Here is a 98,000-nt window from a genome sequence, read left to right on the forward strand (position 1 = left end):
CCGGGACCTGCCCCTCGTACGGTAAAGCCCGTGAACAAACGAAAGATGCTCCGATGAACAGAACGCTGGTGCCGGCGTCCGCACTGCTGTGGGGTCTCCAAATGGCTTTCCTGAGTCCCGCTTTGGCACTGATTCTCGTGAACCTTTACGGGGCTTCAACATCCGACGTCGGTTGGGTACTTGGCATCTACAACATCGGTGGGTTTGTCGCTTCCTTGGTGATTCCGGCCTACGCGGACACGAAGCGCGACTACCTGTCTCCCATGCTTGCGTGCGGCGCAATGACACTGCTTCTGGCGGTGATCCTGGCCTTCGCAACCACCTTGCCCCTTGCCACGATCGCACTGGTGGTGGTCGGCGGGCCGGCCGGCGTCGGAAGTTCCATGCTTTTCGCCCACCTCCGGCACTCCGGCGCGGGAACGTCCACCATCGTCAATACCCGGGCTGTCGTCTCAGTAGCGTGGGTGGCCGGTCCCCCGCTGGCCACCTTCATCATTGGCTGGTTGGGTAATCCGGCAATACTTCTGGCAATCGCCGCCGTCGCAGTGCTCAATATGGCCACTACGTGGGCCATGATCAGGAAGAACCGGGCGTCCACCCAGGAGCCGGAGGACGGCACCGCAGATGCCCCATCCGCTGCCCACGAGTCTCCAGTGAGCCGCACGGGAATCGTCCTGGTTACCGCGGCGTTTATTCTGCTCCAGGCAACAAATGCCACAGCCATGACCATCATGACGGTCTACGTTGGCGAAACGATGCGGCTGGATGTGCTGTGGGCAGGTGTGGCCTTGGGTGCTGCCGCGGCCCTGGAGGTGCCTGCGTTGCTGATCATTGGAAGGCTGAGCAACCGGTTCGCGCATCTCAGCCTGATCGCCACCAGTTGCGTTGCTGGCATCGCCTACTACGTTGGTTTGGCCTTTGTCACGGAGCCCATCATGCTCCTGGCCCTGCAGTTGCTGAACGCGTGGTCGTTTGCCGGGATCGCCGGAGTGGGACTGCCCCTCTTCCAGCAGATGATTCCACGGCCGGGGCTGTCCACGGGCCTGTACATGAACACCCGCCGCGTAGGCGCGATCGTGTCGGGTCCCATCATCGCCCTGGGTTCGGCTACGGCCTTCGGTCAACGCGGCATCTTCGTGGCCAGCGCCGTCCTCACCACCGTGGGTCTGGCGGTCATCGCCGTCGCGGGTCGGAATGGACGAACAAGAATTCCGTTGGACCACGAGGCCCGCCTCCCCGGGTGATCAGGAGGCGTCCGCGCGGCACAGCCGCGTGTGACGGTCTGTTGCCCCCGGTTGAGCCGCATGTAGCCCCGTTGAGGACAGTGACACCAGAACTTGGGCGGCCCGGCACTCCTCCGTAGTGTGCTGCCATGCCGAAGCCTTCCGTGATTCCCTTGTCAGTCCTTGACCTCAGCCCTGTGTCAGCCAACCAGAGCTCCGGCGACGCCCTGCGCAGCACCATCAACCTGGCCGTCGCAACGGAAGCAGCAGGCTACTCCCGGTATTGGTTGGCCGAGCACCACCTCAACGACGGCGTGGCCGGTTCGTCCCCGCATGTGCTCGCGGGCCTCGTGGCATCGGCAACAAAGAGCATCCGGGTAGGCACGGCAGCCACGCTCCTGGGCAATTACCGGCCCCTCCAGATCGCGGAGAGCATCGGTACCCTGGCAGCGGTGTTCCCTGATCGGCTGGACTTGGGCTTTGGCCGCTCCGGTCCTCCCAAGTCACCCAGCGAGCCGGCGCCCGGTTTTATTGCACCGGACACCAGCGAACCCGAAGAACGCATAGTGGATGGACTGGTGGTTCCCGCCCCCCGGCCCATCTTTGGGGCGGTCCTGCCACGGAAGTTCCGCCTGCAGAGCGAACTCCTGGGCCGTTTTCCAGGAGACACCGACAACTTCGAAAATGACGTCCAGGACATCATCGGTTTCTTCACCGGCGACTATCGGACCAAACACGGCGAGGAGGTCACGGCAACTCCGGCGCTGGGTCAGTCCCCGCAGTTCTGGGTCCACGGTTCCACGGCAGGTCCAAGTGCCAGGCTCGCGGGCAAGCTGGGCCTCCCGTTCGGCGCGAACTACCACGTGGCACCGGCAACCGTCCTGGATTCCATCGCCGAGTACCGGGCACACTTCAAGCCTTCCGAAACTTTGCGGGAGCCGCATGTGATCGTCTCCGCGGATGTCCTGGTGGCACCTGACGAGTTCAGCGCCCGTCGCTTGGCCCGCGGCTACGCGCAGTGGGTTTACGGGATCCGCAGCGGACAGGGCGCCATCCCCTACCCCTCGCCTGATGACGCCGCGGACTTCACGCTGGACGCCGAAGCCGAAGAGCTGGTCAAGGACCGCCTGGATACCCGCTTTGTGGGAGACCCGCATCAAGTCAGCGAAAACCTCCGCACCCTGCAGCACGCAACCGGAGCCCAGGAATTGCTCATCACCACCATCGCCCACCACCCCGCCGACCGCGAGAACTCCTACCAGCTCCTCGCCGAGGCCTGGGGTCTCTGAGTTTGTCCGTTACCCACCAAAGGAGCACCAATGACCACCGAAACCACGACTGAAACAGACACCCAACTCATCACTGCCGAACAAGCGGCCGCCCTGATCGCTGACGGCGCGCTGGTCATCGACGTCCGCAGCGAAGGCGGCCGCGCCAGCACCGGCGCAGTGCCAGGCGCCGTCATTGTGAACCGCGAACACGTGGACGAAGACTTCGCCCCCGGCTCCCCGCACCGTCTCCCCCAGGTCACGGGAACGGAACAGAAAATTGTTGTGTTCTGCGGCTCGGTGAACGGCTCACGACCCGTGGCGCAGAAGCTCAAGGTCCTGGGCTACGACAATGTGGTCCACGTCGACGGCGGGTTCCTGGCCCTGCGCGACTCAGGAGTCCCCACCACCGGACCCACGGCACCCCCGGCTGAAGCCGCGCCGACTGCCTGACCTCCCGGCCCGCCGAATCCGCTTAGGCGTCCACCGCTTCGGGGAGCTCCGGGCGGCGGGCATCTGCCGCCGTCGGGCCCTCCGAAACCGCACCCCGCAACGCGGGTTCCGTCGCCGCCGTCGTGCCTTCCTTTACGGAAACCACGACGGCGGCACTCGAGTTTCCGGGGCTGCGCGCCTCGCGGAGCCAGTCAAGGCCGCCCGCCAGCAGCGCGACGCCCAACAGGCTGCAGCACATCAGGATTCCGTGGTGGAAGGCAGCTTTGGAAGCCCCACCCGTGACGGCACCGTGCGCCTGCAGGAACATCCCTGCCGCCGCGGCCGAGCAGAGGGCCGCCGCGAATCGCTGGCTGAGCTGGTAGAAACCTGCGGCGACCCCCGCAGCCCCAGCCGGCGCGTGCCCCAGGGTGAGGGTCTGGTTTGGCGCCACGACCAGGCCCGTGGCCACCCCCTGCAAGAGCCCGACGGCGGCGACGGCGAGTGCCGCTGTCCCGCCGTCGAACCGTTGGACGAAGAAATCCTTGGCAATCAGCGTGGCGAGGCTCCCCGCGACCGCGACCACTATCCCTCCACGTCCGCAGCGGGCCACGAACCGCCAGCTGAAGCTCGACGCGAGCAGCATGCCAGCCGCCTGCGGCGCGAGGATGGCCGCCGCGGCGAGTGGTGCCATGCCTGTTCCTGAGAGGAAATAGAAGGCCGTTACGGCAGCCATACCCGCGCCGACTCCGAACTGGCACAGCGCCACCACCGTGCCCAAGGCATACCCCTTTGAGGTGGCGAGACCGGCACTCAGCAACGGTGTCCTGCCCCTGCGGTGGTACCCGATTTCCCAAACCGCGAAGGCCAGCAAGGCGCCGGCCCCGAATGCCAGCGAAGTTACGGCTACCGTGCCGGCTCCGTAAATCGTGGGGATGAGCGAGGCAACCACCACGCCACCAAGAAGGAGGGCGCCGACAATGTCGATGGATGTTTTGCTCCGTTCCGCTCGGACCGTCGGGCGGGGCAGCAGCGCGAAGGCGAACGGCACAAGGATCAACACCAGCGGAACATTGGCCAGGAAGAGGATCCGCCACGCGATCCCGGGGTCGCCGACGGAGAGCACCAAGCCACCGATGAGCGGGCCACACACGGCAGCCGAGCCGCCGGCCGCTGCGTAGGCTCCCAGTGCCTTGGCGCGGTCATGTCCTGTGTAGATGTCCTGCAGCAAGCCAAGGACCTGGGGATTCAGGGTACCGGCGCCCAATCCTTGGAGGAGGCGGGCAACCACCACCAGGGATGGGTCGGTGGCCAGGCCGCCGAGGAGGCTGGAAGCACCGAACACTGCGATGCCGAGGATGAACAGCATGCGCCGGCCGAGGACGTCTCCGAGCCTGCCGGCCGGGACCAGCGCCACGCCAAACGCCAGGGAGTAGCCCGCCAGGATCCATTGGACCGAGCCGGGGTCTGCGCGCAGCGAGGCCGACATGGCCGGGACCGCGAGGACAAACACCGATTGGTCCAGCAGCGTGATGAATCCGGCGCCCATGCAAAGCCACAGGGCAGATCGTTTGGCGTTTGTACCCATGTTTGTGACCCTAAGGCGGCTTGATGCGGCGCCGGACATCGGGAGACACCCGATTAACGGGCGTGAATAAGGGTTACTGTCGGTGACCTGTTGTGACACTTTCACCCGCCCCCACTCCGGACGCTCTCTCACCAAACCACCCCTTTCAGCTGAACCCTCTCGCATTGAAGAGTCGCCGGTGGTCTTCGGCTCGGGGCCCGCGGTTCGCCGGTGAGAGAGGATCCGCAGGAAACGGCGGTCCGGTGAGAGAGGATCCGCAGGAAAGGGGGGTTCGGTGAGAGAGGATCCGCAGGAAAGGGGGGGTCGGTGAGAGAGGATCCGCAGGAAAGGGGGGTTCGGTGAGAGAGGGTCAGATTTGGAGGAGGCGCGTGCGGGCGGATGCATGGGCTGCGCGGAGGGCCTCGGGGCTCGAAGAACGTTCCCTGTGCGCCACTTCCTGCTTCAGCTGCGGAATGACGTGCGTCCCGAACTCGATGGCGTCGGGGACAAAGTCGTAGCCGCGCAGCCCGAAGATCTCGAAACCGAGCTCGTGGTAGTCGAGGATCGCCTGGGTGACGGTGTCATAGGAGCCAACCAACGCCGTCGCACTTCCTCCCCCGCCGCCCGCAGCCTTGGCGAGCGCCGTCCATAGGGCGCGGTCGTGAAGGTCGCCGCGCTCGGCGGCGGCCAGGAGCCGCTGGGTTCCGGCGGCTTCCGGCTTCGTGGCATAGTGCCGGACGGGATCGATCACGTCGCCTGCGGAACGCCGGGCTTCAAACGTGCCCAGGATGGCATGTGCCTTCTCCCAAGCCAGCTGGTCAGTGGCAGCGACAATGGGCCGGAACGCAATCTGCCATCGAAGCGGCGATATCCTGCCCAGTGCGGCCGCGCGCGCGAGGATGTGTTGCTGCTGTGAAGCGGCATCGGCCAAGGGTTCGCCAAACAGGGCATAGATATCTGCCTCGGCAGCGCCCACGGACCAGGCGGCCTCGGAAGATCCACCGAAGGACATGCCAGGGCGTTTGCCGTTGAAGGGAGCCAGCCCCGAGGAAAAACCTTCAAAGCGGTAATGCTCACCGGACCAATCGAATGACTCCCCCGACCACGCCCGACGGACGATCTGCATGTACTCCTGCGTCCGGCCGTAGCGGGCGTCCTTGGCGAGGTAATCGCCTTCGCGCGCTTGGTCTGCCTGGCTTCCGCCGGTGATGAAGTGCACGGTCAAGCGGCCTTGGGCAATGTGGTCCAGGGTCAGGAAGGACCGTGCCGCGAACGTGGGATGCGAGACGTTGGGCCGGTGAGCCAACCGCAACTGGATCCGTTCAGTATTGGCAGCAACCCACGTTGCGTGGACGGCTGGGTCCTGGGTGGCTGAGTTGTACGCGAAAAGCACGTGGTCCCAGTTGTTGTCCTCGTGGATCCGGGCGATCTTCGCGGCGTAAGGGGGGTCGAAGAAGGGCGTGGTGGCCGGCGAGGTCTCAGTGGAGTCGTTGCCGGCACCCATGCCGAGGAATTCGATGGGCATAAGGAATCTCCCGAAGGGTAGTTAGCGGCGGAGAATACGCTGGGCCAGCCAGTTGCCCAGCAATTGCGCGGCCTGGACCATGACGATGATGATGAGCACGGTGACCAGCGTGACTTCCCAGTTGAACTGCTGGTAGCCGTACATGATGGCGAAGTTGCCCAGCCCGCCGCCGCCGATGTAGCCGGCCATGGCGGACATATCCACGATCGCGATGATCATGAAGGTGTAGCCAAGAATGAGCGGCGCAAGCGATTCCGGAATCACCACGGCCCACAAGATGTGCAGGCGGCTGTCGCCCATGGCCCGGGCTGCTTCCACCACACCGGGATCGGAGGCCACCAGGTTCTGCTCCACCACGCGCCCGATCACCACTCCGGCCATGAGGGCCATGGGAAGGATCGCTGCGGTGGTTCCGATGGTGGTGCCCATGATGATCAGGGTCAACGGTGCGATCGCGGTGATGAAGATGATGAACGGGATGGGCCTGATGATGTTCACCAGGAAGTTGAGGACGGAAAAGACGGCCTTGTTGGCGAACAGGTTCCCGGGCCGGGTGGCGTACAGGGTCACCCCGAGCGCCAGTCCGGCCAGCCCGCTGAGCAGCACGGTGACCACCACCATGTAAATGGTCTGCTGGAAGGATTCGCCCAGGACGGGAAGGAGCGTGGTCCAGTCGGTGGTCATGGTTTCTCTCCAACAGTGGTCAGGTGGGGCACGGCGCTTTCGGCGGGTGCCGCCGTCGTAGTTTGGCGTTCGACGGCGGTGACGTCACCCAATTCGGCGAGCGCAGCGTCTATCGAAGTCTCGCTGCCGGTGAGCTCGTAGGTGAGCGTGCCGAGGATGCGGTTCTGGATTTCCGTGACTCCGCCGAAGACCACGCTGGAGCCCACACCGTGGCGTTCGAAGGTAGCTGCCACCAACGGAGTGGGCGCAGCTTCCGATATCCCTATCGACACCAAGAGCCCGGGGTGCGCAGCGGAGAGCCGTTGGACGGTTTCGGGTTCGGGTGTTCCGTGCACTGCGGTGGAGACGAACCGCTGGGTGGAGCCGCTCTTGGGGTCGGCAAACACGGAGTACGTAGGCCCGGATTCAACCACGCGGCCGGATTCCATCATCACCACCGTGTCGCAGATTTCCCGGACCACGTTCATTTCGTGGGTGATGACCACCACGGTGGTGCCCAGTTCCTTGTTGATGCGTCGGAGCAAGCGGAGGACGTCTCGCGTGGTTTCAGGGTCCAGGGCGCTGGTGGCTTCATCCGCCAGGAGGATGTCCGGGGCATTGGCCAGGGCCCGGGCTATCCCGACGCGCTGCTGTTGTCCGCCGGAGAGCCGCCGAGGGTACGTCCTTGCCTTGTCAGCGATTCCCACGAATTCAAGCAGTTCCTCCACGCGGGGCCGGATCTTGTCCTTGGGCCAACCAGCCACCTTCAACGGGTACGCGACGTTTCCGAACACGGTGCGGGAGGTGAGGAGGTTGAACTGCTGGAAGATCATCCCGATCCCGGCACGGACCTTCCGCAGCTGGCCTTCCGACAGGGCGGAAATGTCCTGGCCTTTGATAAGGACCTGCCCCTCGCTGGGGCGTTCCAGTCCATTGAGCAGCCGGACAAGCGTGGACTTACCTGCTCCTGAATAGCCCACGATCCCCACGACTGTGCCTTCTTCAATGTCCAGGGAGACAGAGTCCACGGCCCGTACTGGGGTACTTTTGCCCCCTGCCCGGCCCTTGGGAACCGGGAAGATCTTGCTGGCTCCGCGCAGGGAGACGATGGCGCCCACCGGGGCCTCCTTTGGGTGGTGTTGCTGCGGTCCGAGCCCGTCCATAGACCGGGCACAGGGGTGGTTTGAGTGCCCATTCCAACAGCGAGGCCACTCCCGGATCGAACCCCGTGACCCCTTGTGACCTGCGGTTTCTCCCGTTGACGGCAGGCGACGCCGTGTTGCGGACGCGTTCGTCCCAACCGTGCCGCGTGCTTAGCGTGAGGCGTGGGGGATACCCCGTACCTTTCATTCGCATCAAGACCCTTTGTACGGAGAAGCATCATGAAGAACCGCCTGTTAGCTGCCGCCGTCGGCCTTATCGCCGCCCTGTCGTTGTCCGCGTGCGGGGGTGCTGCCGGAGGCTCCCCGAGCTCCGGAAACACCAAGGTGGTTATCGGCGTGGACGACGGTGCGGAGGAGCACTGGACCATCCTGAAGAACAAACTCAAGGACCAGGGGATCGACCTGGAGGTCAAGAACTTCACCGATGGCGCGCAGATCAACACCGCCACGCAACAGGGCCAGGTGGACATCAACCTGTTCCAGCACCTCAAGTACTTGTCCCAGTTCAACGTCAACAGCAACGGCACGCTGGTTCCCGTCGGGGCTACGGCCGTCTACCCGCTTGCCCTCTACTCCGAAAAGTACAAGTCCGTGAGTGAGCTGCCGGCGGACGCCCAGGTTGCCATTCCCAACAACCCCACCAACCAGGCGCGCGCCCTGCTGAATCTTCAGACGGCGGGCCTGCTCCAGCTCAAGGACGGCGGCAACTCGTTGTCTACGCCGGCGGAGATTACTTCCAGCAAGATCAAGGTTGTACCCGTGGACAGCAACCAGACGGTGAACGCACTCAAGGGCACCACGGAAGCCGCCGTGGTCAACAACACCCAAGCTCAAAAGGGCGGTCTGGGCGATGACAAGATCATCTTCAAGGAAGACCTGAACTCGCCCTCGTTGGCCCCCTACATCAACGGCTTCGTGGTGAAGGCGGATCGCAAGGACGATCCCACCTGGAAGAAGATCGTGGACGCGTACCACACGCCTGAGGTGGAGGCTTCGGTGACCAAGCTCAACGACGGCAACCTGCAGTTCAAGGCGGATTGGACCGCGGCCAAGCTGCAGGAAGTGCTCACCGCCGAAGAAGCAGCCATCAAGAAGACCAAGTAGTTGTCTGAGGGGCGGCCCGCGGCGCCACACAGCCAGCCGCCCCTCAGCCGTTCCAGGAACAAAGAGCCATGAACCAGCACCTCGCACGTGAACGCAGTCAGATCCATTTCTTCGCCTACCTGGTGGGTACGGGCATCCATGTGGCCTCGTGGCGCCACGAGACGGCGTTCCCGCAGGCCAGCATCGATTTCGCGCATCAGGTGAAGCTCGCCAAAGCGGCCGAGGACGCCAGGTTCGACGCCATCTTCCTGGGTGATTCCCTCGCCATCGACGAGACGAGCAACCCCGGCATCCTCAACCGGTTTGACCCCATCGGACTGGTCACGGCTTTGGGCGCGGTGACGGACAAGATCGGCCTGATCGCTACGTCGTCCACGTCCTATGACCAGCCGTACAACTTCGCACGCGCCGCCCTCACTGCTGACCACATCAGCGGCGGCCGCGTGGGTTGGAACATCGTCACCACGCGGGACCTGACCAACAGCACGGCCGGAAATTACGGCGCGGACCAGCACTTCGAGCACAGCCTCCGGTACCAGCGCGCCGAGGAATTCGTGGAGGTTACCCTTGGGCTCTGGAACTCCTGGGAGCGGGACGCGTTCCTCCATGACAAGCCACGCGGCCGCTTCTTCGACCGCCACAAACTCAACCGCCTCAACCACAAAGGTGAGTTCTTCAAGGTGGCAGGTCCTTTGAACATCGGCCCTTCGCCACAACACTCTCCGCTCCTGGCGCAGGCAGGCACGTCCGGTCCCGGGCAACGGCTCGGCGCCCGCTTCGCCAACGCTCTCTTCGCAAGCCACCCGGATATCCCGCAGGCCCGCAGTTACCGCCACTCTGTCCGTCAACAGGCCACAGCCTTTGGCCGAAACCCGGACGAGCTCTTCGTGTACCAGGCCATCTCCCCCATCGTTGCCGACAGCCGCAAGGAAGCATTGGAGCGCATCCGCGAGCTGGACAACCTCATCACGGACCAGCAGGTACTGGACTTCCTGCAGGAGTATTTCGCAGGACAGCTGGACTTCGCCGGCCTCGGTCCGGAGGCCACTGTGGCCCAGTCAGGCATTCCCTCGATCGCCAACCCGCGTACCGATTTCCGCTCCGCCGGCGAACAGATCCGTGGACGCGAAGATGAAGTGACCCTCAAGGATCTCTACTCGATCCTCACGGGCGACAAGCGGAACCACGACTTCATCGGCAGCCCGGAACACGTGGCCGCTTCCCTCGCGCGGTGGCATGCCGAAGGCGCTGCCGACGGCTTCAACCTCATGTTCTCCCTGCTGCCCCAGGACCTGGAGCGCTTTGCCGCCGGAGTCATTCCGATCCTCCAGGAACGCGGACTCGCCCGCACGGAATACACCGGCACCACCCTCAAGTCGCACCTCGGCCTGGCCCCCGAAGCCGCGGGCACCCGCACCATCTGACCGCCGTCGTCGAAAGGACCAACATGGCCACCCAAGCAACCGCCGCCACCGGCACCTACGTGATCCGCGAGGCCCGCCACGAAGAGTACGACGCCGTGGGGCGGCTGACGTACGAAGGGTTCGGCCATCACCTGCCCGGCGCCCGCCAGCCCGACGACGAGCGGCTGGAACTGCTCCTCAATGCCACGGCACGTGCACACGAAGGCGTGCTGTTGGTAGCCGAAGACGCCAGGACCGGAACACTCGTGGGAACAGCGAGCCTGCTTCCCTACGGTTCCTACCTCAGCCGCCAGGCCGCGGAAGGCGAAGTGGAACTCAGGCTGCTCGCGGTGCTGCCCGAAACCCGCCGGACCGGGCTCGGCAGGCGGCTCCTCAACGAGGCCGCACGCCTGGCCGCGGAACAAGGCGCCAAGCGCGTGGTGCTGGATACCGCCGTCGACAATGAACCATCCCAAAGCCTGTACCGCCAGCTGGGCTACATCCGCCGGCCCGAACGCGAGAAACCGCGTCCCGCGCCCAAGGTGCAACTGGTGGTCTACACACTGGATCTGCCCGCGAGGGGTTAGCTCCCACGCCTTTCACACGTGCTTACTGCCGAGAGCCAACCCCCCGGTGTTAAGGACTCATCAAAGATCCTTCCAGCCCGGTACTAAGTACCCTTGGCGGTGCTATGTTCAGCTCAGATCGAGGAGCGTCGGGCTGGGAGGAAAGCCATGACCACGTTGAGCAGGCCGCCCGCGGACCCGTCGGCCCCCAGGCCCAGTGGCTGGACATCGTTCCGTTCCTGGCTGCTGTTCGGTTTGCAGGACAGCAAAGGAAGCCATCAGGGTCCGGGCGGTGTCAGCGCAGCCCACGAGAAAAAGCACCACTGGTGGCAGGTCATGTGCCTCACCGGCGTGGACTACTTCTCCACACTGGGTTACCAACCGGCCATTGCCGCCCTGGCAGCGGGTGTCATCTCACCCATGGCCACGATCGTCCTGGTGGCTGTGACCCTGTTGGGCGCCTTGCCCGTGTACCGGAGGGTGGCCGGCGAAAGTCCCCGGGGCGAGGGTTCCATCGCCATGCTGGAACGGCTGCTCCCCCGCTGGGGCGGCAAGCTCCTGGTCCTGGTGCTGCTGGGCTTCGCCGCGACGGACTTCATGATCACCATGACCCTGTCCGCAGCCGATGCCACCGCCCACTTGATCCAGAACCCGGTGATGCCGGGCTGGTTGCAGGGGCAAAACGTGCTGGTCACGCTGTTCCTGCTGGCCCTGTTGGCGGCCGTGTTCCTGCGTGGCTTCAAGGAAGCGATCGGCGTGGCCGTAGTTCTGGTGGTTCTCTACCTGGGCCTGAACGTCGTGGTGGTGGCAACAACGGTGTTCGAGGTGCTCACCCATCCCACGGCCGTTGGGGACTGGTGGCAGCTCCTCTGGACCTCGCACGGTAATCCGATCATGGCCGTGGCCATCGCGCTGATCGTGTTCCCCAAGCTCGCCCTGGGCCTTTCCGGCTTCGAAACCGGTGTGGCCGTAATGCCGCAAGTGCAGGGCGATCCTGATGACACGGATGCCAAGCCCACGGGACGCATCAAGGGAACCCGGCGGATGCTGACCACCGCTGCGCTGATCATGAGCACCTTCCTCATCACCTCCAGCTTCACCACCGTGGTCCTCATCCCGGAGCATGAGTTCGAGCCCGGCGGCCAGGCCAACGGACGCGCCCTGGCGTTCCTTGCCCACGAATACCTGGGCCTTGGTTTCGGCACGGTCTACGACATCAGCACCATCGCCATCCTCTGGTTCGCCGGTGCCTCCGCCATGGCCGGGCTGCTCAACCTGGTCCCGCGGTACCTCCCCCGCTACGGAATGGCGCCCGAGTGGGCCAAGGCCGTCCGGCCCCTCGTCATGGTCTTTACCTTGGTGGGGTTCTTCATCACCGTGGTGTTCAACGCCGACGTCGACGCCCAAGGCGGTGCCTACGCCACCGGCGTGCTGGTGCTCATGACGTCAGCCGCCGTGGCCGTGACGCTGTCCGCCCGCCGTCGTCATCAACGCAAGCGGACCATCGGCTTCGGTGCAATCGCCGCCGTCTTCGTTTACACCACCGTGGCCAACATCGTGGAGCGGCCGGAGGGCATCCGGATCGCTGCGATCTTCATTGCGGGCATCATTGGGATCTCGCTGCTGTCCCGCGTGCGCCGGTCCTTTGAACTGCACGCGACCCACGTCCACTTGGACCGTCAAGCCCTTGAGTTCATCCTCGACGACGACTCCGGACCCATCAGGCTGATCGCCCACGAACCGCGCAGGCTCACCGCGGAGGCCTATCGGGAGAAGTTGGTCTCTGCCATCGAAGTCAGCCACCTGCCACTGAATTACCACGGGATCTTCCTGGAGGTAGCGCTGGACGATACCTCCGATTTCGAGACCGAGCTCTACGTCAAGGGCATCGAGCGGCACGGCTACCGGATCCTCGAAGTCCACGGCCCGGTCATCGCCAACACCATCGCTTCCGTCCTGCTCCATATCCGGGACGTCACCGGGCTCATGCCGCACATCTACTTCCGCTGGACCGAGGGCAACCCCATTACCAACCTGCTGCGCTTCCTGTTCCTCGGCGAAGGCGAGATCGCCCCGGTGACGCGCGAGGTCCTGCGCGAGGCCGAGCCGGACGTGAGCCGCCGGCCATGGGTCCACGTGGGCTGAGGGGCACTGGGAGTACCCGGATCACCCGTCACTCCCGCAGCACGGCGGAGTAGCGTTCAGTGGGAGAGGACAACCCACCGAAAGGAACACCATGACCACCTGGCTCATCACAGGCTGCTCCACCGGACTTGGCCGGGCACTGGCCCGCGCCGTCCTCGCCCAAGGCGATAACGCCGTCGTGACCGCCCGCAGCACCGAGCCGCTTCAGGAGCTCACCGCGGAATTCCCGACGACGGCCCTCGCCGTGGCACTCGACGTCACCGTGCAGTCGCAGGTGGACGCCGCCGTGCAGCAGGCCGAGAAGCGTTTTGGCGGGGTGGACGTACTGGTCAACAACGCAGGGTACGGCTACCGTGCCGCCGTGGAGGAAGGCGACGACGCCGATGTGCGGGCCCTGTTCGACACCAACGTTTTTGGACCCGTCGCCATGATCAAGGGCGTCCTGCCCGGCATGCGGTCCCGGCGCTCCGGCGCAATCGTGAACATCTCCTCGATCGGCGCCCGCATCTGCCCTCCCGGCTCGGGCTACTACTCGGCCACCAAGGCAGCCCTGGAGGGCATCTCCGGATCCCTCCAGAAGGAACTGGCTCCGCTGGGGATTTCCGTCACCGCCGTGGAGCCGGGCGGGTTCAGGACCGACTTCGCAGGACGCTCCCTGACCCAGTCGGCAACAGCTATTGACGACTACGCCGAGACCGCCGGCAAGCGCCGCAAGGAAAACGACACAGTCCACGGCACCCAGCCCGGCGACCCGGACAAGGCGGCCCAGCTGATCATCAGTGCCGTCCAAGCCGACGAGACTCCTGCGTTCCTCCTGCTGGGAGCCGACGCGGTGTACGCCTACAACGCCGTGGAGGAAGCCATGCGCGCACAGGTCGACGGCTGGCGGGAGCGCAGCGAAAGCACAGGTTACACAGAGTAAAGAGGAGCGTGTAATCGGTCACACTTGTGGCGTTTGGCTTGTCATTGAGGGTCCGCAGCATGAACCATGATGGAGGGAACCCGTTCCCATCCAAGCTGAATCAGCAACCTCACCGACGAGGATGCGGCCCCGGGCGAAGAGGCTTGGGGCTGTCAAACAGCCTGAGTGAAAGTACTGACAATGACGACACATACTGACTCCATCACGCTGAAAATCTGGGATAACACGGCCATCGACCACACCATCGATGCCGCAATCCGGGACCTCACACCCCGCGCCACCGCAGAAAACTGCGGGATCGCCGTGACGCTCAGCGGACCGAAAACCTTCACCGTCAGCCTGGCCCGCTAAAGCAGCCCCAGCAGACAAAAGCGGACGACGCCGGTACTTGCCGGCGTCGTCCGCTGTCGTTTAAGCGCGGGGGCCGGGGCGCGGGGTTGGGGCGGGGCTGTGTGCAAGCGCGGGGCTGTGGGCATCGGCGGGTGCTTTGGGCACGGCTGTGGGCATGGGCGAGTGCCGACTTCGCGGGAAGCGTGCCAAAGCCCCCGCAAGTTTCCGAACTCGCCAGCATGCTTCCCGCGACGTCGTGCCAAAGCCCCCGCAAGTTTCCGAACTCGCCGGCATGCTACCCGCGACGTCGCGCCAAAGCCCCGCTACTTTCCCGCGAACCCGCTGGCGCACTGGTGCGTTTGGTGCACAGTTCGTGATGCCGGCAGTGCAAATTTGCAGAAAAGCTTGAGTATTTCTTGATCCTTTGGCGGGTCGTTTCTTGTGTTGGCCTTGGAAATCTAAGGGTGTCAGCACGCCAGGACGAACGAAAAGGACCGCCATGAGCACGCAAACCCTGCAGGCAGCAAGGCCGGACACGGACGCCGAGCTGCGCCACGGTGCCCACCGCGCCGCCGGCGGAGTGGTCACGGTCCTGGTCCCGGCACACAACGAGTCCGCCGGCATCACCGAAACCTTGGTCTCGCTGGGAAACCAGACCCGGCGACCGGACCGCGTGATCGTGGTGGCGGACAACTGCACCGACGACACGGAGGAACTCGCGCTTGCCCAGGGCGTTGAGGTTCTCCGTACCGTTGGGAACAAGGACAAGAAGGCAGGCGCCCTCAACTACGCGCTCAGCACCCTGCTTCCGGATGCCGATCCTGAAGACCTGATCCTGGTGCAGGACGCCGATTCCCAGCTGGCCCTCGACTTCATCGAGAACGCCACGGCGAACCTCCTCAAGGATGAGCTGCTCGGTGCAGTCGGAGGCGTCTTCAGCGGCGGACCCGGCGGCGGCTTCGTTGGACACCTCCAGCGCAACGAATACGCCCGCTATGCCCGCGACGTGAAGCGCCTCCACGGCAAGTGCCTGGTAGTGACCGGAACGGCAGCGCTGTTCCGGGTCAAGACCCTGCGCGACGTTGTCTCCGCCCGTCTGGAAGGCACCCTTCCTCCCGGCAATGGCAACGGCGGCGTGTACGACACCTCAGTGCTCACGGAGGACAACGAGCTCTCCTTTGCCTTGCTGACGCTCGGGTACCGCATCGCTTCGCCGTCCAACTGCACCCTGGTCACCGAGGTCATGCCCACGTGGCGTGAGCTCTGGGCCCAGCGCCTGCGCTGGAAGCGGGGCGCCGTGGAGAACTGCGTGCAGTACGGCTGGACCAAAGTGACCCGCGCCTACTGGGGCCGGCAGTTCCTGTCCATGATCGGCGTCGTTGTTACCGCCGCCTACTTCGGTTCCATCATCTTTGCACTAGCCACCGGAATGGGCCTGAACCTGCAGCCATTCTGGGTTGCCGTCACCGGCATCTTTGTTTTGGAACGCATCATCACGGTGCGCTTCAGGGGCTGGAGGTACATGCTTCTGGCCGCCACCATGTACGAAACCGTCATCGATATCTTCCTGCAGGCCGTTCACGCCAAGGCGTACCTGGATGCAGCATTCAACCGCAAGAAAGTTTGGTAAAGACTCATGTACAACAACCCCGCAGGTCCCGCAGCCGGTGCATTCGTTGGCGCCACAGGATCCGGAACGCTCGCTATGACCGGTGCAGGCGATCTGTTCTGGTTCGCCCTCGCAGCCTTCGCGATGCTGGCGCTGGGCCTGGCCATCAAGCGGATCGTCCCGGTCCGTGCGGAGAAGAAGGCCTGAGCATAGAGGTCCAACAAGCCCAGCAAGCCCGCCGTTGTGTCGGATGCCCCCAGCGCGACACAAAGGCGGGCTTGCTGCATGCCGCAGCCTTAACTCACTGCTGCGGTATTCGCGGAGTACTTGGCCACGCTGGTGTAGCCGGCCTTCGTGCCAGTGACACGGACCATCATGGTGTCCGCCTGATCGGCGGCAACCAGCGTATAAGTCTTGGCCGTGGCGCCCGTAATGGCGACGCCGGAACGGTACCACTGGTAGGTGAGCGTGGTTCCCGTGGTCCACGTATCGGTGTTCGCCGTCAGGGTGGATCCGACGCTCAGCGTTCCGGAGATCGTCGGCGTCGGAGCTACCAGGGTGCCTGCCACAACAGTTGCCGTTTGGGCGGATTCCTTGGTGGTGGTGGCGTAGCCGCTCTTGGTCCCGGTCACACGGACCGTCAGCTTGGTGCCTTGGTCTGCTGCCGCGAGGACGTAGGTGGATGCCGTGGCACCGGAAATGGCCGCGCCGTTCCTGTACCACTGATAGGCCAGGCTGGTTCCGGCGGTCCAGGTTCCCGCGTTGGCAGTCAGGGTGCTGCCCACGGCTGCCGTTCCGCTGATGGTAGGCGTGGGAGCGGTCAGCGGGATGCCGGCAACGAAGGAGAAGTCGCGGATAGTCACGGATTCCGGAGCGACGTGGGCCGCATCGCCGCCGCCTCCGCCGGTGACCCAGAGGTTGAAGTGGATCTGTTCCTTGGCGGGAACTGGAACGGTGGATCCTTGGAGGACGGTGCGCTTCAGCAGCGTTCCGCTCGCATTTACCCCCGCAAACGTCTCAAAAGTAATCTTGCCCGGTTCCCACACCATGCGGTGGGTCAGGATCGGGGCGTTCGTCACGTCGGACGTCACGGTGTTGTTGCCTTGCCCGGGAGGCTTGGTGGAGTCGAACCAATAGCCGTGCCCTTGCGTTACCGGCCAGTCTTCTCCATACGCAGCCCCGCCACCCCAAGCAGATGCCTCGCAGAGATCAATCTCGGTGTAGCCCGGAGCAGCATTGGGGTCATACGTGAAAAGGCACCCCCACACCACTTCCTTCTGGAGGGAACTGACGTCCTTCTCCACCGTGGTGCTGTACGTACCGTAGCCGAAGCCCTCACGGGTGGATTGGAATTCTGCGCCGACGGGAGCCGAGTCCGTCGGGTTGCTGATGGAGAGTTTCACGTAGCCGTTGGCATCAGGGTTGCTGACGTTGTTCGCGTCCCAGGTCCCGTTGTACATGGGAGCCCCGCCCCAGAAACGCTTCTGCCAGTTGAAGCCTTCCCAGGCGAAACTGCCCACCGGTCCGGGATCCTCCGCAACCACTGCTGCCTTCTTTGCCGCTTGTGCCGATCCGATTCCTGCAAACATGGACAACCCCACCGCAACGGTGAGGGCCAGGCCCATTACTTTTCTTCCCCCAATTGGAAGGAGCCTTGCTGACTTGGACATAGCTGTAGCCTCCGATTGATGCGCCCAGAAAGGCCTCCGACAATCACCGGAGGCCCGCAATGACGTTCCACCCCCACGAGTAACGTCATGTCCGTTGATTATGAGGGAGACAGTTGTCTTCGGGAAGACGACTGGTAAACCAATTTCATCGTTACGCCATCAATTGGATGTGTTGGCCGTTGCCTGGGGTAACGTTGGCCTTGTCTGTCCGCAGGTAGTTTCGGGAGGGCAAATCAGCATTCGAAGCGCAGGAATACTCCTCTACCGGCACTCCCCCGCGGGCGTGCTGGAACTCTGGATTGCCCACATGGGTGGCCCGTTCTGGGCACGCAAGGATCAACACGCCTGGTCCCTTCCCAAAGGAGAATTTCCCGAGGACGAAGACCCCTTGGTGGCTGCGCGCCGCGAGTTCACGGAGGAGATCGGCACTCCCCCGCCGCCTGTTGAGTACCGCCTGCTCGGGGTCTTCAAGCAGCCCTCAGGAAAGCTGATCACGGCCTACACCGCTCGGGCCGATTCGTTTCAGCCGGACCACATCGTCAGCAACACGTTCGCCATGGAATGGCCCAAGGGCTCCGGTTCCATCAAGGAATTCCCGGAGATTGACGATGCCCGGTGGGTGGATGAAGCGACGGCACGGACCAAGCTGGTCAAAGGGCAACTACCGATTGTCGATGCGCTGGTGGAGCACCTGGCCGGACGTTCAGCGACGTAGAGCTGCCGAGATCTGTGGCAATCCCTCGTCCTCGAGCCTCTTGAGTACGTCATTGACACCAAGCGGAGGGTTACGAAACGTCTCAGACATATTGCGCACCGCGATGTGAAGTTCGACGGCATCCAAGTGAAACTGATCCATGAGGAAATCGTCCGGATGCTTTGCCTCCATCCCCCAAGGCTCAAGTAGCACCGCCGGGAAGTGCTTCAAATTCTTCGTCACGATAACTTGAGCCTGTGCCTTCAGCGCCGCAGCCATGACATGGGCATCGCCAGCGTCCGGAGAACCGGCAAAAACCTGCTCCAGCGGCTCGTAGTTGGTCACAAGACAGTCCGGAATCGCGTCACACATGAGCTTCCGCGTGCGGTCCAGCTTCGATCCGTCCAGATCCGGCCGATTCGCCTTCAGGTTCCTGAACGTCTCCTCCAGAATGGCCTCGGTCCAACGCGCATGGACCAATCCACTCTGGGCTACACGCACCAACAGATCACGGAGTGCACTCGGATATAGGACATTGGCATCGTAGACGACCGTGAAGACCACCTAGATGAGCCCCATCTCCTGAGTCAGAGCGGACAGCTCGTCCGCCGCGTCCTTTTGCGCAGTCGAAGAGCGACGCTTGTAGTCGTAAAGTGACTCGGCCATGACGCGGCGGTGGGTGCCGACCTTCCGGAAATCAATCTGGCCGGATTCAAGGAGTCCAACCAAGTACGGACGCGATACGTTGAGCAGATCGGCCGCTTGTTGGGTGGTCAGTTCGGCATTCATTGGGATGACGGTGACGCCTTGACCTGCAGCCATCTTTCCGAGGATTCGGATCATTAGTTCTGCCGCGGGTCCAGGCATCTCAAGGTGTCCCCCGTCAGCCACGGTCATCTCTACCGGCCGCCGCGGGTCGGAATGTGCTTCTACGGCCCGCCTCAGAATTTTCAAGGCATCGCGCGCCAGCTCGGCGTCACTTCCGTGCGGATAAGCCGGAGTTGCAGGTTCAGCAGTCATCAGAGCCCCTCCACTCGCATTGTCTTAATCACCCAGCGTAGTCGATAAACGAAATAAACGAAACGGTGGGCTGGGTCGGCGGCTCTTCCTCCCGATGAACTCCCGGATCCAGTCGATGGTCCTGGGGTGGTCCAGGTGAAGGCCGTGCCCCGCGCCGGGCACACGCACCAGCACCGAGCCTGGGATGTGCTTCCGGAGGAGAACGGCGTTGGCCAAGGGCGTGAGCGGGTCCTCGGTTCCGTGGAGGATCAGGGACGGGGCCTGGATGGAGCCGAGTTCACTCCACGCATCATGGTCACGGCTGGCCTTGAAGTGCCGGGCCTTGGCCCAAGCCGACGCCCGGGACGTGAAGAACGTGTGTACCGCTTCCGGGTGGTCTGCAGCCCATTCGGAGTCAAAGAACAGTGGAGTCAGTCGTGACGGATCTCCGCTGACCAAAGCTTCCATAGCAGAAGGAGAAGCCCGCAAGGCTGGATCCGCTGAGCGCCCGCCACTCGTCGCTGCGAGCATCAAGGTCCGCACCCGGGACGGGTAGTCGATGGCCAGCCATTGCCCTATCCGGCCGCCCATGGAATGCCCATAAACATGGGCGGACGAAACCCCGGCAGCATCCAGCACGGCAGCGGCATCTGCAGCAAGCAAACGGGTGGTGTAGCGCCCGGCCTCCCCGCGGCTACTGCGTCCAATCCCCCGGTGATCGAAGCGGATGACGCGGAAAGAGCGGGACAGAAGTTCCGCCGTCGGGCCCCAACCGTCCATGGCCGTCGCCTGTCCGGCGATCAACAGCATGGGTTCGCCGGAGCCTGATTCGGTCCAGGCAAGTTCGGTACCGTCGCCGGCCGCAGCAAAGTTCACCGTGACACTGTAACTTTGCTGCGGCCTGCCAAACCCCCGAACGCGAACAACGTCACACAGTGGCGACCGTACGTGGGCCGATATCGAAGCCCGGGCCGCCAGGGACGGAATCGATCAAGCGGCGCGTGTAAGGATGCTGCGGATTCCCGTAGACGGCATCCACCTCGCCGGACTCAACCACCTCGCCGTGGAACAGGACCAGGATTTCGTCGCTGACGTGGTGTACCACATCGAGGTCATGCGAGATGAAGGCCATGGTCAGGTCCAGCTCCTTCCGGAGCCGGCCGATCAGGTTCAGGATCTCGGCCTGCACGGAGAGGTCCAGCGCGGAAGTGATCTCGTCGGCAATGATGAGCTTGGGCTGCACCGCCAAGGCACGCGCAATGGCGATGCGCTGCCGCTGGCCGCCGGAGAACTCGTGCGGATAGCGCTCGGCAACGTCGGGATCCAAGCGGATCGTCGAGAGCCAGTAGGAGATCTTTTCGCGGTGTTCTCTGGGGTTGGCACGCAGGGGATCGATGGCCTCGGCGAGGGTCTGTCCGATGGTCCGCCGGGGGTTCAGGGACGAATACGGGTCCTGCGGGACCATCTGGACTGCCCGGCGCATGCGCCGGCGTTCAGCCCCGGACATCCTGGTTACGTCGTGGCCGGAGAACGAAATCACACCGCCGCTGGGCCTCACCAAACCCACGATCGCCTTGGCCATGGTGGATTTGCCGGAGCCCGATTCTCCAACGATTCCAAGGGTCTTGCCGGGCTGGATGCTCGCGCTGACGCCCTTCAGAACCGTGGCAGCAGAGCGGCCGGAGCCGAACGTCACCCGCACATCGGTCAATTCCAGGACTGGCTGGTCTGTACTCACTTGGCAACCTCCTTGGTGTCACTGCCGGATTCGTCCACAACCTCGTCCATGGTGAAGTCCGTTGCGCGCACGGTGATGAGTTCGGCCTTGCGTTCGGCAATGGACGGCGTCGCCGCCAGAAGGGCCTTGGTGTAGGGGTGTTTGACCTTGCCGGCCGAGAGTTCCTCACCGGTGAGGCGCTCCAGGATCTTGCCGCCGTTCATGACGATGACCTTGTCGCACAGTGCCTGCACCACCCCGATGTCGTGCGAGATGAACAACATGGCGGTCCCCATTTCCCGGTTGATGGTGCGGAACTGGCGGAGCACGTCAGCCTGGACCGTCACGTCCAGGGCGGTGGTGGGTTCGTCGGCAATGATGAGCCGCGGGTCCGTGACCAGCGTTGACGCGATCATGGCCCGCTGCAGCATCCCGCCGGACAGTTCGTGCGGGTGCTGCTTCATGCGCTTTTCCGGCTGGGTGATCCGGATGTCGGCGAGTGCCCTGACCATGCGGCCGAACGCGGTATTGCGCGACTGGCCCAGATGGACCCGACTGACTTCGGTCAGCTGGGATCCGATGCGCAACGCAGGGTTGAAGCTCGTTCCGGGGTCCTGGTACACCAGCCCAATGGAGGTGGCCAGCTCACGCGGGTTGTTCTTCTTCAGGAGATTCAAGTCCCCCAGGCGCATGGTCTTGGCGTTGACGCCAAGCTCCTCGGGCAACAGCCCCGCGATGGACATCGCCGTCAGGGACTTTCCGGATCCGGACTCGCCAACCAGTCCCACTACTTCGCCCGCGTGGATGCTGAGCGAAACGCCTTTCACCAGGGGAAGGCCCGACGGCGTTGTGACGGTCAGGTTGTCCACCTCAACGAGCGCTTCGGCGTCGGCCCGCAGGGAGGCGGGAACCTCGGAGGCCTTGCGGAGGCTGCCGAACTTCCGGCCGCCACGCGGATCGGTAGCGGCTGCGAGACCGTCGCCGATGAGCATGGCTGACAGGCCGGTGATGGTGATCATGATGGACGGCATCACGGCCTGCAGGGGCTGCGAGTAGATGTTGACGAGGGCCTCGTTGAGGAGCCGGCCAAAGTCGTACTCGGGGTTCTGCACGCCGAGGCCTATGAAGGACAGGCTGGAGAGGTCGATCAACGTTGTTGCGAAAACTGTTGCCGTGAGGACCAGGAGGGGTTCGGCCATGTTGGGCAGCAAATGCCGGGTGATGATGTGGGGGCCGGAGACCCCCAGGAGCCTGGCTGTGGAGACGTAGTTGCGCTGCGAAATCGAGGCTGCCATGTTCGCCGTTAGTCGGGCGAAGGCCGGGATGCTCGCAATGGAGATGGCCAGCACCGCTGACCACGTTCCTTGGCCCAAAATGGCGGCAATCAACAACGAGAAGATGAGGCTCGGGTACGCAACGGCAGCTTCGATGACCCGGAGGACCGCGGTACGGATGCGGCGCGGTGCCAGCCAGACGGCGGTACCGATGGCGATACCTGCGACGACGGCGATCGCCGTGGTTGCCGCCGTCATGAGCAGGGTGAGCCTGGCAGCAACCAAGGACCGGGCCAACACATCGCGGCCGAAGTCGTCCGTGCCGAGCCAGTGTTCGGCACTGGGCCCTTGGGAGGCCTGCGGGGTCAGCTTCTCGGCGGCATCCGTGAGGAACATCGGGGCGATGAGTGCCGTGAGAACCATGGCGGACATCAACACGATGCCGACAATGAGGCCCGTGGTCCAGCGGAACCGTCGGCGGGGACGGGCTGTGTCAGCCATTGGACTTTCCTCCAAGAGTGCGGGGGTCGATGAGGCCAAGGATGACGTCGACCAGCAGGTTGAGCACGATGGCCAGGAAGCCAAGGACCAGGATGATGCCCTGGATGACCGGGTAATCCTTGTTGACGATTGCCGTGACTATTTCGCGTCCCAGTCCTGGCCAGTTGAAGACGTTCTCCACGATGATGGCGCCGCCAAGCATGCCCGCCAGGATCAGCCCGGCCAAGGTCAGTGCAGTGGTCAGCAGGTTGGGCAGGGCGTGCCGCGCGTAGAGCCGCAGCGCAGGCAAGCGCCAGCCCCGGCCGGTGCGCAGGTAGTCCTGCTCCAGCACGGTGGACGTCTCGCGGCGGACCACGCGGGCAATCGAGCAGATCGGTGCGATGGAGAGACCGATCACGGGCAGGATCAGCGAGGTCAGCGAGGCCGCACCGGCTGCCGGAAGGACCTTGAGCATGATGGCAAAGACCACCACCAGCATGGTGGAGACCACGTATTGCGGGACCGCCTGGAAGAAACCCGTGAGCATCCCGAAGGACACGTCCAGCCATTTCTTGCGGCCGCCGCGGGTCAGGATGCCCACCAGCATGCCCACGGGAACCGAGACCAGCAGCACCAGGAGGATGCCCAGCAACGCAATCTCGGCAGTGAACGGCAGCTTGGTGGCGATGATCTGCGAAACCGAGGTGCTGTAGGCGAAGGATTCGCCGAGGTCCCCGGTGAACAGTCCGCCAACATAGTGGATGAACTGGATGTAGAGCGGATCGTTGAGGCCGAGGCTGTTGCGGATGGCCTCGATCTGTTCGGTGGTTGCGTCTGCTCCCGCCACGGCCACTGCCGGATCGCCCGGGATGAGCGGAACCATGAAGAAGGTCACGACGACGAGCAGGGCTACGGAGAGCAGGACACCGCCGGCGCGGCGAAGGGCGTAGTCGGCCCACGGAGACAGGCTCAGGGCCCTGCCCCGGGGGCCTTCGGCGGCCCCCGGGGTTTGGCTCTCGAGGATCTGGACTTCCTTGGAGAGCATGGTTGGTTCAGTCATCGTGAAGCCTTTGCTTATTTGGTGATGCGCAGGGTGGCGTAGTCGACAATCCCGGACGGTGCCTGGATGGAGAATCCGGAGCGCTGGGCGACGATCTGCGGCTCACCAACGAACGGAACAATGTCGTTGTCGCTGAGGATGCTCTTCTGGGCCTTGGTGTAGGCATCGCAACGGGCTGATTCGTCCGTGGCCGCCTGGGCCTTGGCGATGTCCGCCAGGATGTCCGCGTTCTCGCCACCGCCGATGTTGCGGCCGCCCTTTTCCGTGGGAACACCGGCGATACGGGTCAGGGAGGCTGCCACGGTTCCTACGAAGTTGGCATCACCCTGCACGGTCAAGTCCCAGGTCTCCGGCTTGGTCTGGGTCATGGTGGCCCAGGTTCCGTTGTCCACAAGCTGCAGGTCCACAGTTGCACCGGCGGCGCGGAGTGCTTCCTGGACGTAGGTGCTGCCTGCACCGTTCGGTCCGATGCTGGTGGTGCCCACCATTTTGAAGGTCTTCCCCGAAAGCACTGCCTTGGCCGCGGCAGCGTCTTCCTTGGTGAGGCTCGAGTTATCCGGCAGAACGCAAGGCACCGTAGGTGCAACGATCGAGTTGTAAGTGATGCCCTTGCCCGCGTAAGCGGCAGCGTTGAAAGCCTGCTGGTTCATCAGCTGGGCCACGGCCTTGCGGAGTGCGGGGTCGGTAAAGGGGCTTCCTTCGCGCTGGTTGAACAGAAGGAAGATGCCGGCAAAAGGCACCGACGTGACGGCGTAATCCTTGTTGCCTTCGAAGCGCTGCACGTCTGCCGGAGCGATGTCCGAGACGTCCATTTCACCGGTGAGGAGCTGGTTGGCCACCGTGGTCTTGTTGACGCCGGGGAAGAACCGCACGGTCTTGGCCGGAACACCTTCCAACGGCTTGGAGTACTGCGGCCACGCTTTGTAGTCCTCGCGGAGCGTCATGTCGTAGCTGACGCCATGGCTGGCCTTGGTCAGCGTGTACGGACCGGAGAACGCCCCCTTGACGGCGCCCTTGGCCAGTCCATCCAGGTCAGCGAGGCCGGCCGGGCAGATGATGCCTGTCTGCGCCAAGGTCAGGCCGCCGATCAGCTCCGACCACGGCTGCGCAAGCTTGATGTCCACTGTGCCGGCAGCGTCGTCGCCGGAAATCACCGGCTGGCCGGGACCGAAGACGAGCTTGCCGAAGTTGTTCTTGGTGGCGGGATCCGCGAAGTAGCTGAGGGACTTCGCCACGATGGTGGGAGTAATGGGGGTACCGTCCGAGCACGTTGCGTCCTTGCGGATGGTCAACGTGGCGTTGGTGGCAGTGGATTTCCACTCAGTGGCCAGTCCGCCGATGAACTTCCCGTCAGCATCCCTGCGGACCACGGTGTCGTACAGGAACCGGGCTACCTCGTAGTCGTCCTTGGCGTTGGCCTTGGCCGCGTTGAAGGTAGTGGGATCTGCGTTGAGGGCGGTCCGGATGGTGTCCGTGGACATCGCCCCGCCGGAGGCGTTTCCTGCGGGTGCCTGGCCGCCCGTGGTGCAGCCTGTCATAAAGAATGCGGCCGCCGTGAGGGATGCCGCTGCGGCCATGAAAGTGGAACGTCCTTGCATAAGGGGTGAACCTCCTGGTCGCCTTCAGGGCTGCCTGGCCGCGGCGGATGCGATGCGCCGGGGAGTGCCGAAACCCGAAGGACTGAACTGCGATAAATTTCGCGAATGAGAAGAGATTCACACATTGACCGAACGAAGTCAACGCTTTTTTGTGAGTTCCCCCACAAGAGACCTGCGCCACGCCGAGGATTTACAGACCGGAAACATCCAGGGCTTGACGGGGTGGAGAAAAAACGCGAAACTTTTCTCATATGTGATTGGCGTCTCAGGGCGGCCAACCCGAACAACCCCCGACCAACCCAAAGGTGGAACACATGGCAACGACTCTCGAGCTCACAGTCCGCAAGGCACAGTGGACCCGTCCGCCGCGGGAACTGGTCCGCGCTTTCGAAGAATTCCCCGTCGCCAACATCGGCGATGCGATGGAGCGCCTCGGACTGGTGGACGGCAACATCAACCCCGTGTGGGCCGGCGCAAAGTGCGTCGGTTCCGCACTGACCGTCCTCGGTGCAGCGGGCGACAACGCAGCGGTCATCGAGTCCCTCAACTACATCGAGCCCGGCGACATCGTGGTCATCAACGGATTCGGCCACGAGCACCGCGCACTGGTGGGCGAACAACTCTCACAGCGCTTCGAGGCAGCCGGTGCCACGGGTGCAGTGATCGACGGCTACATCCGGGACCGCGCAACCATCACGGACATCAGGTTCCCGGTCTTCGCCCGCGGCACCACCCCCGCCGGACCGTTCAAGAACGGCCCCGGCGTCATCGGCGAACCGGTGGCCATCGGCGGCATTGTGTGCGCCGCCGGTGACATCGTCGCCGCAGACGATGACGGCGTCGTCATCATCCCCCAGGCCCGCGCCGCGGAAATCCTGGAGCTGGTCAAGGCTGTCGCGGTCCACGAGGCCGAAATGACCGCCGAGATCACCCGCGAATACAGCTAACTCCTTCTCCCCTCCCCAACAGCGGGACCTAAACTGAGAGAACCACCAATGGCTACTTCATCGACGGAATCAGTGGATCTGAACACCGCACAAGTAAAGGTCGTCACTGCTGACGGCAAGATGGTGCGCAAGGCGACGATCGCCGGCACCATGGGCTCCTTCGTGGAGTGGTACGACTACGGCATTTACGGGCTCCTGACCACGTACCTTGCCATCAACATCATGGGTTCCAAGGATCTCGGGTCCCTGCTGCTGACCAACGTAGGCTTCCTGGTCAGCTTCCTGGCCCGCCCCTTCGGAAGCGTTATCTGCGGCCATCTGGGCGACAAGCTGGGACGCAAGAACCTGCTGTCCATGCTGCTGCTCCTCATCTCCGGCGCCACTGCCTGCATCGGCCTCATCCCGTCGTCGTCGGTCATTGGCTGGGCGGCCCCTGCGTTGCTGATCCTCTTCCGCATCCTGCAGGGCTTCTCCGCAGGCGGCGAAGTGGCGGGCGCCATGGCGTTCGTTGGGGAGTATGCGCACAACAAGCACCGCAACTACTCCATGAGCTTCATCGCCGTGGGCTCCTTCTGCGCCCTGCTGTTCGGCAGCGCCTTCTCCGCGACGCTGATCACCACCCTCGGTGACGCCACCATGGAATCCTGGGCCTGGCGAATCCCGTTCCTGTTCGCGCTTCCGCTGGGCTACGTGGGCTACTACATCCGTTCCAAGATGGAAGACACCCCGCACTTCGCAGCACTCCGCGAACGCAACGAAGTAGAGCGCAACCCCCTGCGCGCGGTCTTCACGTCCAAGCGCCACCTGAAGGCCATTGCCCTGACCATCTTCCTGCCGGCGTTGAACGGCCCCGGCTACTACCTGTTGTTCGCCTACATGCCTACGTACCTGAAGACCCAGCTGGGCTCCGGCAACAACTTCTCCATGGTCCAGGCGTTGCTGGTGACGGCCGTCAGCCTGGTTGCCATCATCATCTCCATCCCGCTGATGGCCCGCCTCTCTGACCGCATCGGACGCAAGCCGGTGCTGGCACTGTCCGCAGTCCTCATGGCCCTGGTCTCCTACCCGATGTTCGCCATGATTACCACCGGCAACATGGGCCTGGCCTGCATCGCCACCATCGTGATGGCCATCGCGTTCTCCGGCCACGCCGCCGTGGTCCACACGGTCCTGACGGAAATGTTCCCCACCACGGTCCGCTACAGCGCCTACAGCATCGGCTTCAGCCTCAGCACCATCATCTTCGGTGGCAGCGCTCCGCTGATCATGACCGAGATCATCAAGGCCACCAGCAACAGCATGGTTCCGGCCTACGCCTCGATCGGCACGGCCATCATCACCTTGGTTTCGGTGTTCTTCCTGAAGGAAACCAAGGGACAGCCGCTGGCCACCCACTAACAAAACCCGTACGACGGCGGCCTGCCGCCATTGCTGCCAGGCCGCCGTCGTTGGACCATAAAGCACCACACGAAAAACCATTGGGAGTCACCTTGGGCATCAACTCAGTCGCCGTCGTTGCAGACCTCGGCGAAAGCTACGGAAACTACACAATCGGCGACGACGACGCCCTTTTGGGCCTGGTCACGGCCTCAAACATTGCCTGCGGCTTCCATGCCGGCGATCCGCGCGTCATGGACGCCACCGTCAAGGCCTGCGTCGAGCGCGGCATCGAACTGGGCGCACACCCGGGCTACCCGGACCTGGTGGGCTTCGGCCGCCGCCTGATCGAGGCCAGCGAAGAGGAAATCCGCACGGACGTTCTCTACCAGATCGGTGCCTTGGACGCCTTCGCCCGGATCCACGGCGGCAAGATCAGCCACGTTGCCCCGCACGGCCGCATGGGCAGCATCGCCCAGACCGACGCCAAGCACGCACGCGCCATCACGGACGCCATCAAGGCCTACGACCCCTCCTACATCGTGATCTGCCAGAACGGCCTGCTCGCCGATGAATCCCGCAAGCGCGGGCTCGAGGTTGGCTACGTCTTCCTGGCCGACCGCGGCTACGGCGAAGACGGCATGCCGGTGTCCCGCAACACTGAGGGCGCCCTGCTGCACGATCCGGAGGAAATTGGCCGCCGCGTCGTCCAGGTGGTGACCGAAGGAACGGTTCGCGCCGTTACCGGCAAGGTTGTCCCGCTCGGCCACGATGCCGACGTCGTGCTCCTCCACGGCGACCACCCGCAAGTCCTGGAGAACGGCACCGCCCTCCGCGCCGCGTTGGACAAGGCCGGAGTCAAGGCAACCGGGCTGCAGGAAGTGCTGGCCGAAAAGGCCAGGCTCGCCACCGTCTGACCTACCCCACCAACAAGCCAAGGACCCATGACTACGTACCCAGTTCCCGGAACGCTGCCGGATATCCAGGCCGTACCTTTTGGCGATTCTGCGCTCATGGTCAGCCTGGCATCCGGGACCGTCGAGGAACGGCAGGCCGGCAGCCGCCGGATCCGTGAAATCCTCCTCGACGTGCGGCCACATGGCCTGCAGGACGTGGTGGCAGGCGTCGACTCCATCCTGGTGGAGTTCGACTGCCTCGCCGTGGGGCACGCACAACTTGCCCAAACCATCAGGCTCGCGGCGGCTGGACGGTTCCACGAGAATGGCACCGGCTCGCACGGCGGTAGGCACTTTGTGATTCCGCTGGTGGTCAACGAAGCCTTCGCCCCGGACCTGCCGGATGTGGCTGCGGAATTGGGCATCAGCCAGGAAGCCGTACTGGGGCATCTTGAGGATTCCGTGCTGTCCATCAACCTCCTCGCCTCGGCCATGGCACCCATGATGGGCACCGTCCAGTTCCCCGGGCAGGTCAGCCGCTGCAAGGAGCCCCGCACCAACGTGGATCCGGGATCGGTGATGGTGGCGGGAACCAACGCCATCATCCAGCCCTTTCCCGGACCCACCGGCTGGAAGGTCATTGGCCGCACTCCGCTGACCATCTGCGACATCCGGGAAGATCCGCCCACGTCCTACTCGCCCGGAGATACCGTGCAGTTCAAGGTGGTTCCGGACGCCGAGTGGGAACGCCTTGAGGGGCACTTCCTGCGGACCGATTCGTACACGATTGAAGGGGCACTCTGATGGTAGAACGCACCAACACCATCAAAGTCCGCGAAACTGCCTGGTTGGCCACCTTCCAGGACCTCGGCCGGGAACACTCCGAAGCCCTGGGTGTGCCCTGCGGAGGTGCCGCCGACCAGCACTCGGCAGCGGTGGCGAACATCTTGGTGGGCAATGACCGGTCCGCTACTGTCCTGGAACTCATGGGCGGCCGGTTCGTTTTCACCACGTCCAAGCCGGTCCTGATCTCCGTGACGGGAGCACCCGCGGATGTCACCGTCAACGGCAGCAGCGTCCCTCTGTGGGAGCCGGTGTGTGTTCCGGCCAAGGGTCGCGTGGTGATTGCCAATGCCCGCGGCGGCATGCGCAATTACCTGGCCTTCAGTGGAAGCCTGGTCACGGACCACTTCATGGGCAGTGCGGCTCCCGAGGCTCGAATGGGCTTCCCGCAACAGATCGCGGCCGGTCAACACCTGGAACTCAAGACCACCTATTCGGGCTTCGAGCATCCCTACCTGACGCAGCCGCTGTTCCGTCTGCCGGTACCCGTTCCGTCCTTTGAAGACTCATTGTGGACCATCGACATTGTGGAGGGTCCGGAAACGGACGCCGCGGAGGGTATCCGGGAACTGCTGGCCTCACGGGAATACACCGTCACCGCCAAGTCCAACCACGTTGGCCTTCGCCTGGACGGCCCGGTGGTGCATCCCGAGGGGCTGGGGGAAATCGTGTCCCACGGGGTACCCATCGGCGCCTTCGAGATCCCGCATGGGGACGAGCTCATCATCCTGGGGCGCTACCGGACCCTGACGGCGGGCTACCCGATTGTCGCTTTCGCTACCAAGGCCTCTTTACCCATGCTGGGCCAGGCCCGTCCGGGGCAGCGGATGACGTTCCGCTGGGTCAGCCAAGAGTACGCCGTGCAGGATTATTACGAGTCGCAGCGCCTGCTTGGTGTCCTTGAATCGCGGGTCCAGAGCCTCTTCGGCGCGGTGGACCTGCCGCACCATTCGTCAAGCGCTGCCGTCCGGGCGGCTGCCTGAGCCTCCGCGGCCACGAACACTTGACCTTCACACTTCGCAAATGAGAAACTTTTCGCATATGTGATAGCTATCGCAATATTTTCCACATCTGGAGGAACGGAACCATGGGACTTCTCGAAGGCAAAGTCGCCGTCATCACCGGCGCGGGGACGGGCATGGGCCGTTCGACGGCGGAACTGCTCGCAGCCGAAGGCGCACAGGTGGTGCTGGTGGGCCGTCGGCTTTCCGTTCTGGAGGAAGTCGCTTCGGTCATCACGAACGACGGCGGCAAGGTCACCTCACGCGCCGCGGACATCTCATCCAAGGACGACGTCGACGCCCTGGTTGCGTGGGTTTCCGAAAACCTCGGGCCCGTGGACATCCTGGTCAACAACGCCGGGAGCGCCAGCAAAGTGTTGAACGTTCGCTGGATCAGCCAGGAGGAATGGAACGGCGTCCTGGACGTCAACCTCAACGCCGTTTACCTCCTGACGCAGGCCGTACTGCCGGGCATGCTCTCCCGGAACACGGGCACCATCATCACGGTATCCTCACTCGCAGCGGTCAACCCGAACCTCCTGGGCGGTGCCGCCTACGGTGCAGCAAAGGCCGCGGTCCGGAACTTCATGACCTACCTCCACAACACCTTCCGCAACGAAGGCCTCCGCGCTATCACCATCCTTCCCGGCGAAACAGCGACTCCCATCCTGGACAACCGCGCCCGGCCACCCCGGGACGAAGAACGCCAAGCGATGGTCCAGCCGGAGGACGTGGCCCGCGCCATCCACCTCGCGGCTACCCTTCCCCAGCGCACCGTGGTCCAGGAACTCGTCATCGCACCAACAGTGCAGCGCGATACCTCAGGAGACATCGACATCAGCCGCTGGGCTGGAGCTCCCGAAGAAGACCTCCCCCAGCAGTAGCAACCCCCATCAACTTTCCCTTCCCAACCAGCCGAAGCAGGACTGTCATGACCCCCGAACCATCCACCGCCGTCGCACCCTTCCAGCCTTCCGAGGCGGTGCTGCGTGTCCAGCGCACGTCATTGCGCGTCCAGCAGCCCCAGTCCAAGGGCGACCTTGTGTCTCTAGCCATGGGCGAGCCGGACTTCGACACCCCCGAACAGGTCCGCGCTGCTGCCGCCCGCGCCCTGGAAGAGGGCCACACCCACTACTCGCCGCTGCTCGGCGAGCTGGTGCTTCGCGAGGAGTTGGCTGCCCGTATCGGCCAGCTCCTCGGCGAAGTGGCCAGCCCCGGCGACGTGCTCATCACCCAGGGCGGAACGGCCGGACTGTCCGCAGCCATTCTGGGCATCGTCAACCCCGGCGACAAGGTGGTCATTCCGGACCCCACCTACTCCCTCTACGCGGACTTGGTCAGCATGGCCGGTGGCGAGACTGTTGCTGTTCCGCTGGCGGATGACCTCCACTGGGACCTTGAGGCCCTGACCACCGCCCTCGAGGGTGCCAAGATGTTCGTCTTCTGCAACCCGTCCAACCCCACCGGCATTGTCCACTCGCGCCAGGAACTCGAAGCCCTCGCGGACATCGTGGCAGGCACGGATACCCTGGTTCTCTCCGACGAGGCCTACAGCGACCTGGTCTACACCGAGGAACCCTTCACCTCCGCCTTGGAAATCCCCGGCCTGGCAGGCAGGACCATGTACTGCCAGACGTTCTCCAAGAGCTACGCCATGACCGGCTGGCGCGTCGGCTACCTGTGGGGTCCTTCCGACGTCATCGCCTCCGCCGCGCGTGTGCACAACACCTTCAACGGTTCCATGAACACGGCCGTTCAGTTGGCCGCCTTGACCGCCCTCAAGACCTGCGGCCCGGACATCAAGCGCATGCACGCTTCCTACGCCGAACGCCGCCAACTGATGTTCGACGGCCTCAGCAAGATCCCCGGCCTCACGGTCAGCTCCCCCGAGGGGGCCTTCTACCTCTTCCCCAAATACGACGTCGATCTGCCGGCCGCCCAGATGGTGGCGCACCTGCGCGAATTCGGCGTCGCTGTACGTCCGGGCAGCGAGTTCGGGCGCAACGGCGAACACCACCTGCGGCTTTCCTACGCCGCCAGCGCGGAGGCGATCACTGTCGGCGTCGAACGTCTTGCTGCAGGCCTCACGGCCCTCAGGCGGGACGCGTGACTCTGCTCGACCAACCGGCAGGGCTGCGCGTTGACATGCAGCGAAACCGGATGCTCTTGGTTGACGCGGCCGGCCGGCTCTTCGGAGCCGGCCGTTCGGCTACCATGTCCCAAATCGCCGCAGAGGCAGGCATCTCCACGGCCACGGCGTATCGGCACTTCGCATCGGTGGACGACGCGCTGGCGGCATACCGGTTCGAGGTGGGCCGGGAACTGCTGGAGTTCAGCCGAACCCAGACCTCGGTTGGCCTTGAGTTGCTGGAAGCCGTGTGCGCCAAATGGGTGCACTTGGTGGTCCAGCACGGCGAGTCCATGATCCATACGAGGTCCGCCGAAGGCTACCTGGCCCGCGTCAAGGCGGGCGCGTACTACCTGACCGTCCAGGCCGATGCCCTTGCAGAGCCCCTCCGGGAAGCCTGCCGGGAACTCGGTCTTCCGCATCCGGGGGACGAGGCGCTCTTCCTGTGGAACGGCTTCTTCGACCCCCGCGAAATCAACGATCTCATCCAGAGCCTGGACCTCACGGCCGAGCAGGCCTCCGCCCGGCTGGTCAGGACCTTCACGGCCGCCCTGACAGGGTGGTCCGCTTCCAGGACCTAAGCTTGAGGTGACGAAAGGGTGCCCATCAATGCGTAGTGATACACAGCGCAACCGCAGACAACTGGTCAAGGCAGCGGGCCAGCTTTTCGCGTCCCGCCGCGGTCCCATCAGCATGACGGACGTCGCCAAGCATGCCGAAATATCTACGGCCACCGCTTACCGGCACTTTCCCTCAGTCGAGGACATCCTGGCCGAGTACCGTTTTGGCGTTGGTGAGAAACTGCGCGACTACAGCCTGAAGCAGCAGGAACTGGCCGGCGTCGAGCTTTTGACCGCCGTGAGCCGCAAGTGGGTGGACCTGGTCACCCGGCATGGCGGCGCCATGCTGTACACCCGTTCCGGCGAGGGCTACTTGGCCCGCCTGCGTTCCGGCGCGTTCTACCTGACCGTTCAGGCCGATGCCTTGGAGCGGCCGCTGCGCGAAGCCTGCGAGGAACTGGGGCTGCCGCCGATCGGCGATGAGGCAATGTTCCTGTGGAATATCCTGTTCGACCCCCGCGAAATCCTGGACCTCATCAACACCGTGAAGCTCACCAAGGACCAGGCGACTGCCCGGTTGATTGCTGCGCTGAAGGGCGCGTTGGCTGGATGGAGCGCTGACCGCGAGCAGGCGTAGATTTCCCGTGACAGCCGAAAAGCCGGACCCGTGGGTCCGGCTTTTTCCATGTCTACAGGGCAACTGGCCTGATCAATTCGCGGATTCGCTCCGCTGGGAGTGACGTCAAAGCAGCGATGCGGAAGATGTCCAGGTGCCCTGCTTCCAGTCCCTCCACGACGTCGCGACGGAGGCTTTCCACGCTGCGCTCCTTCTCCTCGAGAGCGGCGTCAAGTTGCCGTACGACGGCTTGTAGACCGGAGAGATGCCACTCCTGCTGCGCCCCGGAGAAGTGGAGATCCTGGTACGCGCCGCCGAGCCTCTTGACGTCCGCGGCCCGGATGCCCACAACAGCCGAAACGGCAGCCAAGGAAACCTTGTCCGCCAGCGCCGCGGCAATGGCCTCGTTCCGGTGGCCCAAGAGCGTGCGGATATGGCTGTCGATGCGGCCACGGGACACCCTGGACCCTGTAAGCCGCACTTCAAGGGACGTCGGCCGGGGCTGGTGAGGCGTGGTTCGCCTGCGCGGGCGGGCTTCAGCTACGTAGGTCACGGTGCGTGAGGCCCTGGACCAGGTGCCAGACGACTGCCTCGTTCTGGTGCGTCGGCATGATGCTGCCTTCCAGCACCTGCAGGCTTGGGCCTACCTGGCCTACGGGAGTCCACATGCCGCTGACCGGGCAGTGGCTTCCGGTTCCGGCGATATACCGGCACCGGTGCTGATGGCCAACTGAATGTTCTCCAACGATGCGACGCATCACATGCCTCCGGGGATTGGGGAGTTTGCTGGGAAACTCGGGGAAATCTGATGGATTAAGCGTATGTCGCAGGTCACTCAAAAGCAAGAAACTTTTCTCATTTGTTTAAGTTTTCTCATAGTCGCCTGGAGGGCTGGGCGACCCCGGGACCATAGGCGCCCGGTGTGGGCCAATAGCTTTCACATATGGAAAAGCCCTTGACTGGAGCACCCTGCGTCTGCGAATCTTTTCTCAAATATGATTTTTTTGGATCATCCGTCTGCAACGGCGCGACCGGAAGGAACTTCCCATGACTCCTGTTTCCCACCCACCCATGGTTGTCATGGGCGTCTCCGGATGCGGCAAATCCACTGTCGGCTCACTGCTCGGCGAGCGGCTCGGCATGGTTTTCCAGGATGGCGACCACCTGCACCCCGCCGCAAACAAGGCCAAGATGGGCGCTGGCATCCCGTTGGATGACACCGACAGGAAACCATGGCTTGAAGAAATCGGCCGGGTACTTCGGGATTCCTCGGACGCTGGCACCCCGATGATCATTGCCTGCTCCGCTTTGAAGCGCAGCTACCGCGACCTGCTGCGGCAGCACGTGCCCGGCGTCGTCTTCGTCCACCTCAACGGCGACCGCGCGACTCTCCTGGCCCGCATGAATGCCCGCGACCACGAGTTCATGCCCTCCAGCCTCCTGGACTCGCAGCTCAGCACCCTCGAACCACTTGAACACGATGAGAAGCACGTGCTCGCGGACATCACCCTCGCGCCCAGCGCCTTGGTCGACGCCATCTGCGATCGACTCTCCGTGCTCACGCTGCCGGTTGGGGCTAGCGTTGAGGGATGACCTCTGAGTACAGGTACGACGTCGATGTGCTGCATCTCTTGATGTCTCCCGCGCACGCCTACTTTGGGCGGGCACGGGAAGGAGCAGCCGACGTCCCTACCGCGGATGCCGCGACCGCTGAGCTGGTTGCCGGAAAAGGCATCGTGGGCGACCGGTTCTTCGGCAAAGCCGCCCACATGGATGCAGCGGTGACGGTGTTCGCCGTCGAAGGGCTGGAGGCAATCGCCGCAGAGCTCAACGCCGGCCCTTTCGATCCGCTGCTGACCCGCCGGAACGTGGTGATCCGCGGGGCCGAGCTTGCTCCCCTGCTGGGCCACGAGTTCGTCCTCGATTCATGTGGGGACTCGGTGCGCCTCAAAGCCGGACGCCCGGCCCACCCCTGCGCCTGGATGGATCAGATGCTGGCACCCGGAGCCCATAAAGCCATGCGCGGACGGGGTGGCGTTCGCTGCCAGGTAATCTCCGGCGGGCTGCTCCACCGCGGTCCTGCCGTGTTGGTGAGCCCGGTAGCCCTTGACCCCGCGCGAGCCGGCGAGGCGACAGTGTTGAGGCCGTCGCGACTGCCGTAGCCCAGGTCCGTCGGCCGTCGCCAATCCCGCATCCGGCACGCGTGTACCGCCACGACCTACTCTGGGCCGGACCCCAATGCCCGACAACAATCCTGCATCCAACAAGCGCGTACCCCCGCGACCTACTTCGGGCCAACGAAGCCTCTAGTTCAACCCAATGAGGTTGGATATGGCTGACTTGGGCGTCAAAGTGGGTCGCGGCGGCACGCGGGCCACGACGGAAGACGGTTGGCCGACGCGGCGTCCGGCGTCAAAGTAGGTCGTGGCGGCACGCGGGCCACGACGGAAGACGGTTGGACAAGGCTGCCTTGGGCGTCAAAGTAGGTCGTGGCGGTGCGGGGAGTACGTCTGGAACGCACGGTCCGGCAGCCGAGCGGGCGACCGGCAGCAAACTGGAGCCCTCACACCTCCGCAGCCGGCGCCGCGAACTGGGCCTCGTACAGCCTGGAATACGCCCCACCCGCAGAAAGCAACTCGGTGTGGGTCCCCTGCTCCACGATCTGCCCCGCCTCCATCACCAGGATGAGGTCGGCGTCCCGAATGGTGGAGAGCCGGTGGGCGATCACAAAGCTGGTTCGGTCCGAGCGCAGGGCATTCATGGCTTTCTGGACCAACACCTCGGTACGGGTGTCCACTGAGCTGGTGGCCTCGTCCAGGATGAGCACCGAGGGCCGGGACAGGAAGGCCCGGGCAATGGTGAGGAGCTGCTTCTCCCCCGCTGAAACGTTGCTGCCTTCGTCGTCCAGGACGGTGTCGTACCCTTCTGGCAGTGAGCGCACAAAGCGGTCAACATAGGTGGCCTGTGCAGCTTCAACAATCGAGGACTCCGAAGCATCCGGCCGCCCGTAAGCGATGTTGTCCCGGATGGTCCCACCGAAGAGCCACGTGTCCTGGAGGACCATGCCCATCCGCGAGCGCAGTTCCTGCCGGGACATGGTGGAGATGTCCACGCCGTCCAAGGTGATCCGGCCGCCGTCGAGCTCGTAGAACCGCATCATGAGGTTCACCAGCGTGGTCTTGCCCGCGCCGGTGGGCCCAACAATGGCGATGCTTTGGCCAGGCTCCGCCACCAGGTCCAGGTCCTTGATGAGCGGCTTGTCCGGCGAGTAGCTGAAGGAGACGTTCTCGAAGACGAGCCGCCCGCGGCCGGCACCGGAACCGGAAGGAACGGGCTCAGCCGACTCTTCCTCTTCGTCCAGCAAATCGAACACCCGCTCCGCCGAGGCCACGCCGGATTGCAGCATGTTCGCCATGGATCCGAGCTGCGCCAAGGGCATGGTGAACTGGCGGGAGTACTGGATGAAGGCCTGGACGTCACCGAGCTGCATGGCACCGGAGGCAACCTGCAGGCCGCCCACCACGGCGATGCCCACGTAGACGAGGTTCCCGATGAAGGTCATGGCCGGCATGATGAGGCCGCTGACGAACTGGGCCCCGAAGCTCGCCTGGTACAGCTCGGAGTTTTTCGCCCTGAAGCGTTCCTGTACTTCGTTCTGCCGCCCGAACACCTTCACCAGTGCATGCCCGGTGTAGGTTTCTTCGATCTGTCCGTTGAGTTCGCCGGTGTTCTTCCACTGGGCGACGAAGAGCTTCTGGGAGCGCTTGGCGATCAGCACGGTAGTCCCCAGGGTCAGCGGAATCGTGACCAGGGCGATCAGTGCCAGCAGCGGCGAGAGGATGAACATCATCACCAGCACGCCCAGCACCGTCAAAAGGGAGGAGACCACCTGGCTGATGGATTGCTGGAGGCTTTGCGAGATGTTGTCGACGTCGTTGGTGACCCGGCTGAGGAGTTCACCGCGCTGGATGGAGTCGAAGTAGCGCAGGGGCAGCCGGTGGATTTTGGCTTCGATCCGCTCGCGCAGCCTATAGACGGTCCGCTGGACGACGCCGTTCAGCACGTACGCCTGCATCCAGCCAAACGCGGCGGCCAGCACGTACAGTGCCAGCGCCCACAGCAGCACCGAAGACAACGCCCCGAAGTCGATTCCGACGCCGGGTGTCAGGGTCATCGCGTTGAGCATGTCGGCTTTGGCATCGTCGCCGGAGGCCCGGAGTCCTGCGATCACGTCGGCTTTCGAAACCCCCGCGGGCAGTTGTTTGGAGACGACGCCGGCAAAGATCAGGTTGGTGCCCTCGCCCAACAACCGTGGGCCAATGACGTTCAACGCCACGCTGGCCACGGCAAAAACCACCACGATGGTCAGCCACATGCGTTCGGGCTGCAACGTACCCAGCAACCGGCGGGCCGATGCACCGAAGTTGGACGCTTTCTCGGCGGGGACGTTCATTCCGGCGAACGGGCCGCCCCTTCCGGGACCCATCGCCGGCCGCTGCGGGCCACGGGCGCCGGAAGGTCCAGTAGCAGTAGCAGTGCTCATGCTGCCTCCTCCGCTGCGAGCTGGGAGGACACGATCTCCCGGTAGGTTTCGGAAGTCTCCAACAACTCATCATGCGTTCCCTGCCCAACGATCCTGCCGCCGTCGAGCACCAGGATCTGGTCCGCGTCCGCGATGCTGGAGACCCGCTGGGCGATGATCACCAGCGTGGCACCGCTGGTGTGGTTCTTGAGCGCCTGGCGGAGCCGGGCATCCGTGGCGGTGTCCAGGGAAGAGAACGAGTCGTCGAAGATGTAGAGCTCGGGCCGTTTCACCAGGGCCCGAGCGATCGCGAGCCGCTGGCGCTGCCCACCGGAGACGTTGGTTCCGCCTTGGGAAATGGGAGCATCCAGCCCGCCCTCCATCTGCTCCACGAAATCACGGGCTTGCGCCACAGCGAGTGCCTGCCAGATTTCTTCGTCCGTGGCATCGGGTTTCCCGTACAGCAGGTTGCTGCGGACCGTCCCCGAGAAGAGGTACGGCTTCTGCGGGACCAGGCCGATGTGCCCCCACAACAGGTCGGGGTGCAGCTCACGGATGTCCACGCCGTCCATGCGCACTGAACCGGAGGTTGCGTCGAAGAGCCGCGGCATCAGGTTCACCAGCGTGGTCTTTCCGGCTCCGGTGCTGCCGATGATCGCGGTGGTCCGGCCAGCCAACGCAGTGAAGGACACTCCGCTGAGCACGGGCTGCTCGGCACCCGGGTAGGCGAATCCGACGTCGTGCATTTCCAGTTGGCCGCTGCGACGGCCGGTGAGGGAAACAGGGTTCGACGGCGGCAGGACGCTTGAGTCGGTGTCCAGCACCTCGCCGATGCGGTCGGCAGAGACGGAAGCGCGCGGGATCATGACGGCCATGAACGTTGCCATCATGACGGACATGAGGATCTGCATGAGGTAGCTCAGGAACGCGATCAACGTGCCCACCTGCATGGAACCGTCCTCGATCCTGAAGGACCCGAACCAGATCACGGCCACACTGGAAACGTTCATCACCAACATGACCACAGGGAACATGAGGCTCATCAAACGGCCGGCCCGCAGCGCAACGTCCGTGACGTCGTCGTTCGCTTTGCCGAAGCGGGCCGACTCCATGTCTTCCCGCACGAACGCGCGCACCACACGGATGCCGGTGAGCTGTTCGCGGAGGACCCGGTTCACTGCGTCGATCCGGATCTGCATCTTGCGGAACAGCGGCACCATGCGCGTCACGATCAGGCCGACGCAAACAAGCAGCACCGGCACGCACACGGCGATCAGCCACGACAACTGCGCATCCTGGCGAACGGCCATGATGACGCCGCCGATACTCAACATGGGCGCCGCCACCATGAGCGTGCAGGACATCAACACCAGTTGTTGGACCTGTTGAACGTCATTGGTGGACCGGGTGATCAGCGACGCGGCACCGAACCGCGTGACCTCCTGCTCCGAGAAGTCACCCACACGGCTGAAGATCGCATCCCGGACATCGCGTCCCATGCTCATGGCCGCCTTGGCTCCGAAGTACACCGCCACAACGGCGCAGGCGATTTGCAGCAGCGTGATCAGCAGCATCAGGCCGCCCATGCGCAGGATGTAGTCGGTGTCCCCCACGGCCACGCCGTTGTCGATGATGTCGGCGTTAAGCGTCGGAAGGTACAGCGAGGCGATGGATTGCGCGAGCTGAAAAACGACGACGGCGATCAGCAGCCGCTGATGCGGCCGGAGGAAGCGAACAAGAACTTTCCAAAGCATGCGGTCTCCCAAGCCCGTGGCAAGGGTCCGCCAAAACGTGGTGGACCGAAGGCCAGTTTACGTCTGGTTGCTGTGGGCAACTAGAGGGAATTCAGTAGGCTGGAAACGTTCCACCCCAGAACCGCTATGAAGGGACCGAAGTCTTGGCTTACATCACCGTCGGAAACGAAAACAGCACTGAGATTGAGCTCTATTACGAGGATCACGGGTCGGGACAGGCAGTGGTTCTGATCCACGGCTACCCGTTGGATGGTTCGTCCTGGGAGAAGCAAACCGCAGCACTTCTGGACGCCGGTTACCGGGTCATCACCTACGACCGCCGCGGCTTCGGCAAGTCCAGCAAGCCCACCGTTGGCTACGACTACGACACGTTCGCCGCGGACCTCAAGACCGTCCTGGAAACCCTGGACCTGAACGACGCCGTGCTGGTGGGCTTCTCCATGGGCACCGGCGAAGTTGCCCGGTACATCGCCACGTATGGTTCCGCCCGCGTTGCCAAGGCCGTGTTCCTCGGCTCGCTGGAACCTTTCCTGCTGAAGACGGACGACAACCCGGACGGCGTTCCGCAGGATGTCTTCGACGGCCTGGCCCAGGCAGTGAAAGCCGACCGCTACGCGTTCTTCACCGAGTTCTTCAAGAACTTCTACAACAGCGATACTTTCCTGGGCACCGAGCGCCTGAGCCAGGAATCCGTAGACGCAAGCTGGAACCTGGCCTCGCAGTCCGGCGCCTTTGCGTCCGTAGCCGCCCAGCCCACCTGGGTGACTGACTTCCGGGCGGACATCCCCAAGATCGATGTTCCCGCGCTGATCGTCCATGGCACGGCGGACAACATCCTGCCCATCGACGCCACGGGCCGCAGGTTCAAGGATGCCCTGCCCAGCGCCGAGTACGTGGAAATCGAAGGGGCACCACACGGCCTCCTCTGGACGCACGGAGCCGAAATCAACGAGGCCCTGCTGGGCTTCCTGAAGAAGTAGACCCTCCGAACGGAAGATGCCCCCGAAGCTGCTGCTTCGGGGGCATCTTTACTACTTCCTGAGCCGGAGTTTGCGCGCCTTCTTTCCGCTGCGCAGATACTCCTTTTCGAAAGCCTCCGCCACTGCCCGTTCGGCTTCGTGGAGCAGCCCGTACGTGAAGGCCGCAGTGCCCGCGTCCGCCGCCGATCCCAGTTTGAGGAGTTCGGCCCGGGCCACGGCACTGTCCTGGTGCTCGCCGAGGATCCGCTGGACGTCATGCGCGGCATCGGACAACTTGGCGGCACGCTTGCCATGGATGCTCTCGACGGCGGCCGCCGCAAACCGCAGCTTCTTGGCCGCCTTCCGGACATCGTGGAACGCTTTGTCACGTGCAGGCCCGACGGCGGTACCCACGGCCGCGTCGTGACGCTTGGCCAGGCGCTTGGCCGCCTTGTTGACGAATTTCCGGGTGGCCTTCCTCGCCCCGGGGGTTACCGACGGGGCAACAGGAGGGGCCTCGAGGAAGGCTTCGAGCTCATCGAGCAGCCGGAAGTAGCGTGGGCTGTTGAGCCGTGCATGGATGGCGGAGAGGGAGGTGTCCTTCCGGACCTTCATGCGCTCGTCCAGTTGGTTCTTCAGCGGACCGAGCACCAGTTTTCCGGGCAACTCGTCGAGGGACTTCGTCAGCCGCTCATGGAGCACTTCGGCATCCCTGTAACGTCCCAGGGTCTTGGCCAGCGATTTCAGCCCGAGTTCGAGCTCAGCCACGGGATAGGGCTTGAACAGTTTGCGGTAGCTGTGCAGCACGGAACGGATCCGCCGGGTGGCCGACCGCATCTGATGGACGGAGTCCTCGCGTTCCAAGCGAACGTGTGCGTCCTGCAGGAGAAGCCTGGCCACCTGCATGTCCAGGTAGTTCAGCACGGGAACCACGGCCGGACCCTTGCGCTGGGGCATTTCGCGGCCGGTACCCTTGGCTGCCGGCCACAGGTCACCGAAGGCCGTGGCCAGCTTGGACGTGCGCTCACTGGGGTTCGCCCCGGTCTTGGCCAGGAGCGCTGCGGCGGCATCAAGGAACTTGTCCCCAGCTGCATCGTCATGGCCGGGGGCGAGCTCCACTTCCCATTCCCGCCAGCTGTGGGCGTGTCCGTCACCGAGGGAGACCAGGGCGTGCACGTGGTCATCAACGAACTCGGCGAGGCGTCCGCCGTCGGATTGGTACAGCTGGTAGCTGGTGCGTTCAGTGGTGAGTGTTGCGACGGCGGACACGGCATGGCCCCTGGTGTACGCAAGGATGCGGGACATAAGGTCCGGGGGAACCGTTTCAGGCTGGCCCAGCGGAGCATGGATTTCGGTTCGCTTGCCAGGGCTGTGCGGGAGCTTCAGGTGCCAGCCGGCGTCGGGTCCGCCGGTTCGTCGCCGCAGGGTGATCCTGCGCCCGGCCAAGGCCAGGTCCTGCGTATCGAAGTAAACGGCTTCCAGCTGATGGGTGGCGGGTTCACCTACCTTGCCGACGCCGTCGATCCGGTGGAGTTCCGGGAGCGGCGTGGAAGCGTCGGCGTCGAACTTTTGCTCTGCTTCCACACTGGTGGACTGGGCCATGACTGCGGATCCTCCTCGTTTGGAGTAGGCGATGGAAGGCGCCCGTGAAGGCCGGCCCGTTCGCTTGGCCGGCCTTCACGAGGACTTGCGTTATAGCAATGCTCCTCCGCCTTCGTCCACATCGCCACCGGTAACAGTGCCCCGCCATGCTCCGGTTTCGTGTCCTTGGGCTTCGATGAATTTTTTGAACTTGTCCAGGTCCGCGCCAACCCGAAGGCTGTCCGCCCCCAGCGCGGATCCGGCCTTCTCGGCCAAGCCTTCAGGCTCCCAGTCGATAGCCACATTGACCCGGGTCCGGGCGGCGTCCAGTGGCTCGAACGTCACAGACCCGGCGTTGCGGGGGCCATCGACGCTGGCCCAGCTCACCACGGAATCCGGGACTTGCTCAATGATCTGCGCGTTGTAGTCACGCTTGACGCCGCCGATGTTGGTGGAGAAATGGAGCGCAGTCTCATCGATCTGCTGGACGGCTTCCACCCCGTTCATGAACTCCGGAAAGCTCTCGAACTGGGTCCACTGGTTGTATGCGACAGAAACGGGGACGTCTACTTCTACTGATTTGTTGACCGTAGCCATGAAATGCTTCTCCTTCAGTGCTGTGGTGCTTGTCCGCGGGCACGCTTGTTGCCTGGGGTCGGACGGCTAGCCTGCGTTGAAGTCCTCTTCATCGTCATCGTTCGGGGATTGGTCCTGCGGCAGGTTATTCCCGCTGCCGTCGGGCAGGTCGCCGTCCGGCTCCAGGTTCTGCTCTTCACGGGCCTGCTCGTCTGTTCCTCCGTAACGTCCTGCCCCCGGTTCCCCCGAACTGTCCGAGTCTTCCGGATCCAGGTGGCTCAGGTTGGGAGCTCCCGTGGCATACGTTTCACCGTCGGGGCTGTCCTGGCTCAGGCCGGCCTCGCTGAGGTCTTCTTCCACGCGGGGCTGCGCCTGGCTGCCTCCGGCTTCCTGCTCTGCTGTCGGCGTGCCGTAGCCTCCAACTTCCTCTTCGGGTGTCGGATTCTGCGTGTCCATGAGAGCTGTCCTTTCCCTGTGGTTGAACACTTGATGGAACACTTCGAATTTATAAGGGTACTTAGCGTCATGTCCACCTCCCACAGAAAATACTCAGCAAACTTATGAATTTCGCTGCTGAGACGCTATCGTGTGAAGCCGCTTCCCAGGGCCCTAAGTCCGGACGCAACAACGACGGTTTCCACCACGGCGACATCTTCCCAACGCTTGGCTGGTGGGAGACTGCGCGCAGGACGAAGCGCTCCGGCCAACGCTGCCAGGGCGAGGAAAACCATGGCGAAATGCCACCGAAAGCGGTTCACGATGGTCGCGGAACCTCGCAGCCACCTTGCGGATTCAGCCCCGTGTAATTCAGGGGTCCGGCAACAATATTCAGGGCGATCGTGGCAAATTGTGAGCACTGGGCTGGAGGTGCGCTGTAGTAGCCACGTTGGCCCGCGGCTACCGCGCCAATAATGAGCCACACAACAACGATCAGCCCGATAAATGAACCGATGCGCATTTTGTCCTCAATCGATTCAGGGACTTCCCGCACAGGGCGGAATCGGGAACGGCCGCGGGCAATATGTCCTTGCCCGCGGCCGCTAGTCCCGATCAGTCCGTCGGATTGGTTTCAGTCGTCAAACCGCGGTCGTCCGCAGCTTGGTCATCTTTTTCTTCAGCCGGCCCGGGCGGGTCCGCCGACTTGTTCTCTCCAACATCGGCGGCATCATCCGGTTGTCCGCCGGATGCGACGCCCACCGGCACCTGAGCTGGTGATACAGGTGAGCCAAGATCCCTGGGGATCGGCTGGCCGGGCGTCGTGACGCCGTCGTGGACCTGGCTGAATCCCCCAGATTCCACGGGATCCGAAGTCATACGCGCGACCGCCCCCGTCCGAGAACCCATCCCAGCAAAGCCAGGACAAGCAGGATAATTCCTACCCACAGCAAGAAACTAAGGGCTTGGCTGAATCCACCAACCAGCAGCAGGACGATCGCAATCACGCCTGCAATAACCAATAGTGTGTTCATAAAGCTACGCATCCCTTCAAACAAATATGTCCAGTGAGGAAGGCGTCCGCTGGAACTCCTTTCGAAGCTCCACCCCATGGCAACGGGCACCGTACGGAGAATGTCCTCTCCTTATTTCGTACTTACCCATATCGGCTGCGGTTCAAACAAAGCAACCTTTAGGGGAAGCACGTGCACAGCAACATGATAAGCATGCTTTTTGTATTGGCGAAGGGGCCCGCGGGGATATTCAAGGATCACTTCACGCCGTGCCGCCATGGTGATCTGCCCCTCAATCCGGCACGGGACGGGCCGCTTCCCCGTTGGACAAGAGACGAAGGGAGGCCCCATGCTCATCGTTCTCACCGGAATAGACGGTTCAGGGAAGACGACGGCGGCACACGCCCTGATTGCCGCAACCCGGGATTCAGGTCGCGCGGCACTGCTGCTCAGCAACCACGCTGCGCGACGCCGCCTCTCGAACATCAGCCGACGCATCGGCTGGGGCCTTCCGCCGCGCCTCGCGGACGCCGTGGAGACGTCCATCCGGGTGTCCAACGTTCTTGTGTCGCACGCGCGAGCCCGGTTGTTTGCCTGCCGCCACCCGCGCGGGCTGGTGGTGATGGACAGGCATCTCCACTGCCAACTCGCCCTGCGCCGAGCACACGGCCTGCGGGAGGGCCGCGTGGTTCCCTGGCTGCTGGCCCGGCTTCCGGCACCTGATGCCGTGGTGTTCATCGATGCCGCTCCCGAACTGGCCCATCACCGGGTGACCATCCGTGGCACCGACCAGGAAACCCTGGACCACCTCACGGCCCTTCGGACTGCCTACAGCTCGATCCCGGGTTTTTCGGACTTCGTGGTTGTGGACGCCAACGGCACGCCAGGCGAAGTCTTGGCGGAACTCGAACGCGTGATCGCCCCGGCCGGATCGGGTGGTGCATAGGCTGGTGCACGAGAGGGGGCCGGCAGTCCCCCGCTTTCCTCAGCCAACGCGTACAGGTAGCGGCTCAGCGGCACCTCATCCGTGTATTCCGGACGCCACACAGGCAGGATCATCAATTCCCCGCCGCGGTCAAGGACGATGGGGAACGTCTGCGCCGCACGTGACGTCCCGATCGCGCCCACTTGCCGCCGGTAGCGGTGCTCCAAGGCCGACGACCCAATGGGAACCACCCACGATCCGTGGGCGGCCACCTGCACTTCGTGGAACAACGCAAGCCGACCCGAACCATCCAGGGCTACCTCCGCAAAGGCGGTTCCGGCGTCGTGCTCTTTGGGACTGAGCTGCCCCAGAACAAAGACGCGCGGCCAACCCGCCGACTGCCCGGTACCCACCACAGGAACCGGCGTACGGCCGGACTGACGCAGCATCGCCACCACGCCACCCACTACTTCAGCGAGCTTGGGTACCACGATCGAATCGGCGGCGGGCCTGGGCGGCGGCGCACTGGAAGGCAACGGGTTTCTGTGAATCCTGGCGTCGAAGAAGTCTCCGAACCTGCCCATGGCGGCCTCCTGGGAAGGCCCCACTGCTGAAGCCCATACACCAGATTGCAACCGAAGCCGCCGGCTGTCCAGAGCGAATTTTCAACGACAGCGAGGTCGCCGGAAGCCTGCAGGATCGCCGGTCACCCAGCGATCCCGCAGCTCTGCGGCGAAGTCGCGGGCCTACGCCCTACCGGTCACGGGACCCACCAGCTGGGCCGGCCCGCGTTTGACGGCGTGCCGGACCCGTCGGCTAGAGGGTGTCCAACAGCTGCTGCATTTCCTTGATCTCGGCCTCTTGGGCGCTGACGATGTCCTTGCTGAGCTGGATCGCAGCGGCGTTCTTGCCATTGGATATTTCGGTCTTGGCCATGGTGATGGCGCCCTCGTGGTGGGTGATCATCTGGGTCAGGAACAGTTTTGCCGCTTCCGTCCCCTGGGCTGCCTCGAGCTTGGTCATGTCGTCGGCACTCATCATGCCGTCCATACTGTGGCCGGACGGCATCTGCATTGACTGGTTCCAGTCCTTGAGCCAGCCGTTCATTGTGTCGATTTCAGGGGCTTGGGCGGCCTTGATCCTGGTGGCCAGGCCAGTGACGCTGACGGGGATGTCCTGCTTCTTGAGGATCACGTCGCTCATCTCGATCGCCTGGGTGTGGTGCGGGATCATCATCTGGGCGAACATCACGTCCGCGGCGTTGTGGTCCGACGCTGGGGATTGGCTGCTCCCCATGTTCCCGTGGTCCATGCCGGGCATGGAGGACACAGAGGAACCCGGGGTACCCGAGCAGCCGGCCAAGGCAATGGCGGCTGCGACGGCGGTGGCTGCTACGGGCAAGAGCTTCTTGGTGTGCATGACAATAAAGTCCTTCTTTGGGGTGCAGGGACATTTCCTGCTGGGGTGGTCAACATCAGCGATGCGCGATTCGGCGGGCTACCGCGGCCGAACGGCGCTGCGAAGGTACGGTCCTCATGCGGTTCGGGTACGGACCATTGAGGATCGAGGCGGTCCGCATGGGACCGGCGCCATGGATGGCCTACGTTCTACTGATGGACAAGTCCCCGGGAGAAGGTCCGTCGGGGCGGTACTGCCAGACTTTGGCCGAGGCGAAGGCGACGGGCTGGAGCCTAGCCGGTAGGGCCGTGCTGTTGTCCGGCGCCGGAGCTGCGAGGGCACCGGTGGCAACTGTCGGGGTACAGGACACGTTGTTGACGTGCTGGTCAGTGCAGGCCGTGGCGCAGGAACAGTGCTCAGCGGAGGGAGCCTCTACGGCGTGCGCTGTATGTGGTGCGGCCGCCGTGGCGTGCAGTGAGTGCGTTCCCGTCATCACGTGCATGCCAAGAATCCCGGCAATCAACGCGAACACGGCGGAGAGCAGGCCCGCTGTCCGCAGGAAAGAGCGACTCTTGGCACCAAGCATTTCCACGGCCGACCTCCTTCCATCCCGGTGGTTCCAGCCTACCGGCCCGGGTTGCACCACGTTCCTGCTCCGGGGCAGCCCCGCAGGCACGACACTTCCGCCGGGGGAAGTGTCGTGCCTATGTCCTCTGCCTGTCCACGCGAACCGTGCTAGCATTCCCGGAGATCGTGACAAATCCTCAGGAGGTGAGACCCATGTACGCAGTATCAGCAATGGGCGCTCCCCAGGAGTCCACGGTTTCGCGGCTGAAGTAGCCGCCATCGGAGCGCCAACCACGCACATCGCGAAAGGCGACTCCAATGAACACAACACATCCTCAAAGAAACACCCGCGCCCTGGTCCTCGGTGGAGGCGGCTCAACAGGTAACGCATGGCTGATAGGCGTCGTTGCCGGACTGGTCGAAGCCGGCCTGGACGTCACCAAGGCGGACCTGGTCATCGGCACCTCGGCGGGTTCCACGGCAGCAGCCCAGATCACCGGTGGGAATCCCGCCGAACTCTTTGCCGCCGTCGTCAATGCCGATTACAGCCCCCGCACCAACCACACTGACCCCAACAAGGGGCGCGTCCGCGGCGCGTCCGAGCACATGGAACGCACGGCCCGCATCATGGCCGAATCCGCAGACATGGCGGACATGCGCCGTCGGCTGGGAGCTTCGGCCCTGGAACTGCAGGCAGCACTGGACGGCTCCACGCAGGACAGGTGGCGCTCTACCGTGGCCAGCCGGCTGCCCGATCCCGAGTGGCCGGATACGCCGATCCTCATCACTGCCGTCGACGCCCGGACGGGCGAACCGGTGGCGTTCCACCGGGACAGCGGGGTGGAGTTGGTGGACGCCGTAGCCGCGAGTTGTGCCAGCGGCTTCGCGTACAGCATCGGCCCGGGCGACTATATCGACGGCGGCTACCGCGCCAACGCCGAGAACGCGGACCTCGCGTCCGGGTACAGCGCGGTCCTGGTGCTGTCACCATTCGGTGGAAGGACGCGGACACCGGCCGAATGGGGAATGGATCTCGCCACGCAGGTGGACGGTTTGCGGGCCTCGGGAAGCAAGGTGGAGACCATCTTCCCGGCCCTTGACGCGGAGCACATGTTCGGTGCCAACGCCATGGATCTGTCCCTCCGCCCGGCCGCGGCACGGGCAGGTTACGAGCAAGGGCGGCAGCTCGCACCACGGCTCGGGGACTTCTGGGACTGACCCGGGAAGCAGCCTAAATACGCCGAAGCCCGCCAAAACTCAACCGTTGTTCCCCTCCTGACCCCGGAGTAGGGTGGCCGGACCGCCAACCCTCAACCCCGTCTGGGAAAGATCTGGGAGACACCATGACACAAGTGAGACGTCGAATTGCTGCGGTCACTGCAGCCTTGGCCCTGAGCGTCACGGGCGGAGCAGTAGCCAGTCCGGCGTTCGCTGATCCGCGCCAAACGGAGAAGAATGCCACGGCAACAGGCTACGGAGGCGCTGTTTCCACGGTTGACCCGGAGGCTTCTGCGGCGGCTATCGAAGTACTGAGGAAGGGCGGCAACGCGGCCGATGCAGCGGTCGCGGCTGCCGCCACCCTCGGTGTCACCGAGCCCTACAGTGCTGGCATTGGTGGTGGCGGGTACTTCGTTTACTACGACGCCAAGACGGGCAAGGTGGGGACCATCGACGGTCGCGAGACGGCTCCGGCAGGCATCACCAAGGATGCGTTCATCGACCCTGCGACGAAGGAGCCGTACAACTTCACTCCGGACCTCGTGACCAGCGGCGTCTCCGTGGGTGTCCCCGGCACACCCGCTACATGGGAACGGGCGCTGAAACGGTGGGGAACCATGGATCTGGGCGATGCCCTGAAGCCTGCCATCCAGGTAGCCAACCGTGGCTTCGTGGTGGACAAGACGTTCCGCCAGCAAACGCTCGACAACCAGCTCCGCTTCAACACGTTCACTTCAACCCAGAAGCTGTTCCTGCCCGGTGGCGACGCTCCCGCCGTCGGAAGTGTCTTCAAGAACCCCGAGCTGGCCGCGACCTACAGGCTGCTGGCCAAGGAAGGCACCTCCGCGTTCTATGGCGGCCAACTCGCGAAGGAGATCGCAGCCACGGTGCAGGCCCCGCCGAAATCCGGTGCCACCAAGCTGCCGGTCCCCGTGGGTTCCATGACCACCCGGGACCTGGCGAACTACAAGGCAATCGACCTGGACCCCACGCACATGAACTACCGCGGCTATGACGTCTACGGCATGGCTCCCTCGAGCAGCGGCGGAACCACGGTGGGCGAGGCGCTCAACATCCTGGAGCCCTCCGACCTCGCGAGCATGGGAACAACAAACGCGCTGCATCACTACTTCGAGGCGAGCGCCCTGGCTTTCGCGGACCGCGGCGCGTATGTCGGCGACCCGGCCTTCGTCAACGTGCCCACCAAGGCGCTCCTCGATCCCGTGTTCGGCAAGGAACGCGCGTGCAACATCAACCCGACGACGGCGGCCACCAAGCCAGTCGCCCCTGGCGACGTCACAACGTACGACGGCGTGTGCCCGACTTCCGCTGCACCCCTCGCCGACGAGACGGACACCGAAAACATCTCCACCACCAACATGACGGTCGCGGACAAGTGGGGCAACGTTGTTGAGTACACGTTGACGATCGAGCAGACCGGCGGATCGGGAATTGTTGTTCCCGGCCGTGGATTCCTGCTGAACAACGAACTCACCGACTTCAGCACGGTGTACAGCGCCACGGATCCGAACAGGATTGAACCGGGCAAGCGTCCGCGCTCGTCGATGTCCCCCACCATCATCCTCGACGACGGCAAGCCCTTCCTGGCACTCGGTTCACCCGGTGGCTCCACCATCATCACCACGGTTCTGCAGACCATCCTGAACCGCGTGGACCTGGGCATGAACATCTCGGAGGCGCTTGCGGCACCGCGCGCGGCACAGCGGAACACGGCGAACGTTACCGCGGAGCCGGACTTCATCACTGCTTACGGCCCACCGCTCACGGCGCTGGGACACAAGCTGGTTCCGGCCGGCGATGCGTTCACCTCGGCTGCCGAGATAGGTGCAGCTACCGCGATCGAGTTCGGCGAAGACGGGAAGCTGACGGCGGCCGCCGAACCTGTTCGGCGCGGCGGTGGCTCCGCCATGGTGGTGTCCACAGAGCAGCGCGACCACGGCAAGGGACCCAAACCCAAGTAGGTCATGCACGTGCGGACCGCATTCAGTCTTCTTCTTCGCGGTCCGCCCTGACCTCCACCATGGAGCGCCAGAACGACACTCCCGCGCCGACTGCGCAAATGGTGCCGGTAACGATCGGCCATGCGGTCTCGCTTCCGTTCGAGAGAAAGACGTAAAGCGAGTAGAAGGCCAGAATCAGGGCCAGCAACAGCCATACGAGCGATTTTTGGTTCACGATGAATTCCTTTGTGTTGATCCGTTTCTGGTCATGTGCCCGGACCGCCTAATCCCCCGGCCAGAGCGGCGAGGAAGCAACCGCGCTCCACAACCACTCCCCCAGGCTCAGCTGAACGCGGCTGGTAATCTCTGCACGTCCGGCAGACGGCAGGTATCCGGTTTCCCGGATGTCAGCGTCGTAGGACTGAGCGGGGACGGCCAGGCCGCCAAATGTCACCGGCACCAGGGCCTCAAGCGGCGCTTTGGATAACGACGGCGGCAGCGAACCGATGGTGGCCACGCCCAGATCGCGGTGGATCACCAAGCCCTGCGACTGCAGGGAGACGCGGTCGCCTTCCGCGAACGTGGCCAGCGTTGAACCGACAGGGGCGACGATGTTCAGGCGCCCGTCCACCAAGGTGTAGCCCGCAACCTGGCTGGATGTCACCGGGACCGCGGCCAGGATCACGGCAAGCACCCCCGTTCCTGCTGCGCCCACGAGTACCCGCCGCCAGAATGGACTCCCGTTGCGAGCTGCAGCAAGGAAGAAGCGCACGATGCTCGCGGATACCACGGCCAGGAGCAGGAGCAGAACTGCCGCCACCACCAGATGTCCAGCGAAGCCGAACTGCAGGAACACCGGAACCAGTCGCTGGAAACCGATGGCCATGAAAGCCAGGCCGGCCACGAAGCTCGCCAAGCCAAACCACGGAAGCAAACCCCGCTTGGGCAGGGAGTGTCGTGCCCCAAACACGTGGACCCTGACCAGTTCCCCCATCGCGTCCATCGACTTTTTCCGAAGATAGGGAACATCCAGGGCAGACATCAGTGCCACGTAGCCGTCCAGCTTGATGAACGGAAACAGGTTCAGGACAGCCACGCAGTAACAGAGCACACCATAGAGAAGGGCACCGTCTTTGGCAGTGGAGCCGGTCATGAGTCCCTGCACCGACAGGGCAGCGCTGCCCAGCCCGAGGTGGACCATGGGACCAGCCAGCGCCACGAGCACCCTTTGCCTACGCGAAGGAAGGCGCCAGCCATCGGTCACGTCGCAGAAGAACGCGGGCGAGAGATAAAACAACATGATGCCGATGCGCCTCGGCTGACCGCCAAAGTACGCCAGGGCCATACCGTGGCCCAGTTCGTGCAGCAGCGTCGAAGCGAACATTGCTGCGGCCACCCCCAGGTAGGCCTCCAAGGGAAGTGGCGTCGACAGGACCCGCAGGATCTCATGCCCCGCAGTGCTCAGGCCAACCATTCCGCCGAGCACCAGCAACGCGGCCAGGACCAGCACTTCGCGTCGGGCCAAGGCCGCTACCAAGGGACGAAGGGAGTACAGGAACACGGTTGGGTTAAATAGCGTCAACTGGACCGTCAGCGGAGCCCGGAACTGGACCCAGCGGACCTTCGCGCGGTGAGTGCCGCCGTCGAAAATTCGTGTATTCGCAAGCTGCTCCACCACGCCCGTGACCTCCCGGGCAGTCCATGGCTCCCCCAGTTGTGCCGCTACGTGTTCGGGTCCCTTCACACCGTCCACGGTTCGCAGGACAGCAGCCACATCACCCGAGACCCTGGCTCTGGGTACGCCGTTCAGGGCCACGATCCACGGAGCGCCGTCCTGCACCGGAGGGTCGATCGATGCCGCCGGCGCCAGCTGGACGGGCCACACCGGCGCATAGGTGGAGAGCTTCTTGGCCGGTCTCATATCAGCGGATGCGGGGTCAGTGTCATTCGCTCGGCAACGGGGCCGAACAAGGACAGGTTCTTCGTCTCGTCCATGGTCAATTGAATGGCACCCGGACAGACCACTTTCCCAGTGATCCAGCCGAGCTCCCGAATTGGCGCCGGAAGCCTGTGGGTGAGATCGACCCAATGTGAGCCGATATCTCGACTGGCCAGATGCCTCACCAGGACATCGACACCCGGCACAGGTTTCACGGCTGGGACCGGTTCCGTGGGGAAGGACTGGAGCCACGCCTGCAGGGTGGATACGGCTTGTGGCGTGCTCCAGAAGTCGGCACGGGAAGAGTCGCCGGTCACCGAATCACCCGCCCCAAAGGGCGCTGGCTTCCGGGACAGGAACAGCTCGCGGATTTGCAGCCCTTCCTGCAGCGCACCGAGCATTGCGGACAGTGGATCGGCGGACGGTTTGAGTCCCACCGCGCCGAACGAAGCCGAGGACGTGGCGCCGATAATGACGCAGACCGCGGTGTGGACCGGGCTGTCGTTCCCAACGAAGGCCAGCGTGAGGTGGACGCCTGCCGTTCTGGCCGCCTCAAGAAGGACAGCCAGGCTTCGATCACGGGCCGACTGCGGCAGTTCCGCGAGGTCCACCTTCCGCAGGGGTGCCTGCGAGCGCCAGGCCGACAGGAAGGCGTCGCGTTCCAGCACCTCCACGAGGGCCGAGGCCTGGGCGAAGGCCTCCGACGGTCCTGAGGCCGCACCGTTCGGGGAGGGGTCGAAATAGCGCTCCCACCGGGATGGGGAGGGACAGCCTGGCCTGTAGTCCACCACGGGCGCAGGCACCTGCGACTCCGCTCCGGTCAGCAGTTCGGTGGCACGGTACCAGGGGAAATCGCAGGCCAGCGCGGACGCCCGGCCCAGGCCGGTGGTGACGAAGTCGATTGGCTCAGCACCCGGACTCGCCACCAGGTAGTCGGCGTCCACCAGAACCGGTGCCAGTGCAAACCGTTCCACGGCTTCGCCAGCACCCCGGATCAACGATCCGCGCCGCCGCACGTCAAAAGCGCCGACGGCGGAGGCGAACCCTGACGTGGCCGACCCACCGTTGGCGAGTAGTGCGACAGTCCGCCAGAGCCCGGACTCGTTCGGTGGGTAGACGGTAGCCTCTGAGACCAGGCCGTAGGTGGGATCCAGGGTCAGGACAGGATCGAGGGTCAATTCCGTTGCGGTACTCACTTCCCACACACCCAGAGTTCGATGTCCTTCAAGCCAGGACTCGGAGTGGCAATCCGGACGGGCCGTCGTTCCAGGACGGTCAGTCCCTCTCCGGTGAGTTCCTCCTGTATGAGGTCATTGCTGACGAACGCAATCTCGCTGGCGTACGCCGACGAGCGGTACGTCCCGCCCTCGTTGAAGCTGACGTGGATCATGGTCACGTGCCGCGCACCGTTAACGGGATCCCGGCTTTCCGCCGTAATGAGGAAGGAGTCTTCCCCCAACGCCGAAACTGTTGTGCCGCCGTCGTACGTTGTTCCGTCCTGGTGGCTGTCTGCGTTCAGGACGGTGAGCAGGAACCGGCCGTCCGGGGCCAAGGCCTCCCGGACCCGGCGGAAAAGCTGGCGGCGATCGTCACGGTTTAGGAGCGTCACGGAACTGGCTCCGAGGACGACGCAACCGAAACCGCCGTCGAGCTCCACCCGGGACATGTCCGCTTGCAGGAGTTCCACGTCCGCGCCCCTCGGGTTGAACGGAACCGTACCAACCTTTGCGGCGAGCAGCTCCAGCATCTCTACGGAAGAATCGACGGCGGTTACCGGACGCCCCAGCGCCAGCAGCGCCCGCGTGATCCGTCCGGACCCGGCTGCCAGTTCCAGGATGGGGCCGGTTGTCTTGCGGGCTGCTGCCTGTATTTCGGGCAGTTCGGTGAGGTCTTTGGCGGTGATCTGGTCATAGAGGCGGGACCCCGAAACGCTGTAGAGGTCTTCGGGCGGGTCCAGGTGTCCGAGGACGCGCAGGATGGCATCGGCAGTCTGGTCAGGTGCTGGGTTCATCGGCATGTGTCCTTGGGAGTTGCTTCGGGAGGAGCACACGCGGGCAGTTGAGGAAGGAAACCACCCGCGTGTGCTGGCTTGGGTAGCGGCTAGGTGGCCGCGATGCCGACGACGATGCCGGCAATGATGATCACGTCACCGACGCGGATGTACCAGGGGGTGTCATCCGGGGTGTCCAGGTTTTCAAGTTCTTCGATGCTGAGTTGGAGCGTCATTGCTGCCTCCTTTCGCGTGTTGTGTTTGCTGGTTTCACCGTGTCTAGGTGATGCTCACGGCGATGAGGCCGATGGCCACGCCCTGTGTGACGCCGACAAACCAGTTGTTGAAGTCCGGAGTGTCCAAGGACTCGACTTCCTGGATGGCCAGATTGAGCTGTTTCTGCATGTGCTTTCACCTCCTCTCCTGCGGTTGCGCGGTCACGATCACGGTCACGGTCACGTGATGGTGACGACGATGCCCACCAGCGCCAGGCCTACGGTGATTCCGTGGATCCGTTCGGTCCAGTCGTCCGGCAGGTCGATGCTTTCCAGTTCCTGGACGTTGAGGTCCAGGGCCTTGGGGGTGCTGATCATGTGCTCACCTCCTCCCTCTTGCTGATCGCGGGTGATCCGTCGGGCAAGTTTTGGATGGTCGCTGCGCGGAGGACGTGCTGGACCTGGAAGACGTCGAGTCCACGCAGCATGGGGAGGACGCCGCCCCAATTGCGGATGGCGGCGGCCGCGGTATCCCGGATGGTTTCCTTGCTGGCGGGCACCACCCGCGGAACGTCCCATTGCTGGATGAGGTCCGCCATGCCCCTTGCCGGGTTGGGGTTCAGGTGCGTTGCGTCCTTGGTGACCTCGGTCCACAGCCGGTCCAGCCGTTGTTCGCTGCCCCAGGCCGCGTTGCCCTTTCCGATCTCTGCCCACACAGGCGGGATCAGCGCGGCGGTTGCGGTCATCTTTCGCGTACCCGACAGGTATGCCAGTTCGTTGGCGACGTACCAATGCCTGGCGCCATACGGATTCCGGCCCATCAGCGACCAACCCGTGTGGGTTTCCATGCTGAGCCTCGCGGCCGCCAGCCGCAGATCAGGGGTATCCCGTGATGTCAGTTGCTCCCCCACATGCAGGATCCGCCGCAGCAAGTGGTGACCGTCGTCGTCGAACATGCTCGCGCTGCTGCCGATCATCGTCCCGGCCACGCGCAGGAACGCTTCAAGAAGCCCCTCCAGAACCAGCGTCCGCGGCAGGGTGGTGAGGTGCCCGGCGTCGAGCACTGCGACGTCCCCGGCAAGGTGCGGCGAGGCCAGCAGGCGGCGCCCGACGGCGGTATCCAGGCACGCTACAGCGCTGACTTCCGCTCCGGTCCCCACGGTGGACGGGAGGAGGATCGTCTTCAGGCGCTTGTTGGAGAACGGGATGGGAGGCAGCACGAGCAAACCCGAACGCTTGGCGTGGCGCTCCACGAAGATCGCCAGGCTGGGGTCCGCGGAGAACATCGCAGCGAGCTTGACGGCGTCGAGAATCGAACCGCCACCCAGCCCGACAATCGTGTCCAGCCGGTGGACCTGGATGAATTCGATGACATCCCTCAGCGTTTGGATGCTCACGGGCGTTGCCTTCAGGTCGAGGGCTGGAGCGCCGCGGAGATCGCCCTCCCTGAGCCGGTTCCGATGTTCGGTGAGGGAAGCATCGGCAACGATCCCTACGCGTCCGCGGGTCAGTGAGCCCACGTACTTCGGCGTCATTCCGGCACCCAGGATGACGCACCGGGTCTTCCATGTACGGTCGGCGATCATGCGAAAACTCCGTCGGCGCGGGCTTCGGTTAAGCCGTGAACGATGGCCACATGCAGTTCCCGGAAGTTGTCCTCCGTATACGTGAGCGAGGGCAGGAGCTGGATCCTTCCCGGGCCGGGTTGGACGATTGCACCGGCTTGGTGGATGCGCCTCACCACGGCGAGGGTGCCGTTCGCCGAAAGGGGCGAACCGTTGTCCGTGTGGAGCTTCACGCCCCGCATGCAGCCACGTCCTGTCGTTCCGCCGATACCTCGGACGTCCTTCAGTTCGGCAAGGAGCCGGTCTAGCCCCTCGGCAACCTCCTTGTTCAGCCTCTGAAAATCCAGGCGCTCCATCTCACTTCTGGTGGCCAGGACAGCAGCGCAGGTGGACGGGGTGCCGGCTTGCGTTTCACCATGGACGAAGACGGATTCGGTGGCATCGAAGACGTCCGTGATGCGATGGGCGATGAGGAGCGCGGCACAGGCCGCGGTGCCATTGGTCAGGCCCTTGGAAGTGACGATGATGTCCGGTGATTCCACCCATTCGTCGGACACGAACCAGGAACTGACCCGGCCGAATCCTGTTGCTACTTCATCCGCCACCAGGAGGAACCCGTGTTCCTGCCGGTGCCGCCGGAGTGCTTGGAGGAAGTCTTCCGGGACCACCTCCGCGCCGGAGCCAAGCACAGGCTCCACCACCATTGCCGCGATCCGATGACCCTCGCGGCGCATCAGGTTGTCCAGCTCCTGGGTGGTGTCGAAGCCGATGTGCCGGACGTTCCGGGTATCCACGCCGTACAGCGCTTGGCCAAGCTCGTCGCCGCTGAGGGCCTGGCTGCCGTACGTCAGGCCGTGATAGCTGCCCCTGAGCCCGACAATGAGTTTCCTTTCCGGCTGGTCATTCAGGACGCAGAACTGGCGGGCGAGCTTCATGACGGCGTCGTTGGCCGCACTTCCGGACGTAGAGAAAAGAACCTTGCTGAACGTGTTCCCGGACAGACCCAGCAGGGCGTCTGCCGCCTCGATGGCGCGTTCGTGTGCTGTCCGGAATAGCGGCAGATAGGAGGCCCTCTTGAGTTCCTTGGCCACGGCCTCGGCGATGACCGGGTTGCCGAAGCCAAGGTTGGCGTTCCACAGACCACTCTTCGCGCACAGTTTCCGCTGCCCGTCGGCGAAGGTGACATGAACGCCGTCGGCCGCTGTTGCCGTGAAGCTGTCCTGGTCAAAGTCGTGCTGGGTGACCAGCGGGACCCACAGCGGAAGACTCACCGCAGTTCTCCGAGCAGGTCGATGCCGAGCTGGTCGAACTGGGCCACGACGGACCGTGCCGAACCCTCGGCTGCGGCCGGCGAAACGCCCAGCGTGGTGGCGGTGACCGTGGCGGCTGCCTCGACGTCCCTGAGGTTGGAGATCGCCTCGATCAGGGTGGCCGCGTCTGCGCCGATTTTGAAGAGCCGGCCGGTCTTGGTGTCCAAGAGCCTGTACTCGCCGTGCCGTTCGAGGATAAACGGTGCTCCGGGCAGTGGATGGTTGTGGCTTTCCGTGGCCCCGTACAGACTCAGGCCGAACCCGACCAGTCGGGTATCCGCGTGGTGGTCCCGCAGGATGAACTTCCATGCGTCCAATGCGGCGAGGTAGCGCGGAATCCACGGACGATCGCTGAGCTGAGCCCTCATCTCGGAAGCGTCGCTGATGGAGGCCACCGCCGATTCGGGTTTCAGCGGGACTGCTTTGATGCGGAGGTCATGCAAGGGATCGCCGGCCCAGCCGATCACTGTTCCATACGGTCCGTTGAGAATGGTGCCGTCCGCTGTGATGTGGATTCGCGACAAGCTGCGGTTGAGGCTGCCGTACCCGCCCAGCAACCCGCGTTCGCTCAGCACGGCGTTGACCTCCGTGAGCTGGACGATGAAGTGCCCGGATCTCCGCGCCTCGTCTGCATCGTCGAAGAACGCCTGCTGATCTTCCAGCCCCGTGATCCGGACTACCGTCGCACCCACCAGGTTGACGAAGGGCAGGGCAACGTAATCCTGGATTTCAAGGTTCAGCGTGCCGCCCAGCAGCAGTTCACCACCCGGTTCATCAAAACTGCCCTTGACCGAGACGATGTCTGGATCGTCAGCGTCACCGTCGACCACCAGGACCACCGAGCCCTCCACGGCCAGGTCCTTGGCGTAACCGGCATGCGCGGGGTTCTCCGCGAAGACCACGTGACCCGGTATGCGGCCCGGAATTCCCGTCACCCACTGATCCACCGCCGCCGCGATGGTTTGCTGCTGACTCAGCGTCAAAGTGCCAACCCCCAATAGTTGTGCTGTTGTCCCCTGAGCGGGCCCTTCGGACGGGCTCGTTCATGGGAAGGACACTATGGGCGCGAAGGGCCTCCACGATTGGGAAAGTCGAAATTAGGTGGTGATTTTGGCGAAATTAGGTGGTGAAAACAGGAAACTAGGGGTTTTGACAGGGTCGTCTAGGTGGTGGGTTTTGGATGTTCCGCCGCTGGTGCGCGCCCTCCCAACGCGAAGGACCCCGCCCACCAGACATAAGGCTGGTGAGCGGGGCCGTGATTGCAGAATCCGGAGAGCAAGTAGCCTTCGAAGTTAAGGAGGCTACCTCTCGTTAGCGTGGTGTGTCAGGGGAATCGATCGTCTTGGCTTTATCCTTCTTGCGCGTCAGCCAGATCTCGTTGGCGGCATAAGGAATGATCGCGAGGAACGGAATCACAACGCCTTGCCACGTAGGCACCAGATTCAGCATCAGAGGCATGAACGATGCCACGAAAACCACTTGGTGTACGTATCTGTACCATGTCACGGTCGGCCGGGCTCCTCCTCATCCAGGTGGGGTGACGGCGGTTACCGCACCCACCGTGCATCTAAAGGGACGAAAGTGCTCTCACGAATGGGATTTCTGAAATTAGGTGGTGATTTTGACGAAATTAGGTGGTGAAAACGGGAAATCAGGGGTTTTGACAGGGGCGTCTAGGTGGTGGGTTTTAGTGGCCGAACATCTCCAGGCAGCCGCCGTCCATGATGCTGCCACCGGCCTGGATGGTGACTTCACCTTCTCCCGGGACCACGCCGTACAGGCAGCCTCCGCTGGGCACCGCGACCCCGAAACGGACACCGTTGCCGCCGTCGTCAGTTTGAACTTCCTTGAGGTTGAGCGACGCGAAAGCCGCTTCGACGTCGGCCGGGGTGGCCGGTTTGTCCAATGCGTTGAGGGCTTCTTTGGCTGGGTCCAGGTGTGTGCTGAGCTGCGCCTGCATCTCCGGGCTGAGCTTCCGACGCTGCCTGTACATCTCGTTCTGGGCCATGGCGGCGTTGCCGTCGTAAGCCTCGCAGTTGCTTGGCTGCGGTTCTGTCCCGGCACTCGGACAAGCTGCGGTTGGGGTAGGGCTCTGCTGTGGGGGTGCCGTGGTTGGTGGAACGCCGCAGCTCACCAGCGAGAGAAGTACGACGGCGGCAGTTGCCAGAGCTGCTATCGAAGGTTGTGTATTCCCCATCAAAGGGACGATACGGTAAGCATGCTGTTTTATCCATCGATTAGGCTAAATGACGTAGAAGCTATCTTGTGTCACTAACATGTGGCTATGCAGACTTTCACGTGGGCAGATGCCCGCACCGACAAAGCCGAAACCAAGGTCGCCGTTTTGCTTCCCGGCTCCGGGTATCCCGTCGAGGGTCCGGTCCTGTTCTGGGTTGGAGAGATGCTCGCCGCACTTGGTTGGCACGTGCAGGCCGTCAGGTGGACGCCGGAGGACAAGCCGAATCATGATCCGCATTCCTTGGTAGCGCGGGCCGCCGAAAAGGCCTTCGCCGATTCACCCGTCGCAAGTCGGCGTCTCATTGTGGCCAAGTCGCTGAGCACGCTGGCGATTCCATGGGCCGAAGAAACCCGAACGCCTGGTGTCTGGCTCACACCATTGCTGACAGACGAGCGAATTCGGAACACGATCCTTCGTTCCGCGAAAAACGACCTCTTCATTGGGGGTTCCGAGGATGAACTTTGGGACGGCGGCCATAGGGGCGAGTCGAATGGGACATTCCTCGAGGTGGCCGGAGCGGACCATTCTTTGCAAGTCGGAAGTGACTGGCGAGCCTCCCAGGAAGCGCAGGCCAGGGTGTTCGAACGGATCGAGGAATTCATCCTGGGACTCGGCCACGCTCAAGCCAGCGCCACCTAGACGAATTCCGGCACCACCTAATTTTCGTGAAACAGCACCTAATTTTTCCCGTTTGGGGCCGTGGGGCCCCATTTTTGCCACCTAGAGCCGATTTTTGGATGCATGCTGGGACCGACGATACGTCTACCGATTGGTCTCAACGATGAAAGTCTTGTATCTAAGCGCAGCAGGTTTGCAGGTCCTGGCGGCCGTTATAGCCTTTGCCCATAATTCGCTCGTGGGTGTGCTCAACGTGATCGCTGCTGCGTGTTTTGTAGCCATGTGGACGCTTGCCAAGAAGCGTGAGGCCGAGTCCCCCAAGACCTCGCCTTCGCGTTAGAGGACGGAATAGATGTGCCGCGCCTGAAATCCGAGCGGAGTTACTGGCTGGGTCTATCCGCTGCCCATGGCGTTGCACTGGCCCTGCTGACGATGACCGATTTGCCGTGGCCAGGGCTGCTGCTTATCTTTGCCGCCTTGGTTGTTTTCCTCATTGTTCAGGGACTGCTCTACGGGCAGTTTGATAAGGCTGTTTTGTACGAGGTGGACCCTAGGAAGGGCACAGCGGGCGCCCTCCTGACGTTTTTCCCTCTCGGAACGTACCTGATTCGAGGATCAGAAATTGCTCTTTGGGCCGGACCTCTTTACGGTTTGATCGCTTCCGCAGGATCGTACGCGATTCTCAAGAAGTACGGCTACTTCTACCGGCCAGCTGTGCCGGCTACGGAACCGGGGAGTACAAAGTGACCTGCCGCGGGATGAATCCTGGTGGCGCCTCGTCCTCGTGAAAGCCGGCGCACCGACGTCGCCAAGCGCCCAGCCGAGTTCCGGCTTGGGTTCAACCTGCTCTCTGAAGCCTCGACTCCAGAGACTCCCGGGCAGGCATCCGCGATTCCTCGGATCCTTCGAACCGTGGTCATCTTTCTGGCCGACTCATCCCATTCGCCGACTTCTCACCCATCGTTGGCACGGTTGGTGCTTTCGGTCTGAGTGTCCTTGTTGCAGCCGTGGCAATCGCTGTGAATGCAGCGCTGACCTCACGGCGTCGTAGGCGGGGATTCTGAGGGCCACCTTCAAACATCCGGGATCAGCTCCCGTCAGGAAATGGTCGAATCGGCCACTGAATAGTGGCAGCCACGACTTTTCCTAAAATGAGAGCCAAAAGTCCATGAAACTAAGGGAACCAATAACTGGGCTCACATCTGCTGATTCCAGCTCGCGCAGGCTCCGGTTGGGGTTCGGAATAATGATGGTCCTCCTCTCGGCCATTGCCGTACGTGTAGTCGTAATCCAGGGCTTCGATCCCGATCATCTGACTTCGGCTGCTGCTGCGATCCGAACAAAGACAACAGTCTTGGCATCGAAACGAGGAAGAATTCTTGACACGAATGGAACTGTTCTGGCCGACTCTATCGAACTGTACGACATCGTCGGTGACCCCAGCGAGAACACGGCCAACAAAACTTTCGACCGAACAGATCAAGACGGAAATACCTACGAGCTGAATAGGGACGTGGGACTGCGGGAGCTGGCCGATTTCCTAGGGGAGACCGAAACGAACATTGGAGAGCTGCTGACCGGCGAGGCCAGGTTTGCTTACGTTGCCCGCTCTGTGAGCCCGACAGTAGCGCAGCGAATTCAAGATCTGCATATACCCGGTATCACGTCGCGCCCGGTCCAAAAGCGCTCGTACCCGCTGGGTCCCGTCGGCGGAAGCGTTATCGGCTACGTCAACGACGCTGGCGGAGCGGCCGGCGTCGAATTTTCCCTCAATGATCGTCTTTCCGGGACCGATGGTCACAAGACCTACCAAACCGGCGCGGACGGCATCATCATTCCCATGGCACCAGTGGACGTGGAACCGGCAGTCGACGGTCAGTCCATCAAGCTAACCATCGAGAGCGATCTTCAATACCAAACCCAGGTTGCCATCGAAACCCAAGTCGACAAATTGCACGCGGATTGGGGCAACATCATAGTAATGGAAGCTAAAACGGGAAAGATTCGTGCGATGGCTGAAACGCACAGCGTTGATCCCAACGACCCATCCTCCACAGCCGCAGCGGACCGCGGAGCAAGATCAGTCCAAGCTGCGATCGAACCTGGTTCTACGGGCAAGGCAATTACTGCGGCCGCAGCAATCGAAGAGGGAAAGATCGCTGCTGACAGTCACCTCGTTGTTCCACCGACGTATACCGTCAACGGACAGACCTTTAGTGATTCTTTTGTTCACGGAACGGAGAACCGTACATTCGCGGGCGTAATTGGCTCTTCCATGAACACGGGAACTGTGATGGTCGGTGAATCCCTGAGCAAGCAGCAGAGATACGACTACCTCAAGAAATTCGGAATCGGTGAGACGACCGGCATCCCCCTACCTAGTGAGTCTCCCGGGCTTCTCGCAGTGCCAGAGAAATGGGATGGCCGACAAGAGTTCACCGTCCTTTTCGGCCAAGGCGTATCCCAAACTCCACTCCAGACAGCGCTGGCCTTCCAAACCATCGCCAATAATGGTGTTCGGCTCAAGCCTCAACTGGTTGAGTCGTACATCGATCCGGATGGCACCGAACACAAGGTAGACCCGGAGCAGGGCACCCGTGCTATCAGCAAAGACACCGCCCAGCAGGTCCGGGACATCCTCGAAAGTGTTGTCACTGTTGGCGGGGCAACCGACGTCAAAGTCCCTGGTTATCGGGTTGGCGGCAAGACTGGAACGGCTGAAGCCGTGAGCGAGCGAGGAGGCTTCGACGGCTACACCGCCTCATTCGTTGGAATGGCGCCTATGGACGATCCTCAGTTTGTTGTGCTGGTGAATGTGCAGCGGCCCCAGGGGAACATATACGGGATCTCAACAGCACCAGTGTTCAACGACGTGATGGGCCAGGTGCTCGCCAAATATCATGTATCTCCGTCGGAGATGCAGAGTGTCCGACTTCCTCAAGAATACTGAGATGTGGCTCCACATATTGGTGGCGGAAGCCCGCGGCACGTGGTTTCTTGTCCGGCCCGGCCGCGCATCAACGTGTCAAAACAATACCGCTCACGGTAGTATTTTGACATGCGACGAACATATCGAGACATGCTCCGTGAGGTCGCCTACGGCAACTATGGCTATGTCACCACTGCGGAAGCAGCGGACGCCGGCGTACCCGTTGTCGAATTGCCGAAGCTCACAGCCCGAGGCGGCCTTGATCACGTGGGATACGGTCTTTACCGCATGACTGACATACCGCCGACCGACGACGATCAATTCGCCGAAGCGACCCTGCGTGCAGGAGACGACGCCTACCTCCGCGGAGAATCCGTCCTTGCGCTCCTCGGTCTAGGGGACGTGAATCCTACGAAGATCACAGTAGGAACCGGCCGTCGTGTCCGCAGAGCAATGCCCGCGTACATTAAAGTCATCCAGACACAAACCGGAACGAAGGTCACACGCTACCGTGGGATCCGCGCCCAGCAACTCAGCGAAGCACTCCTCGAATGCATGGGGCGTGTCCCGGCCTCACGACTGCGGGATGCCGCAACCCAGGCCCGTGCCGAGGGACTACTGACTACGGCGGAGTGGAACCACGTCCGCAAGGAGCTCGCCGCATGAGGTACGACACCCCGCCTCGAAATCTCGCGGCTCTGAACCAACGATTGAAGAACTTGGAAGTAGACGAGATTCTCGCCGTTCGCCGACGGACGACGATGGCTCTGGTGGTGATAGGACAAATGCTTCCAGAGGGTGCCGTGAAAGGTGGGAGCGCGATGGCACTGAGATATGGCTCCGATACAAGGTTCACCCGTGACGTCGATGCCGCCCGCACAGGAAGTCTGGCGACATTCCGCGCCGACTTCGAGGAGCGGCTCCGGGAAGGGTGGGGTGGGTTTAGTGGACGCCTGATCGAGCGGAAAGCTCCGAAACCCGAGGGCATTCCTGCCCCGTATGTGATGAAGCCTTTCTATGTAAAGCTCGACTACGAGGGAAAGCCTTGGTGCACAGTTCCCTTCGAACTCGGACACAATGAAATCGGCGACGCCGACGATCCCGAGTACGCTCTGGCTCCCAGCATCAGCGAGCTGTTCACCTCTGTAGGCCTCCCTGCTCCAGAGCCCGTGGCGGTGATGCCCGCTGATCACCAAATAGCCCAAAAGACACACGCGTCCACAGCGCCGAGTAGTGACCGTGCCCGCGACCTTGTCGACCTCCAACTCTTGAGTACCCGTGAAGAATTGGACCTATCGCTGGTCCGGGCGACATGCGTTCGCCTGTTCGACTACCGAAGAACACACGCCTGGCCTCCATCGGTAGTGGAGGGCACGGACTGGGCGACTCTTTACTCCGAGGCCGCCGAAGGCCTGGACGTATTACCTGATGTCGCTACCGCAATCGAGTGGCTTAACGAGTTCATCGCTCTGATTGACCAATGTTCGCCAAACGACACGCCATCACTCACAAGGGAAAGGTGGATACGGCCAAGCAACGTCGTCAACCAACGACGTACGGAGTGAGTCCTGCAACATGATGGGGCATCTCCTGAAGCCAAGAGTGCAAAGCAGCTTTGCACAATAATGTTGAACCCGCTGTACCGGCAGCCCGCAGAAATGGATCTCAGCCATTGGTGCAACGACAAGTTGTTCTTTTGCGCAATGGCGGCAGACGGGTTCCGGGCCTTCGTCCGCGGCGACCGCGGAGATGCCAATAGCTGGAATTCAAACCGATACGGCGCTACCAAGGCAATTCTGTCGTGGTAGCTTCACTCCATGAAAGTGACTCCTCGAATGCGTCGCACTCTCATCGTCTTTCTCGCCGGGTTCATCTCTTTCGCGATATTCTGGCCGATCTTTGGCGTTCTGCCTGCGATTGGCATCGGCTTCCTTGTCGCCATAGCCGCGCTGGCAATCGATGCAGGAATAGCTTCGCGCCGCAGTTCCCGACGAGGGGTTTAGGTACCGTCCGGGCTCTTCTAAATGCTCCAACCTGGGTCGCTGAACTGAGCCGGCTCGCGCAGTGGAACGCCGGAGTCCTTCAGTCCAGAGTACTGCCGCCGAAGGCTTTCCAGCTCCTCGCTTATCTGTGCAACTCTGTGTGGAGAAAGCCTGTCCAAGGACAAGTGGCGGATCATCTTCGCTTCAGGCAGCGAGCAGTTGAGCAACGCGGCGATCTCCGCGTCCAGATTCTCATATGGAGTTTCTCGGACAATACGAATTAGCTGCTCAGCCGCGAACTTGCTCTCTTTATTAGCTCAAATTCGATGATTTGGTGCTCGATATTCTCAAGGTAATTCGGCTCCATTTATTCCCCCAGACCCAGTCTCAGCCGAGCTTAGCAAGGACAGATCAGCGCCCGGCCTGCCCTAACGAAGGTGATCAGAGTTGGTCCCCAAAGTGACGAGCTCGAGTGGCCCGGTAGCAACCCCCGTCACCACACTCCTGTTCCGCGCCGACTCCTCGACGGCGGCCAGCACCCGCTGCACCTGCAGGCCGTCATCGAACGACGGCGACGGCGCCTCACCGGAGCGGATGGCGCACAGGAAGTCCCGGATCTGGTGGGTAAAGGTGTGCTCCCAGCCAATGATGTGCCCCTGCGGCCACCACGCCGCAGCGTAGGGGTGTTCCGGCTCATTCACCAGGATCCGCCGGAAACCCTGCTCCCGCACGGGCAGCGTAGCGTCCAGGAAGCCAAGCTCGTTCAGGTTCTCCAGATCGAACGTCAGCGAACCCAACGACCCATAGATCTCAATCTTCAAAGAGTTCTTCTGCCCGGTCGCCACTCGTGACGCTTCCACCGAGGCACTCACGCCGCCGGTCAGCCCCAAAGTGGCCCATGCGGCGTCGTCCACCGTCACTTTCTCAACCCCCGACGGACCTGGCCGTTCGGCAACAAAAGTCCGCAGCGTCCCGGTCACTTCGGTCACGGTCTGCCCGGTGAGGTGTTGGACCTGGTCAATGGCGTGGGAGGCGATGTCGCCCAGGGCCCCGGAGCCGGCGGTCTCCTTCCGGAGCCGCCAGCTCATGGGGGTTTCGACGTCGGAAAGCCAGTCCTGGAGGTAGGCGGCACGTACGTGCCTCACGGTTCCGAGACGACCTTCGGCAATCAGCTCCCGGGCCAGGGCGAGCGCCGGGACCCGCCGGTAGTTGAACCCGACCATCGACTGCACGCCCCGCTCCAGAGCCAAAGCAGCCGCAGTAGCCATCAACTCTGCCTCACCCAAAGTGTTCGCGAGTGGCTTCTCCACGAGCACATGCTTCCCGGCTTCCAGCGCTGCGATGGCGATCTCCGCGTGCATCCAACCCGGAGCGCAGATGTCCACGATGTCGATGTCGTCCCGCAAAATCACCGAGCGCCAGTCAGTAGCTGACTCAGCCCAGCCGTATTTACCTGCGGCGAAAGCGACCTCAACCGCGTCCCGGCCCACCAGCACTCGCTGCTCGAAGGCCGGGACGTCGAAGAAGCTGGCCACATTCCGCCACGCATTCGAGTGGGCTTTCCCCATGAACGCGTAGCCAATAGCGGCCACACCCAAGGGCCGGGCAGTGGCCAACGGGCGGCCCGTAGGAAGAGAAGTGGTCATGGCTAAGCCTCGAACCAGTCCCGCGCAGGGTTGGAGACCTCGGGCGCCTCGCGGAACACACCCGGCTGTGCCACCCAGCCAACGCCGTTGGCGATGACCTTCTGGATCTGCGGCTGGTGGTACACCGGGTATTCCTGGTCGCCGGGGCTGAAGTAGAAAATCCGGCCCTTGCCGCGCGAGAACGTCACGCCAGAGCGGAACACCTCTCCCCCGGTGAAGGAGCTGATGAAGATCAGGTCATCGGGCTCAGGAATGTCGAACAGTTCCCCGTACATTTCCTGCTGCGGAATGATGATCGGGCTTTCAATACCGGCAGCAATCGGGTGCGACGGCTTCACGGTCCACACCAGCTCCCGCTCGCCTTCGTTGCGCCACTTCAGCGAGCACGTGGTTCCCAGCAAACGCGTGAAGATCTTCGCGAAGTGCCCCGAGTGGAGCACCACCAAGCCCATGCCGCCGAGCACATGCCGCTGCACGCGTTCCACTACTTCATCGGCGACTTCCTCATGGGCGATATGCCCCCACCACAGCAACACGTCCGTCTGTGCAAGGACCTCCTCGGACAGCCCATGGTCCGGATCAGCCAACGTAGCTGTAGCGATTTCGGAATCGGGGTAGAACCCTCGGAGTCCGGCTGCGATGGCGCCGTGGATTCCTTCGGGGTACATCTCACCGATGGTGGCGGGCTCGTTGCGGGCCTCGTGAACGCCTTCGTTCCAGACGACAATTTTCAACTTGGACTCGGTCATGTCAGAGGCTCACTTCGCGTTGTTCCAGGGCGGATTTGTAGCAGGCATCGAGCACCAGCGCGCGGCTGAGGGCGAGCGATCCGTCGTGGCTTCCCCACACGGTCTCGCCGCCGCGCACGGCAGCAACAAAATCGTCGACGACGGCCTGGTGCGCCTTTCCGGGTTCGGCCACCACCTCGAAGTCAGCGTTCTCGCCGTCCTTCTCGGTGAAGACGTGCACATCCGCGACGGGGTTCTCGGAGGCACCGACCGAGCGCAAGTCCGCTCCGCCGTCGGTCCCGTAAACGGTGAAGTCCATCAGGTCCCGTTCGTCACGGTAGCTGGCCCAGCCCGCTTCGAGGATCAAGGTACCGCCGCCTTCAAGCCGGATGAACGCGGAGGCGAAGTCCTCCACTTCAAACTTGTGGCTGGAGTTCGACGCCGTATACCTCGCGTTGCCGCCGAGGCCTCGCGGACCGAGTTCGGAGTGGGTCGAGGCGGAAACCGCCAGAACCTTCGGCTCGCCCAGCAGGTGCAGCGCGTAGTCCAGAACGTGGACGCCGATGTCGGCCAGCGGACCACCGCCGGCGAGCGCAGGGTTGGTGAACCAACTGCCGAGCATCGGAATGCCTTGGCGGCGCAGCCACGACGCCTTGGCGTAGTACGGACGGCCGAGGGTCCCGTCGTCGATCACTTTCTTGAGCGCCTGGATGTCGCCGCGGCGGCGGTGGTTGAACGCGACGTCCAGGACGCGCCCGGCTTTGCGGGCGGCGTCCACCATCTGTTGACCTTCGACGGCGTTGCGCGCGATCGGCTTTTCGCTCAGCACATGCAGTCCGCGCTCCAGCGAAGCGATGGCGATGGGTGCGTGCAGGAAGGTGGGCACGGCGATGCTGACGGCGTCAAGGTCTTCGAGCTCGATCATGTCCTCCCAGCGGGGCAACGCGTGCGGAATTTTGTACTCGTCCTTCAGCTGGGCAAGGAGTTCCGGCTCCATGCCCGCGACGGCGACAATTTCGACGCCGTCGATGTTGCTGTACGCCTTGAGGTGCTGCTGGCCGGCCCAACCGATGCCCACAACTCCCACCTTGAGGGTTGCGGATGGGGCCTGCTGCTGAATGCTCACTGTGTTCCTTTTCTTTTCTGGGTTTCTTGATGGTTTGGGTTAGCCCTTGACCGCGCCCGCGGTCATCCCGGACACAATGCGCTTCTGGCACACGAGCACCAGGATCACGAGCGGGACGGTGATGATCACGGATGCTGCGCTGATGGTGCCGAGCGGCTGGTCGAACTCGCTGGTGCCGCTGAAGAACGCGATCGCCACGGGCACCGGACGGGCTTCAGGCGACGTGGTGAGCGTGACGGCCAGGAGGAATTCGTTCCAGACCGAGATGAACACCAGGATCGCAGTGGTCGCGAGGCCCGGGACTGCCAGCGGCAGAATGACCTTGCGGAAGGCGACGAACGGCGTGGCACCGTCCATGTACGCGGATTCCTCGAGCTCCCGCGGAATCTCCTTGAAGAACGACGTCAGCGTGTAAATCGCCAGCGGCAACGCGAACGTCAGCTTCGGGATGATGAGGCCGAGCAACGTGTCGTAGAGCCCGATTTCGCGCCAGATGGAGAACATCGGAGCCGCGATCGCGATAGCCGGGAACGTGGTCACCGACAGGATGAGCGTCAGGATCGTCGCCTTGCGGCGCATCTTGAGCCGGGCCAGCGCATAGGCGGCGAAGGATGCGAAGACCAGCGCCACGGTTGTAGTTACGACGGCGATAATCACCGAATTGCGCAAGGCGAGGAGAAATTCGGGGTTCTGGAAGACCACGAAATAGTTTTCGAGGGTCGGCTGGCTCGGGAAGAGCTCGCCCTTGGACAGGCTCGCGCCCTTCTTAAGAGAGGTGTTGACCAGCCAGTAGAACGGGATGAGCGAAAAGCCCATGACGGCCACCACGAACACCCATACCAAGGGATGGAGTTTCGCTTCCCCACGCAAGCGGCGCTTCGGTGCCTTCTGCCCGGTGGCGGGTGCCGCCGTCGGGCGTTCTGCTGTCAGTGTGCTCATTGTTCCTCCTTCGCGACGTCGCGGATGTTGCCGCCGCCGAAGCGGATGTAGATGACCGAGACCACCATGACGGTGAGGAAGGTCAGGATGGAGAGGGCCGAGCCTTCGCCCACCAGCCGGTTTTCGCGGAGTTCGCCGTATGCCAGCATGGACATGGATTCCGTGCCGTTGGCGCCGCGGGTGAGGACGAACGGCAGGTCGAAGACGCGGAGGGCGTCCATGGTGCGGAAGATTGCCGCGAGGACTATTGCCGGGCGGAGCAGCGGCAGCGTGATGTGGAGGAAGGTTTGCCACTTGCTGGCGCCGTCGAGTTCGGCGGCCTCGTACGTTTCGGCGGAGATGACCTGCAGGCCGGCCAGGATGATGAGCGCCGCGAACGGGGTGGTTTTCCAGACGTCGGCCATGACGATCACGGCCATCGCGTAGCCGTGCTCGCCGAGCCAGACGACGTCACCACCCGGCAGTCCGAGTGCGGAGAGGACGTTGGTGACCAAGCCGAGGTTGGGCTGGAACATCGTTTGCCAGGTGATGGCGCTGACCACGGTGATGATCGCGTACGGCAGCAGAACCACGGTGCGCAGGACCGCGCGGCCCTTGAACGCGAGGTTGAGCAGCAACGCCATCGCCGTGCCGAGGATCAGTTCCAGGGTGACCGAGAGGCCTGCGAAGAGGAAGGTCTGGCCGAACGCGGCCCACCACTCTTGGCTTGCGAGGGCGTTGATGTAGTTTTCCAGGCCGACAAAGCGGGAGAGCCCTGCCGTGCGGACGCTGTACTGGTTCAACGAGAGCCAGAGTGCGTAGCCGATCGGGACCGCTGCCACGAGTGCCATGAGGACCAGCGACGGTGCGGTCATACGGAAGGCGAGGCGGCGTTCGGCGCGGTCGCGGGTGTTTGTTTTGGGTGGGGCGCCGCGGCCTGGTTGGAGGGTTTTGGTTGCCATGCTTAGAAGCTCGCCTTGGCGGTGGTGATTTCGTCGGCCATCTTCTTCACGGCGTCCTCGGTGGTGGCGGTGCCGGAGAGCACGGCGTAGACGTTCTTGTAGATGGCCTGCGAGATCTGCGGGTAGACCGGCGAGATCGGGCGCGGCTTGGCACCCTTCACCGAGGCGAGGAGTTCGGGAGCGAATGGCATCTTGGCGAGCACGGCGGGGTCCGAGTAGGCGGCCTCATTCACCGGAGCCTGCGAGTAGTCCATGGCCACGTGCTTCTGCCAATCCGGCGTCGTGGCGAAGTCGATGAAGGCAACCGCCCCGGCCTGGTTGGTGGAGTGTGCCGAGATTGCGAGGTTCCACCCGCCGAGCACGCCCGAGGCCTTGCCGCCTTCCCATGCGGGGAGCGGCGCGACGCCGAAGGTGGACGCCAGCGGGGTCGCGTTCAGCAGGCGGTACACGTGCGGCCAGTTGCGCTGGTATCCGAAGTTGCCGGACTCATAGGCCAGGCGGGCCGGGTCCTCGTTGTAGGTGAGGACGGCGCGGTCGGCTGAACCCTTCTTGAGGCCGTCGGTCATGAAGTTGAGGACGTCGCGGGTTTCCTGGGAGTCGATCTTGACGTTGCCCTGGTCATCCAGGACTTCGCCGCCCGCGCTGTAAAGCATCTCGAGGAAGTTCACGGTGAGGCCCTCGTACTGCTTGCCCTGGTAGACGAACCCGTTGCCCGGTGCCTTGGCGGCCTCAGCGTAGAGCTGCTGCCAGGTTTCGGGCTTGGCTACCTTGTCCTTCTGGTAGTAGATCAGGCCGGCGTTGGTGAAGAACGGCGAGGCCCAGTACTTGTCCTGGTACTTGGTGGTTTCCACAGTGGAGGGGATGAGCCGGTCCTTATTGGCTTCCACCAGCTTGGTCTGGTCCAGCAACCACCCCTGGGACGCGAACTCCGAGGTCCAGATGACGTCCGAGAGGAAGATGTCGCACTCGGTGGACTTGCCTTCGAGTCGCTGCACAATCTGCGTGCGGGCTTCGTCCGTCGTCGCGCCGATCTCGGTGTACTTGGCCGTGACCTTGCCGTTCGCCTTGGTGAACGCTTCCGCCGTGCCCTTGTAGATACCGCTCGCGTCCTTCACACCGCAGATGTTCACGGCACCGCTGGCATTAGCGCCCGACGACGGATCGGCGGCTGCCGCTTGTTCCGCGCCTTGGGGTGCTGCTCCCCCGCCGCAGGCGCTGAGGAGGAGGGCGGCGGCTATGGCGGTGGCGGCGAGGGCTGTTTTGTTGGGGCGTGTGGCGGCTTTGTTCTGGAGCGGAAGAGCAGGTCGGTTCAAGTCCACAAGTGGCTCCTTTGGTGACTGTGGGGATGGGTGGCTCGGGGCGGGCTTTGGCTGTTGCTGGTCCTGAGCCTGGCTTCATTGCCGGTGCCTTGGTTGAGTTGTGGAATCGATTCCAAATGTTTCTTTTAAAAAAGGCCTTTCGGCCCGTGGAATCGATTCCAAAGTAGTTTTGCAGTGGTTGCTCCGGGCTGTCAAGCCTTTTATTTGGTGGAGTCCCTGATGACGAGTTGGTGTGGGAAGAAGGTCCGCCCCTTACGGTGCGCGCCCTCGACGGTCATCCGTTCCAGGAGTTCAGCGAAGGCCGCTCGGCCCATCTCATAGGCGGGTTGGCGGACCGTGGTCAGCTCCGGCACGCACATTTCCGCCTGGGCCGAGTCATCGAAACCAGCCACGGCGACGTCTTGTGGAACCCTCAGGCCGGCGTCGGTGAGCTCGCGGACGCACCCGGCGGCGACCACGTCGGTCCCACAGAAGACGGCGTCCGGGAGGTCCTTGGATTCCAGGAGTTTCTTGGTGAGTGCCCTGCCCGCGTGAAAGCCGAAGTTGCCTTCGCCGAGGAGGACCTGGTCCGGGTTCAGGCCTTGCTCCTTGAGCGCCTGGCGGAATCCTTCTTCCCTGAGCCGACCCGAACGGGCACCCCTGTGGGCGAGCATGGCCAGCTTCTTGGCTCCTGTGTCGATCAGGTGTTTGGTGATGTCGTAGGCTGCCTGGCGGTCGTCGATGGATACGCCGAACGCTGCCTCGGCGTCTACGATTTCACAGACCTGGATGACACTCAGTTGTTCGGCGACGGTGTTGACGTCCTCGTCCGGCATAGTTGGCGAGAAGATTACAAGGCCGTCGACTGAGCCATTTCGCAGCATGTCTACGAGTTGCTGTTCGCGGTCGCGGTCTCCGTCGGTGGCTGCAATGAGGCTGACGTAGCCGGAATCTGCGGCTGCGTCTCCTACTCCCCGGAAAACTTCGCTGATCACGAGGGAGTCGAGATTCTTGGCGAGAGCCAGGACGCGCATGGTGTGGTCTCTTCTTAGGTCTCGCGCAGAGGCGAGAGGACGATAGCTCAGCTCCCTGATGGCAGCGTTGACCTTCTCCTTGGCCGACGTGCTAACGGCCGAGCTCCCGTTCAAGACGCGCGACACCGTCCCCACGGACACACCCGCAGTCCTGGCGACGTCCTGAACTGTCGGCCGAGCCATTGCTATCCTTCCGCGTGCAGTCTCATTGCGCCTACCCGGCGCCCCTGCGGACCCACAGGCGCTTCCCAGCTTAGCTGGCTACGAAACCAACGCCCGAGCATCATGCAACACTCACGCTTGTCGAGCGGAATGAACGATCATGCTCTGCGGCTGCCCGGCCGCTACTACCAGCCTTCTCGCGCCGATAGCGAATACGATGTAAACCTAGGTTGCCTATCACTTAGCTCTTGGCAATTATTGTTGTCATCGGGCAGACTGGTGACTATACCAAGCGGAGGCAGAGGAAGGGAACCACGATGGTCTGGTTCACCGAGGGCAGCGAACATGAAGGCTACGTCGTCTGCGTCTTCGCCGACGGCATGTATGGCTCCTGCGGGAAGCATAATCAGATCAGCCTTCTGACACCCGACGGCAAGACCATCTGGGAAAACGAGAACGACCCTGACAGCGTGGCGTGGCGGCCGCCGTCCCAGGTCGTCGGCTGGAAAGTCGCTTGCAGCTGCGAACCGAACCGGAAGCACGTCATCATGGACCAGTTGTGGATACGCGTCTGGGATGCGGCGGACGAGGATCCCGCCAGTGGGCGTATCTATGCCGGGCCGCTAGCCAGTGCCGACGCCGCCACCATTGGCGACCGGGAAGACCTGGAATCACTATTCCTGGACCTGTGGCACCGCCATGTCGCGCCTGACCTGCACCTCTACACCATCAGCACCCTCGCCGAGCAACTCAAAGGGCTCGAGAAACAGCTCGATGAGGCCGTGACCGAAGCAAGGTCCGACGGCCTCTCCTGGGGCATGATTGGAAGGGCCTACGGGATCACCCGGCAAGGAGCCAGAAAGCGCTGGGATTCCGCTGCGACATCAGCGGAGTCAGATGTGGTCATGCCGATGGCGAAGGCTTGAAGCGTGGAAAATCAAGGGCTCATTCGCAAGCAGCATGTCGTCTCCAAATTCTATTTGAAAGGCTTCGCTGATTCTTCGAATCGGCTCCGACGCATAGTGCTTCCAGGACAGAAAAGCCATCTCATCTCGGCTGAGAAGGCTTCGGTCATCAGTGATTTTTACACCATCACACTCGAGGATGGCCAACAGACTGACTACTTTGAGCGCGCCTTCTCACGTGTCGAGGGGCCAGCCGCGGCTGTGCACAAATCAATCGTGGAGAACGACCATTGGCCACTAAGAGTTGGGGAGAAGTGCGACTTAGCACTTTGGATAGCCCTCCAGCATCTTCGCTCCCAGGGCATGAGAACCCAGGGCGGCAATCTGAAAGCCCTCATCATTCAGCTTATGGTCGGAACCTCCGGGAAAGACGCACTTCGCAGGCACATCGAAGAGGCTGAGGGTCAGTCGATTAGCAACGAGCGCTTGGAGTTTGAATGGGCCGAACTAACTCGTCCTGGAGGCCCTCGAATTAAGGCCGATCCTAAAGAACACCTCCGTGTGATTAGGGAACTTCTTGAGCCGACTGCCACCATGCTTGGAAGCATGCAGTGGTCACTCAACGTCTACCGACGCAAGCGGTTGGTCACGGGGGACCACCCAGTCAGGCTTTTGAAGAACCCTGGGCACCCACCGTATTTCGGCGTTGGTTTGGCCAACGCAGGAGGCTTCGCAGTACCACTGTCGCGTCGGCACGGACTGGTCATTGGCGCTTCACCCGACTTGCCTGACCTGAAGGTAGAGGGGAACGCGTTGTCAGCCGCAAGCATTAATCAGGCAACCGTCATGAACTCGCGCACAGTCATCTACTCGCATCCTGACGATGAGGATGTCGTCAACGCCCTGCATGTACCGAGCCCCAGAGAAGATGAGATTGCCCCAACTTCAATAGCCGGATGGGTCAATGAGAAAGGTGCCTTTGGCCATCTCAGTGATGAGGAACGCGACGGACTGCCCGCACCCATCGCCAGCGACGATGATGGGCAAAGTTTCGGTCTTCATGATATGGCCTGGCCAATCCCCGATCGCCTCCATACGTGGACGGAACCTGAAGGGAAGCCCGACGTGGAGTAGGGCAGCCCGGTTGCAACTGCCGGCTCCCGACAATGGCAAATCCAAGCGTGCTCAACGATCTGTCGCCACTGGCGCGACCAGCTATCAGTTTGTAGTTGGCACGGCTGTTGCGCTGCACTCTAACAGCTGCAGCCATGCACGAGTGCTTGAACAGGTCGTTATCGGCAGAGGTTGCCGGAATTCGCCCCCTCGGCCTTAGCTTACCTGCGACGCTTTCGATTGCCCTTGTCTTGATTAGTGCCGTCAACTGCGAGGAATACACGACACGTTTGTTTGAGTTGCCTTGCTGACAACAGGTTTGCCTTGGTCGTTTGGGTATGTGGATGCTCCGAGCCTAAGAGTGACTCTTGAATACAAAGAGTCTCCTCCAAAAGATCGATCGCTTGGTCCAGGTTCCCCATTGCCACATACGTGATTGCCAAGTTGTGCCGTGAACTCAGAGTGCTTGGATGAGCCTTTCCCAAAACCCGCTCCCGAGCCACCAAGGCCTGCTTGTGGAGTTTGAGCGCTAGCGCTAACTGGCCGACTGCCTTATAGACGGACGCGAGATTGTTGAGCGAGGTCAGGGTTTGAGGATGGTCCTGCCCCAAGAGCCGGGTTCGGTCAGTCAAAGTTTGCTTGTATAACGAGGCCGCGCGGTATAAATTCCCTACTTTGTGGTGAGCACCCGCAAGATTGTTACGGACGCTAAGTGTTTCGGGATGCTCCGGCCCTAGAACTCGCATGAAGTTTTCGAGACTCCGCTCAAATAATACGACCGCTTGGTCTGCTTTCCCGACCGCTTGATACGCGCCTGCGAGATTGTTAAGGGCGCCTAGCGTATCGGGGTGATCGGGCCCGGACACCCGCTCACGATCCGCCACAGCCCGCTCAAACAGAGGGAGTGCAAGGTGGAATTTACCAGCCTCGTGATACGCGCCTGCGAGATTGTTAAGGGCGCCTAGCGTATCGGGATGATCGGGCCCGGACACCCGCTCACGATCCGCCACAGCCCGCTCAAACAGAGGGATAGCCCGATTTATATGTCCGCTTGCTTGATAAGCTCCCGCGAGATTACTGCGAGAACTGAGAATGTCAGGATGGTCCTTTTCCAGGACCCGCTCACGGTCTGCGAGGGTTCGTTTCAGCAGCGTGATTGCGTGATCCAATTGCCCGACCAACACATACGCGGTGGCGAGATTATTCCGAGAGGTCAGAACATCCGGGTGGTCCTTGCCCAAGGCCCGAGTGCGGTCCCTCAGCGTCTGTTCATAAAGCGTGATCGCTTGGTCGAGTCTCCCGGCTGCTTTGTAAGCAGAAGCAAGGTTGTTCCTGAAAGCAAGCGTATCGATGTGTTCTGGTCCGAGATACTTGGTTGAGTCGTCCAGCATCTGGCGGTGATACTCAATAGCAAGCCCGATGAGACCACCATTGACGAGCGAAACGCCAGTGCGCGACAGGACTGAATGCGAGCCAAAGCTCGCTTTGTCCCACAGTCCGGCCTGAGCAGAGCGGATGATAGAAGTGGCGTTGGACCGCAGAGACTCGGTTAGCAGAGTATCTTGATCGATCTCCGGCCACACTGCCATCAATGCGTCAGCAGCAACATAACCGAGAGCAGCGATCTCCTCTGCAGGCAGAGTATGCCGAATGCTGCGGCCGGTCAGGTTGTGCATTCGCACCGCTCGCGGATTACCCAGTTCGGGATCGTGATCGATCAATGACAAGCGGTGCAAAGCGCGCAGAGCACCCCGAGCCGAGCTGGCCGTTATTTCTTTTCCGGAAATTCGTGAAAGGTGAGAGCAGACAGCCGGGCTAGTTAGCGCCGATTCGGGAGTTCCCGCCGGATCGAGTATGGAAACCAAAGCCGCCATTGGACGGGCCAGCCCAACAGGGCTGATTTCATTAGCGGAAAGCACCGACAGCTCCCACGTCGTTGCAACGGTGCGGGAGTATCCGTCCGCATCCGCATCACGGGGAAACAACTCTTCTAAAGCTGTGGCTCGATCTGCAAACATTGTCCGATAATCAGCACACTTGATTCCTTGGTCGATGATCACTGCGGCCGCTTGCGCCAGAGCCAACGGCAACCGGCCCAAATCTTGGGCCAAATCGGCGGCCTCGGCCAACACATCGTCGGGAAGACCGTTCTTCTGAGGACCAATGCGTTCCCGAAGATAGAATTCGGCCTCCTGCCTCGCGAAAACCCCGACTGGGATGACCGTCCGGCCCGATCCGGAAAAAGCAGCATCCCGCCGCCGGGTCGTTATGATCACGCTTCCCCTTGCCGGTGGCCACAGACCATCTAAATCGGCGACGGCGCGAACATCGTCCAAAACGACAAGCCATTGCCGACCCGTACTACCTAGAAAACCGATGAGTATCTTGGCCAATTGCTCGGACCCCAGATCCACATCGGCGAGATCCAATTTGATAGCAGCTTCAGCAAACCCCATCACAACCGATTCCCGGGACTCAGCGTTGATCCACACCCGCAAATCTGCCGAACTGGATGAAAATACGCCAACAGCAATTTGTGTCTTGCCTACTCCCCCTGCCCCTGCAAGTACCTGCCCTGCGAGTGGCTGCAGGACGACAGTGCCAGCGGCCAGCGAAATTTGCTCAACGACTCCTTCCCTCGACTGATATGCCGAAGCTTGGAGTGGGACGGTGCCCACAACCACCGGCCATGCCGGAGACCGGCGTGGCATCACCACCTGGTTGTAGTCGCCGATCGCACCTACAGCACCACCTGTGATGTTCACGGTAGAACCAGCAGACGGAAGTGATTTGTCGTTATTCACGCGCATCCTCCAACCAAGGAATGGCTTCTAGTTCATCGTGACGTGTCCATGGTCGCCGACAATGCCGACCTTGCCACCCGAAACCAAGACTTGGTATTTCGTCGCTACCCCCGCTTCGTCCGCTGCCCTCAGAACTGCTCCTGCGGCCTCCAGGATTTCCTCATTTTGATCAGCTCGGGATTCCCGTAGATGCCTAACGAGCGGCTTCTCGTAGGTCTCGGGATCGTCTTCATGATCATCCAGAGTCTGAAGCGCCCTCTCGTCCCCGGCAAATCTGGCGGAAAGCAGATTCTTCAGCCCTGAGTAGCCGTCTTTTATGGCTTGCGACACGGTATCCGTCGTCCCTGACGCAGCGCCAGCCACCAATGCCGCGACAATCAATGTCACCGGGTCCACTACATTGCTCCTCTGTCCGTGTTGCGGCCTTAAACGGCCATAACTGCCACATCAGCCTAGCCGGGTTGCGTGCCGATCCAGCGCATTCTGGCACCTGCAACACTCCGAGTGGCTCAGCGTCTAGTGCTAACCCATTGGCGCAGGACACACCTGCGAGGCGGGTATAGAAAGACCCTTTTGCAGAGAGTGCCGTGGTGGATCTCTCGGGCTGGCCGGCTCCCGGCTACATTTGTCTCGGTAAGTTTTTTTGGTTGGGGGTGGGATTTTGTCTGACGTAAGCGGGGGCGTTCCTGGTGTTTCTTCTACGTCTTTAGACCCTGTCGCCCTTTCTGCTTTCGCAGGTCTCCCTTCCGATCCCACTGGGACCGTAACGTTTCAGCGCTTCGTATGGCAGGCCAAAATTTCTGTGCGGAACTGGCTCGTGACCCTTGCTCCGAATGGCCCAATAGCTATTGTCTGTGAGCACGTGGAGGACTTAGTGGTTGTCGAAAGGAATATGCTCCGTTTCGCTCAGCTTAAAACTCGAGACAGGGGATCTTGGACAGCGTCGAGGATCTGCAAACCCGGACATGCCGTGAATACTCTCGTGAAGTCGTATCTGGCGGCAACAGCAGCGGGGATTGTCTCCATATCGAAATTTGAAGTGTGGCTCGAGGGGCCTCAATCTGAGGACGCGGACACGGTCGTATTCTTTGGGGACCCGCGTAAGGCCCCTGAACGAATCAAGCAGAAGATCCGTGCAATGGGCCTGGCAGGTGCCAAGCTTAAAGACTTCCTCAGTAGGCTGGAAATCCGGTGCCAACAGCCTTCTCGAGAATCTGTAGACGCCGTCATAATGAAGGCGATCGGCGCCGCTTGGCCGCAACTATCGTATTCACAGGTAGAGACCCTGTATGAGAGACTCCTCAGTGCGGCAACCGCTGCGCAATCCTCATCGGTGCAGCAGCCTACGGTTCGTGCCGCCGTAGAAGCCGCGCGGCTAAACCCAGAGGAGGACAACCACTGGGAACCAATCCGTGCCCAATCCCTCACGAAGGAACAGCTTCGTGCGCTTTGCCCCCCACTTAATTCGGATAGTAATGAACAACTACTGAGGCGGGCCGCCTCGGGGGAAGCCTCGTTACTCGAATTGAAATTGGTCCGTGCAGGCGCGCAGCAAGGAACAATCGCCGCTGCGAAGCTTGCCCGGGCCGACGCAGAAGTCGCAGCCACTAGCTTTCTCGCCGCGGGCGATGCCGGTCAGGCCGGGTTCCACGCTCTGGACCAAAGGATCCTGTCCATGGCTGATTCACTTCTAGCCTTGAGCGCTCTGAACGGAACGAGTCTCACTCGTCCTGCTGAGTTCATCTATCACAGCCTTATGAGTCGGCCTACTGACGTCAATGCAACTGACGCCGCGCAGGTTTACGGCGGCGACCACCGCCTGGTTGTGGGGCATCTTTGCAACGTCTCTGATCAGTGCCGCTTTAGTTGGGGCCTCTCATGACGCCTTCAGATCCGATGGCATCAACGACGAGCTGGCGAGATACTTACCGCTATAGGAGCAGCCGCGAAGCAGAGTCCCGCATTCTCCTGCTAATCAACGGATTCAGTACGGAAACTTCTGGACCGCGGAGCCTGGAGGGGAGGGTAAAGCTCGCCAAACTCGATTTCCTCCTCCGTTATCCGAAGCATTTGGCAACGATACTGGCAAGCCGTGGTCTCCGGGACACAGCCCGTATTGAGCTAGAACGGCAGGATAGTCCCCTTGAATCACGCATGGTGCGTTACCGATACGGGCCTTGGGATCCCAGCCAATTCGCTGTTCTTGGTTCCCTTATTGGACGGGGGCTGGTCGAAGTTGTCCCCGCGGTAGGCACCAATGCACTCGGATATCGGACCACGATGGAAGGGCAGCGACTTGCGACCGCTCTTGAAGAGGATGGGGCTTTTGATGATCTTGTCGGCCGCATCAAACTACTACGTCGGCATCTGGACCTCTCAGGCGAAGGTCTCAAAAAGATCATTTACCAACTCCCTGAGGTAGCGGGTGCAGCATGGAACAAGGAACTGGTATGACTGAGCCTTCAATTGAGGAAAACGAAACGGACTCGAGTCCGCACACACTCCGAATCAACTGGATTGAATTGGTGGGAGGCAACAGGACAGTCGACCTTAAGCCAGGTTTGAACCTCATCCGGGGGGACATCACAACAGGCAAGACCACACTCGTCCGCTTGCTCCGAGGCTTCTTGGGGAACATTCCTAAGCACATGCCACCGGAAGTGGAGCAAGTGCGGGCACTAACGGGCGAAGTCCTGCTCGGCGACAGACCGTGGAAGCTTTACCGTCCTATGGTCACCACTAAGGATGTCCCAGTTGAAGTGGCAGAGGCGGATTCGTCCGAAGAGGTGGAAGGTATAGCTCTGCGCCTGCCGGCCGCTGGCGCAGGGGGTTATGGAGACTTCGTACTGCAACAACTGGGTTTGCCGGTGGTCTCTGTTCCCCGCGCTAGAAAAGAACCCACCCTTGACCAAACGCCGGTAACTATCAACGACTGGCTGCACTATTGCATCGTCACCGGCGATGAGTTGGACGTTCAGGTCTTTGGACACCGTGAGACGTTCCGTGATCACAAACGGCGTTGGGTGTTTGAGATCGCTTATGGCCTATACGACGAGGAACTTGCACGACTTTCTGCCCAGGTCCGTCAGGTGGATCTGTCCATCCGCGCAGCGGAGGCTGAGCATGAAGTCGTGGCATCTTTTCTGGCCGAGGCAGAGTTCGGGAACAAGGAGGAATTAGAGGATACTTTGGAGGCCGAGCAGGAGACGCTTGTCGCTCTTCAGCAAAGCCAGCATGACACCCATAGTGCCTTCGAACATGAGCCGGCTGAGGAGATCGCTGCCTTGCGGGCTGGCGTGCTAGACCTACGCAAGCAGATTGACGCCGATAGAGCTGCGCTCCGGCAACACGAAGCGCAGCTTCGTGACCTCTTAGACCTGGAACGTCAGCTGGTGAGCCTTTCCAAGCGCCTTACACGCTCGATAGTGGCAGACGAATGGATGGTTGACTTTGATTTCATGGTTTGCCCGCGCTGCGGCCACGATCTGGACCGACATCGTGTAGAAACTTCCATCTGTTACTTATGCGAGCAACCTGAGCCAGACGTCGCTCCAAATAGGGAGTCCCTCCTTCGCGAACAGGACCGTGTTACTTTTCAAATCGCCGAAACAAGACAGCTGATTGAAGAACGGCGAGAAAGTCTCGAACGGCTGCGCAACGCCAGTAAAGAGGGAGACGAACGACTGATCAAGCTGTCGGTTCAGCTTGATCACGCAACCGAGCAATTTGTGTCGAGCCATGCATCCGAACTAAAAGCTCTAGCAGCACAAGTCGCTACGGTCGAGGCAAATGTTGCTTGGCTCCAGCGCTCGTTGAAACTGTTCTCGCACCAATCGAATCAGCAGGAGCGCCTTGATATACTCCGCGACCGGAAGGCCGAGCTTGAGGCGGACCTTGAATCCCACGACGTTGCAGTCTCTCAGGCAGAGGAAAACATCGCCGCTCTTGAAGCACGGATGCTCGACTACCTCCAGCGCCTGAATGCCCCTACCTTGGGTGATTTGTTGACCGTCCGGATCAACAGAACAAGCTATCTGCCTGAGGTCAGTGGACGGACCTTCGACGAGTTGTCGAGCCAAGGGCTCAAGACTATTGTCAACGTGGCGCACACATTGGCTCATCACACGGTCGCAATCGACAGAGGGCTCGCGCTACCAGGATTTGTCGTTCTGGATGGAGTATCGGCCAATTCAGGGAAGGAGGGCCTGGACGGTGAACGTGTTCTTGACATGTACCGGCTTTTCGCTGAGGTCTCCGACTCCTACAGTGACCTACTTCAGATTCTAGTAGTTGATAACGAGCTACCTCCCGAGATTGTGGCGGACTTGAGCGATCGGATTGTGCTAACACTTTCACAGAACGATCGGCTAATTGTTGGTCCAGCCGAGCTAACGGCCACAACCGACCAATAAAGCAACTGGTCCGCCTTTTGTCGCAGTAACCGGTGAGGTTCGCCTTGTACGTGACCTTTGACCCTGCGGACGTCGCGAACGGTCGTGGGCGGACTGCCACAAGCTTCGCAGGACCCGGACGTCGTTCGATGTCTCGTAAAAGACGAAGTCACGGTCTGGGCCGCCTCAGTCTCCCAGCTCGGGCGCCGCAAGCTTTTGGGTTTGGTCGGGATTCCTGTACCAGTCCTAGGACTCGTATTGATGCTGACGTGCAGCAATGGCTGGCCTGGAGATTGCCCATAGCGTCCCGCGATGCAAAAAGCGGGTCGGACAGGGCAGGGTTCGACGCGCCATTTGCAAGGTTGGCGATGACACGGCTTACCGGGCTCAAGCCGAGCAGCGCAATTCGCGAGGCTGCGCACCGGACGCTGAAACAGCTTTGGCCTGGCGGGTGACAGTTTTGGTGTTCGCGATGTCGATCAGCATCGGGTATCTGGCAACGTCGTTGATCGTTGCCATCGCCGCCTGGACGTCTGCGGCCGCCAGAACAGTCCCTGGGCCCCAAACGAGATGGAACACTCCACTTCAAGATAAGCCTGCCGGAAAACGCACCCCACCTCACAAGATGAACGCCGAGGTCTTCGCAAAGCGGATGCAGCAGCTCGCAAAGCATGGATTTGAAACAGCAGCAATACGATTGGACGTCCAGGCTGCTCTTGAGCTTGATCACGAATTGTGTCGGTGACGGTCGAAAAGTGAGCCATTGTGACGGTTGAAAACTGAGCCACTCGTTCCAAACGATTGGGTGGGTGATCACTGTGGAGGATTGGGCGCTTATTCGGCGGTTGCATCTTGCCGAGGGTGAGTCGATGAGGTCGATAGCAGCGCGGCTGGGTATCTCAAGAAACACGGTTGCGAAGGCTGTCAGTGCCGAGGGACCGCCGGTGTATGTGCGCGCGCCGCAGGATTCCGGGATCAAAGCCGTCGAGCCGGCTATCCGGGCGTTGCTGAAAGAGAATCCGCGGATGCCGGCCACGGTAGTGGCGGAGCGGGTGGGGTGGACCGGTTCTCCGGCTTGGTTCAGGGAAAACGTGGCCCGGATCCGGCCGGAGTACGCACCGCCGGATCCCGCGGATCGGATCAGTTACGAACCGGGCGAGCAGGCCCAGTGCGATCTGTGGTTCCCGGAGGTGCGGATCCCGGTCGGGTCCGGGAAGCCGCGGATCCTGCCGGTGTTGGTGATGGTGTCCTCGCATTCGCGGTTCATCATGGCGCGGATGATTCCGTCGCGCATGACCGGGGATCTGCTCGCTGGCATGTGGGAGCTCCTTGGTGGTTTGGGCGCTGTTCCGCGGCGGCTGGTCTGGGATAACGAAACCGGCATCGGTCGCCGGAACAGTTTCGCGGCCGGGGTGTCAGCGTTTGCCGGGGGTCCTCGCGACGAAGATTGTGCAGGTCAAGCCCTACGACCCGGAGTCCAAGGGTGTGGTGGAACGGGCCAACGGGTTTTTCGAAACATCCTTCCTGCCGGGTCGGTCTTTCGTTTCCCCGGAGGATTTCAACACCCAGCTCGGCCAGTGGCTGCCCAGAGCCAACGCCCGGCTGGTCCGACGGACCGGGGCCCGGCCCACGGAACTGCTTGACCAGGACAAGGCGGGGATGCTGGCACTGCCTCCGGTTCCGCCCGTGACAGGGTTCGCGGCGAGGATCAGGCTTCCACGGGATTACTACGTCCGGGTGGGATCGAATGACTACTCCGTCCACCCGCAGGCCATCGGCAGGTTCGTCGAGATCACCGCAGACCTGGACACGGTCCGCATCAGCCTGGACGGCAGAAGCGTCGGCGATCATGCCCGGTCCTGGGGCACGGGCTTGACGATCACCGACCCGGACCACGTCGAGGCTGCCCGGACCCTGCGGAAAGCCTTCCAAAACCCCGCCCCCGCTGCGGACACTGCAGGGCTGCGGGACTTGGCTGACTATGATCGCGCGTTCGGGATCGTCATTGATGACGGGCAGGTCGCCTGATGTCCGGGACCAAGGAAACCGTCGGCCAAATCGAGTACTACTCCCGGGCCATGAAAGCACCTCGCATCAGGGAAGCGGCCACCCGCCTCGCCGAGCAGGCACGAGAGGCCGGCTGGACCCATGAGGAATACCTCGCCGCGGTCCTTTCCCGGGAAGTCGCCGCCCGCGAAGCCTCCGGAGCCGAAGCCCGTACCAGGGCCGCGGGGTTCCCGGCCCGTAAATCGTTGGAAGACTTCAGCTTCGACCACCAGCCAGGCCTCAAACGGGACACGATCGCCCACCTGGCGACCGGGGCGTTCCTGACCGAGGCATCCAACATCGTCCTGCTCGGCCCGCCCGGCACCGGGAAAACCCACCTCGCGACCGGGCTCGGACTGCGCGCCGCGCAACTGGGTCACCGGGTCTTGTTCGCTACCGCTATCGACTGGGTCGCCCGGCTCCAAACCGCGCACCAGAACGGGCGGTTGCCGCAGGAGTTGGTCAGGCTGCGTCGCTACGGGCTGATCATCGTGGACGAGGTTGGCTACATCCCGTTCGAGCAAGACGCCGCGAACCTGTTCTTCCAGCTCGTTTCCTCACGCTACGAACACGCTTCCCTGATCCTGACCTCGAACCTGCCCTTCGCCCGATGGGGTGATGTGTTCGGAGACCAGGTCGTGGCCTCAGCAATGATCGACAGGATCGTTCACCACGCCGAAGTCATCACGCTCAAAGGCTCCAGCTACCGGCTCAAACACACACAAACGGACTCGCTGCCCTCGACAAGACCGGAAAATACGGGAGAATATCCACGTCAACGTGGCTCAGTTTTCAACCCACGAAACGGCTCACTTTTCGACCAGCGCTGACAAATTGAATCCATTTGGTTGCCTGGAGCATTTCAGACGTATCAGGAACCTGCCCATACACCAGAGGACCGCGGCCCGCCACAACGATTTATCAGACAGCACCACAGTTATCGTGGGTCTACCAGTTGATGACCAACCACGTGACCCGGTTGAATATCTTCGAGAAATGCGCAGCAGGTCACCGACCTATCCCACCCCATCCTCGACATCTGCGATCTCATCGCCCCCACGGGTTTCCGACCCAACTACGGTGTTCAGTCTCAATTCAGATGAATGAAGGCCGCCAAACTTGCCTTGCCTTTCGGTGGCCGGCAGCTTTCCCCTCTCGTCCACCTTCGAGGGGGACGCATCTCGTATCCCAAACCCCCACTTCCCAACCCATCCCCTTGACTCGCATCCCCACCTTCTCTAAACTTTTCATAAAGCAGAATCTAAATTCCACAAAGCGGAAACTGAGGCCAAGCACCAAGGCCAAGCCGAAGCACAACGGAAGATAGATCAAAGCCCCTCCTCGGAAGGACCTACGATGACGTACACAGTGAACTGCTCCATCCTCCTGACGGAACTGCCCTTGCTCGAGCGCCCCGCCGCCGCGAAGGCAGCCGGTTTTGACGCCGTCGAGTTCTGGTGGCCCTTCGAAACCTCTGTCCCCACCGACGTACAAATCAACGAGTTCGAAACCGCCATCAAAGACGCCGGCGTTCAGCTCACGGGCCTGAACTTCAACGCCGGCAACATGCCTGGCGGCGACCGCGGCCTGGTTTCCTGGCCCGCACGCTCCACCGAATTCCAGGACAACATCGACGTTGTCGCCGGCATCGGTGAGCGCCTGGGCTGCAAGGCCTTCAACGCCCTTTACGGCAACCGCGTCGACGGCGAATCGGCCGAGAAGCAGGACGCCATCGGTGCCGAGAACCTCGCAACCGCAGCGGCCGGCGTCGCACGCATCGGCGGCACCGTCCTCCTCGAACCAGTCAGCGGCGCACCCAAGTACCCGCTCCTCACGGCCGAAGACGCACTGAAGGTCATCGCCCGCGTTAAGGCAGAGTCCGGTGCCCAGAACGTCAAGCTCCTCGCCGACTTCTACCACCTTGCAGTCAACGGCGACGACGTCGAATCCGTCATCGAGAACCACGCCAAGGACTTCGGCCACATCCAGATCGCCGACAACCCGGGCCGCGGCGCCCCCGGCACCGGCAACCTCCCCCTCGGCGAATGGATCGCCCGCAGCCGCGAACTCGGCTACGAAGGCTACATCGGCCTCGAGTACAAGGAACCGCAGGAATCGGCTTTCAGCTGGGCCATCCGCCAGCGCGCCAACGCCAACTAAGCACCGCGAACACAACTAAGTAGCAGCAGAGCGCGTTTTGGACGCTCAAAACGCGCACAAATGCGACCTAGTTGGGTAAGCACACCTGAGTTAAAACACGGGGCTTCCCGCAAAACACACAGACTTCCCCAGAAAGAGAACCACAATGAGCAACGTTGCAGTCATCGGACTCGGAATCATGGGCTTGCCCATGGCCATCAACCTCGTCAAGGCCGGCCACACGGTCACCGGTTTCAACCGCAGCCAGGACAAGATCGACAAGCTCGTCTCCGAAGGCGGCCAGGGCGCCAGCTCCATCGCGGATGCAGTCAAGGACGCCGACGTCGTCATCACCATGGTGCCGGACTCCCCCGATGTTGAGGGTGTAGTCAGCGGCAAGGATGGCGTCTTCGCCAACGCCAAGCAGGGCACCTTGTGGATCGACGCTTCCAGCATCCGCCCGGACGTCGCCAAGCGCCTGGCAGACGAGGCAAAGACAGCCGGCCTCCGCCCGCTCGACGCTCCCGTGTCCGGTGGCGAACAGGGCGCCATCGACGCCGTCCTGTCCATCATGGTCGGTGGCGAAGCGGCAGACTTCGAGGCAGCACAGGAAGTCCTCAACGCAGTGGGCAAGACCATCGTCCACGTCGGCCCCTCCGGCTCCGGCCAGACCGTCAAGGCAGCCAACCAGCTGATCGTCGCGGTCAACATCCAGGTCCTCGGCGAGGCCATCGCCTTCCTTGAGGCCTACGGCGTCGACACCGACGCAGCACTCAAGGTTCTCGGCGGCGGCTTGGCCGGCTCCAAGGTCCTGGACCAGAAGGGTCAGAAGATGCTCGACCGCAACTTCGACCCCGGCTTCCGCCTCGCCCTCCACCACAAGGACCTGGGCATCGTCACCTCCGCAGCCCGCGAAGCCAACGTCTCCGTCCCGCTCGGCGCCGTCGTCGCCCAGCTCGTCGCCGCAACCGTCAACCAGGGCGACGGCGGACTGGACCACTCGGGCCTCTTCAAGCAGGTCCTCCAGCTCAGCGGCCGCAACTAACCCAGCGGCCCCAAAGGGCACTTAGACAACACAGCAAGGGAACCCGCCGTCGTACCTAAATAACGACGGCGGCTCCCTCACCACACCCTTTTTCCGCCCCCAACGCGGGGCGAACCCAAGATTTCAAGGAGTACACCATGGCTAAGATGCGCACCGTTGACGCGGCAGTCGCCATCCTGGAAAAGGAAGGCGCCACCGAGGCGTTCGGCCTGCCAGGCGCAGCAATCAACCCCTTCTACTCGGCAATGCGTGCCCACGGCGGCATCCGCCACACGCTGGCCCGCCACGTTGAAGGCGCCAGCCACATGGCCGACGGCTACAGCCGCGCAGCTGATGGCAACATCGGCATCTGCATCGGCACCTCGGGCCCCGCCGGCACGGACATGATCACCGGCCTGTACGCAGCCCAGGCCGACTCGATCCCCATGCTCTGCATCACCGGCCAGGCACCTGTTGCCAAGCTGCACAAGGAAGACTTCCAGGCTGTGGACATCGAGTCCATCGCCAAGCCGGTCACCAAGTTCGCCATGACCATCCTGGAACCGGGCCAGGTTCCCGGTGCTTTCCAGAAGGCCTTCCAGGTAATGCGTTCGGGTCGTCCGGGCCCGGTTCTGCTGGACCTGCCCATCGATGTTCAGATGGCCGAGATCGAGTTCGACATCGACGCCTACGAGCCCCTGCCCGTAGAGAAGCCCAAGGCTTCCCGCAAGCAGTTGGAAAAGGCCCTGGACATGCTGACCGCAGCCCAGCACCCGCTGATCGTTGCTGGTGGCGGCATCATCAACGCCGGTGCTTCGGCTCAGCTGGTTGAACTGGCCGAGATCCTGAACGTTCCGGTGATCCCCACGCTGATGGGCTGGGGCGCCATCCCGGACGACCACCAGCTGATGGCCGGCATGGTTGGCCTGCAGACCTCGCACCGCTACGGCAACGAGACGTTCCTGCAGAGCGACTTCGTGATCGGCATCGGCAACCGTTGGGCCAACCGCCACACCGGTGGCCTGGAAACCTACACGGCCGGCCGCAAGTTCGTTCACATCGACATCGAGCCGACGCAGATCGGTCGCGTTTTCTCGCCGGACTTGGGCATTGCGTCCGACGCCGGTGCGGCGCTGGACGGTCTGCTGGAGCTGGCCCGCGAACGCCAGGCAGCAAAGACCCTGCCGGACTACTCGGGCTGGGTTGCCGAGTGCCAGGAGCGCAAGGGCTCCCTGCACCGCAAGACCAACTTCGACAACGTGCCCATCAAGCCGCAGCGCGTGTACCAGGAGATGAACAAGGCTTTCGGCCGCGACACCACCTACGTGTCCACCATCGGTCTGTCGCAGATCGCCGGCGCGCAGATGCTGCACGTGTTCGGTGCCCGCAAGTGGATCAACGCAGGCCAGGCCGGCCCGCTGGGCTGGACCGCTCCGGCAGCACTCGGCGTGGTTCGTGGCACCCCGGACGCCACCGTTGTGGCCCTGTCCGGTGACTACGATTTCCAGTTCATGATCGAGGAACTGGCCGTGGGCGCACAGTTCAACCTGCCCTACATCCACGTTGTGGTGAACAACAGCTATCTGGGCCTGATCCGTCAGAGCCAGCGCGGCTTCAACATGGAGCAGAACGTTTCCCTGGCCTTCGAGAACATCAACAGCCCGGAGACCAACGGCTACGGCGTTGACCACATCAAGGTTGCCGAGGGCTTGGGCTGCAAGGCCATCCGCGTTGAGAACCCGAACGACATGCCTGCCGCATTCGACAAGGCCAAGGCACTTATGGGCGAGTTCAAGGTTCCCGTGGTTGTTGAAGTGATCCTGGAAAAGATCACCAACATCTCCATGGGCGTTGAGATCAACGGCGTGAACGAGTTCGAAGAGCTGGCCGAGACGGCTGCGGACGCCCCCACGGCGATCCTGGCCAAGGCCTAACAGCCGCACACGGCCGCAAACGGCCCAAAGGCCGCCACGGCCAAACGAAACACACTAAAGGAGGCACCGGAATGCGTGTGGTCATCGCCCCGGACAAATTCAAGGGCTCGCTGTCCGCGCCCGAGGTCGCCGAGCACCTGGCAACAGGTCTGCTCGCCGGCTTCGGCACCAGCGGCATCGAGACAACACGCATTCCGGTGGCCGACGGCGGCGAAGGAACCATCGACGCCGCCATCGGCTCCGGCTTCACCCGCCGGACCACCACGGTCACCGGCCCGCTCGGCCAAGCTGTCAAAGCGGACTTCGCAGTCAAAAACACGGAAGCCGTGATCGAAATGGCAGCCGCTTCCGGTTTGGCCCTCCTCCCGGAAGGCCCCACGAGCGAAACCGCGAAGACGGCCACCAGCATCGGCACGGGCGAACTCATCCGCGCCGCCCTGGACCTCGGCTGCCGCAAGATCATCCTTGGCGTTGGAGGCAGCGCCAACACCGATGCCGGCGCCGGAGTCCTGCAGGGCCTCGGTGCCGTCTTCCTCGATGGGAACGGCAACGAGCTCCCCGGCGGCGGTGCCGCCCTCGCCCAGCTGAAGAGCATCGACTTCGCCAACTTCGATGTCCGCATCGAGGCAACAGAGTTCGTGTTGGCGTCCGACGTCGACAATCCCCTTTTGGGGGCCAGCGGAGCCCCAGCCATCTTCGGCCCGCAAAAAGGCGCGACGCCGGACGACGTCGCCGAACTGGACAGGGCACTACAAAACTTCGTCGACGTCCTCGCAGCAGCCACCGGACCGGACGCCAAATATGCAGCCAAGGCACCGGGCGCAGGCGCTGCCGGCGGCGTTGGCTACATTGCCATCGCGGCACTGAAGGCAGAGCGGCGGCCGGGTATCGACGTCGTACTTGAATTCACTGAACTCGAACAAAAACTGAAGGGCGCCGACCTGGTGATCACCGGCGAGGGCAGCCTGGACGAACAGAGCCTCCTGGGCAAGACGCCGATGGGCGTCAGCCGGGCGGCATCAATAGCCGGGGTACCCGTGATCGCAGTGTGCGGCCGGAGTACCCTGAGCCGGGAACAACTCACGGATGCCGGATTCCACACGGTCCACGCTTTGACGGACCTGGAAGAAGATGTCCAGAAATGTATCGCTGAAGCAGGTCCGTTGCTTGAACAATTAGGAAAGCACATAGGCGTGTACCTGGCAGAACGGACCGAAAACAAGGAGTACCTCAATGTCTGAAGCATTCGGCGCCTATGACCTCGTTATCCGGGGCCAGCGCATCCTCACCACGGCCGGCATCGCACCCCGCGAGGTTGGCATCCGCGACGGCGTCATCGTCGCCATTGAGCCCCTGGGCAACGGCCTGACGGGTACAGAGGTCATCCACCTCGCCGACGACGAGACCCTGATCCCCGGCCTCGTGGACACCCACGTCCACGTCAACGAGCCCGGCCGCACCGAATGGGAAGGCTTCGCATCGGCCACCCGTTCAGCCGCAGCCGGCGGTGTCACCACCATCATCGACATGCCACTCAACAGCATCCCGCCCACCACCAGCGTGGACGGCCTGGAGCAGAAGCGCGTCGTAGCCAAGGACCAGGCGTTCGTTGACGTCGGATTCTGGGGCGGTGCCATCCCCGGCAACAAGTCCGACCTCCGCCCGCTGCACGACGAGGGCGTCTTCGGCTTCAAGTGCTTCCTCCTCCACTCCGGCGTGGACGAGTTCCCGCACCTGGACGCGGACGAGATGGAAGAGGACATGAAGGAACTGAAGTCCTTCGACTCCCTCATGATCGTCCACGCCGAGGACTCCCATGCAATCGACCGCGCCCCGCACCCCGGTGGCGACCACTACGAGACCTTCCTCGCCTCCCGCCCGCGTGGCGCCGAGAACAAGGCCATCGCCGAGGTGATCGAACGTGCCCGCTGGACCGGCGCCCGCGCCCACATCCTGCACCTCTCCTCCTCGGACGCGCTGCCCATGATCGCTTCGGCAAAGCGCGACGGCGTCAACCTCACCGTTGAGACGTGCCCGCACTACCTGACGCTCATGGCCGAGGAAATCCCGGACGGCGCCACGGCCTACAAGTGCTGCCCGCCCATCCGCGAAGCCTCCAACCGCGAGCTCCTGTGGAAGGGCCTGCAGGACGGCACCATCGACTGCATCGTCTCGGACCACTCCCCCTCCACACTGGATCTGAAGGATCTGGAAAACGGTGACTTCGCTGTTGCCTGGGGCGGCGTTTCCTCCCTCCAGCTGGGCCTGTCCCTGATCTGGACCGAAGCACGCCACCGCGGCATCTCCCTGGAGCAGGTTGTTGCCTGGATGTCGGAGAAGCCCGCCGCCCTGGCCCGCCTGCACAACAAGGGCCAGCTAGCTTTGGGATACGACGCCGACTTCTCGATCTTCGCCCACGACGACGCCTATGTGGTGGACGTCAAGAAGCTCAAGCATAAGAACCCGATCACCCCCTACGACGGCCGCCCGCTCTCCGGCGTCGTCCGCAAGACCTACCTGCGGGGCTCGGAAATCGACTTCCAGAACCCCGGCGGCAAGCTGATCCGCCGCGGTAACGTTTAGGACCCACCGCCATGGCAGTCAATGCCTACGGTCCACCGCCGGCACGGTTCCCGGGACGCCAAGCACGTCCCGGGGCCGCGCGGCGGCAGGGCCCCACACCACAGGGACTCACCTCCCCGGCTCTCACCGCCCACGGCCTGGCCCTTTGGGTCAACCCGGCCGAGGGCGACCCCGTGGACCCCGAAATCTGGGAACGGGCAGCACGCCTTGTGCTTGCCCGGGCCATGAAACTTGCTCCGGAGGCGGAAGTCCGCATCTGGCCCGCCCCCGGAGCAGAGCACTCCGGCGTCGGCGGCACTTCCTGGGGCGGCACTCCGCAGGAAACCGCCGACGCCGGTAACCACCTTTCCGGATCACGTTCCGTCTCGCTCGCGGACGCCCTCGCCGACGATTCGGAAGCAAGCGAAGCCAGCGGCAGCACCGCCGTCGAGCCCGTAACGTTGGCCGCCCGGCGCAGCCAGCTTGCAATCGACCTCGCCGCTGAAGTAGTCCTGCTGGACGGTGAGCCGGTTGCCTTTACCGGCATGGAATACAAGCTGTTGCGCTACCTCGTGGTGAACTGCTCCCGGGCTATTTCACGTGAAGAATTGCAACGCTTCCTGGAGTCATTTGACCTCCCGGGCGCGGCTTTCCGCTCGATCGACGTTTATGTTGGAAGAGTGCGGCGCAAGCTTGGCAATGCCCGCTACACCGTCTCCACCGTTCGTGGTGGTGGCTACCAGTTCGTGCCCGGCCCTTATGCCACGGTGCGCGGACCCGCGGAATACAGCATCTGATTTTGCTGTTCTACATCTCGATTCCGCTTTTTTGTATGACCAAACGCCGGTGCACACCGGTTGAACGTAAAGGATCGCCATGACCCAGAAACTCCTCGTCGGAACGCAAGCACCTGATTTCGCGCTTCTCGACGCCGACGGCACCAAGGTCTCGCTGTCCGACTACCGCGGACGCAACGTGATTGTGTACTTCTACCCGCAGGCCGCCACCCCCGGCTGCACCACGGAAGCCTGCGACTTCCGTGACAACCTGGCCTCCCTCCAGGGCAAGGGCTACGAAGTCCTGGGCATCTCCCCGGACGCTCCCGAGGCACTGGCCTCCTTCACTGGCGACTTCGCCCTGACGTTTCCGCTGCTCTCGGACGAGGACCACGCTGTGGCCCTTGCCTACGGTGCCTGGGGCGAAAAGCTGGTCAACGGCGAGATCGTCGAGGGCCTGGTCCGCTCCACCGTCGTCCTGGACGGCGAAGGCAAGGTCAAGCTCACCCAGTACCAGGTCAGCGCCCAGGGCCACGTCCAGGCGCTCCGCGAAGAACTCGGCGTCTAACCCTCTCTCACGGAACCGCCCTCCCTGGGGAACCCTCTCTCACCGAACCGCCCTCCCTGGGGAACCCTCTCTCACGGAACCGCCCTCCCTGGAGATCCCTCTCTCACCTAACTGAACAACATTTGTAACGCCCGCTCGCGCAATGTGAGCGGGCGTTCATGTTGGTTGACTAAACGTGACAAAACCCCTTGGACATTAGTTAATGGAGCCATGGTCTCAACCTCGCCCCAACGCCATGCCGTTGTCGTCGAAGATGACGAAGACATCCGTGGCCTCCTCGTGGTGGTCCTCGAACAACTCGACTTCATTGTCACCGAAGCCCCGGACGGATTGACCGGCGTCGAGGCCGTGAAAAACACCAACGCCGAGCTGATCACGCTGGACATCAACCTCCCGGACATCGACGGCATGGAAGTGTGCCGCAGGGTCCGTGAATTCTCCGATGCCTACGTCCTGATGCTCACCGCCCGCGCCGACGAACTGGACCGCCTCACAGGCCTGGACACCGGCGCCGACGACTACCTCACCAAGCCCTTCAGCCCCAAGGAACTCCAGGCCCGCATCAGGGCCCTTTTCCGCCGCGCACGCACGCCCGCCCAGCCTACGGAAGACCCGCGCCAAAGCGACGAACTCGCGCGCGCCGCCGTCGTACAAAAGAGCCTCCTGCCGCAAGAGAAGGTGCGGCTGGACGATTACGACGTCGCCGGGTCCTTCCGCCCGTCGCGCAGCGTGGGTGGGGACTTCTACGACTGGTACCAAACCGCCGACGGCATGCATCTCACGTTCGCCGACGCCATGGGCAAAGGCATGGGCGCTGCGCTCATCGCCGCTACGGTACGGGCAGTGATGCGCTCCGTGGCCGACAACCCAGCGATCGACGCGGCTTTCGCCTCCGCGGGGGCCACCATCGCCTCGGACCTGGACCAGTCGGGCTCGTTCGTGACCATGTTCCACGCGCGGCTGGACAGCGCTTCCGGTCGGCTCAGCTATATCGACGCCGGTCATGGGCTTGGGCTGCACATCCCCGCCGAGGGTGCCGCCCGCCGGCTGGTTTCAGCGGGTCCGCCCGTGGGAATCCTCGAAGACGAGGTCTGGCCCGCAGCCCAACTCACCCTGGAGCCAGGCGACTCGCTGGTGATCGTCAGCGACGGAATCCTGGACGCCCACGCTTCGCTGGAGGACTTCATCCGGAACGTGGAGAAGTCAGCCCGCAACGCGGGAAGCTCGGAGGAAATCTGTGCCACCCTTCTGGAACTGGCACCGGCCGCCACGGCGGAAGACGACGTGACCGCCGTCGTGGTTCGACGGAAACCAACCGGTCAGTAAGCCACCAAAGGGGGATCGTGACTCGTTTCTGGACTCGTTTGATCGTTGTCCTCACCGTTATCCTCGGCGTGAACTACGTCGCTTGGCGGTGGCTGGCCTCGCTGAACTGGGAGGCGTGGTGGATCGCCGTTCCGCTGGTCATCGCCGAGACGTACAGCCTCATTGACGTGATGCTGTTCGGGTTGACCGTGTGGAACCTCAAGATCCGCAAGCCGCCTCCCCCTGCCCCGGCTGATGCCACCGTGGACGTCTTCATCACCACATACAACGAGCCGTTCGACCTGGTGATGACCACGGCATTGGCGGCCAAGGAGATCCGCTGGCCGCACAGCACCTGGATTCTCGACGACGGCAACCGGCCAGAGATGCGCGAACTCGCCGAAGCCAACGGGATCGGTTACGTCACGCGCACCGCCGACTGGACACCGGACATGCCGCGCCACGCCAAAGCCGGGAACCTGAACAACGCGCTCATGCTCACCTCGGGCGAGTACCTGCTGATTCTCGACGCCGACCAGATCCCCGAGCCGGACATCCTGGACAAGACGCTGGGGTACTTCAACGACGATCGCGTTGCCTTGGTCCAGACACCCCAGTACTTCATCAACGTCCCTGCCGACGATCCGCTGGGCAGCCAGGCTCCCCTGTTCTACGGACCCATCCAGCAAGGCAAGGACGGCTGGAACGCCGCGTTCTTCTGCGGCTCCAACGCCATCCTGCGCCGCGAAGCCCTCATGCAGCTGGGCCTGGTGGGCTACGTGAAAGCCACCGAGCAAAGCATCAAGCGTGCACTCGCGGCCTCCAAGCAGGCCATCAAGAAGGCCCGCCGCTCCCCCGAGGCCGGGAACCCGCTGGTGGAGCAGATGCTGAACGAGGTGGAGGCCGCAACCAACACCGCCCAACAGGAACTCGAAGCCCGCGTATCCCTCAGCGAGATCACGTACCGCGTGCGCCGCAAGGTGGATGAGGCCGTTCGGACGCTCGTGGCCGCGGACTTCTCCGCGCTGCAGGCCGACCTTGAGGAAATCGCCGCGATGGAACTCGCGCACGTCGGCGAAGGCGGCGTGACCACCGTGGCGAGTGACGCCGTCGACCGTATGTCCGGGCGCGACTGGTCACCGCTGGGTGCGCTGGAATCCGTCCACGCGGTCCTCGACGCCATCTCCGTTGAACGCACCGACGAAGCACAGCCCATCATGCCGCTGGCCACCATCTCCGTCACGGAAGACATGGCCACCGCAATGCGCCTGCATGGACTGGGCTGGAAGAGCGTGTACCACCACGAGATCCTCGCCAACGGGCTGGCCCCGGAAGACCTCAAGACCATGCTCACCCAGCGCCTGCGTTGGGCCCAGGGCACCATGCAGGTCCTCCTCCGGGAAAACCCGCTGGTGCAACGCAACCTCACATGGGGCCAGCGGCTCATGTACTTCTCCACCATGTGGAGCTACCTGAGCGGCTTCGCAGCCGTGGTCTACTTCGCCGCGCCCATCATCTACCTGACACTCGGCATCCTGCCTGTAAGCAGCCTCAGCTTCGACTTCTTCGTCCGCTTCATCCCGTTCATGGTGGTGAACCAACTGCTCTTCCTGGTGGCCGGACACGGCATCCCCACCTGGCGCGGCCAGCAGTACAGCCTCGCGCTGTTCCCCACCTGGATCAAGTCATGTACGACGGCGGCACGCAACGTCTGGTTCGGGCGTCCCCTTGGGTTTGCGGTCACCCCGAAGGCACGCCAGAGCGGCGGACCGAGTTGGAGCCTCATCCGGCCGCAGATCATTGTGGCCGTGCTGCTGGCAGTGGCGCTGGTGGTTGGCGTTGCCCGGCTCCTGACCGGACTCTCGGAGCCGCTGGGAACACTGGTCAACGTGGCCTGGGTGGCCTTCGACCTGGTGGTCCTGAGCGTGCTGTTGAAGGCAGTTTTGTACAAGGGATTCGTCCCCGAAGATGTTGGGTCCGTTGGGCCCGGAAGCCCCGAGGAGAGGAATGGCGATGCAGTTCAGCTATGAGGTCAAAAACAACTACGCGGAAGTGAAGGGTGTTGGCCGCCTGAACATGGTGGCCGCGCCGAAGCTCCGCGAAGTGGTCAACGAGGTTGTCGCAGCCGGATCAAGCCGTGTGGTGGTCAACCTGGCCGAGACCGATTTCATGGATTCGTCGGGCCTCGGAGCCTTGATCGGTTGCCTCAAGGCCGCACGCCAGGCCGGCGGGGACCTGCGCATCGCCGCCGTCCAGCCCCAGGTGAAGATGGTGCTGGAGCTGACCAACATGGACCGGGTCCTCACGGCCTACCCCACCGCCGAGGAAGCGTTCGGCGATGAGTGACGTCATTGCCCGCCGGGGGTACCACGGTCCGTCCAACGACGAAGCAATCGAGGCCATCCACAACGAACTCGATGCCCTGTGGGACGATGCGTCCTTCGTGCCGGACATGGACCGGATGACGTTCGCTACCGCCGTGATCGAATCGGCTGCGAACATCGTGCAACATGCCGAGCCCGTTGCCGAGGAGCCCGTGGAAATCGACGTGGAGATCGGCGTGTGGCCGGCCCGGCTGGTTGCCCGGGTCAGCGCCCATCATGCCCGGGAGCCGTTCGCCGACGATATGCAGGCCTCCATGCCCGATTCGGAGGCGGAATCGGGACGTGGGCTCGCGCTCATCGAGGCCTTGGTGACCACGGTGACGTTCGAACGCCAGGACGGCACCAACACCTGGATCCTGACCCGCAACACCTGACCCCCTCCACCAGCCCTCTCTCACCGAATCGCCCCTTCCCCCCAACCCTCTCTCACCGAATCGCCCCTTCCCACCAACCCTCTCTCACCGAATCGCCCCTTCCCACCAGCCCTCTCTCACGGAATCGCCCCCCTCCCCCAACCCTCTCTCACCGAATCGCCCCTTCCCACCAGCCCTCTCTCACCGAATCGCCCCCTTCCCACCAGTCCTCTCTCACCGAATCGCCCCCTTCCCTGCGGTCGTATGGTTTTCTGAGACAGGTTGATGGGAGATCGACTTCAGATGACCGGGCCCAGAAGAAAATATGATGCTGCTTTCCGTGAGGAAG

93 protein-coding genes and 2 pseudogenes are annotated in these 98,000 nt (G+C 62.8%); 50 read left to right on the forward strand and 45 right to left on the reverse strand.

The features are described from left to right. Nucleotides 1-53: 53 nt before the first annotated feature. The 3 genes from ACIPY3_RS18060 (at nt 54) to ACIPY3_RS18070 (ending at nt 2,944) form a co-directional block, all read left to right on the forward strand. Nucleotides 54-1,244, forward strand: a complete 1,191-nt coding sequence (locus tag ACIPY3_RS18060) for an MFS transporter (protein WP_400336372.1) — start codon at nt 54-56, stop codon at nt 1,242-1,244. Nucleotides 1,245-1,372: 128 nt separating this feature from the next. Next, nucleotides 1,373-2,512 (forward strand): LLM class flavin-dependent oxidoreductase, encoded by a 1,140-nt coding sequence (locus ACIPY3_RS18065; RefSeq protein ID WP_400336374.1) that lies wholly within the window; start codon nt 1,373-1,375, stop codon nt 2,510-2,512. 30 nt (nt 2,513-2,542) lie between these two features. Next, nucleotides 2,543-2,944 (forward strand): rhodanese-like domain-containing protein, encoded by a 402-nt coding sequence (locus ACIPY3_RS18070; protein WP_400336376.1) that lies wholly within the window; start codon nt 2,543-2,545, stop codon nt 2,942-2,944. 22 nt (nt 2,945-2,966) lie between these two features. On the opposite strand, the gene ACIPY3_RS18075 is transcribed toward ACIPY3_RS18070, so the two are convergent. From ACIPY3_RS18075 to ACIPY3_RS18090, 4 genes are all read right to left on the reverse strand, one after another. Beyond that, nucleotides 2,967-4,508 (reverse strand): MFS transporter, encoded by a 1,542-nt coding sequence (locus ACIPY3_RS18075; RefSeq protein ID WP_400336378.1) that lies wholly within the window; start codon nt 4,506-4,508, stop codon nt 2,967-2,969. 349 nt (nt 4,509-4,857) lie between these two features. Then, on the reverse strand, nt 4,858-6,012 hold the full coding sequence (locus ACIPY3_RS18080) for an LLM class flavin-dependent oxidoreductase (RefSeq protein ID WP_400336380.1): 1,155 nt from the start codon (nt 6,010-6,012) through the stop codon (nt 4,858-4,860). 21 nt (nt 6,013-6,033) lie between these two features. After that, nucleotides 6,034-6,696 (reverse strand): methionine ABC transporter permease, encoded by a 663-nt coding sequence (locus tag ACIPY3_RS18085; protein ID WP_400336382.1) that lies wholly within the window; start codon nt 6,694-6,696, stop codon nt 6,034-6,036. After that, nucleotides 6,693-7,793, reverse strand: a complete 1,101-nt coding sequence (locus ACIPY3_RS18090) for a methionine ABC transporter ATP-binding protein (RefSeq protein ID WP_400336384.1) — start codon at nt 7,791-7,793, stop codon at nt 6,693-6,695. Before ACIPY3_RS18090 ends, ACIPY3_RS18085 begins: the two co-directional genes overlap by 4 nt. A gap of 264 nt (nt 7,794-8,057) precedes the next feature. On the opposite strand from ACIPY3_RS18090, the gene ACIPY3_RS18095 reads away from it, so the two are divergent. From ACIPY3_RS18095 to ACIPY3_RS18130, 8 genes are all read left to right on the forward strand, one after another. Continuing rightward, the gene (locus ACIPY3_RS18095; RefSeq protein ID WP_400336387.1) at nt 8,058-8,942 is read left to right on the forward strand and encodes a MetQ/NlpA family ABC transporter substrate-binding protein; all 885 of its coding nucleotides are present in this window, start codon (nt 8,058-8,060) and stop codon (nt 8,940-8,942) included. A gap of 68 nt (nt 8,943-9,010) precedes the next feature. Then, entirely contained in the window at nt 9,011-10,366 is a 1,356-nt protein-coding gene (locus ACIPY3_RS18100) for an LLM class flavin-dependent oxidoreductase (RefSeq protein WP_400336388.1), read from the forward strand. A gap of 23 nt (nt 10,367-10,389) precedes the next feature. After that, complete coding sequence (locus ACIPY3_RS18105; RefSeq protein ID WP_400336390.1) at nt 10,390-10,932, forward strand: GNAT family N-acetyltransferase; 543 nt, start codon at nt 10,390-10,392, stop codon at nt 10,930-10,932. Between the two features lie 147 nt (nt 10,933-11,079). Beyond that, complete coding sequence (locus tag ACIPY3_RS18110; protein ID WP_400336392.1) at nt 11,080-13,056, forward strand: amino acid transporter; 1,977 nt, start codon at nt 11,080-11,082, stop codon at nt 13,054-13,056. Between the two features lie 91 nt (nt 13,057-13,147). Next, entirely contained in the window at nt 13,148-13,978 is an 831-nt protein-coding gene (locus tag ACIPY3_RS18115) for an oxidoreductase (RefSeq protein ID WP_400336393.1), read from the forward strand. Nucleotides 13,979-14,158: 180 nt separating this feature from the next. Then, nucleotides 14,159-14,329, forward strand: coding sequence for a hypothetical protein (locus ACIPY3_RS18120; protein ID WP_397323390.1), 171 nt, complete (start codon nt 14,159-14,161; stop codon nt 14,327-14,329). A gap of 478 nt (nt 14,330-14,807) precedes the next feature. Next, nucleotides 14,808-15,938 carry a glycosyltransferase gene (locus ACIPY3_RS18125; protein ID WP_400336395.1) on the forward strand — a complete coding sequence of 377 codons (1,131 nt, stop codon included), beginning with the start codon at nt 14,808-14,810 and terminating at the stop codon, nt 15,936-15,938. A 6-nt stretch (nt 15,939-15,944) separates the two neighbouring features. Beyond that, nucleotides 15,945-16,124: a hypothetical protein gene (locus ACIPY3_RS18130; RefSeq protein WP_211713326.1), complete on the forward strand. Its 180-nt coding sequence runs from the start codon at nt 15,945-15,947 to the stop codon at nt 16,122-16,124. 89 nt (nt 16,125-16,213) lie between these two features. On the opposite strand, the gene ACIPY3_RS18135 is transcribed toward ACIPY3_RS18130, so the two are convergent. Continuing rightward, nucleotides 16,214-17,542: a hypothetical protein gene (locus tag ACIPY3_RS18135; protein WP_400336397.1), complete on the reverse strand. Its 1,329-nt coding sequence runs from the start codon at nt 17,540-17,542 to the stop codon at nt 16,214-16,216. 277 nt (nt 17,543-17,819) lie between these two features. On the opposite strand from ACIPY3_RS18135, the gene ACIPY3_RS18140 reads away from it, so the two are divergent. Continuing rightward, entirely contained in the window at nt 17,820-18,302 is a 483-nt protein-coding gene (locus tag ACIPY3_RS18140; protein WP_400336499.1) for an NUDIX domain-containing protein, read from the forward strand. Here the strand turns inward: ACIPY3_RS18140 and ACIPY3_RS18145 are convergent. Genes ACIPY3_RS18145 through ACIPY3_RS18175 form a run of 7 tightly spaced genes read right to left on the reverse strand, consistent with a single transcriptional unit; the run spans nt 18,291 to nt 25,388 of the window. Then, nucleotides 18,291-18,845: a PIN domain-containing protein gene (locus ACIPY3_RS18145; RefSeq protein WP_400336399.1), complete on the reverse strand. Its 555-nt coding sequence runs from the start codon at nt 18,843-18,845 to the stop codon at nt 18,291-18,293. The two genes, ACIPY3_RS18140 and ACIPY3_RS18145, sit on opposite strands and share 12 nt — an antisense overlap. Beyond that, on the reverse strand, nt 18,846-19,301 hold the full coding sequence (locus ACIPY3_RS18150; RefSeq protein WP_397323395.1) for an excisionase family DNA-binding protein: 456 nt from the start codon (nt 19,299-19,301) through the stop codon (nt 18,846-18,848). A gap of 24 nt (nt 19,302-19,325) precedes the next feature. Beyond that, nucleotides 19,326-20,156: an alpha/beta fold hydrolase gene (locus tag ACIPY3_RS18155; protein ID WP_400336401.1), complete on the reverse strand. Its 831-nt coding sequence runs from the start codon at nt 20,154-20,156 to the stop codon at nt 19,326-19,328. Between the two features lie 52 nt (nt 20,157-20,208). Continuing rightward, nucleotides 20,209-21,018 carry an ATP-binding cassette domain-containing protein gene (locus ACIPY3_RS18160; protein WP_400336403.1) on the reverse strand — a complete coding sequence of 270 codons (810 nt, stop codon included), beginning with the start codon at nt 21,016-21,018 and terminating at the stop codon, nt 20,209-20,211. Next, nucleotides 21,015-22,772, reverse strand: a complete 1,758-nt coding sequence (locus ACIPY3_RS18165) for a dipeptide/oligopeptide/nickel ABC transporter permease/ATP-binding protein (RefSeq protein WP_400336404.1) — start codon at nt 22,770-22,772, stop codon at nt 21,015-21,017. The genes ACIPY3_RS18160 and ACIPY3_RS18165 overlap by 4 nt, the downstream gene beginning before the upstream one ends. After that, nucleotides 22,765-23,811 (reverse strand): ABC transporter permease, encoded by a 1,047-nt coding sequence (locus ACIPY3_RS18170; protein WP_400336406.1) that lies wholly within the window; start codon nt 23,809-23,811, stop codon nt 22,765-22,767. Before ACIPY3_RS18170 ends, ACIPY3_RS18165 begins: the two co-directional genes overlap by 8 nt. Before the next feature lie 14 nt (nt 23,812-23,825). Beyond that, nucleotides 23,826-25,388: an ABC transporter substrate-binding protein gene (locus ACIPY3_RS18175; RefSeq protein WP_400336408.1), complete on the reverse strand. Its 1,563-nt coding sequence runs from the start codon at nt 25,386-25,388 to the stop codon at nt 23,826-23,828. 335 nt (nt 25,389-25,723) lie between these two features. On the opposite strand from ACIPY3_RS18175, the gene ACIPY3_RS18180 reads away from it, so the two are divergent. The 9 genes from ACIPY3_RS18180 to ACIPY3_RS18220 all read left to right on the forward strand — a co-directional run bounded on the left by ACIPY3_RS18180 (nt 25,724) and on the right by ACIPY3_RS18220 (nt 33,798). Next, a complete protein-coding gene (locus tag ACIPY3_RS18180) occupies nt 25,724-26,356 on the forward strand; it encodes an RraA family protein (protein WP_400336410.1) in 633 nt (210 codons plus the stop codon). A 48-nt stretch (nt 26,357-26,404) separates the two neighbouring features. Next, entirely contained in the window at nt 26,405-27,754 is a 1,350-nt protein-coding gene (locus ACIPY3_RS18185) for an MFS transporter (protein WP_400336412.1), read from the forward strand. Between the two features lie 92 nt (nt 27,755-27,846). Further along, nucleotides 27,847-28,650, forward strand: coding sequence for a LamB/YcsF family protein (locus ACIPY3_RS18190; RefSeq protein WP_400336414.1), 804 nt, complete (start codon nt 27,847-27,849; stop codon nt 28,648-28,650). Nucleotides 28,651-28,677: 27 nt separating this feature from the next. Further along, on the forward strand, nt 28,678-29,433 hold the full coding sequence (locus ACIPY3_RS18195; protein ID WP_400336416.1) for an allophanate hydrolase subunit 1: 756 nt from the start codon (nt 28,678-28,680) through the stop codon (nt 29,431-29,433). Further along, nucleotides 29,433-30,455: a biotin-dependent carboxyltransferase family protein gene (locus ACIPY3_RS18200; protein WP_400336418.1), complete on the forward strand. Its 1,023-nt coding sequence runs from the start codon at nt 29,433-29,435 to the stop codon at nt 30,453-30,455. Before ACIPY3_RS18195 ends, ACIPY3_RS18200 begins: the two co-directional genes overlap by 1 nt. Nucleotides 30,456-30,559: 104 nt before the next feature. Further along, a complete protein-coding gene (locus tag ACIPY3_RS18205; protein ID WP_400336420.1) occupies nt 30,560-31,357 on the forward strand; it encodes an SDR family oxidoreductase in 798 nt (265 codons plus the stop codon). Between the two features lie 47 nt (nt 31,358-31,404). Then, nucleotides 31,405-32,583 carry a pyridoxal phosphate-dependent aminotransferase gene (locus ACIPY3_RS18210; protein ID WP_400336422.1) on the forward strand — a complete coding sequence of 393 codons (1,179 nt, stop codon included), beginning with the start codon at nt 31,405-31,407 and terminating at the stop codon, nt 32,581-32,583. Continuing rightward, entirely contained in the window at nt 32,580-33,182 is a 603-nt protein-coding gene (locus ACIPY3_RS18215; RefSeq protein WP_400336424.1) for a TetR/AcrR family transcriptional regulator, read from the forward strand. The genes ACIPY3_RS18210 and ACIPY3_RS18215 overlap by 4 nt, the downstream gene beginning before the upstream one ends. 28 nt (nt 33,183-33,210) lie before the next feature. Next, on the forward strand, nt 33,211-33,798 hold the full coding sequence (locus ACIPY3_RS18220; RefSeq protein ID WP_400336426.1) for a TetR/AcrR family transcriptional regulator: 588 nt from the start codon (nt 33,211-33,213) through the stop codon (nt 33,796-33,798). Nucleotides 33,799-33,850: 52 nt separating this feature from the next. Here ACIPY3_RS18220 and ACIPY3_RS18225 read toward each other — a convergent pair whose 3' ends face one another. Continuing rightward, nucleotides 33,851-34,330, reverse strand: a complete 480-nt coding sequence (locus ACIPY3_RS18225; protein ID WP_400336428.1) for a hypothetical protein — start codon at nt 34,328-34,330, stop codon at nt 33,851-33,853. A 494-nt stretch (nt 34,331-34,824) separates the two neighbouring features. Here ACIPY3_RS18225 and ACIPY3_RS18230 point away from each other — a divergent pair, with 494 nt between their 5' ends. Together ACIPY3_RS18230 and ACIPY3_RS18235 are read left to right on the forward strand one after the other, a co-directional pair. Next, the gene (locus ACIPY3_RS18230; protein WP_400336430.1) at nt 34,825-35,370 is read left to right on the forward strand and encodes a gluconokinase; all 546 of its coding nucleotides are present in this window, start codon (nt 34,825-34,827) and stop codon (nt 35,368-35,370) included. Next, the gene (locus ACIPY3_RS18235) at nt 35,367-35,939 is read left to right on the forward strand and encodes an MOSC domain-containing protein (RefSeq protein ID WP_400336432.1); all 573 of its coding nucleotides are present in this window, start codon (nt 35,367-35,369) and stop codon (nt 35,937-35,939) included. The genes ACIPY3_RS18230 and ACIPY3_RS18235 overlap by 4 nt, the downstream gene beginning before the upstream one ends. Before the next feature lie 401 nt (nt 35,940-36,340). Here ACIPY3_RS18235 and ACIPY3_RS18240 read toward each other — a convergent pair whose 3' ends face one another. After that, on the reverse strand, nt 36,341-38,320 hold the full coding sequence (locus ACIPY3_RS18240; protein WP_400336434.1) for an ABC transporter ATP-binding protein: 1,980 nt from the start codon (nt 38,318-38,320) through the stop codon (nt 36,341-36,343). After that, nucleotides 38,317-40,053: an ABC transporter ATP-binding protein gene (locus tag ACIPY3_RS18245; RefSeq protein ID WP_400336436.1), complete on the reverse strand. Its 1,737-nt coding sequence runs from the start codon at nt 40,051-40,053 to the stop codon at nt 38,317-38,319. The genes ACIPY3_RS18240 and ACIPY3_RS18245 overlap by 4 nt, the downstream gene beginning before the upstream one ends. Before the next feature lie 143 nt (nt 40,054-40,196). On the opposite strand from ACIPY3_RS18245, the gene ACIPY3_RS18250 reads away from it, so the two are divergent. Further along, nucleotides 40,197-41,033, forward strand: a complete 837-nt coding sequence (locus ACIPY3_RS18250; protein ID WP_400336438.1) for an alpha/beta fold hydrolase — start codon at nt 40,197-40,199, stop codon at nt 41,031-41,033. Nucleotides 41,034-41,084: 51 nt separating this feature from the next. Here ACIPY3_RS18250 and ACIPY3_RS18255 read toward each other — a convergent pair whose 3' ends face one another. The 4 genes from ACIPY3_RS18255 to ACIPY3_RS18270 all read right to left on the reverse strand — a co-directional run bounded on the left by ACIPY3_RS18255 (nt 41,085) and on the right by ACIPY3_RS18270 (nt 44,483). After that, nucleotides 41,085-42,614, reverse strand: coding sequence for a CHAD domain-containing protein (locus ACIPY3_RS18255; protein WP_400336440.1), 1,530 nt, complete (start codon nt 42,612-42,614; stop codon nt 41,085-41,087). Nucleotides 42,615-42,704: 90 nt separating this feature from the next. Next, nucleotides 42,705-43,190 (reverse strand): SRPBCC family protein, encoded by a 486-nt coding sequence (locus ACIPY3_RS18260; RefSeq protein ID WP_400336442.1) that lies wholly within the window; start codon nt 43,188-43,190, stop codon nt 42,705-42,707. Between the two features lie 66 nt (nt 43,191-43,256). After that, nucleotides 43,257-43,625: a hypothetical protein gene (locus tag ACIPY3_RS18265; RefSeq protein ID WP_400336444.1), complete on the reverse strand. Its 369-nt coding sequence runs from the start codon at nt 43,623-43,625 to the stop codon at nt 43,257-43,259. A gap of 594 nt (nt 43,626-44,219) precedes the next feature. After that, the gene (locus ACIPY3_RS18270; RefSeq protein WP_400336445.1) at nt 44,220-44,483 is read right to left on the reverse strand and encodes a hypothetical protein; all 264 of its coding nucleotides are present in this window, start codon (nt 44,481-44,483) and stop codon (nt 44,220-44,222) included. 483 nt (nt 44,484-44,966) lie between these two features. On the opposite strand from ACIPY3_RS18270, the gene ACIPY3_RS18275 reads away from it, so the two are divergent. Then, nucleotides 44,967-45,563, forward strand: a complete 597-nt coding sequence (locus tag ACIPY3_RS18275; protein ID WP_400336447.1) for a thymidylate kinase — start codon at nt 44,967-44,969, stop codon at nt 45,561-45,563. On the opposite strand, the gene ACIPY3_RS18280 is transcribed toward ACIPY3_RS18275, so the two are convergent. The 4 genes from ACIPY3_RS18280 to ACIPY3_RS18295 form a co-directional block, all read right to left on the reverse strand. Beyond that, nucleotides 45,446-46,126, reverse strand: a complete 681-nt coding sequence (locus tag ACIPY3_RS18280; protein WP_400336449.1) for a hypothetical protein — start codon at nt 46,124-46,126, stop codon at nt 45,446-45,448. The genes ACIPY3_RS18275 and ACIPY3_RS18280 overlap by 118 nt on opposite strands. 232 nt (nt 46,127-46,358) lie before the next feature. Continuing rightward, nucleotides 46,359-46,961: a DUF305 domain-containing protein gene (locus ACIPY3_RS18285; protein WP_400336451.1), complete on the reverse strand. Its 603-nt coding sequence runs from the start codon at nt 46,959-46,961 to the stop codon at nt 46,359-46,361. A 181-nt stretch (nt 46,962-47,142) separates the two neighbouring features. Continuing rightward, the gene (locus ACIPY3_RS18290) at nt 47,143-47,526 is read right to left on the reverse strand and encodes a DUF6153 family protein (RefSeq protein WP_400336500.1); all 384 of its coding nucleotides are present in this window, start codon (nt 47,524-47,526) and stop codon (nt 47,143-47,145) included. 178 nt (nt 47,527-47,704) lie between these two features. Continuing rightward, on the reverse strand, nt 47,705-47,833 hold the full coding sequence (locus tag ACIPY3_RS18295) for a hypothetical protein (protein ID WP_400336452.1): 129 nt from the start codon (nt 47,831-47,833) through the stop codon (nt 47,705-47,707). Here ACIPY3_RS18295 and ACIPY3_RS18300 point away from each other — a divergent pair. Next, nucleotides 47,826-48,725 carry a patatin-like phospholipase family protein gene (locus tag ACIPY3_RS18300; protein WP_400336454.1) on the forward strand — a complete coding sequence of 300 codons (900 nt, stop codon included), beginning with the start codon at nt 47,826-47,828 and terminating at the stop codon, nt 48,723-48,725. The two genes, ACIPY3_RS18295 and ACIPY3_RS18300, sit on opposite strands and share 8 nt — an antisense overlap. A gap of 125 nt (nt 48,726-48,850) precedes the next feature. Next, entirely contained in the window at nt 48,851-50,707 is a 1,857-nt protein-coding gene (gene ggt, locus ACIPY3_RS18305; RefSeq protein ID WP_400336456.1) for a gamma-glutamyltransferase, read from the forward strand. A 22-nt stretch (nt 50,708-50,729) separates the two neighbouring features. Here ggt and ACIPY3_RS18310 read toward each other — a convergent pair whose 3' ends face one another. From ACIPY3_RS18310 to ACIPY3_RS18365, 12 genes are all read right to left on the reverse strand, one after another. Beyond that, the gene (locus ACIPY3_RS18310; RefSeq protein WP_397323444.1) at nt 50,730-50,921 is read right to left on the reverse strand and encodes a hypothetical protein; all 192 of its coding nucleotides are present in this window, start codon (nt 50,919-50,921) and stop codon (nt 50,730-50,732) included. Nucleotides 50,922-50,969: 48 nt separating this feature from the next. Further along, the gene (gene mpaP / locus ACIPY3_RS18315; protein WP_400336458.1) at nt 50,970-52,607 is read right to left on the reverse strand and encodes a daptide biosynthesis intramembrane metalloprotease; all 1,638 of its coding nucleotides are present in this window, start codon (nt 52,605-52,607) and stop codon (nt 50,970-50,972) included. Next, nucleotides 52,604-53,821: a YcaO-like family protein gene (locus ACIPY3_RS18320; RefSeq protein ID WP_400336460.1), complete on the reverse strand. Its 1,218-nt coding sequence runs from the start codon at nt 53,819-53,821 to the stop codon at nt 52,604-52,606. Before ACIPY3_RS18320 ends, mpaP begins: the two co-directional genes overlap by 4 nt. Continuing rightward, nucleotides 53,818-54,636: a daptide-type RiPP biosynthesis methyltransferase gene (mpaM, locus tag ACIPY3_RS18325; RefSeq protein WP_400336462.1), complete on the reverse strand. Its 819-nt coding sequence runs from the start codon at nt 54,634-54,636 to the stop codon at nt 53,818-53,820. The genes ACIPY3_RS18320 and mpaM overlap by 4 nt, the downstream gene beginning before the upstream one ends. An 89-nt stretch (nt 54,637-54,725) precedes the next feature. Continuing rightward, nucleotides 54,726-54,851, reverse strand: coding sequence for a daptide-type RiPP (locus tag ACIPY3_RS18330; protein ID WP_400336463.1), 126 nt, complete (start codon nt 54,849-54,851; stop codon nt 54,726-54,728). A gap of 43 nt (nt 54,852-54,894) precedes the next feature. Further along, nucleotides 54,895-55,020 carry a daptide-type RiPP gene (locus tag ACIPY3_RS18335; protein ID WP_397323449.1) on the reverse strand — a complete coding sequence of 42 codons (126 nt, stop codon included), beginning with the start codon at nt 55,018-55,020 and terminating at the stop codon, nt 54,895-54,897. 50 nt (nt 55,021-55,070) lie between these two features. Beyond that, nucleotides 55,071-55,208, reverse strand: a complete 138-nt coding sequence (locus ACIPY3_RS18340; RefSeq protein ID WP_400336464.1) for a hypothetical protein — start codon at nt 55,206-55,208, stop codon at nt 55,071-55,073. Beyond that, entirely contained in the window at nt 55,205-56,416 is a 1,212-nt protein-coding gene (gene mpaC / locus ACIPY3_RS18345; RefSeq protein WP_400336465.1) for a daptide-type RiPP biosynthesis dehydogenase, read from the reverse strand. The genes ACIPY3_RS18340 and mpaC overlap by 4 nt, the downstream gene beginning before the upstream one ends. Further along, entirely contained in the window at nt 56,413-57,666 is a 1,254-nt protein-coding gene (gene mpaD, locus ACIPY3_RS18350; RefSeq protein WP_400336466.1) for a daptide-type RiPP biosynthesis aminotransferase, read from the reverse strand. Before mpaD ends, mpaC begins: the two co-directional genes overlap by 4 nt. Further along, a complete protein-coding gene (mpaB, locus tag ACIPY3_RS18355) occupies nt 57,663-58,688 on the reverse strand; it encodes a daptide biosynthesis RiPP recognition protein (protein WP_400336467.1) in 1,026 nt (341 codons plus the stop codon). The genes mpaD and mpaB overlap by 4 nt, the downstream gene beginning before the upstream one ends. A gap of 328 nt (nt 58,689-59,016) precedes the next feature. Beyond that, nucleotides 59,017-59,211 carry a hypothetical protein gene (locus ACIPY3_RS18360; RefSeq protein ID WP_400336468.1) on the reverse strand — a complete coding sequence of 65 codons (195 nt, stop codon included), beginning with the start codon at nt 59,209-59,211 and terminating at the stop codon, nt 59,017-59,019. A gap of 181 nt (nt 59,212-59,392) precedes the next feature. Next, nucleotides 59,393-59,902, reverse strand: coding sequence for a hypothetical protein (locus ACIPY3_RS18365; RefSeq protein ID WP_400336469.1), 510 nt, complete (start codon nt 59,900-59,902; stop codon nt 59,393-59,395). 87 nt (nt 59,903-59,989) lie between these two features. On the opposite strand from ACIPY3_RS18365, the gene ACIPY3_RS18370 reads away from it, so the two are divergent. The 5 genes from ACIPY3_RS18370 to ACIPY3_RS18390 all read left to right on the forward strand — a co-directional run bounded on the left by ACIPY3_RS18370 (nt 59,990) and on the right by ACIPY3_RS18390 (nt 65,056). Continuing rightward, the gene (locus ACIPY3_RS18370; protein ID WP_400336470.1) at nt 59,990-60,583 is read left to right on the forward strand and encodes a hypothetical protein; all 594 of its coding nucleotides are present in this window, start codon (nt 59,990-59,992) and stop codon (nt 60,581-60,583) included. A gap of 333 nt (nt 60,584-60,916) precedes the next feature. Continuing rightward, entirely contained in the window at nt 60,917-61,309 is a 393-nt protein-coding gene (locus tag ACIPY3_RS18375) for a hypothetical protein (protein WP_400336471.1), read from the forward strand. Nucleotides 61,310-61,808: 499 nt separating this feature from the next. Further along, nucleotides 61,809-63,512 carry a peptidoglycan D,D-transpeptidase FtsI family protein gene (locus ACIPY3_RS18380; protein ID WP_400336472.1) on the forward strand — a complete coding sequence of 568 codons (1,704 nt, stop codon included), beginning with the start codon at nt 61,809-61,811 and terminating at the stop codon, nt 63,510-63,512. Between the two features lie 108 nt (nt 63,513-63,620). Next, complete coding sequence (locus ACIPY3_RS18385; RefSeq protein WP_400336473.1) at nt 63,621-64,157, forward strand: hypothetical protein; 537 nt, start codon at nt 63,621-63,623, stop codon at nt 64,155-64,157. Next, nucleotides 64,154-65,056, forward strand: a complete 903-nt coding sequence (locus tag ACIPY3_RS18390; RefSeq protein WP_400336474.1) for a nucleotidyl transferase AbiEii/AbiGii toxin family protein — start codon at nt 64,154-64,156, stop codon at nt 65,054-65,056. Before ACIPY3_RS18385 ends, ACIPY3_RS18390 begins: the two co-directional genes overlap by 4 nt. A gap of 845 nt (nt 65,057-65,901) precedes the next feature. On the opposite strand, the gene ACIPY3_RS18395 is transcribed toward ACIPY3_RS18390, so the two are convergent. The 7 genes from ACIPY3_RS18395 to ACIPY3_RS18425 all read right to left on the reverse strand — a co-directional run bounded on the left by ACIPY3_RS18395 (nt 65,902) and on the right by ACIPY3_RS18425 (nt 73,299). Further along, the gene (locus ACIPY3_RS18395; RefSeq protein WP_400336475.1) at nt 65,902-67,119 is read right to left on the reverse strand and encodes a Gfo/Idh/MocA family protein; all 1,218 of its coding nucleotides are present in this window, start codon (nt 67,117-67,119) and stop codon (nt 65,902-65,904) included. 2 nt (nt 67,120-67,121) lie between these two features. Beyond that, a complete protein-coding gene (locus ACIPY3_RS18400) occupies nt 67,122-67,868 on the reverse strand; it encodes a ThuA domain-containing protein (protein ID WP_400336476.1) in 747 nt (248 codons plus the stop codon). Nucleotide 67,869: 1 nt separating this feature from the next. Then, nucleotides 67,870-68,973 carry a Gfo/Idh/MocA family protein gene (locus tag ACIPY3_RS18405; protein WP_400336477.1) on the reverse strand — a complete coding sequence of 368 codons (1,104 nt, stop codon included), beginning with the start codon at nt 68,971-68,973 and terminating at the stop codon, nt 67,870-67,872. Between the two features lie 39 nt (nt 68,974-69,012). Continuing rightward, entirely contained in the window at nt 69,013-69,912 is a 900-nt protein-coding gene (locus ACIPY3_RS18410) for a carbohydrate ABC transporter permease (RefSeq protein ID WP_400336478.1), read from the reverse strand. Continuing rightward, on the reverse strand, nt 69,909-70,853 hold the full coding sequence (locus ACIPY3_RS18415) for a carbohydrate ABC transporter permease (protein ID WP_400336479.1): 945 nt from the start codon (nt 70,851-70,853) through the stop codon (nt 69,909-69,911). Before ACIPY3_RS18415 ends, ACIPY3_RS18410 begins: the two co-directional genes overlap by 4 nt. 2 nt (nt 70,854-70,855) lie before the next feature. After that, nucleotides 70,856-72,172: an ABC transporter substrate-binding protein gene (locus ACIPY3_RS18420; RefSeq protein ID WP_400336480.1), complete on the reverse strand. Its 1,317-nt coding sequence runs from the start codon at nt 72,170-72,172 to the stop codon at nt 70,856-70,858. A gap of 200 nt (nt 72,173-72,372) precedes the next feature. Continuing rightward, nucleotides 72,373-73,299: a LacI family DNA-binding transcriptional regulator gene (locus ACIPY3_RS18425; protein ID WP_400336501.1), complete on the reverse strand. Its 927-nt coding sequence runs from the start codon at nt 73,297-73,299 to the stop codon at nt 72,373-72,375. Nucleotides 73,300-73,664: 365 nt separating this feature from the next. Here ACIPY3_RS18425 and ACIPY3_RS18430 point away from each other — a divergent pair, with 365 nt between their 5' ends. Together ACIPY3_RS18430 and ACIPY3_RS18435 are read left to right on the forward strand one after the other, a co-directional pair. Further along, nucleotides 73,665-74,273, forward strand: a complete 609-nt coding sequence (locus ACIPY3_RS18430) for a hypothetical protein (RefSeq protein ID WP_400336481.1) — start codon at nt 73,665-73,667, stop codon at nt 74,271-74,273. Between the two features lie 3 nt (nt 74,274-74,276). Next, the gene (locus ACIPY3_RS18435; RefSeq protein WP_400336482.1) at nt 74,277-75,386 is read left to right on the forward strand and encodes a DUF4238 domain-containing protein; all 1,110 of its coding nucleotides are present in this window, start codon (nt 74,277-74,279) and stop codon (nt 75,384-75,386) included. A gap of 200 nt (nt 75,387-75,586) precedes the next feature. Here the strand turns inward: ACIPY3_RS18435 and ACIPY3_RS18440 are convergent, their stop codons facing one another. Next, entirely contained in the window at nt 75,587-78,169 is a 2,583-nt protein-coding gene (locus tag ACIPY3_RS18440) for a tetratricopeptide repeat protein (RefSeq protein ID WP_400336483.1), read from the reverse strand. 27 nt (nt 78,170-78,196) lie between these two features. Next, a complete protein-coding gene (locus tag ACIPY3_RS18445; protein WP_400336484.1) occupies nt 78,197-78,565 on the reverse strand; it encodes a hypothetical protein in 369 nt (122 codons plus the stop codon). A 265-nt stretch (nt 78,566-78,830) separates the two neighbouring features. Here ACIPY3_RS18445 and ACIPY3_RS18450 point away from each other — a divergent pair, with 265 nt between their 5' ends. From ACIPY3_RS18450 to ACIPY3_RS18460, 3 genes are read left to right on the forward strand one after another with little or no spacing between them, the layout of a single operon-like run. Then, nucleotides 78,831-80,051, forward strand: coding sequence for a dsDNA nuclease domain-containing protein (locus ACIPY3_RS18450; RefSeq protein ID WP_400336485.1), 1,221 nt, complete (start codon nt 78,831-78,833; stop codon nt 80,049-80,051). Further along, complete coding sequence (locus tag ACIPY3_RS18455; protein WP_400336486.1) at nt 80,048-80,623, forward strand: hypothetical protein; 576 nt, start codon at nt 80,048-80,050, stop codon at nt 80,621-80,623. Before ACIPY3_RS18450 ends, ACIPY3_RS18455 begins: the two co-directional genes overlap by 4 nt. Then, nucleotides 80,620-82,581: a hypothetical protein gene (locus ACIPY3_RS18460; protein WP_400336487.1), complete on the forward strand. Its 1,962-nt coding sequence runs from the start codon at nt 80,620-80,622 to the stop codon at nt 82,579-82,581. Before ACIPY3_RS18455 ends, ACIPY3_RS18460 begins: the two co-directional genes overlap by 4 nt. A 366-nt stretch (nt 82,582-82,947) precedes the next feature. On the opposite strand, the gene ACIPY3_RS18465 is transcribed toward ACIPY3_RS18460, so the two are convergent. Continuing rightward, nucleotides 82,948-83,079 carry a hypothetical protein gene (locus tag ACIPY3_RS18465; RefSeq protein WP_400336488.1) on the reverse strand — a complete coding sequence of 44 codons (132 nt, stop codon included), beginning with the start codon at nt 83,077-83,079 and terminating at the stop codon, nt 82,948-82,950. Between the two features lie 290 nt (nt 83,080-83,369). Here ACIPY3_RS18465 and istA point away from each other — a divergent pair. The 13 genes and pseudogenes from istA to ACIPY3_RS18530 all read left to right on the forward strand — a co-directional run bounded on the left by istA (nt 83,370) and on the right by ACIPY3_RS18530 (nt 97,672). Beyond that, a pseudogene (gene istA, locus ACIPY3_RS18470) lies at nt 83,370-84,588 on the forward strand (IS21 family transposase). Next, nucleotides 84,588-85,436, forward strand: coding sequence for an IS21-like element helper ATPase IstB (istB, locus tag ACIPY3_RS18475; protein WP_400336489.1), 849 nt, complete (start codon nt 84,588-84,590; stop codon nt 85,434-85,436). The pseudogene istA and the gene istB overlap by 1 nt, the downstream one beginning before the upstream one ends. A 526-nt stretch (nt 85,437-85,962) precedes the next feature. Then, a complete protein-coding gene (locus tag ACIPY3_RS18480) occupies nt 85,963-86,766 on the forward strand; it encodes a hydroxypyruvate isomerase family protein (protein ID WP_400336490.1) in 804 nt (267 codons plus the stop codon). A 130-nt stretch (nt 86,767-86,896) separates the two neighbouring features. Then, nucleotides 86,897-87,790, forward strand: a pseudogene (locus ACIPY3_RS18485) (2-hydroxy-3-oxopropionate reductase); the annotation flags it as partial. A 137-nt stretch (nt 87,791-87,927) separates the two neighbouring features. Then, nucleotides 87,928-89,703 (forward strand): glyoxylate carboligase, encoded by a 1,776-nt coding sequence (gene gcl, locus ACIPY3_RS18490; RefSeq protein ID WP_397323476.1) that lies wholly within the window; start codon nt 87,928-87,930, stop codon nt 89,701-89,703. Nucleotides 89,704-89,774: 71 nt separating this feature from the next. After that, entirely contained in the window at nt 89,775-90,944 is a 1,170-nt protein-coding gene (locus tag ACIPY3_RS18495) for a glycerate kinase (protein WP_400336491.1), read from the forward strand. Next, a complete protein-coding gene (gene allB / locus ACIPY3_RS18500; RefSeq protein WP_400336492.1) occupies nt 90,937-92,286 on the forward strand; it encodes an allantoinase AllB in 1,350 nt (449 codons plus the stop codon). The genes ACIPY3_RS18495 and allB overlap by 8 nt, the downstream gene beginning before the upstream one ends. Nucleotides 92,287-92,297: 11 nt before the next feature. Next, on the forward strand, nt 92,298-93,062 hold the full coding sequence (locus ACIPY3_RS18505) for a winged helix-turn-helix domain-containing protein (protein WP_400336493.1): 765 nt from the start codon (nt 92,298-92,300) through the stop codon (nt 93,060-93,062). 79 nt (nt 93,063-93,141) lie between these two features. Further along, on the forward strand, nt 93,142-93,609 hold the full coding sequence (bcp, locus tag ACIPY3_RS18510) for a thioredoxin-dependent thiol peroxidase (protein WP_400336494.1): 468 nt from the start codon (nt 93,142-93,144) through the stop codon (nt 93,607-93,609). Nucleotides 93,610-93,819: 210 nt separating this feature from the next. Beyond that, nucleotides 93,820-94,935 (forward strand): PP2C family protein-serine/threonine phosphatase, encoded by a 1,116-nt coding sequence (locus ACIPY3_RS18515; RefSeq protein ID WP_400336495.1) that lies wholly within the window; start codon nt 93,820-93,822, stop codon nt 94,933-94,935. 17 nt (nt 94,936-94,952) lie between these two features. Continuing rightward, complete coding sequence (locus ACIPY3_RS18520) at nt 94,953-96,944, forward strand: glycosyltransferase family 2 protein (protein WP_400336496.1); 1,992 nt, start codon at nt 94,953-94,955, stop codon at nt 96,942-96,944. Beyond that, nucleotides 96,928-97,260 carry an STAS domain-containing protein gene (locus ACIPY3_RS18525; RefSeq protein ID WP_400336502.1) on the forward strand — a complete coding sequence of 111 codons (333 nt, stop codon included), beginning with the start codon at nt 96,928-96,930 and terminating at the stop codon, nt 97,258-97,260. The genes ACIPY3_RS18520 and ACIPY3_RS18525 overlap by 17 nt, the downstream gene beginning before the upstream one ends. Further along, on the forward strand, nt 97,253-97,672 hold the full coding sequence (locus ACIPY3_RS18530; protein WP_400336497.1) for an ATP-binding protein: 420 nt from the start codon (nt 97,253-97,255) through the stop codon (nt 97,670-97,672). Before ACIPY3_RS18525 ends, ACIPY3_RS18530 begins: the two co-directional genes overlap by 8 nt. Nucleotides 97,673-98,000 lie beyond the last annotated feature (328 nt).

The sequence above is a fragment of the Paenarthrobacter sp. NPDC089714 genome (assembly GCF_044748905.1).
Classification (GTDB): Bacteria; Actinomycetota; Actinomycetes; order Actinomycetales; family Micrococcaceae; genus Arthrobacter.

What these genes read in the sequence shown, in the direction of transcription:
- ACIPY3_RS18100 (WP_400336388.1), top strand. Translation starts at nt 9,011, where the DNA reads ATGAACCAGCACCTCGCACGTGAACGCAGTCAGATCCATTTCTTCGCC.
- ACIPY3_RS18335 (WP_397323449.1), bottom strand. Translation starts at nt 55,020, where the DNA reads ATGCAGAAACAGCTCAATCTGGCCATCCAGGAAGTCGAGTCCTTGGAC.
- ACIPY3_RS18060 (WP_400336372.1), top strand. Translation starts at nt 54, where the DNA reads ATGAACAGAACGCTGGTGCCGGCGTCCGCACTGCTGTGGGGTCTCCAA.
- ACIPY3_RS18205 (WP_400336420.1), top strand. Translation starts at nt 30,560, where the DNA reads ATGGGACTTCTCGAAGGCAAAGTCGCCGTCATCACCGGCGCGGGGACG.
- ACIPY3_RS18235 (WP_400336432.1), top strand. Translation starts at nt 35,367, where the DNA reads ATGACCTCTGAGTACAGGTACGACGTCGATGTGCTGCATCTCTTGATG.
- ACIPY3_RS18185 (WP_400336412.1), top strand. Translation starts at nt 26,405, where the DNA reads ATGGCTACTTCATCGACGGAATCAGTGGATCTGAACACCGCACAAGTA.
- ACIPY3_RS18125 (WP_400336395.1), top strand. Translation starts at nt 14,808, where the DNA reads ATGAGCACGCAAACCCTGCAGGCAGCAAGGCCGGACACGGACGCCGAG.
- bcp (WP_400336494.1), top strand. Translation starts at nt 93,142, where the DNA reads ATGACCCAGAAACTCCTCGTCGGAACGCAAGCACCTGATTTCGCGCTT.
- ACIPY3_RS18110 (WP_400336392.1), top strand. Translation starts at nt 11,080, where the DNA reads ATGACCACGTTGAGCAGGCCGCCCGCGGACCCGTCGGCCCCCAGGCCC.
- ACIPY3_RS18095 (WP_400336387.1), top strand. Translation starts at nt 8,058, where the DNA reads ATGAAGAACCGCCTGTTAGCTGCCGCCGTCGGCCTTATCGCCGCCCTG.
- mpaM (WP_400336462.1), bottom strand. Translation starts at nt 54,636, where the DNA reads ATGAACCCAGCACCTGACCAGACTGCCGATGCCATCCTGCGCGTCCTC.
- ACIPY3_RS18480 (WP_400336490.1), top strand. Translation starts at nt 85,963, where the DNA reads ATGACGTACACAGTGAACTGCTCCATCCTCCTGACGGAACTGCCCTTG.
- ACIPY3_RS18430 (WP_400336481.1), top strand. Translation starts at nt 73,665, where the DNA reads ATGGTCTGGTTCACCGAGGGCAGCGAACATGAAGGCTACGTCGTCTGC.
- ACIPY3_RS18230 (WP_400336430.1), top strand. Translation starts at nt 34,825, where the DNA reads ATGACTCCTGTTTCCCACCCACCCATGGTTGTCATGGGCGTCTCCGGA.
- ACIPY3_RS18465 (WP_400336488.1), bottom strand. Translation starts at nt 83,079, where the DNA reads ATGGCAACGATCAACGACGTTGCCAGATACCCGATGCTGATCGACATC.
- ACIPY3_RS18135 (WP_400336397.1), bottom strand. Translation starts at nt 17,542, where the DNA reads ATGGGCCTGGCCCTCACCGTTGCGGTGGGGTTGTCCATGTTTGCAGGA.
- ACIPY3_RS18370 (WP_400336470.1), top strand. Translation starts at nt 59,990, where the DNA reads ATGCAGACTTTCACGTGGGCAGATGCCCGCACCGACAAAGCCGAAACC.
- ACIPY3_RS18175 (WP_400336408.1), bottom strand. Translation starts at nt 25,388, where the DNA reads ATGGCCGCAGCGGCATCCCTCACGGCGGCCGCATTCTTTATGACAGGC.
- ACIPY3_RS18245 (WP_400336436.1), bottom strand. Translation starts at nt 40,053, where the DNA reads ATGCTTTGGAAAGTTCTTGTTCGCTTCCTCCGGCCGCATCAGCGGCTG.
- ACIPY3_RS18210 (WP_400336422.1), top strand. Translation starts at nt 31,405, where the DNA reads ATGACCCCCGAACCATCCACCGCCGTCGCACCCTTCCAGCCTTCCGAG.
- ACIPY3_RS18390 (WP_400336474.1), top strand. Translation starts at nt 64,154, where the DNA reads ATGAGGTACGACACCCCGCCTCGAAATCTCGCGGCTCTGAACCAACGA.
- ACIPY3_RS18075 (WP_400336378.1), bottom strand. Translation starts at nt 4,508, where the DNA reads ATGGGTACAAACGCCAAACGATCTGCCCTGTGGCTTTGCATGGGCGCC.
- mpaC (WP_400336465.1), bottom strand. Translation starts at nt 56,416, where the DNA reads ATGATCGCCGACCGTACATGGAAGACCCGGTGCGTCATCCTGGGTGCC.
- istB (WP_400336489.1), top strand. Translation starts at nt 84,588, where the DNA reads ATGTCCGGGACCAAGGAAACCGTCGGCCAAATCGAGTACTACTCCCGG.
- ACIPY3_RS18365 (WP_400336469.1), bottom strand. Translation starts at nt 59,902, where the DNA reads ATGGGGAATACACAACCTTCGATAGCAGCTCTGGCAACTGCCGCCGTC.
- ACIPY3_RS18200 (WP_400336418.1), top strand. Translation starts at nt 29,433, where the DNA reads ATGGTAGAACGCACCAACACCATCAAAGTCCGCGAAACTGCCTGGTTG.
- ACIPY3_RS18070 (WP_400336376.1), top strand. Translation starts at nt 2,543, where the DNA reads ATGACCACCGAAACCACGACTGAAACAGACACCCAACTCATCACTGCC.
- ACIPY3_RS18530 (WP_400336497.1), top strand. Translation starts at nt 97,253, where the DNA reads ATGAGTGACGTCATTGCCCGCCGGGGGTACCACGGTCCGTCCAACGAC.
- ACIPY3_RS18340 (WP_400336464.1), bottom strand. Translation starts at nt 55,208, where the DNA reads ATGATCAGCACCCCCAAGGCCCTGGACCTCAACGTCCAGGAACTGGAA.
- ACIPY3_RS18115 (WP_400336393.1), top strand. Translation starts at nt 13,148, where the DNA reads ATGACCACCTGGCTCATCACAGGCTGCTCCACCGGACTTGGCCGGGCA.
- ACIPY3_RS18395 (WP_400336475.1), bottom strand. Translation starts at nt 67,119, where the DNA reads ATGACCACTTCTCTTCCTACGGGCCGCCCGTTGGCCACTGCCCGGCCC.
- ACIPY3_RS18240 (WP_400336434.1), bottom strand. Translation starts at nt 38,320, where the DNA reads ATGAGCACTGCTACTGCTACTGGACCTTCCGGCGCCCGTGGCCCGCAG.
- ACIPY3_RS18265 (WP_400336444.1), bottom strand. Translation starts at nt 43,625, where the DNA reads ATGGACACGCAGAATCCGACACCCGAAGAGGAAGTTGGAGGCTACGGC.
- gcl (WP_397323476.1), top strand. Translation starts at nt 87,928, where the DNA reads ATGGCTAAGATGCGCACCGTTGACGCGGCAGTCGCCATCCTGGAAAAG.
- ACIPY3_RS18165 (WP_400336404.1), bottom strand. Translation starts at nt 22,772, where the DNA reads ATGGCTGACACAGCCCGTCCCCGCCGACGGTTCCGCTGGACCACGGGC.
- allB (WP_400336492.1), top strand. Translation starts at nt 90,937, where the DNA reads ATGTCTGAAGCATTCGGCGCCTATGACCTCGTTATCCGGGGCCAGCGC.
- ggt (WP_400336456.1), top strand. Translation starts at nt 48,851, where the DNA reads ATGACACAAGTGAGACGTCGAATTGCTGCGGTCACTGCAGCCTTGGCC.
- ACIPY3_RS18120 (WP_397323390.1), top strand. Translation starts at nt 14,159, where the DNA reads ATGACGACACATACTGACTCCATCACGCTGAAAATCTGGGATAACACG.
- ACIPY3_RS18130 (WP_211713326.1), top strand. Translation starts at nt 15,945, where the DNA reads ATGTACAACAACCCCGCAGGTCCCGCAGCCGGTGCATTCGTTGGCGCC.
- ACIPY3_RS18380 (WP_400336472.1), top strand. Translation starts at nt 61,809, where the DNA reads ATGATGGTCCTCCTCTCGGCCATTGCCGTACGTGTAGTCGTAATCCAG.
- ACIPY3_RS18285 (WP_400336451.1), bottom strand. Translation starts at nt 46,961, where the DNA reads ATGCACACCAAGAAGCTCTTGCCCGTAGCAGCCACCGCCGTCGCAGCC.
- ACIPY3_RS18255 (WP_400336440.1), bottom strand. Translation starts at nt 42,614, where the DNA reads ATGGCCCAGTCCACCAGTGTGGAAGCAGAGCAAAAGTTCGACGCCGAC.
- ACIPY3_RS18195 (WP_400336416.1), top strand. Translation starts at nt 28,678, where the DNA reads ATGACTACGTACCCAGTTCCCGGAACGCTGCCGGATATCCAGGCCGTA.
- ACIPY3_RS18505 (WP_400336493.1), top strand. Translation starts at nt 92,298, where the DNA reads ATGGCAGTCAATGCCTACGGTCCACCGCCGGCACGGTTCCCGGGACGC.
- ACIPY3_RS18415 (WP_400336479.1), bottom strand. Translation starts at nt 70,853, where the DNA reads ATGGCAACCAAAACCCTCCAACCAGGCCGCGGCGCCCCACCCAAAACA.
- ACIPY3_RS18105 (WP_400336390.1), top strand. Translation starts at nt 10,390, where the DNA reads ATGGCCACCCAAGCAACCGCCGCCACCGGCACCTACGTGATCCGCGAG.
- ACIPY3_RS18515 (WP_400336495.1), top strand. Translation starts at nt 93,820, where the DNA reads ATGGTCTCAACCTCGCCCCAACGCCATGCCGTTGTCGTCGAAGATGAC.
- ACIPY3_RS18525 (WP_400336502.1), top strand. Translation starts at nt 96,928, where the DNA reads ATGCAGTTCAGCTATGAGGTCAAAAACAACTACGCGGAAGTGAAGGGT.
- ACIPY3_RS18410 (WP_400336478.1), bottom strand. Translation starts at nt 69,912, where the DNA reads ATGAGCACACTGACAGCAGAACGCCCGACGGCGGCACCCGCCACCGGG.
- ACIPY3_RS18260 (WP_400336442.1), bottom strand. Translation starts at nt 43,190, where the DNA reads ATGGCTACGGTCAACAAATCAGTAGAAGTAGACGTCCCCGTTTCTGTC.
- ACIPY3_RS18330 (WP_400336463.1), bottom strand. Translation starts at nt 54,851, where the DNA reads ATGACGCTCCAACTCAGCATCGAAGAACTTGAAAACCTGGACACCCCG.
- mpaP (WP_400336458.1), bottom strand. Translation starts at nt 52,607, where the DNA reads ATGAGACCGGCCAAGAAGCTCTCCACCTATGCGCCGGTGTGGCCCGTC.
- ACIPY3_RS18080 (WP_400336380.1), bottom strand. Translation starts at nt 6,012, where the DNA reads ATGCCCATCGAATTCCTCGGCATGGGTGCCGGCAACGACTCCACTGAG.
- ACIPY3_RS18275 (WP_400336447.1), top strand. Translation starts at nt 44,967, where the DNA reads ATGCTCATCGTTCTCACCGGAATAGACGGTTCAGGGAAGACGACGGCG.
- ACIPY3_RS18180 (WP_400336410.1), top strand. Translation starts at nt 25,724, where the DNA reads ATGGCAACGACTCTCGAGCTCACAGTCCGCAAGGCACAGTGGACCCGT.
- ACIPY3_RS18270 (WP_400336445.1), bottom strand. Translation starts at nt 44,483, where the DNA reads ATGACTTCGGATCCCGTGGAATCTGGGGGATTCAGCCAGGTCCACGAC.
- ACIPY3_RS18385 (WP_400336473.1), top strand. Translation starts at nt 63,621, where the DNA reads ATGCGACGAACATATCGAGACATGCTCCGTGAGGTCGCCTACGGCAAC.
- ACIPY3_RS18290 (WP_400336500.1), bottom strand. Translation starts at nt 47,526, where the DNA reads ATGCTTGGTGCCAAGAGTCGCTCTTTCCTGCGGACAGCGGGCCTGCTC.
- ACIPY3_RS18400 (WP_400336476.1), bottom strand. Translation starts at nt 67,868, where the DNA reads ATGACCGAGTCCAAGTTGAAAATTGTCGTCTGGAACGAAGGCGTTCAC.
- ACIPY3_RS18280 (WP_400336449.1), bottom strand. Translation starts at nt 46,126, where the DNA reads ATGGGCAGGTTCGGAGACTTCTTCGACGCCAGGATTCACAGAAACCCG.
- ACIPY3_RS18065 (WP_400336374.1), top strand. Translation starts at nt 1,373, where the DNA reads ATGCCGAAGCCTTCCGTGATTCCCTTGTCAGTCCTTGACCTCAGCCCT.
- ACIPY3_RS18170 (WP_400336406.1), bottom strand. Translation starts at nt 23,811, where the DNA reads ATGACTGAACCAACCATGCTCTCCAAGGAAGTCCAGATCCTCGAGAGC.
- ACIPY3_RS18495 (WP_400336491.1), top strand. Translation starts at nt 89,775, where the DNA reads ATGCGTGTGGTCATCGCCCCGGACAAATTCAAGGGCTCGCTGTCCGCG.
- ACIPY3_RS18085 (WP_400336382.1), bottom strand. Translation starts at nt 6,696, where the DNA reads ATGACCACCGACTGGACCACGCTCCTTCCCGTCCTGGGCGAATCCTTC.
- ACIPY3_RS18460 (WP_400336487.1), top strand. Translation starts at nt 80,620, where the DNA reads ATGACTGAGCCTTCAATTGAGGAAAACGAAACGGACTCGAGTCCGCAC.
- ACIPY3_RS18455 (WP_400336486.1), top strand. Translation starts at nt 80,048, where the DNA reads ATGACGCCTTCAGATCCGATGGCATCAACGACGAGCTGGCGAGATACT.
- ACIPY3_RS18220 (WP_400336426.1), top strand. Translation starts at nt 33,211, where the DNA reads ATGCGTAGTGATACACAGCGCAACCGCAGACAACTGGTCAAGGCAGCG.
- ACIPY3_RS18300 (WP_400336454.1), top strand. Translation starts at nt 47,826, where the DNA reads ATGAACACAACACATCCTCAAAGAAACACCCGCGCCCTGGTCCTCGGT.
- ACIPY3_RS18150 (WP_397323395.1), bottom strand. Translation starts at nt 19,301, where the DNA reads ATGACTGCTGAACCTGCAACTCCGGCTTATCCGCACGGAAGTGACGCC.